This window comes from Gemmatimonadota bacterium (assembly GCA_016704275.1).
Taxonomy (GTDB): Bacteria; Gemmatimonadota; Gemmatimonadetes; order Gemmatimonadales; family GWC2-71-9; genus Palsa-1233.
Genome location: JADJAK010000002.1, coordinates 343,142 through 458,028, shown reverse-complemented (window position 1 = coordinate 458,028; position 114,887 = coordinate 343,142). Strand labels below are relative to the sequence as shown.

103 protein-coding genes, 3 tRNA genes and 1 pseudogene (1 of these 107 cut by a window edge) are annotated in these 114,887 nt (G+C 68.3%); 54 read left to right on the top strand and 53 right to left on the bottom strand.

The window, feature by feature from the left end:
- Positions 1-44 precede the first annotated feature (44 nt).
- Positions 45-1,214: a cystathionine gamma-synthase gene (locus IPG05_05905; GenBank protein MBK6494618.1), complete on the bottom strand. Its 1,170-nt coding sequence runs from the start codon at positions 1,212-1,214 to the stop codon at positions 45-47.
- 142 nt (positions 1,215-1,356) lie between these two features.
- Here IPG05_05905 and glmM point away from each other — a divergent pair, with 142 nt between their 5' ends.
- The 3 genes from glmM to IPG05_05890 all read left to right on the top strand — a co-directional run bounded on the left by glmM (position 1,357) and on the right by IPG05_05890 (position 4,984).
- Complete coding sequence (glmM, locus tag IPG05_05900) at positions 1,357-2,718, top strand: phosphoglucosamine mutase (GenBank protein MBK6494617.1); 1,362 nt, start codon at positions 1,357-1,359, stop codon at positions 2,716-2,718.
- 20 nt (positions 2,719-2,738) lie between these two features.
- Complete coding sequence (glmS, locus tag IPG05_05895) at positions 2,739-4,565, top strand: glutamine--fructose-6-phosphate transaminase (isomerizing) (protein ID MBK6494616.1); 1,827 nt, start codon at positions 2,739-2,741, stop codon at positions 4,563-4,565.
- A gap of 80 nt (positions 4,566-4,645) precedes the next feature.
- Positions 4,646-4,984 (top strand): winged helix-turn-helix transcriptional regulator, encoded by a 339-nt coding sequence (locus IPG05_05890; GenBank protein MBK6494615.1) that lies wholly within the window; start codon positions 4,646-4,648, stop codon positions 4,982-4,984.
- A gap of 7 nt (positions 4,985-4,991) precedes the next feature.
- On the opposite strand, the gene IPG05_05885 is transcribed toward IPG05_05890, so the two are convergent.
- Positions 4,992-5,594, bottom strand: a complete 603-nt coding sequence (locus IPG05_05885) for a hypothetical protein (GenBank protein MBK6494614.1) — start codon at positions 5,592-5,594, stop codon at positions 4,992-4,994.
- Between the two features lie 100 nt (positions 5,595-5,694).
- Here IPG05_05885 and IPG05_05880 point away from each other — a divergent pair, with 100 nt between their 5' ends.
- Together IPG05_05880 and maf are read left to right on the top strand one after the other, a co-directional pair.
- A complete protein-coding gene (locus tag IPG05_05880; GenBank protein ID MBK6494613.1) occupies positions 5,695-6,141 on the top strand; it encodes a D-tyrosyl-tRNA(Tyr) deacylase in 447 nt (148 codons plus the stop codon).
- Complete coding sequence (gene maf, locus IPG05_05875) at positions 6,138-6,707, top strand: septum formation inhibitor Maf (protein MBK6494612.1); 570 nt, start codon at positions 6,138-6,140, stop codon at positions 6,705-6,707. Before IPG05_05880 ends, maf begins: the two co-directional genes overlap by 4 nt.
- A 141-nt stretch (positions 6,708-6,848) precedes the next feature.
- Here the strand turns inward: maf and IPG05_05870 are convergent, their stop codons facing one another.
- Positions 6,849-8,342: a chorismate-binding protein gene (locus IPG05_05870; GenBank protein MBK6494611.1), complete on the bottom strand. Its 1,494-nt coding sequence runs from the start codon at positions 8,340-8,342 to the stop codon at positions 6,849-6,851.
- On the bottom strand, positions 8,339-8,896 hold the full coding sequence (locus tag IPG05_05865) for a hypothetical protein (GenBank protein ID MBK6494610.1): 558 nt from the start codon (positions 8,894-8,896) through the stop codon (positions 8,339-8,341). Before IPG05_05865 ends, IPG05_05870 begins: the two co-directional genes overlap by 4 nt.
- A gap of 15 nt (positions 8,897-8,911) precedes the next feature.
- On the opposite strand from IPG05_05865, the gene IPG05_05860 reads away from it, so the two are divergent.
- Both IPG05_05860 and IPG05_05855 read left to right on the top strand, forming a co-directional pair.
- Positions 8,912-10,933, top strand: coding sequence for a hypothetical protein (locus IPG05_05860; GenBank protein MBK6494609.1), 2,022 nt, complete (start codon positions 8,912-8,914; stop codon positions 10,931-10,933).
- Between the two features lie 306 nt (positions 10,934-11,239).
- Entirely contained in the window at positions 11,240-13,132 is a 1,893-nt protein-coding gene (locus IPG05_05855; protein MBK6494608.1) for a hypothetical protein, read from the top strand.
- 139 nt (positions 13,133-13,271) lie between these two features.
- On the opposite strand, the gene IPG05_05850 is transcribed toward IPG05_05855, so the two are convergent.
- A complete protein-coding gene (locus IPG05_05850; GenBank protein MBK6494607.1) occupies positions 13,272-13,859 on the bottom strand; it encodes an exopolysaccharide biosynthesis protein in 588 nt (195 codons plus the stop codon).
- Positions 13,860-14,050: 191 nt separating this feature from the next.
- On the opposite strand from IPG05_05850, the gene IPG05_05845 reads away from it, so the two are divergent.
- Genes IPG05_05845 through hisF form a run of 6 tightly spaced genes read left to right on the top strand, consistent with a single transcriptional unit; the run spans position 14,051 to position 19,841 of the window.
- Positions 14,051-16,309, top strand: a complete 2,259-nt coding sequence (locus tag IPG05_05845; GenBank protein ID MBK6494606.1) for a type II/IV secretion system protein — start codon at positions 14,051-14,053, stop codon at positions 16,307-16,309.
- Positions 16,306-17,418: a histidinol-phosphate transaminase gene (gene hisC / locus IPG05_05840; protein ID MBK6494605.1), complete on the top strand. Its 1,113-nt coding sequence runs from the start codon at positions 16,306-16,308 to the stop codon at positions 17,416-17,418. Before IPG05_05845 ends, hisC begins: the two co-directional genes overlap by 4 nt.
- On the top strand, positions 17,415-18,005 hold the full coding sequence (gene hisB, locus IPG05_05835; GenBank protein ID MBK6494604.1) for an imidazoleglycerol-phosphate dehydratase HisB: 591 nt from the start codon (positions 17,415-17,417) through the stop codon (positions 18,003-18,005). The genes hisC and hisB overlap by 4 nt, the downstream gene beginning before the upstream one ends.
- Positions 18,002-18,622, top strand: coding sequence for an imidazole glycerol phosphate synthase subunit HisH (gene hisH / locus IPG05_05830; GenBank protein ID MBK6494603.1), 621 nt, complete (start codon positions 18,002-18,004; stop codon positions 18,620-18,622). Before hisB ends, hisH begins: the two co-directional genes overlap by 4 nt.
- Complete coding sequence (locus tag IPG05_05825) at positions 18,619-19,086, top strand: NUDIX domain-containing protein (GenBank protein MBK6494602.1); 468 nt, start codon at positions 18,619-18,621, stop codon at positions 19,084-19,086. The genes hisH and IPG05_05825 overlap by 4 nt, the downstream gene beginning before the upstream one ends.
- Complete coding sequence (gene hisF, locus IPG05_05820) at positions 19,080-19,841, top strand: imidazole glycerol phosphate synthase subunit HisF (GenBank protein ID MBK6494601.1); 762 nt, start codon at positions 19,080-19,082, stop codon at positions 19,839-19,841. The genes IPG05_05825 and hisF overlap by 7 nt, the downstream gene beginning before the upstream one ends.
- On the opposite strand, the gene IPG05_05815 is transcribed toward hisF, so the two are convergent.
- The 9 genes from IPG05_05815 to tig form a co-directional block, all read right to left on the bottom strand.
- The gene (locus IPG05_05815; GenBank protein MBK6494600.1) at positions 19,838-20,464 is read right to left on the bottom strand and encodes a hypothetical protein; all 627 of its coding nucleotides are present in this window, start codon (positions 20,462-20,464) and stop codon (positions 19,838-19,840) included. The two genes, hisF and IPG05_05815, sit on opposite strands and share 4 nt — an antisense overlap.
- A gap of 113 nt (positions 20,465-20,577) precedes the next feature.
- The gene (locus IPG05_05810; protein ID MBK6494599.1) at positions 20,578-22,248 is read right to left on the bottom strand and encodes a fibronectin type III domain-containing protein; all 1,671 of its coding nucleotides are present in this window, start codon (positions 22,246-22,248) and stop codon (positions 20,578-20,580) included.
- A gap of 150 nt (positions 22,249-22,398) precedes the next feature.
- Positions 22,399-25,149: a TonB-dependent receptor gene (locus IPG05_05805; GenBank protein ID MBK6494598.1), complete on the bottom strand. Its 2,751-nt coding sequence runs from the start codon at positions 25,147-25,149 to the stop codon at positions 22,399-22,401.
- 176 nt (positions 25,150-25,325) lie between these two features.
- Positions 25,326-26,165, bottom strand: a complete 840-nt coding sequence (locus tag IPG05_05800) for an acyltransferase (GenBank protein MBK6494597.1) — start codon at positions 26,163-26,165, stop codon at positions 25,326-25,328.
- Positions 26,162-26,800, bottom strand: coding sequence for a hypothetical protein (locus IPG05_05795; protein MBK6494596.1), 639 nt, complete (start codon positions 26,798-26,800; stop codon positions 26,162-26,164). Before IPG05_05795 ends, IPG05_05800 begins: the two co-directional genes overlap by 4 nt.
- Positions 26,797-27,438 (bottom strand): ribosome biogenesis GTP-binding protein YsxC, encoded by a 642-nt coding sequence (gene ysxC, locus IPG05_05790; protein ID MBK6494595.1) that lies wholly within the window; start codon positions 27,436-27,438, stop codon positions 26,797-26,799. Before ysxC ends, IPG05_05795 begins: the two co-directional genes overlap by 4 nt.
- Positions 27,435-28,688: an ATP-dependent Clp protease ATP-binding subunit ClpX gene (gene clpX, locus IPG05_05785; GenBank protein MBK6494594.1), complete on the bottom strand. Its 1,254-nt coding sequence runs from the start codon at positions 28,686-28,688 to the stop codon at positions 27,435-27,437. Before clpX ends, ysxC begins: the two co-directional genes overlap by 4 nt.
- 13 nt (positions 28,689-28,701) lie before the next feature.
- Complete coding sequence (gene clpP, locus IPG05_05780) at positions 28,702-29,307, bottom strand: ATP-dependent Clp endopeptidase proteolytic subunit ClpP (GenBank protein MBK6494593.1); 606 nt, start codon at positions 29,305-29,307, stop codon at positions 28,702-28,704.
- An 11-nt stretch (positions 29,308-29,318) separates the two neighbouring features.
- Positions 29,319-30,575, bottom strand: a complete 1,257-nt coding sequence (gene tig, locus IPG05_05775; GenBank protein MBK6494592.1) for a trigger factor — start codon at positions 30,573-30,575, stop codon at positions 29,319-29,321.
- 87 nt (positions 30,576-30,662) lie between these two features.
- Here tig and IPG05_05770 point away from each other — a divergent pair, with 87 nt between their 5' ends.
- Positions 30,663-31,037 (top strand): response regulator, encoded by a 375-nt coding sequence (locus IPG05_05770; GenBank protein ID MBK6494591.1) that lies wholly within the window; start codon positions 30,663-30,665, stop codon positions 31,035-31,037.
- A gap of 41 nt (positions 31,038-31,078) precedes the next feature.
- Positions 31,079-32,740, top strand: coding sequence for a M1 family metallopeptidase (locus IPG05_05765; GenBank protein ID MBK6494590.1), 1,662 nt, complete (start codon positions 31,079-31,081; stop codon positions 32,738-32,740).
- Between the two features lie 33 nt (positions 32,741-32,773).
- On the opposite strand, the gene IPG05_05760 is transcribed toward IPG05_05765, so the two are convergent.
- Positions 32,774-32,855, bottom strand: a tRNA-Leu gene (locus IPG05_05760).
- Positions 32,856-32,960: 105 nt separating this feature from the next.
- Here IPG05_05760 and IPG05_05755 point away from each other — a divergent pair.
- Positions 32,961-33,305 carry a hypothetical protein gene (locus tag IPG05_05755; protein MBK6494589.1) on the top strand — a complete coding sequence of 115 codons (345 nt, stop codon included), beginning with the start codon at positions 32,961-32,963 and terminating at the stop codon, positions 33,303-33,305.
- A 5-nt stretch (positions 33,306-33,310) separates the two neighbouring features.
- Here IPG05_05755 and IPG05_05750 read toward each other — a convergent pair whose 3' ends face one another.
- From IPG05_05750 to IPG05_05720, 7 genes are all read right to left on the bottom strand, one after another.
- On the bottom strand, positions 33,311-34,879 hold the full coding sequence (locus IPG05_05750) for a trypsin-like peptidase domain-containing protein (protein MBK6494588.1): 1,569 nt from the start codon (positions 34,877-34,879) through the stop codon (positions 33,311-33,313).
- A 116-nt stretch (positions 34,880-34,995) separates the two neighbouring features.
- Positions 34,996-36,906: a molecular chaperone DnaK gene (dnaK, locus tag IPG05_05745; protein ID MBK6494587.1), complete on the bottom strand. Its 1,911-nt coding sequence runs from the start codon at positions 36,904-36,906 to the stop codon at positions 34,996-34,998.
- A gap of 3,107 nt (positions 36,907-40,013) precedes the next feature.
- Positions 40,014-41,858 (bottom strand): multicopper oxidase domain-containing protein, encoded by a 1,845-nt coding sequence (locus IPG05_05740; protein MBK6494586.1) that lies wholly within the window; start codon positions 41,856-41,858, stop codon positions 40,014-40,016.
- The gene (locus tag IPG05_05735) at positions 41,855-42,730 is read right to left on the bottom strand and encodes a serine/threonine-protein phosphatase (GenBank protein MBK6494585.1); all 876 of its coding nucleotides are present in this window, start codon (positions 42,728-42,730) and stop codon (positions 41,855-41,857) included. Before IPG05_05735 ends, IPG05_05740 begins: the two co-directional genes overlap by 4 nt.
- Before the next feature lie 91 nt (positions 42,731-42,821).
- Positions 42,822-43,469 (bottom strand): lysophospholipid acyltransferase family protein, encoded by a 648-nt coding sequence (locus IPG05_05730; GenBank protein ID MBK6494584.1) that lies wholly within the window; start codon positions 43,467-43,469, stop codon positions 42,822-42,824.
- Entirely contained in the window at positions 43,469-44,302 is an 834-nt protein-coding gene (locus tag IPG05_05725; protein MBK6494583.1) for a hypothetical protein, read from the bottom strand. Before IPG05_05725 ends, IPG05_05730 begins: the two co-directional genes overlap by 1 nt.
- Before the next feature lie 77 nt (positions 44,303-44,379).
- Positions 44,380-45,660: a DUF418 domain-containing protein gene (locus tag IPG05_05720; protein ID MBK6494582.1), complete on the bottom strand. Its 1,281-nt coding sequence runs from the start codon at positions 45,658-45,660 to the stop codon at positions 44,380-44,382.
- Between the two features lie 97 nt (positions 45,661-45,757).
- Between IPG05_05720 and IPG05_05715 the strand changes: the two genes are divergently transcribed.
- From IPG05_05715 to IPG05_05700, 4 genes are all read left to right on the top strand, one after another.
- Entirely contained in the window at positions 45,758-46,510 is a 753-nt protein-coding gene (locus IPG05_05715; protein ID MBK6494581.1) for a rhomboid family intramembrane serine protease, read from the top strand.
- Positions 46,507-47,535, top strand: coding sequence for a deoxyribose-phosphate aldolase (gene deoC / locus IPG05_05710; GenBank protein MBK6494580.1), 1,029 nt, complete (start codon positions 46,507-46,509; stop codon positions 47,533-47,535). Before IPG05_05715 ends, deoC begins: the two co-directional genes overlap by 4 nt.
- A gap of 93 nt (positions 47,536-47,628) precedes the next feature.
- Positions 47,629-49,980, top strand: a complete 2,352-nt coding sequence (locus IPG05_05705) for an aldehyde dehydrogenase family protein (GenBank protein MBK6494579.1) — start codon at positions 47,629-47,631, stop codon at positions 49,978-49,980.
- A gap of 7 nt (positions 49,981-49,987) precedes the next feature.
- Positions 49,988-51,427 carry a response regulator gene (locus tag IPG05_05700; GenBank protein ID MBK6494578.1) on the top strand — a complete coding sequence of 480 codons (1,440 nt, stop codon included), beginning with the start codon at positions 49,988-49,990 and terminating at the stop codon, positions 51,425-51,427.
- A gap of 119 nt (positions 51,428-51,546) precedes the next feature.
- Here IPG05_05700 and IPG05_05695 read toward each other — a convergent pair whose 3' ends face one another.
- Genes IPG05_05695 through pstS form a run of 8 tightly spaced genes read right to left on the bottom strand, consistent with a single transcriptional unit; the run spans position 51,547 to position 58,119 of the window.
- Positions 51,547-52,044 (bottom strand): HD domain-containing protein, encoded by a 498-nt coding sequence (locus IPG05_05695; GenBank protein ID MBK6494577.1) that lies wholly within the window; start codon positions 52,042-52,044, stop codon positions 51,547-51,549.
- Entirely contained in the window at positions 51,965-53,092 is a 1,128-nt protein-coding gene (locus tag IPG05_05690; protein MBK6494576.1) for a Ppx/GppA family phosphatase, read from the bottom strand. The genes IPG05_05695 and IPG05_05690 overlap by 80 nt, the downstream gene beginning before the upstream one ends.
- The gene (gene phoU, locus IPG05_05685; GenBank protein ID MBK6494575.1) at positions 53,089-53,778 is read right to left on the bottom strand and encodes a phosphate signaling complex protein PhoU; all 690 of its coding nucleotides are present in this window, start codon (positions 53,776-53,778) and stop codon (positions 53,089-53,091) included. The genes IPG05_05690 and phoU overlap by 4 nt, the downstream gene beginning before the upstream one ends.
- Positions 53,775-54,536, bottom strand: a complete 762-nt coding sequence (pstB, locus tag IPG05_05680) for a phosphate ABC transporter ATP-binding protein (protein MBK6494574.1) — start codon at positions 54,534-54,536, stop codon at positions 53,775-53,777. Before pstB (IPG05_05680) ends, phoU begins: the two co-directional genes overlap by 4 nt.
- Complete coding sequence (pstB, locus tag IPG05_05675; GenBank protein MBK6494573.1) at positions 54,533-55,255, bottom strand: phosphate ABC transporter ATP-binding protein; 723 nt, start codon at positions 55,253-55,255, stop codon at positions 54,533-54,535. The genes pstB (IPG05_05680) and pstB (IPG05_05675) overlap by 4 nt, the downstream gene beginning before the upstream one ends.
- 40 nt (positions 55,256-55,295) lie before the next feature.
- Entirely contained in the window at positions 55,296-56,141 is an 846-nt protein-coding gene (gene pstA / locus IPG05_05670) for a phosphate ABC transporter permease PstA (protein MBK6494572.1), read from the bottom strand.
- Entirely contained in the window at positions 56,138-57,079 is a 942-nt protein-coding gene (pstC, locus tag IPG05_05665) for a phosphate ABC transporter permease subunit PstC (protein MBK6494571.1), read from the bottom strand. The genes pstA and pstC overlap by 4 nt, the downstream gene beginning before the upstream one ends.
- A complete protein-coding gene (gene pstS, locus IPG05_05660) occupies positions 57,076-58,119 on the bottom strand; it encodes a phosphate ABC transporter substrate-binding protein PstS (protein ID MBK6494570.1) in 1,044 nt (347 codons plus the stop codon). The genes pstC and pstS overlap by 4 nt, the downstream gene beginning before the upstream one ends.
- An 89-nt stretch (positions 58,120-58,208) precedes the next feature.
- Between pstS and IPG05_05655 the strand changes: the two genes are divergently transcribed.
- Positions 58,209-59,405, top strand: coding sequence for a porin (locus tag IPG05_05655; GenBank protein ID MBK6494569.1), 1,197 nt, complete (start codon positions 58,209-58,211; stop codon positions 59,403-59,405).
- Between the two features lie 73 nt (positions 59,406-59,478).
- Here IPG05_05655 and IPG05_05650 read toward each other — a convergent pair whose 3' ends face one another.
- Positions 59,479-60,813, bottom strand: a complete 1,335-nt coding sequence (locus IPG05_05650; GenBank protein ID MBK6494568.1) for a PAS domain-containing protein — start codon at positions 60,811-60,813, stop codon at positions 59,479-59,481.
- Positions 60,810-61,517: a response regulator gene (locus IPG05_05645; protein MBK6494567.1), complete on the bottom strand. Its 708-nt coding sequence runs from the start codon at positions 61,515-61,517 to the stop codon at positions 60,810-60,812. The genes IPG05_05650 and IPG05_05645 overlap by 4 nt, the downstream gene beginning before the upstream one ends.
- A 147-nt stretch (positions 61,518-61,664) precedes the next feature.
- Here IPG05_05645 and IPG05_05640 point away from each other — a divergent pair, with 147 nt between their 5' ends.
- The 4 genes and pseudogenes from IPG05_05640 (at position 61,665) to IPG05_05625 (ending at position 65,164) form a co-directional block, all read left to right on the top strand.
- Positions 61,665-61,901, top strand: a complete 237-nt coding sequence (locus tag IPG05_05640; GenBank protein ID MBK6494566.1) for a hypothetical protein — start codon at positions 61,665-61,667, stop codon at positions 61,899-61,901.
- On the top strand, positions 61,894-62,913 hold the full coding sequence (gene add / locus IPG05_05635) for an adenosine deaminase (GenBank protein ID MBK6494565.1): 1,020 nt from the start codon (positions 61,894-61,896) through the stop codon (positions 62,911-62,913). The genes IPG05_05640 and add overlap by 8 nt, the downstream gene beginning before the upstream one ends.
- Before the next feature lie 93 nt (positions 62,914-63,006).
- Positions 63,007-64,337, top strand: a pseudogene (locus IPG05_05630) (NupC/NupG family nucleoside CNT transporter).
- Positions 64,334-65,164: a purine-nucleoside phosphorylase gene (locus tag IPG05_05625; GenBank protein MBK6494564.1), complete on the top strand. Its 831-nt coding sequence runs from the start codon at positions 64,334-64,336 to the stop codon at positions 65,162-65,164. The pseudogene IPG05_05630 and the gene IPG05_05625 overlap by 4 nt, the downstream one beginning before the upstream one ends.
- Before the next feature lie 87 nt (positions 65,165-65,251).
- Here IPG05_05625 and thiD read toward each other — a convergent pair whose 3' ends face one another.
- The gene (thiD, locus tag IPG05_05620) at positions 65,252-66,049 is read right to left on the bottom strand and encodes a bifunctional hydroxymethylpyrimidine kinase/phosphomethylpyrimidine kinase (protein MBK6494563.1); all 798 of its coding nucleotides are present in this window, start codon (positions 66,047-66,049) and stop codon (positions 65,252-65,254) included.
- Between the two features lie 15 nt (positions 66,050-66,064).
- On the opposite strand from thiD, the gene IPG05_05615 reads away from it, so the two are divergent.
- Positions 66,065-66,820, top strand: coding sequence for an RNA methyltransferase (locus tag IPG05_05615; protein ID MBK6494562.1), 756 nt, complete (start codon positions 66,065-66,067; stop codon positions 66,818-66,820).
- Positions 66,817-67,611: a prepilin peptidase gene (locus IPG05_05610; protein MBK6494561.1), complete on the top strand. Its 795-nt coding sequence runs from the start codon at positions 66,817-66,819 to the stop codon at positions 67,609-67,611. Before IPG05_05615 ends, IPG05_05610 begins: the two co-directional genes overlap by 4 nt.
- Here the strand turns inward: IPG05_05610 and IPG05_05605 are convergent.
- From IPG05_05605 to IPG05_05590, 4 genes are all read right to left on the bottom strand, one after another.
- Positions 67,608-68,654, bottom strand: coding sequence for a hypothetical protein (locus tag IPG05_05605; protein MBK6494560.1), 1,047 nt, complete (start codon positions 68,652-68,654; stop codon positions 67,608-67,610). The genes IPG05_05610 and IPG05_05605 overlap by 4 nt on opposite strands.
- Positions 68,655-69,139: 485 nt before the next feature.
- The gene (locus IPG05_05600; protein MBK6494559.1) at positions 69,140-70,162 is read right to left on the bottom strand and encodes a hypothetical protein; all 1,023 of its coding nucleotides are present in this window, start codon (positions 70,160-70,162) and stop codon (positions 69,140-69,142) included.
- Between the two features lie 104 nt (positions 70,163-70,266).
- Complete coding sequence (locus IPG05_05595) at positions 70,267-70,899, bottom strand: hypothetical protein (GenBank protein ID MBK6494558.1); 633 nt, start codon at positions 70,897-70,899, stop codon at positions 70,267-70,269.
- 131 nt (positions 70,900-71,030) lie between these two features.
- Positions 71,031-71,411, bottom strand: coding sequence for a hypothetical protein (locus tag IPG05_05590; protein ID MBK6494557.1), 381 nt, complete (start codon positions 71,409-71,411; stop codon positions 71,031-71,033).
- A gap of 85 nt (positions 71,412-71,496) precedes the next feature.
- On the opposite strand from IPG05_05590, the gene IPG05_05585 reads away from it, so the two are divergent.
- Positions 71,497-72,699 carry a hypothetical protein gene (locus tag IPG05_05585; GenBank protein ID MBK6494556.1) on the top strand — a complete coding sequence of 401 codons (1,203 nt, stop codon included), beginning with the start codon at positions 71,497-71,499 and terminating at the stop codon, positions 72,697-72,699.
- On the opposite strand, the gene IPG05_05580 is transcribed toward IPG05_05585, so the two are convergent.
- Entirely contained in the window at positions 72,696-73,955 is a 1,260-nt protein-coding gene (locus IPG05_05580) for a DUF445 domain-containing protein (GenBank protein ID MBK6494555.1), read from the bottom strand. The two genes, IPG05_05585 and IPG05_05580, sit on opposite strands and share 4 nt — an antisense overlap.
- Before the next feature lie 268 nt (positions 73,956-74,223).
- Here IPG05_05580 and ffh point away from each other — a divergent pair, with 268 nt between their 5' ends.
- The 8 genes from ffh (at position 74,224) to IPG05_05540 (ending at position 79,803) form a co-directional block, all read left to right on the top strand.
- Complete coding sequence (gene ffh / locus IPG05_05575) at positions 74,224-75,561, top strand: signal recognition particle protein (GenBank protein MBK6494554.1); 1,338 nt, start codon at positions 74,224-74,226, stop codon at positions 75,559-75,561.
- A gap of 21 nt (positions 75,562-75,582) precedes the next feature.
- On the top strand, positions 75,583-75,822 hold the full coding sequence (rpsP, locus tag IPG05_05570) for a 30S ribosomal protein S16 (protein MBK6494553.1): 240 nt from the start codon (positions 75,583-75,585) through the stop codon (positions 75,820-75,822).
- Between the two features lie 4 nt (positions 75,823-75,826).
- A complete protein-coding gene (gene rimM / locus IPG05_05565) occupies positions 75,827-76,354 on the top strand; it encodes a 16S rRNA processing protein RimM (GenBank protein ID MBK6494552.1) in 528 nt (175 codons plus the stop codon).
- Positions 76,354-77,067 (top strand): tRNA (guanosine(37)-N1)-methyltransferase TrmD, encoded by a 714-nt coding sequence (gene trmD, locus IPG05_05560; GenBank protein MBK6494551.1) that lies wholly within the window; start codon positions 76,354-76,356, stop codon positions 77,065-77,067. Before rimM ends, trmD begins: the two co-directional genes overlap by 1 nt.
- Before the next feature lie 36 nt (positions 77,068-77,103).
- Positions 77,104-77,457, top strand: coding sequence for a 50S ribosomal protein L19 (gene rplS / locus IPG05_05555; protein MBK6494550.1), 354 nt, complete (start codon positions 77,104-77,106; stop codon positions 77,455-77,457).
- Positions 77,458-77,640: 183 nt separating this feature from the next.
- Complete coding sequence (locus IPG05_05550; GenBank protein ID MBK6494549.1) at positions 77,641-78,213, top strand: hypothetical protein; 573 nt, start codon at positions 77,641-77,643, stop codon at positions 78,211-78,213.
- A gap of 47 nt (positions 78,214-78,260) precedes the next feature.
- The gene (locus tag IPG05_05545) at positions 78,261-78,650 is read left to right on the top strand and encodes a BlaI/MecI/CopY family transcriptional regulator (protein ID MBK6494548.1); all 390 of its coding nucleotides are present in this window, start codon (positions 78,261-78,263) and stop codon (positions 78,648-78,650) included.
- Position 78,651: 1 nt separating this feature from the next.
- Positions 78,652-79,803 (top strand): M56 family metallopeptidase, encoded by a 1,152-nt coding sequence (locus IPG05_05540; GenBank protein ID MBK6494547.1) that lies wholly within the window; start codon positions 78,652-78,654, stop codon positions 79,801-79,803.
- Between the two features lie 27 nt (positions 79,804-79,830).
- Here the strand turns inward: IPG05_05540 and IPG05_05535 are convergent, their stop codons facing one another.
- The 4 genes from IPG05_05535 to IPG05_05520 form a co-directional block, all read right to left on the bottom strand.
- A complete protein-coding gene (locus IPG05_05535; protein MBK6494546.1) occupies positions 79,831-80,310 on the bottom strand; it encodes an arsenate reductase ArsC in 480 nt (159 codons plus the stop codon).
- Positions 80,307-81,389 carry an ACR3 family arsenite efflux transporter gene (gene arsB / locus IPG05_05530; GenBank protein MBK6494545.1) on the bottom strand — a complete coding sequence of 361 codons (1,083 nt, stop codon included), beginning with the start codon at positions 81,387-81,389 and terminating at the stop codon, positions 80,307-80,309. Before arsB ends, IPG05_05535 begins: the two co-directional genes overlap by 4 nt.
- Positions 81,386-82,270 carry an arsenite methyltransferase gene (locus tag IPG05_05525; GenBank protein MBK6494544.1) on the bottom strand — a complete coding sequence of 295 codons (885 nt, stop codon included), beginning with the start codon at positions 82,268-82,270 and terminating at the stop codon, positions 81,386-81,388. The genes arsB and IPG05_05525 overlap by 4 nt, the downstream gene beginning before the upstream one ends.
- Positions 82,271-82,336: 66 nt before the next feature.
- Positions 82,337-82,660, bottom strand: a complete 324-nt coding sequence (locus tag IPG05_05520; protein MBK6494543.1) for a winged helix-turn-helix transcriptional regulator — start codon at positions 82,658-82,660, stop codon at positions 82,337-82,339.
- Between the two features lie 147 nt (positions 82,661-82,807).
- On the opposite strand from IPG05_05520, the gene IPG05_05515 reads away from it, so the two are divergent.
- Positions 82,808-83,452, top strand: coding sequence for a ribonuclease HII (locus IPG05_05515; protein ID MBK6494542.1), 645 nt, complete (start codon positions 82,808-82,810; stop codon positions 83,450-83,452).
- A gap of 6 nt (positions 83,453-83,458) precedes the next feature.
- Here IPG05_05515 and IPG05_05510 read toward each other — a convergent pair whose 3' ends face one another.
- Positions 83,459-84,085, bottom strand: a complete 627-nt coding sequence (locus IPG05_05510) for a TetR/AcrR family transcriptional regulator (GenBank protein MBK6494541.1) — start codon at positions 84,083-84,085, stop codon at positions 83,459-83,461.
- A 50-nt stretch (positions 84,086-84,135) separates the two neighbouring features.
- Positions 84,136-84,783, bottom strand: coding sequence for a carbonic anhydrase (locus IPG05_05505; protein MBK6494540.1), 648 nt, complete (start codon positions 84,781-84,783; stop codon positions 84,136-84,138).
- A gap of 161 nt (positions 84,784-84,944) precedes the next feature.
- On the opposite strand from IPG05_05505, the gene IPG05_05500 reads away from it, so the two are divergent.
- The 5 genes from IPG05_05500 (at position 84,945) to IPG05_05480 (ending at position 91,379) form a co-directional block, all read left to right on the top strand.
- Positions 84,945-87,383 carry a fused MFS/spermidine synthase gene (locus tag IPG05_05500; protein MBK6494539.1) on the top strand — a complete coding sequence of 813 codons (2,439 nt, stop codon included), beginning with the start codon at positions 84,945-84,947 and terminating at the stop codon, positions 87,381-87,383.
- Positions 87,384-87,426: 43 nt separating this feature from the next.
- The gene (locus IPG05_05495) at positions 87,427-88,335 is read left to right on the top strand and encodes a ChaN family lipoprotein (GenBank protein MBK6494538.1); all 909 of its coding nucleotides are present in this window, start codon (positions 87,427-87,429) and stop codon (positions 88,333-88,335) included.
- Between the two features lie 114 nt (positions 88,336-88,449).
- Positions 88,450-88,522, top strand: a tRNA-Lys gene (locus tag IPG05_05490).
- Positions 88,523-88,686: 164 nt separating this feature from the next.
- Complete coding sequence (gene ilvE / locus IPG05_05485) at positions 88,687-89,544, top strand: branched-chain-amino-acid transaminase (GenBank protein ID MBK6494537.1); 858 nt, start codon at positions 88,687-88,689, stop codon at positions 89,542-89,544.
- Positions 89,545-89,684: 140 nt separating this feature from the next.
- Positions 89,685-91,379: a LysM peptidoglycan-binding domain-containing protein gene (locus IPG05_05480; GenBank protein MBK6494536.1), complete on the top strand. Its 1,695-nt coding sequence runs from the start codon at positions 89,685-89,687 to the stop codon at positions 91,377-91,379.
- 75 nt (positions 91,380-91,454) lie between these two features.
- Here IPG05_05480 and IPG05_05475 read toward each other — a convergent pair whose 3' ends face one another.
- Genes IPG05_05475 through IPG05_05465 form a run of 3 tightly spaced genes read right to left on the bottom strand, consistent with a single transcriptional unit; the run spans position 91,455 to position 93,657 of the window.
- On the bottom strand, positions 91,455-92,090 hold the full coding sequence (locus IPG05_05475) for a transglycosylase SLT domain-containing protein (protein ID MBK6494535.1): 636 nt from the start codon (positions 92,088-92,090) through the stop codon (positions 91,455-91,457).
- The gene (gene moaC / locus IPG05_05470; GenBank protein MBK6494534.1) at positions 92,087-92,593 is read right to left on the bottom strand and encodes a cyclic pyranopterin monophosphate synthase MoaC; all 507 of its coding nucleotides are present in this window, start codon (positions 92,591-92,593) and stop codon (positions 92,087-92,089) included. The genes IPG05_05475 and moaC overlap by 4 nt, the downstream gene beginning before the upstream one ends.
- The gene (locus IPG05_05465; protein MBK6494533.1) at positions 92,590-93,657 is read right to left on the bottom strand and encodes a hypothetical protein; all 1,068 of its coding nucleotides are present in this window, start codon (positions 93,655-93,657) and stop codon (positions 92,590-92,592) included. Before IPG05_05465 ends, moaC begins: the two co-directional genes overlap by 4 nt.
- A gap of 526 nt (positions 93,658-94,183) precedes the next feature.
- On the opposite strand from IPG05_05465, the gene IPG05_05460 reads away from it, so the two are divergent.
- The 7 genes from IPG05_05460 to IPG05_05430 all read left to right on the top strand — a co-directional run bounded on the left by IPG05_05460 (position 94,184) and on the right by IPG05_05430 (position 101,082).
- Positions 94,184-94,256 (top strand) — tRNA-Asn (locus IPG05_05460).
- Between the two features lie 405 nt (positions 94,257-94,661).
- Positions 94,662-96,200 carry a hypothetical protein gene (locus IPG05_05455; protein MBK6494532.1) on the top strand — a complete coding sequence of 513 codons (1,539 nt, stop codon included), beginning with the start codon at positions 94,662-94,664 and terminating at the stop codon, positions 96,198-96,200.
- Positions 96,201-96,398: 198 nt separating this feature from the next.
- On the top strand, positions 96,399-96,704 hold the full coding sequence (gene rpsN / locus IPG05_05450; protein ID MBK6494531.1) for a 30S ribosomal protein S14: 306 nt from the start codon (positions 96,399-96,401) through the stop codon (positions 96,702-96,704).
- An 18-nt stretch (positions 96,705-96,722) separates the two neighbouring features.
- Positions 96,723-96,881 (top strand): 50S ribosomal protein L33, encoded by a 159-nt coding sequence (gene rpmG / locus IPG05_05445; GenBank protein ID MBK6494530.1) that lies wholly within the window; start codon positions 96,723-96,725, stop codon positions 96,879-96,881.
- Positions 96,882-96,997: 116 nt separating this feature from the next.
- Positions 96,998-98,356, top strand: a complete 1,359-nt coding sequence (locus tag IPG05_05440) for an aminopeptidase P family protein (GenBank protein ID MBK6494529.1) — start codon at positions 96,998-97,000, stop codon at positions 98,354-98,356.
- Entirely contained in the window at positions 98,356-99,753 is a 1,398-nt protein-coding gene (locus IPG05_05435; protein MBK6494528.1) for an aspartate aminotransferase family protein, read from the top strand. Before IPG05_05440 ends, IPG05_05435 begins: the two co-directional genes overlap by 1 nt.
- A gap of 51 nt (positions 99,754-99,804) precedes the next feature.
- Complete coding sequence (locus IPG05_05430; protein ID MBK6494527.1) at positions 99,805-101,082, top strand: M20/M25/M40 family metallo-hydrolase; 1,278 nt, start codon at positions 99,805-99,807, stop codon at positions 101,080-101,082.
- Positions 101,083-101,084: 2 nt separating this feature from the next.
- Here the strand turns inward: IPG05_05430 and uvrA are convergent, their stop codons facing one another.
- Positions 101,085-103,868, bottom strand: coding sequence for an excinuclease ABC subunit UvrA (gene uvrA, locus IPG05_05425; GenBank protein ID MBK6494526.1), 2,784 nt, complete (start codon positions 103,866-103,868; stop codon positions 101,085-101,087).
- Positions 103,869-104,012: 144 nt separating this feature from the next.
- Between uvrA and IPG05_05420 the strand changes: the two genes are divergently transcribed.
- The 4 genes from IPG05_05420 (at position 104,013) to IPG05_05405 (ending at position 108,324) form a co-directional block, all read left to right on the top strand.
- Entirely contained in the window at positions 104,013-105,074 is a 1,062-nt protein-coding gene (locus IPG05_05420) for a flippase-like domain-containing protein (GenBank protein MBK6494525.1), read from the top strand.
- Between the two features lie 5 nt (positions 105,075-105,079).
- Positions 105,080-106,861, top strand: a complete 1,782-nt coding sequence (locus IPG05_05415) for an ABC transporter ATP-binding protein (protein ID MBK6494524.1) — start codon at positions 105,080-105,082, stop codon at positions 106,859-106,861.
- Positions 106,862-106,965: 104 nt separating this feature from the next.
- A complete protein-coding gene (locus IPG05_05410; GenBank protein ID MBK6494523.1) occupies positions 106,966-107,556 on the top strand; it encodes an FHA domain-containing protein in 591 nt (196 codons plus the stop codon).
- A complete protein-coding gene (locus IPG05_05405; GenBank protein ID MBK6494522.1) occupies positions 107,557-108,324 on the top strand; it encodes a Stp1/IreP family PP2C-type Ser/Thr phosphatase in 768 nt (255 codons plus the stop codon).
- 44 nt (positions 108,325-108,368) lie between these two features.
- On the opposite strand, the gene IPG05_05400 is transcribed toward IPG05_05405, so the two are convergent.
- The 5 genes from IPG05_05400 to IPG05_05380 form a co-directional block, all read right to left on the bottom strand.
- Positions 108,369-109,586 carry an HD domain-containing protein gene (locus IPG05_05400; GenBank protein ID MBK6494521.1) on the bottom strand — a complete coding sequence of 406 codons (1,218 nt, stop codon included), beginning with the start codon at positions 109,584-109,586 and terminating at the stop codon, positions 108,369-108,371.
- Positions 109,583-111,541 carry a phosphoenolpyruvate carboxykinase (GTP) gene (locus IPG05_05395; protein MBK6494520.1) on the bottom strand — a complete coding sequence of 653 codons (1,959 nt, stop codon included), beginning with the start codon at positions 111,539-111,541 and terminating at the stop codon, positions 109,583-109,585. Before IPG05_05395 ends, IPG05_05400 begins: the two co-directional genes overlap by 4 nt.
- Before the next feature lie 110 nt (positions 111,542-111,651).
- On the bottom strand, positions 111,652-112,302 hold the full coding sequence (locus IPG05_05390; GenBank protein ID MBK6494519.1) for a hypothetical protein: 651 nt from the start codon (positions 112,300-112,302) through the stop codon (positions 111,652-111,654).
- A complete protein-coding gene (locus IPG05_05385) occupies positions 112,302-112,901 on the bottom strand; it encodes a hypothetical protein (GenBank protein ID MBK6494518.1) in 600 nt (199 codons plus the stop codon). Before IPG05_05385 ends, IPG05_05390 begins: the two co-directional genes overlap by 1 nt.
- A gap of 32 nt (positions 112,902-112,933) precedes the next feature.
- Positions 112,934-113,845: a deoxyribonuclease IV gene (locus IPG05_05380; GenBank protein MBK6494517.1), complete on the bottom strand. Its 912-nt coding sequence runs from the start codon at positions 113,843-113,845 to the stop codon at positions 112,934-112,936.
- Between IPG05_05380 and IPG05_05375 the strand changes: the two genes are divergently transcribed.
- Positions 113,835-114,887 carry the 5' portion of a diguanylate cyclase gene (locus IPG05_05375; protein MBK6494516.1) on the top strand. It continues 411 nt past the right edge of the window, so 1,053 of the gene's 1,464 nt are visible here — the first part of the coding sequence; its start codon is at positions 113,835-113,837; its stop codon lies beyond the right edge, outside the window. The two genes, IPG05_05380 and IPG05_05375, sit on opposite strands and share 11 nt — an antisense overlap.

Genomic DNA, 114,887 nt, shown 5'->3' with positions numbered 1-114,887 from the left:
GCCCCCCTACGCAGCGGGGGACGGCCCTGTTTCATCGTGCATCGTCAGACGGAGAGCGCCTTGTCCAGGTCCGCCTGCAGGTCGCCAAGGTCCTCGATCCCGACCGAGAGCCGCACCAGCGAGTCGGTCAGCCCCATCTCGTCCCGCAGCGCCTTGGGGACCGAGGCGTGGGTCATCGTCGCCGGGTGACCGATCAATGACTCGACGCCGCCGAGCGACTCCGCCAAGGCGAAGAGATGCGTCGACTCGACCACGCGGCGCGCCCGTTCGAGCGAGCCGAGTTCAATGGAGATCATCCCGCCGAAGCCGCTCATCTGCGCCTTCGCCAGCGCGTGCTGGGGATGGTCGGGCAGTCCGGGGTAATACACGTGCTGCACATCCGATCGCCCGGCGAGCCAGGTCGCCAGTTTCCCGGCGCTGTCGCAGTGGGCGCGCATGCGGAGCGGCAGTGTCTTGATGCCGCGCAGCGCCAACCAGCAATCGAACGGACCAGGGATGCCGCCGGCGGCATTCTGCAGGAAGCCGATTCGCTCACCCAGGTCCTCGCGCGCCGTCACCAGGGCGCCGCCGACCATGTCGGAGTGGCCGTTGAGATACTTGGTGGTGGAGTGGAGGACGATGTCGGCGCCGAGCGCGAGCGGGCGTTGCAGGATCGGCGTCGCAAAGGTGTTGTCGACCACGAGCAGCAGGCCGTGGGCCTGCGCCAGGTCGCCCACCGCGCGCAGGTCGGTGAGGAACATCATCGGGTTGGTCGGCGTCTCGCAGTACAGCATCCGCGTCGTCGGACGGAGCGCGGCCTCGATGTTCGCGACCTCACGCATGTCGACGAAGGTGAAGGCGACGCCGAAGTTCTCGTAGACCCGCTGCATCAGCCGGTGACTGCCACCGTAGACGTTGCTTCCGACCACCACGTGGTCGCCCGACTTCAGCAGCTTGAGGACGGTGTCGAGTGCCGCGAGTCCCGAGCCGAAGGCGAAGCCGTGGAGGCCGCCTTCGAGCGCCGCGAGGTTCCGCTCCAGCGCCTCGCGGGTCGGGTTGGCGGTCCGGGCGTACTCGTAGCCGTTGTGCGGCACGCCGAGGGCGTCCTGCACATACGTCGAGGTCTGGAAGATCGGCGGCATCACGGCGCCGGCCACCGGGTCGGGAAGCTGGCCGGCGTGCACGGCGAGTGTCGCGAGCTGCTGTGTGGTGTGCGCTTCGGGCAAACGGGTCATCAGCCGACCGGGCGAGGGAAGGCCGAAGCTTATGTCCCGCAGCAACTTGGGGCAAGGCGCGATTGTGGAACACGGACCGGACCCGGTACCTTGCGGCAGCTCGTATTGCGCACGATTTCCCAGCCCCGAGGTCGGTCTGCCGATGTCCGAAACCCTGATGATCTCCGTCTCCGGCATGCGCGGGCATGTCGGCACCGATTTGACTCCCGAACTGGTGGCCCGTCACGCCGCCGCGCTCGGTGCCTGGGTGCGCAGCCGGGGCGGCTCGAGTGTCGTGATCGGCCGCGATGCGCGCACGTCGGGGCCGATGTTCACCCTCGCGGCGACGGCCGGCTTCCAATCGGTCGGTGTCGACGTGATCGACGTCGGCATGGTGCCGACGCCGACGGTGCAGATGGCGGTCGAGCATCATCATGCCGGCGCCGGACTGATCCTGACGGCGAGCCACAATCCGATCGAGTGGAACGCGCTGAAGTTCGTCGGCCCGGACGGCATCTTCCTCGACGCCGAGTCCGGTGGGATGGTGCGCCGACTGGCCGACGAGGGACCGCCGCGGAGCGGCTGGGATACCATCGGCACCCGCCGAGATGACCCGGACGCCGTCGCGCGGCACCTCGATGCCATCCTGGCACTTCCCGAGATCGACGTCGAGGCGATCCGCGCCGCCAAGTTCCACGTCGCGCTCGACTGCGTGCGCGGCGCGGGCGCGCCCTCGATGCTGGCGCTGTTCGACCGCCTCGGCGTCCGGGTGACCGGGATCAACCTCGAGACCGACGGGCGCTTCCCCCGCGAGCCCGAACCGATCCCCGAAAACCTCGGCGCACTGGGCGAGCTGGTCCGGGCCTCCGGCGCCGACCTCGGCATGGCGGTCGACCCGGATGTCGATCGGCTGGCTCTGGTGGACGAGTCGGGGACCCCCATTGGCGAGGACTACACCCTGGCCGTGGCGACCCGGGCGGTGCTTGCCCGGCAGCCAGCCGGCAGCGGCCCCCAGACCGTGGTCGTCAACCTCTCGACCTCGCTGGTGGTGGAGGATGCGGCCCGCTCGGGCGGGGCGCGGTTCGTCCGGGCACCGGTCGGGGAGGCCAACGTGGCGCGGGCGATCGTGGCGGAAGGCGCCGTCATTGGCGGGGAGGGGAACGGCGGCGTGATCCTGCCGGCCCTCCACGTGGGGCGGGACGCCCCGCTGGGGGCGGCCCTCATCTTGCAATACCTGGCCGCGACCGGGGAACAGCTCGGGGCCGTGGTGCGTTCCGCCCCCAGGTACGTCATCGTCAAGGCGAAGGCGCCGCGGGGTGGGGATCTGGCGGCCCAGTATGCCGCGCTCCGGGCCCAGTGGCCCGATGCCGAGGCCGATGACCGCGACGGCCTGCGCCTGGCCTGGTCTGATCGCTGGCTCCACGTCCGTCCCTCGGGAACGGAACCGATTGTTCGTCTGATTGCCGAGGCGCCGACGGCGGCCGAGGCAGAAGCCCTGATTGCCCAGGCCCGCGCCGCGCGCTGAGGCCCCCAAGGAGTTGAGCCATGTGCGGTATCGTCGGATATGTGGGACCCCGGCAGGCCTCCAAGATTCTCATGGATGGTCTGCGTCGGATGGAATACCGCGGCTATGACTCCGCCGGCATCGCGGTCCTCGACGGGGGGACGCTCGATATCCGAAAGGCGGCCGGCAAGCTCGGCATCCTCGCCGACGAGATCGACGGGAACGAGCCGAAGGGCACCACCGGCATCGGCCACACCCGCTGGGCAACCCACGGCGGCCCGACGACGCCCAACGCCCACCCGCACACCGACCAGAGCGGCAAGATCGCCCTGATCCACAACGGCATCATCGAGAACGCCGCCTCGATCAAGAAGGCGCTCCTGGCGCGCGGCCACGTCTTCACCTCCGAGACCGACACCGAAGTGCTGGCCCACCTGGTCGGCGCCTTCTACGAGGGCAACCTGGAAGAGGCCGTCGCGTCGGCACTGCGTGACGTGAACGGCGCCTACGGCATCTGCGTGATCTCCAGCGACGAGCCCGACGTGCTGATCGTGGCCCGCAACGGCTCGCCGATCATCCTCGGCATCGGCGACGGCGAGAACCTCGTCGCCTCCGACCAGTCGGCGCTGCTCGAGCACACGCGTCAGGTCATCTATCTCGACAACGGCGAGCTCGCCGTGCTGACGGCCGATGGCTACCGGGTGCGCACGCTGACGTCGCGCCATGTGGACAAGCCGATCAACGAGATCGAGTGGGACCTCGCGACGATCGAGCGTGGCGGCTTCGAGCACTTCATGCTCAAGGAAATCTTCGAACAACCGGAGTCGCTCGAGAACACGATGCGCGGCCACCTGCTCGAGGAGAGCGGCAACGTGCGCGTGTACGGCCTCAAGCTGTCCGACGACGAGGCCAAGCAGATCAAGCGGATCATCATCACCGCCTGCGGCACTTCGTGGCACTCGGCGCTGATCGGCAAGTACATGATCGAGGAGCTGGCCCGCATCCCGACCGAGGTCGAGTACGCGTCGGAATTCCGCTACCGCAATCCGATCGTCGATCCGGACACGCTGGTGATCGCGATCTCGCAGTCTGGCGAGACCGCCGACACGCTGGCGGCGCTCCTCGAGGCGAAGCAGCGCGGCGCGCGCACCATCGGCCTGGTGAACGTCGTCGGGTCGACCATCGCGCGCGAGGTCGATGGCGGCCTCTACCTGCGCTGCGGCCCCGAGATCGGCGTCGCGAGCACCAAGGCGTTCACCTCGCAGGTCGTGGCGCTGGCGATGGTGACGCTGCGCTTTGCGCGGCTCAAGAACATGTCGCTGCTCGAGGGACGTCGGTACGTCGAGGCGCTCTCCAAGCTCCCCTCGCAGGTCCGCGAGATCCTGGACCGCGCCGACGAACTCAAGGTGCTCGCCGAGAAGTTTGCCGAGTCGAGCAACGCCTTGTACCTCGGTCGTGGGGTGAACTTCCCGGCGGCGCTCGAGGGCGCGCTCAAGATGAAGGAGATTTCCTACATCCACGCCGAGGGGTACCCGGCGGCGGAGATGAAGCACGGGCCGATCGCCCTCATCGACGAGAACATGCCGGTCGTGGTGGTCGCGCCGCGCGATGCGGTGCACGGCAAGATCGTCTCGAACATCCAGGAAGTCCGCGCACGCGGCGGCCGGGTGATCGCGATCGTCAACGCCGGCGACGAAGAGATCGCCAAGCTGGCCGAGGCGACCTTCATCGTGCCGGAGACGCTCGACCTGCTCACGCCGGTGCTCACGGTGATTCCCCTGCAGCTCTTCTCGTACTACGTGGCGGTCCTGCGCGGGTGCAACGTGGACCAGCCCCGCAACCTCGCGAAGTCGGTCACGGTGGAGTGACGGGGGGCCCGGGGCTGGCGGCCCCGGGGAGTCTACAACTATATTACTCTCTGGTTGTTCAGTGATTCAACACCGGAGGGATGATGGCCAAGATCACGATGACGCCCGCCATTCTCGAATGGGTCGCCGAGCGCTTCAAGCTGCTCGGCGACCCCACGCGGTTGCGCCTCCTGCAGGCGCTCCGCGAGGGCGAGGCCACCGTGACGGACCTGGTGACGACGACCGGCCTGGGGCAGGCCAACGTCTCCAAGCACCTCCAGCAGTTGCACGCGCACGGCTACGTCGCGCGCCGAAAGGACGGCCTCTTCACCTGGTATCGCCTGTCCGATCGCGAGGTCTTCCAGCTGTGTGACTTGATGTGCGGCCGGTTGGAGCGTGACCTGGCGGCCCAGAAGAAGCTGCTCGGCGGCGGGCGCTGAACCCGCCTCACGGCCGCCACCCCAGCCCGACCCCGAGGCTCCATTCCCGCCCGGCGCGCACCGCGTAGCCGGGCGGCAGTTCGTCCGCGTCAAAGAGGGCGCCGCCGATCCCGCCCTCGCCGCGCACCACGACGGCCCATCGTGGCGTCACCGGTACCTGCCCCAGCACCGCGAGCAGTCCCACGACCACCGTGCGCGGGTCGCCGCCGGTCACGGGGAAGGTGGTTCGTGCGGCGGCGATTCCCGTCAGCAGGTGCACCGTCGCTCCGCCCGGCGCTCCGGCCACCCGAGGCCCGACCTCGACACCCACCCGCCACGAGCGGATGGCGTCGCGCGTGAGGACGGCGCTCTGCGTCCCGCGGATGGCGAGGTCGGCCTGTGCGTGCCGCAGCAGCAGGGCTGCACGCCAGGGGCCACGGTCGTGCGCCACGCCGAGCTGCCACGACGCGGGGTGATCGGGGGCGATGGTGGGGCGATCCGGGTCGGCATCGGCCCGGGCGTGGCCCGCCGCGTTGCCGGTGAGACTGAGCAGGGAGAGCTCCCGCTGAGCCGCGAGCGGGTACACAAGCAACCACAACGACGCGACGACGAGGACCAGCAGACGGGACATGACGGCTCCGGGACGAGGGGTGCCGCATCATCGCCCGTGACGCTCAACGGCCCCTCAACGCGGGGGCGGCTCCGGCCACTGCCTTGGCTATCTTTTCGTCATGCGCATTGTCCTGCAGCGAGTCAGCCACGCCTCAGTCACCATTGCTGGTCGTGTCACCGGCGAAGTAGGCCGCGGCTTCCTCCTTCTCGTCGGGGTGGCGCCGGGCGACAGCCGCACCGAGGCGCTCTGGCTGGCCGACAAGGTCGCAGGGCTGCGACTCTTCGGCGATGCGGAGGGGAAGATGAATCTCGACCTCGCGGCCATCGGCGGGGCAGTGCTGGTCGTGTCGCAGTTCACGCTCTACGGCGACGCCAGCAAGGGGCGACGGCCCTCCTTCATCGGGGCGGCGCGGCCGGAGGAGGCGATTCCGCTGTACGAGGCCTTTCTCGACGCCCTCCGCACTGCCGGACTCACCGTCGCCAGCGGCGAGTTTGGTGCCGACATGCAGGTCGCGCTGGTCAACGATGGTCCCGTCACCCTGATCCTGGAGCGCGCTCCCGCATGATGCCGACCCTGGTGCTCGCGTCCGCCTCCCCGCGGCGTCGGCAACTGCTCGAGATGCTCCACCTCCCGATCCTGGTGACTCCCTCCGACGTGCAGGAGATTCCCCTCCCGCGCGAGACGCCGGCCGCCTATTCGCGCCGACTCGCGCGCGACAAGGCGCGCGCCGTGCCGGGCGAGCTCGTCCTCGGCGCCGACACGATCGTGGTGCTCGACGGCGAGATTCTCGAGAAGCCGGTCGACACCGAAGACGCCGTCGCGATGCTCTCCCGCCTGCAGGGACGGCGGCACACGGTGATCACCTCGATCTGCCTGATCAGCCAGGGGCACGAGTTCGAAGCGAGCGACGAGACCGCCGTGGTCTTCCGCGCGGCCGATGACGCGACCCTGCGCGCCTATGTCGCCACCGGCGAACCGATGGACAAGGCGGGGAGCTACGGCATTCAGGGGTACGGCGCGGCGCTGGTGGAGCGGATCGAGGGGGACTTCTTCAGCGTGATGGGGCTGCCGGTGCGGTTGGTGCTTGAGCTGCTGGAGCAGGCGGGGTATCGGTATTTGTTTGAGTCGTAAGTCGTAGGTCGTAAGTCGTAAGTCATCCCGAACGAAGTGAGGGACCTGCGTGATGGCGATACGCAGATCCCTTCACTGCGTTCAGGGCAGGCTCCTCGCGTTGCTCGGGATGACAGGTCTGCAGGACATACGACCTACGACCTACGACTTACGACCTGCAAGCGCCAACGCCGTCACCACCGCACCCGCCTTCGCCTCCGTTTCCTCGAATTCTGCCTGCGGCACTGAATCGGCCACGATGCCGGCGCCGGCCTGCACATAGGCGGTGCCGCCGGTGAAGACGACGGTGCGGATCGCGATGGCCGTATCGAGCGTGCGCGCGCCGTAGCCGACGTAGCCGACGGCGCCCGCGTAGGGGCCGCGCCGCGTGGGCTCGAGTTCGTCGATGATCTGCATCGCGCGCACCTTCGGCGCGCCGCTGACGGTGCCCGCCGGAAAGGTCGCGGCTAGCGCGTCGAGTGCATCGAGGCCGGCGCGCAGCGTGCCGCGCACTTCACTCACCAGGTGCATCACCCGCGAGTAGCGCTCCACCACCATCTGCTGCACCACGCGGACAGTGCCATACTCCGCCACGCGGCCGACATCGTTGCGGCCGAGATCGACGAGCATCAGGTGTTCGGCACATTCCTTCGCGTCGGCGCGGAGTTCGGCCTCCATCGCGAGGTCCTGCTCCACGTCGCGACCGCGCGGACGCGTGCCGGCGATTGGCCGCACCGTCACGTCGCCGGCTTCCACGCGCACCAGCACCTCCGGCGAGGCCCCCGCGATCTGGACCGGACCGAGGGCGAGGAAGTAGCAGTACGGGGCGGGATTGAGGGCGCGCAGCCAGCGATACGTCAGGAACGGATCGGGCGCGGGGTGCAGCTCCATCCGCCGGGAGAGGACGATCTGAAAGGCGTCGCCTGCGGCGATGTAGTCCTTGCAGCGCGCGACATCCCGGCGATAGTCGGCATCGGCGTAGGGCGCGGCCATCGCCGGCGGCACGACCTCCTGCGGCACCAACGGCGTCAGCGCCCCCGGGGCGGCAAGGCGCGCGATCCACGCCGCCATCTTCGCCTCCGCGGCGGCGATGCGTTGCTGCAGCTCGGCGTCATCCAGCCCGGGGGCCACGGTGACGTTGGCGATCACGTGGGCGCGGTGGAAGAGATTGTCGAGCACCAGCAGCGTGTCGACGACCATCGCGATCGCATCGGGGAGATCCCGGTCATCGGTCGGGGCATTGGGGAGATGCTCGATGCTGCGGACGACGTCGTACCCCCAGAAGCCGACCGCGCCGCCGGTGAAGCGAGGCAAGCCATCGACCGGCATTGCCTCGTCGTGCCGCAGCAACGCACTCAGGTGATGGAGCGGATCGCACGGTGCCGCCAACGGTTCCCACTGGGTGGTTGCCGTCAGGCACTCCGCCGAGGCGCCGCGATAGCGATACACCGCCTCGGGCTCGGTCGCGAGGAAGCAGTAGCGAGCCCAGCGCTCGCCACCCTCGAGCGATTCGAGCAGGAAGCCATAGTCGCCGCGGTGCAGCTTCTGGAAGGCGGAGACGGGGGTGTCGCCGTCGAGGACGACCGCGCGCGTGAGCGGGACCCGCGTGAATCCCGCGGCGGCGGCGGCGCGGCAGCGCGCGAGAGTGTCGGTCATCGGGGAGCCGCGAGCAGGTAGGTGCCGGGGCCGAGGATGGCGAAGCGCAACATGTCGCCGGCGGGGCGATCGCTCGGGAGGAAGCGCGCCGTCGCGCTATCCACGAGCACGGCCGCGCCCATCGCCGCCTCGAAGCGCGTCGCGGTCGGGTACCGCGCCAGCGCCCCCTCGGGTGCGGCGAAGTGCACGGCGTATGAGAACGTGCCGACGGCCGCCGTCGCCATCGAGTCCGAGCTCGTCAAGGTGAAGCCATAGCGGCCCGGCGTCGGCTGGATCTGCACCGTCACGCTGTCGCCCTGCCGGGCGCGCATCGACCCTGGCGGGAAGGTCACGATGGCAAAGATCGAGAGGTCGGGGCGGGGACGACGCAGGACCACCGTCCGTCCGACGAGCGCCATGAAGCGCACGGTGGTGTCCATCGGTGACGGGCCGAGCCGGTCGAGCGGCCAGACGCTCGACAGGGCCTGGGGACCCCCGCTCCCGACCGTCGGCAGCGGGGCGCCGATGGGCCGCGCTGCGCGCGCGCCGCCGCACGCGGCGACCGCGAGAAGCACGGCTAGCTTCCAGTGATGATCCCGCCGCTGCGTGGTGCCGTCGCCCTGCTCGGGGCGCTCCTGCTCGGTCCGGGGCGTCTCGCGGCGCAGCTGTGGCACCGCGGAGACTCGCTGCCGCTCCTGCAGCGCGCCGCCACGCACCGGCTCTCCCGCGATGCCGACACCCTCCTGGCCGCCTGGCAGGCTCGCGCCCACGGCGTGGTGCGGATGACATCGGTGGTCGAACACGGGGGCACGTCCGTGGAACGGGTGATCCGGGCGGATGAACTCGAGGTCGAAGTGTACGGGGAGGCCCCGAACCGGCACAAGCAGATCATCGTGGCCTGGCGCGATTCCTCCTTCCTGCCGAATCGCGTCCGCTACCATCGCGACCATCTGGGGATCGTCGCCAACGACTTCGGCGGGGTTCTTCGCCTCGGCGAGGGCGAAGAGGTGCGCGACGTGCTGCACCCGCTCTCGCCCGCCGGGCTGCTCCGCTACCAGTTCGCCGAGCGGGATACCCTCCGCATCGCGGGCCCCGGGGGCACCGTCCGCGTGGTAGCCGTCGATGTGCGGCCGCTCGACCCGACGGCGCCCGGCACCGTGGGGACGCTGTACCTCGACATCGACCGGGCCGCGCTGGTGCGCTTCCGCTTCACCTTCACGCCGGCGTCGTACCGTGATCCTTCGGTGGAGGACATCACGGTGACGCTCGAGAATTCACTGCAGGAGGGGACCCGCTGGCTGCCGTGGCAACAGTCCATCGTGATCCGCCGGGGCGAACCGATCCTCGACCTGCCCCTCCGCACGATCCTCCGCGCCGACTGGACGCTCACCGACTACGAGCTCGGCGTGGCCCACGTCATGAATCGATTCCTCGGCTTCCAGGTCGACGGACTGCGCCGCCCCGGTGGTGACACGACCTGGCGGCAATCACTCGCGGAACGCCTCGCGCCACTCCCCGATGCCGATGCGGCAATTGCCGAGGCGCAGCGGGCCGCCATGCAGGCGTTGGGTGGACGTCTCCTCGATGGCCTGCCGCACACCCGACTCGCGGCCGGGGGCGTCTCGGACCTGCTCCGCGTCACCCGCGTCAGTGGCGTGACGCCGATGCTCGGCGTGCGACGCCAACTCGGTGGCGTCGTGACGCTCAGGGCTCGGCTCGGGATCGGCGGCAGCGATGCCCGAGTTGTTGGCGGTCTGTCGTTGGCACGGTCAGTCGCCGGTGCGTCGTGGACGCTCGGCATGGAGCGCCGACTCGCCGATGTGGGCGACGCGCCGAGCGGCAGCGGGGTGGTCAGTTCGCTCGCCACGATGGTGGGCGGCGCCGATCTGGGTGACTGGACGCTGCTCGAACGGGTTGCACTCGGCGTGCGCACGCCCGTCGCGGGTGGGAGCCTCGACGCGGAAGTCGCGCGCGAATGGTCGTGGTCGGTTGCGGCGTCGTTTTCGCCGATCACCGGCGAGACGCGCGCGAATCCGGCGCTGGGGATCGGCGCCGCGACGATCGCGCGGCTTGGGCTTTCCCACCGCGACGCGGCGGGCAACGGATGGCGCGCCGGGGCGGAGGCCGGCGCGGGTGCCGCGAGCTGGCAGCGATTCGACGCCTCCTGGCGCGGCGGCGTGACGCTGGGTGACGGGCGTCTCGGCGCGACAGTGGACGTCGGGGCGGCGAGTCCGGGGCTGCCCGGCTACCGCGCCTTCGTGCTCGGCGGGAGGCATACCTTACCAGGCATTCCCTACCGCGCACTGGGTGGGGCGCGGATGGCGCGGGTCGAGATCGGCTGGACGGTACCGGCGACGCTGCCGATGCCACCGCTCCCGAACGCCCGCGGACTGCGGCTCCCGAGTGCAGTGACCCCGTTCCTCGCCGCCGGAATCACCGGTGGTGACGCGCGCGACCTGCCGTGGCGCGCGAGCGGGCGGGTAGAGACGGTCGCTGGGGTACGCCTCGATCTCTGGGGGCCGCTCTTCCGGGTCGAGGCAGGGATCTCGCTCCGGACTGGGCGGTTCGGTGTGAGTCTGGACGCCCATCCGGATTGGTGGCCGGTGATGTAAGGATTGCGTTCGGCGCAGGGGCCGCGACCGCCGCTCCGGAAACCGGCACTCCCTGGGGCGCGTAGCGAGGCGCACGTTCGCGGATCTCCTCCAGCCTCAGGTTGCAGCCGCCCCAGCTCCTGCCTACTCCGTCGGCCGTCCCGATCCGGTGACCATGCGGGAACGATGCGCCCGCCCTCCAGGCCGACCGGACCATCATCCCCGGAACGAGGAACGCCACTGATGCGACTGCAAGCAGTTCCTGCCTGTCTGTTGGTGGCTGGAGGCCTCGCGACCGTCGGATTCTCTCGCCCTCCCGCGCGCTCCGTGCCACCGGAACCCCCCACGAGTGCGGAGTGGCTGGCGCGCCTCCCGGATGGTGAGACCAAGCGCCAGTTCATCATCGACTGCACCAATTGCCATCAGCTCGAGTCACGCCACTTCCGGCCCCTGGGCGCACCGCGTCCGATTGAGAGTTGGGTCACGGCGACCCAGCGGATGCTCGGGTATGCTGGGGCGACCACCGGATTTCCGGTCATCTCCGGGGGCCGCGATCCAGAGCGCACCGCCGAGTGGCTCGTGCGCAATCTCGGCGAGTCCCCGCAGCCGGCAGCGCGCGTGCCCTTGGCAGCGGCGGCGGCCGAGATCCGCGAATACCTGCTCCCCGATTCCGCCGACCTGCCCCATGACGTCGCGGTCGAACGCACGGGGCGGATCGTCGTGACCGGGATGCGCTCGCATGCGATGCATCTGCTGGAGCCGGAGAGCGGGGCATGGTCAACGGTCGAGATCCCGGTGGCGAAGTCCAATCCCAGGGCCGTGGAGCTCGATGCGTCGGGCAACTGGTGGGTCGTCCTCGGTGGGCCGCATCAGCTTGCCCGCTACGACGGCACGGAGTGGGCGACCTGGGACGTCGGGATGTATGCGCACAGCGTCGCCCTCGATTCGGCCGGGGGCGCCTGGGTGAACGGGCACTTCACGCAATCACCGGAACTGCTCGCCTCGATCGCGCGCGCAGGGGGCGTCCGCACGCATGTCCTGCCCCCGCATCCGACCCTCGCGACCGGGGACGGCGGCCCGGTGCCCTACGAGCTCCGTACCGGTCCGAACGGGACGATCTGGATGAGCGAGTTGCAGGGCAATCGAATCGTGGCTTTTCATCCGAGCACCGGCAAGTCGGACGTCTATCCGATGCCGACCACGGCCAGCGGGCCGCGCCGACTCGACGTGGATCAGCACGGGGTCGTCTGGATCCCGACGTACGGGGCAGGCCATCTGGTGCGCCTCGATCCCTCGGCTGATGCGGCGTCCCGCTTCGAGGAGATCCCGTTGCCGATCAAGGATGCGGCGCCCTACATCGCGCGTGTGCACCCGCGCACCGGGACGATCTGGATCGGGACGGGAACGGCCGACGCGGTCTTCGCCTACCATCCGCGCGAGCGACGGTTCGACTATTACCCGCTGCCGAGTCGCGGCGCGCTGGTACGTCACCTGACGTTCGACCCGCGTTCGGATGACGTCTGGCTCGCCTACGGCGAGTCACCAGGGCAGGGGCCTGCGCGCATCGCACGTCTCCGTCCGGTGCCATCGCCGGCGGTCGACACCGTCCGCTTGGCGCCCGGCACCGCCCTCACCTTGGTGAACGCGCGCGCGGCATGGGTGGCGCACCGTGAACGACCGGCGCTCCACCTCTTCCCGCTCGCCGGCCACGAACAGGACAGCGACCAGGAGATGATGGCGGTCCTCACCGGCACCGATTTCGAGGACGGGACCATCGAGCTCGACGTCTCGGGCGCTCGGCGAGCCGGCTACGCGACGGACAATGTGAGTGCCTACAAGGGCTTCGTCGGCCTCTCATTCCGCGTGCGGGGCGATTCGTCCGAGCGCTTCTACCTCCGTCCCGAGAATGCGCGGCTTGAGGACGAGCTCTTCCGGAATCGCTCCGTGCAGTATGAGGCGAGCCCGGACGCACCGTGGAACCTCCTTCGGCAATCGAGCCCTGGGGTCTACGAGTCGTATGCTGACATGGAGGCCGGCGGGTGGACGCGAATGAAGATCGCCGTGACCGGCAATCAGGCGCGCCTGTACATCAATGGGGCGAGCCAGCCTGCGCTGGTGGTCAATGACCTCAAACATGGGACGGGGCGCGGCGCGATCGCGCTGTGGGCGCGCATCAGTTCCGATGCGTATTTCTCGAACCTGCGAGTGACTCCCAAGTGAATCGGCTACCGGGTGAACGGTTCTCGACCGTTCGACCAGGGCGGGACATTGACATGCTTGCCCGGCTCGACGGTGCGGACTTCAAGGACGGGACGATCAGCATCATCCGGCGCTTCAGTGACACAGCCAGGGGGTGGGCCTAGAACAGGACCAGCGCCATCAACACCAGCGTTGCCAGCGTCACCAGGGTACCGATGACCACCATGAGGCCGTCGCTGGCGATCAGCGCGAGCCCGAACACCGCCAAGATGAGGCCGGCCGCGTTGGCGCTGAACGGCACAACCTCCATGAGCGGCATCACCACGGCGAGCGCCAGGCAGATGCTCGCCACGACGCGAACCGCGTGGGGGCCGGCGAGCGCTCGCAGACGGGGTCGGGTCAGTCCGTCGATCCAGGCAGCGGGCTTCCGCAGGAAGCGGAGCGGCTTGCCGAGCCTGGCGCTCTTGACCGAGCGGTCGAGCATCCAGCGCGGGAGCCAGATCTGCTCGGCGCCGAACGCGAACTGGCCGGCGACCAGCGCGACGAAGATCGCCACCGCCGTCGGCATCCCCGGGATGTCACCGACCACCGGCGCCAGCACGACCAACCCCGCCACGATCAGCAACGGCCCGAAGGAGCGACGCCCCACCGCGTCGAGAATCTGGTCAAATGTGACCGAGGTGGTCTCCGTGGAGACTTCCTCGATCTGATCGAGCATTTCCTCGAGACTGGCGGCGCGTTGGGGCATGCAGGGCTCCGGATTCGGGGCGGCGGCCGCACCGGGTGCGCGACTACCTCCATGGACGCCCCAACGGCACCCCGGCGCACCACCCTGTCGTCCTGCAGCATGCTGGCGCCGGCGGTTTGGCCCCATCCCCTTGTCTGGCATAGATTTCGGGGACTCTTTGGTGTGGGCCTTCGACCCGGGACGGCACGCAGGTGGCGAGCTTCAACGATGAGTGGCTGGCAACGATTCTCGGCCCCCTCCTCCCGGCGGGGACGCTGGAGCGCGCGCAGGAGGGGCAGACCACGCACGACTCCCTCTGGGAGCGCGTCCTCGATGCGCGGATGCTGCCCGAGGCCGACATCCTGGCCGCCCTCTCGGCTCGTTGCCGGTTGCCGATCGCAGACCTGACGCTGGTCGATGCAGCGGGTCGAGACGCCCTCCCCGAGGCGCTCGCGCGTCGCTATCGCGTCGTGCCGGTCAGCGTGACCGATGCCCTGCTGCTCGTCGCCACCGCCAACCCGTTCGACGTCGGTGCCGAACAGGCGCTCGCCTTCGCCACCGGACGCGAGGTACGGATGGCGCTGGCATCGCCGCCGCGGATCCGCGAGAAGCTCGACGAGCTCTACGGCACGCACATCAATGATGGCACCGTCGCGGACATGCTCTCGGGGATGGACGGTCTCGAGGGCGCCGAATTGGTGGAGGAAGCGAGCGACGACGAGACCGACCTGCTGACTGCCGAAGCCACCTCGCGGCCGATCATCAAGCTGGTGAATGTGCTCCTCGCCGACGGGATCATCTCGCGGGCCAGCGACATCCACATCGAGTCGGGCGAGCAGTCGGTCATTGTCCGCTATCGGATCGACGGCGTGTTGCGCCAGGCGATGACGATTCCGCGGAAGGCGGGCATTCCGCTGATCTCGCGCGTGAAGATCATGGCCGGGATGGACATCGCCGATCGGTTGCGGCCGCAGGACGGCCGTGCGCGCGTCTCCCAGGCGAGCGGGACGCCGGTCGATCTGCGAATTTCGACGCTGCCGGCGACGCATGGCGAGAAGGTCGTCATCCGCATTCTGAACACCCAGAGCACGGCGCTGGCGCTCCCCTCGCTCGGGCTCTATCCGGAAGAACAGGACGGGATCCGCCGCATGCTCGGCCACAAGGAAGGGGTGGTGCTTTGCACCGGCCCGACCGGCTCGGGGAAGACGACGACGCTGTACGCCTGCATCCGCGAGATCCAGCGCGAAGGGATCAACATCATCACCGTCGAGGATCCGGTCGAATACCGGCTCGGGCGCAACATTGTGCAGGTGCAGACCAACGACAAACAGGGGCTCACCTTTGCCGCGGCGTTGCGCTCGATCCTGCGTCAGGACCCCGACGTGGTCCTGGTCGGCGAAATCCGTGACCTCGAGACGGCGCAGATTGCCGTGCAGGCCTCGCTGACGGGCCACCTCGTGCTGTCGACGCTGCACACCAACGATGCACCGAACACGGTGACGCGCCTCGTCGACATGGGCCTCGAGGCCTTCAAGATCGGTGCAGCGCTCCGCGGCGTGATTGCCCAGCGTCTGATGCGCCAACTCTGTCCGGTGTGTCGCACGTCGCAGCCGATCGCCGAACTGCCGGCGCGGGTGCTGCCGTACGTGCCGGAGGGTGCCCAGCTCTTCAAGGCGGTCGGCTGCGGGCAGTGCACGCAGACCGGCTATCGTGGGCGCTTCTCGATCGTCGAGCTGCTGGAGATGACGCCGGAGCTCGAGCGAGTCGTCGGGTCCAACGCCACGGCCCACGGCATCGCCGAAATGGCGCGCGCCAACGGCATGCTGTCGCTCTTCGACTGCGGGCTGCGGCACGTGCTCGATGGCCACACCTCGATCGATGAACTGCTCCGGGTCACCGACATCCCGAGTCACGGGACGGTCACGCCGCGGGGCGGCAGTGAGTTGCTGGCGGTTGCCTCCGCCGTGCCGCCCGTCGCCGCGCCGATCGCGCCGCCGCCGGTCGCGCCAGCGCCCCGGAGCGACGCCTTCCTCGACGATCTCGAGTTGGTCGACGAGCCGCCCGCGGGGTCGGAAGAGGTGGCCCCGGTGGTGGCGCGCGCGACGATCCTGCTGGTCGAGGACGAGGACACCCTGCGTCGGGTGATGCGGGACCTTCTGGAGCAGGAGGGGTATCGGATCTGTGAGGCGCGGGATGGGGCCGAGGCACTGGAACAAGTGGATCGCCATAACCCCGACCTCGTGCTGCTCGATCTCAATCTCCCGAACGTGGATGGCTATTCCGTGCTCGCCCAGTTGCGCTCCCGTCCCGCCACCATGGATCTCCCGGTCGTGGTGCTCTCCGCCCGTGGCGACGAGGACAACGAAGTGCGGGTGCTGCAGCTCGGAGCGACCGACTTCCTGACCAAGCCGTTCCGTCCCCGGGCCCTCGCGGCGCGCCTCGAGGCGACCCTCGGTCGCCGCCAGTCGTGACCGCCGTCCCAACGGCGCGCCCCGACCCGGTCGAGGCGCTGCGCCTGATCAAGGCGAGTGTCCGGTCGCAGGGCGCCTACACGCTGGCGGCGCCGGTCGCGCGGCACAAGATCAATCAGAACGAGGCGCCCTCCGATCTCGATGCCGATCTCAAGACGGCGATCCTCGAGCGCGCCCGGGCCAAGCCCTGGCATCGCTATCCGGAGTTCACGCCGCGCTCGCTGCTCGATCGGCTGGCGACCCACTATGACTGGGACGCCGAGGGACTGCTGGTCGGCAACGGCTCCAACGAGCTGATCCAGGCGACGCTCGCCGTCACCCTCGATCGCGACGACGTGATCGTCGCGCCGGCGCCGACCTTCTCGCTCTATCGACTCCTGGCGGCGGTGCACGGCGCGCACTATGTGGGCGTCCCGTTCGCCCGCGACTTCCGCTATGACATGCCCAGGCTCCTCCGCACCGTCGAACGCGACGCGGCGAAGGTGCTGGTGCTCAACACGCCCAACAATCCGACCGGTTCGGCGGTGACGCGGCGCGAGGTGGAAGCGGCGCTGGACGCCTTCGACGGCCTCGTGGTCTGCGACGAAGCGTACGTCGAATTCGGCGGGGAGACCGCCATCCCCTTGCTCGCGCAGCATCCGCGACTGGTGGTGCTGCGGACCTTCTCCAAGGCGGTCGGGCTGGCCGGCCTGCGCTTCGGCGTGGCGTTGGCACACCCCGAGCTTGCCCGCGAGATCGCCAAGGCGAAGCTGCCCTACAACGTGAACCTCGTGACGCTCGAAGCGGCCGAGGTCGTGCTCGACCACGCCGATCGGATCACCGCGCGCGTCGCCGAGGTGCGCGCGCGCCGCGACCGCACCATCGCGGCGCTGCGGACGATCCCCGGCCTCGTCGCCTTCGACAGCGCCGCCAACTTCTGCATCATTCGCTGCGAGGCCGTCCCGGCCCGGGTGGTGTTCCGGCGACTGCTGGACGACTTCGGGATCCTGATCCGCGACGTCTCCGCTGGCGTCGATCTGGAGCAGTGCCTTCGCATCTCCATCGGCACCGAGGACGACGTCACCGCCGTGCTCGCCGCCTTGCGCACCATTTTCGGGGAGGCCGCATGAGCCGGTCCGCCACCATCGAACGGATCACCGCCGAGACCGAAATTCGGGTCCGGCTGGAATTGGACGGCACCGGCGAGGCGTCGATCGAATCCGGCATCGGCTTCTTCGACCACATGCTGACCGCCGTCGCCCGCCACGGACTCTTCGACCTCGTGGTGCATGCCGAGGGTGACCTGCACGTCGATGGACATCACACCGTCGAGGACACCGGCATCGCACTCGGTCAGGCGATCGCCGAGGCGCTAGATGATCGTGCCGGCATCCGGCGCTACGGTGAGGCCACCGTGCCGCTCGACGAGGCGCTGGTGCGCGTGGTGATCGATTGCTCGGGGCGCCCGCACCTGGAGTGGCACGCCGATCCGGTCGCCTGGCAGATGCTCGGCGAGTTCGACGTCGCGCTGGTGCCGGAGTTCTTCCGCGCCGTTGCGGTGCACGCCGGCCTCACGATGCACATCGACCTGATCCGCGGCCGCAACGCGCACCACATCGTCGAGGCCACCTTCAAGGCGTTCACGCGCGCGCTCGATGCGGCGACCGCCATCGACCCGCGGGTGCAGGGCGTGCCGTCCACCAAGGGCGTGCTGTGATCGCTGTCGTGGACTACGGGGTCAACAACCTCGCATCGGTGGTCCGGGCACTTGCCGCCGCCGGGCACCCGGGCACGCTCACGGCCGATCCGGACGTGGTGCGTCGCGCCGATCGGGTCGTGCTGCCGGGGGTGGGCAACTTCGGTCGCGCGGCGGTGACGCTGGCGGTGACGGGCCTGGGAGAGGCACTCCGCGACGTCGCCGCGGCCGGCCGTCCGTTGCTCGGTATCTGCCTCGGGATGCAGCTCTGTCACCGCGAGAGCGAGGAGGCACCGGGCGCCACCGGGCTCGGCCTGCTGCCGGGCCGCGTCATTCGCTTCCGCACGACGCGGCATGTCCCGCACGTCGGCTGGGCCGAGGTGCGGGTGACCGACGCCGGACGCCGGCACGCGGTGGCCGGCCCGCTCCTCGGCGAGACGGGGCAGTTCTACTATCACGTCCATTCGTATCACCCCGCCGACTTGCCGGAGGACGCCATCCTTGGCGTTGGCGACTACGATGGCCGTTTCCCCACGCTGGTGGGGCAGGGGAGCGTGCTCGGGGCACAGTTCCATCCCGAGAAGTCGCAGCAGGCGGGGATTGCCCTCCTGAAGGCGTTTGCGGAGTGGACGCCGTGACAACCGTGGCGGTCTCGCTGGTCGACGTCGTGGTGCTGCGAGGCCGCGGGGAGACGCTGGAGGTGCTCCTGCTGCAGCGCGGGCCCGGCGGCCGCTGTCCCGGGTCGTGGGAGATGGTGCACGGGCATATCGAGGCGGGGGAGACGCCCGCGGACGCCGCGCAGCGCGAGGTGCGTGAGGAGACGGGCGTGGCACCGACCCGCTTCTACAACCTCTCGCGCGTCGAACTCTTCTACCAGCATCGCGTGGACGAAGTGGCGATGGTGCCGGTCTTCGTTGCCTTCCTTCCGGAAAATGCCGAGGTCGTGCTGAGTCACGAACACGCGGCACGGCAGTGGTGCACGCCGGCGGAGGCACGGCAGCGGTGTGCCTGGGCCCGTGAGGCGCGCGCGCTCGACGACGCCATCCGCATGCTCGGCAGCGGTGATGCCGGCCCGATCGAGGACGTCCTCCGCCTATGCTAGCGCGCCGCATCATCCCCTGCCTGGACGTGGCCGATGGCCGCGTCGTGAAGGGCGTGCACTTCGAGTCGCTCCGTGATGCGGGCGACCCGGTGGAGCAGGCCGCGCGCTACGATCGCGAAGGCGCCGACGAGCTCGTCTTCCTCGACATCACCGCGTCCTATCGTGACCACAGCACGACCCTGTCGATGGTGGAGCGGATCGCCGAGACGATCTTCATCCCCTTCACCGTGGGTGGTGGCATCCGCTCGGTGGACGATGCCGGCGCGGCGCTCCGCGCGGGGGCCGACAAGGTGGCGGTCAACACCGCGGCGATCCGCGACCCCGACCTGGTCTCGCAGTTGGCCGACGCCTACGGGTCGCAGTGCGTCGTGGCCGCGGTTGATGTGCGCCGCGAGGGCGACCGCTGGATGGTGATGGCGAATGGGGGCCGGGACGAGACCGGTCTCGAGGCGCTGGGGTGGCTCGCCACGCTGGAGCGTCTCGGTGCTGGCGAGATCCTGCTGACGTCGATGGATCGGGACGGGACGCGCAGTGGCTACGACCTCGATCTGACCGAGGCGGCCGCGAAGGCCGTCGGCATTCCGGTGATCGCGTCGGGCGGGGCCGGGTCGCTGGCTCACCTGGCGGATGCATTCGAGGCGGGAGCCCATGGGGTGCTCGCCGCCTCGATCTTCCACTTTGATGGCACCACGATCGCCGATGCCCGCGCCTTCCTCACCCGCCGCGGCATCCCCGTCCGCCCGCCAGCTCCCTAGAACTCGTTGTTGTAACTCACCAGCTTCACCCGGCCGTTCCGTTCGATCATCGAGCCGAAAAGTTGCCGAGTGAGGGTGCTGTCGGCCGTGCGATAGCGCACGCGGCACGGCCCCCAGAGCTTCGTGGGACCCCGCAGCATCTGCAGCGTGTCCGCGTCGCACGTCAGCCGTTCGAGGGCCAGCGGTTGCCCGCCGTAGCGTTGCAGCACGCGCTCGACGCCCTTGCTGTTCTCCGCCGTCAACTGCAGCCAGAAGATGCCGGGGTCGAGCTCATACGGCGGCTCGGCGTAGCGGTGATCCGGGAACATCAGCCAGGCAAATTCCGCCCGACTCAACAGCATGCCACGCAGAGCCACCGTGTCTTGCGTGGCAATGGCCCCGATGAAGCGAGCCGCCAAGGCATCGCGCGAGGCCGCGCCTCCCTCGAGTTCGGTCGGCTGGGTCAGCCCCACGCGAAAGCGCCGGAGCAGCTCCGGCATCGGTAAGATCGAATCGACCACATCGCCCGGCTTTGCCCAGGGACGGGTCGTGTCCACCGCGACCTCGGCCGGCTTCCCGCCCGAACCACACGCCAGCAGTCCTACCAGACCCACCACGAGCACCGAGGCACGCATATCCGTCACTTCCCGAAGTAGGAGAGCCGCAGGCTGGCTGGATGCCAACCTGCGACCCTGAACTCTAACGACCTACGACCTACGACCTACGACCTACGACCTACGACCTACGACCTACCACCTCAGTTGTTGCTGTACGACGTCCACCCTTCCCACCACTGCGTGCCGGCCGGAGCTGCCGCGCCACGGTAGCTCGTGCCGGTGATGAAGGCGCCGGCGCGGGTGAGCAGGTCACCGGTGAAGGTGGTCACGCCACCGGTGCGCGGGGCGACGGCAGCCGCCAGCGACCAGTCGAAGTCGGCGACCGCGGTCGGGGTGGCCGGGAGCTTCGTGAACAGCGAGACGGCGGTGGTGGCACCCTGGAAGTCGACGTCGGCCACGTTGCCGGCGTAGGTCTGCTGGCCGGCCTGGAAGGCCACCGGCGACTCGGCGACGAACACGCCCTTGAACGAGAGCAGGCCGTTCGTTTCGCGCGTCTTCGACGCGGCGTCACGATAGCCGATCGCGGCAGCGGGCCAGCGAGCGAAGATGCCGTTGACGTAGTGCCCGCCCGTTCCGCGACGGAGCACGGCGCCATACCCGCCCGAGGCGCCGACGACGCCCGGCCCGGTGCCGACCAGCGTGAAGTTGGCGACCACCGGGACCGTGAACGGCGTGGTGTCGAAGCCGTTGTCGCAGCCCGAGCCGTTGCAGCCGTCGTTCTCGATGCCCTGCGGATCCGAGGAGACGTTGCCGGCGCCAGCGCGCGGGACCAGCACCTTGCTCTGGAAGCCGACCAGGTACTGCAGGCGACCCACAAAGCCTTCAGACATGTCGAAGTGGTCGTCGCCGGCCTGGTACGACACCAGGTACTTCGCGTCGAGCGCCCCACCGAAGATCTCGAAGTGGTCATCGAGGCCGTTCAACGCCTCGAGGTGGTCGATGACCGTAGCGCTGCCGACCGCCGCGAGCGTGAAGGAATTGAGCTCGGCATCCTGCGCGGGACCGAAGCCGGCGTACTCGACGCGCACGTAGCTCAGGCGGCCGCTGTTGTCGCCGTTGTTGTTGCCGCCCGAATAGGGAACCAGGGCATTGTCGACCGACGTGCCGGTCCCTTCGATGTTCACGACGCCCGAGCGGTTGATGACGCCGTTGCCGACGATGACCAGGCCGCCCCAGTCGCCGGACTGGCGCGTGCCGGCCGTCTGCGACGAGGTGAAGACGATCGGATCGGCCGCGGTGCCGTTGGCCACGATCCGGGCGCCACGCAGCACGAAGAGCGACGAGCCGACGGTGGCGAAGTCACCCTCGATGCGGGTGCCGGCCTCGATCGTCAGCGTGGCGCCGTTGGCGACCTTCCGGAAGCCCTTCAGCCGGTAGACGTTCGCGGGGGTCCACGTGGTGTTGGTGGTGATGTCGGCGGTGACTTCGATGGCACCGACGCCAGCCGTCGTTGCCGTCGCTTCGGTCGAGTAGGCCGAGGTGCCTGCGGCGCGCACCGCCGCGAGGCGATAGCGATACTGCGTGCCGAGGGTCAGCCCGGCGTCATCGTACTGGGTGGCGGTGGCGGCCGGCGACGTGATCGTCGCGAAGGCGCCGGCCGCGCCGGTGGCGCGCTGCAGAACGAACGACGTGGCGGCCGTCGCCGGCGCGGTCCACGTCACGCGGATGGTGGTCTGGCCCGTCGCCGCCGCGGCCAACCCGGTCGGGGCATCATTGGCCGGCGGTGTCACCGGGTCCTCGGAGCAGGCGCCAAGCAGGGCGAGCGTCAGGAGCATCGCCGCGCGGGTGGTCGAAGCAAAGCCAGGCATCATCGTGGTCCTCGTGGTGGGTGGTGCAAGACGGCAAAACGCCGACATCCGAAGGGAAGAAACCCCTGGGGTGTCGGCGTTTGGTCGTGATCGGGTCACAACGTCGTCACAATCCACAGAATCGATCATCGATCATCGATGATCGATCATCGATTACTGCTTCCAGCTGAACCCCACGCTGACCGTCCGCCCGCCGCGGTACCGCTCGCGGATCACGTCGCCCTGCAGGATCTGGTACGGCGCATCCAGCAGGTTGCGGGCATCGACGCGGGCGGCGACGCCGGCGAGGAGCGGGAAGCGGAGCGAGAGGTCGAGCACGTTGCGCGACTGTTCCACCACGTCCGGCAGCGGCTGCTCGCCGGCCTCGGTGATCCGGGCGCCGACGCGATTGAAGAGCAGGGTGGCAGAGGCCGGCGCGGTCGGGTGCGTCCAGGTGAGACCGCCGTTGAGCACGTACGGCGCCTGGCCCACCATCTTGCGCGACGCGCTCGTGATCGAGCCCGAGGTCGGGTCGATCTCGATGGTCGACTTCATCACCGTGGCGTTCGCGGCGATCGAGAAAGTCTTGAGCGCCGAGCTCAGCCCGGCCAGCTCCTTCCGGAGCTCGATTTCCGCGCCATAGTTGTTGGCGGACTTGGCGTTGACGTAGGTGATGATGCGCGTCCCGGACGTGCCCTGATAGATCCGCTCGATCGGGCGTTCGAACCGCTTCGCGAAGACGCCGAGCGACAGGATCTCGCCGCGGCTCGGGTAGAGCTCCCAGCGGAGGTCGTAGTTCTGGATCAACGCCCGGGTGAGGTTCGGATTGCCCTTGACGTTGTCCGCCCCGATCACTTCACGGAACAGCACCGGCGAGAGCTCACGGTACTCGGGACGTGAGAGCGTCTGCGTCGCCGAGAGGCGGACCGAGGCCCGTTCCGACAACCGGAGGTTCATCGCCAGCGACGGAAGCACGTCGGTGAAGGACGGCGTGGCCAGCGACGGCTCGCCGGCCGACGACAGCGACGAGACCTCGACCTCGGAGTGTTCCACGCGGGCGCCACCGATCAGCTCGAGCGAACCGGAGAGCGGCCAGGTGACCATGGCGTAGCCGGCCCCAAGCCGGTCGCTGGCGGTGTACGAACCGCCGGCGGCGAGCGGGACGATGCGCAGCGTCTGCTGGTCGCCGGCCGTGAAGCGGCCATCGAACAGCTCTTCGGCGGGCAACGCGAGGTCGGCGGCGCCCAGCGCACGCGCGAGCGAGAGCGAGTAGGAGGTGTTCACCGCGTCGCGGTCGGTCGTGCGGTAGAGCCCGCCCACCTTGAGCGAGCGCCCGACCGACGCGGCACCAAGCGACAGGCGCCAGTTCACGTTGGCTTCGAGCGAGTTCTCCTTGAGGTCGGCGAAGGTCCGGACGGCCGCCTCGTTGGAGAAGCCGAACCACTGCGGCGCACCGCCGCCCTCGGGCAGCGAGTACACGATTTCCGAACGATCCGGCTCGCGGCGGGTCACACCCGACGCCGTGACGCCCCACTCGATCTGCTGGCCCCGACCAATGTCGTGCGTCAGCGCCAGCTGCGTCGAACGGACGTTCCGCTCGACGTACCGGAGTCGCTGGATCTGCAGGTCCTGCGACAGGTTCTCCGAGCGGCCCGTCTCCAGGCGCCCTTCGTTGTCCATCGTGCGGTTGTACGTGTTGTTCAGGGCGACCTTGCTGCGGCTGCCGATCGTCGTGCTGAGGTTCGCGATCCCGCCCCAGAGCACGCTGTTGCGGCCCAGATCGCCGTCGTAGCGGTCGAGTTCCTCGGCCGTGCCGGCGCCGGACACCTGCGCGAGCGCGCGGCGTGACCCGGCCCGCGTCTCCTGCGAGAAGGAGTAGGTCCCCGAGAGGAGGTAGCTCACTCCGGTCCCACCCGTCGGCAGGTTGCCCCCGAGCGTCATGCCGAAGCCGGCATTCGGCGCCCCGGTCCGCGACGTCGGCGACCAGACATTGCGCAGCTGGCCGATCAGCGCGTTGGCCTGGGAGGCCGGCAGCTGCTGCGTGAAGTCGGTGCTCGACACCGCGCTCGGCAGGCGGCGTGCCGCCCCACCCAACGCCAGCCAGTCGCGGCCGGTCGACGGGGCGAAACGGCCGGACTGCCCGGTGATCGCGTCATTGGCGCCGGTCGTGATCGAGAAGGCGGTGAACCGCTTCCCCGAGAATTCCTTCGTCTTGATGTTCACCAGCGCGCCGGAGAAGTCGCCCGGCTGATCGGGGGTGAAGGTCTTCGAGGTGGTGATCCCCTCGAGCAGCGACGACGGGAAGAGGTCGAGCGGCACGACCTTCTTCTCCGGCTCCGGCGACGGGATGCGGGCGCCGTTGAGCGAGGCCTGCGTGTAGCGATCGCCAAGGCCGCGGACGAAGACGTACTTGCCGTCCTGGACCGTGGCGCCACTGACGCGCTGCACCGCCGCGGCCGCGTCGCCGTCGGGGGAGCGGGCGATCTGCTCGGAGGAGATCGCGTTCACGATCCCGACCGCGCTACGCTGTTCGTCGAGCGCCGCCGAGACGGAGCCGCGCTCGGCGGCAGCCGTCACCGTGATCTCGGTCAGCTGGACCGCCTGCGCCGAGAGGGTGATGTCGAGGGTCGTGACGCCGCCGTCGGTGACCGCCACCTCCGTGATGGTCTTCGGGGCGTAGCCGATGTTGGTGATCCGGAGGGAGACGGTCCCGACCGCGACGTTGGTCAGCGAGTAGCGACCGTCCACCGCGCTCTGCGCCATCCGGGGCGTGCCCACGATGGCGATGCGCGCGCCGCCGAGCGGGATGTTGCCGTCGGCGTCGACAATCCGGCCGACAATCCGTCCGGTGCCCTGGGCCGCGAGGCCCGCCGGCAAGAGAAGGGAGAGTACCAGGCCCAGCCGTCGCGCGAATCCTGCCGTCATGAAGTCCGTCCCAAGGTCCGTGTGGTCCCGGGGATGTGTCCGCTCGTCGGCGCACCTCCCCCCACAGCACGACAAAGGTCGCCGAAACGCGTGACGGTTCGGTCACGGTTTCGGCAACGATTGTGTCACAGAGTGCGCCCGCCACCCCTGGACGTGCCAAGGGGGTCACGGCCGGGTCACGACTCGCTGTGGCGGGGGGTCCTGAACGTGCTGGTGTGGGCGGATGGGGCGTTGGGCTTGACCCGGATCGACTTGGCCGGGATTCCCACGTGGACGTGGTAGGGGCGGACGTCCTTGGTGGCGAGCGCATTGGCGCCGACCATCCCGTTCTCTCCGACGCGCACGCCGGCGAGCACCGTGGCGTGGTAGGTGATCCGGACGTCGTCCTCGAGCACCGTCTGGAGCGTCGTGACGTCCTTCTGTTCCACGATGCTGTGGGTATGCGAGTAGATGTTGGCGTAATCCGAGATCGACACCCGATTGCCCAGCACGATGCCACCACGATCATCGAGCAGGACGTGCCGATGGACCACCACGTCGTCGCCCACTTCCATGCCGTAGCCGAAGGAGAACTCCACGTGCTGGAAGCACTTGAAGCGCTCGCCGACGCGCGCGAAGATGTGCGGAGCCAGCAGCCGCCGGAACTCGATGCCCAAGTCGACATGCTGCCCGCCGAGCGGCAGCCGATCGAAGGAGTACCAGAGCCAGAGCAACGGCTTGACCCGGGCAAAGCGCGCCTCGTCGATCTCGGCGTAGTACTCCGGCTCGAGGGTGACGTGCCGCGGATCGAGCGACTCGAGCGCAATGCGGGCGGTGAGGGGCAGGGCGGGGTCGGCGAGCCGTTCCGCGAGCGTCCCCTGGCCCGGGTAGCTCAGCCCGTAGAGCGTCTCGGCGGTGATGGCGGACCAGTCGGCGCCGGGCGCGGTGAGGGCGTGCTGAAGATCCGCGAGCCAGGCGTCGCGGTGCTGTCGGATCGCCTCGGGCACGCTGACGCGCCGAAGTGGACGCAACGTCATGGGACTCGGCGGCCCGTGTCCGGGGCCGCCGCGGCACGACCGACGATGCGGGCGCGTTCCGCGTTCAGCCGTTGCAGCTTCCGCTCCCATTCCGTGCTGCTGGCGCTCAGGTAGCTCACCGTGAACGGCTCGAGCACCGGCAAGGGGCGCTCATAGACGATGATCGCCGTGGCCTGCCCGCGCGCGTCGAGCTGCTGATTCGAGAAGCCGGGTGAGAGCGGCAGCACGCCGACCGGTCGATAGAGCTGGTTCCGCCCCATCACGGTCAGCAACTGCGGGTCGAACCGGGTATTCGGCGCCAGCCCGAAGAACGTGACCAGGGCGAGCCCGGGTTGCCGGAGGCCGCGTGCCGCGCCGAGCGAATCGAGCCGCTTCTGCTCGCCCGCCACGAGATTGGTCAGCGCGCGGTAGCCGTCCGGTGACAGGAGTCGCAGCAACCCTTCCTCGAGCGGGACGATCCGGATGTCGAGCGACCCGGTGCCGAGGCGAAGGGTGATCACGTCCTGATTGAGGCGACCGAAGCCGGCCGGGATGAGGCTGGCCGAATCGGGCAGCGTCTTGGTCTGGGCCGTGAGCACCGGCGCGCCCAGGAGGCCGAACGCCACTGCGAAGCGGAGGGCACGACGCCGGATCACGCCGCAGGCTCCGGCGTGATCGGCTCCATTGCTGCCGCGAGGAGCGAGGCGCCCAATTCGGCGATCCCCAAGCCAGTCTCGGCGCTCACGACCTGCACCTGGTCGAGCGGAAAGCCGATCGCGTCGGCCCGTTCCGCCGCGGCCTTGGCGCGCCCCGAGCGGGTCAGCTTGTCGGCCTTGGTCAGCACTGCCAGCACCGCACAGCCGGAGTCCGTCAGCAGGGTGTGGAAGTCGCCGTCGTCCTTCGAGGGCTTGTGGCGGATGTCGAGCAGCCAGACCACCCCCGTGAGGGTGGTACGCTTCCGCAGGAAGCTCTCGAGCAGCTTTCGGTAGGCGAGCCGCGTCCCCTTGTCGGCCTGGGCAAAGCCGTAGCCCGGGAGGTCGATCAGGTAGAGCGACGGCAGCTGATAGATGTTGAGCAGCTGCGTCTTGCCGGGCGTCTGCGACACGCGCGCCAGGCTGCGCCGTCCGACGAGGGCATTGAGCAACGACGACTTGCCGACATTGGAGCGGCCAATCATCGCGAATTCGGGCAGGACCGGATCGAGGCGATGCATCGGATCCGGGAAGGAGCCGAGGAACTCGATCGGGAGCCGGGCGAGTGGCGAGACCTCGGCCGGCACCGCGGCGGCGCTCACGCCTCCTTCTTCTGGCGCGCCCGCTCGGTGATGACGAGCGGCGAGACACCGTTCACGATCGACTCCGGGGTAATGATCACCTCGCGCACGTCATGCCGCGACGGCAGGTCAAACATGATGTCGGTCATTACGGACTCCAGGATGGCGCGGAGGCCGCGGGCACCGGTCTGCCGCGTGAGTGCCTTGCGGGCGACTTCGCGGAGTGCCTCGGGATCGAAGGTGAGGCCGACGCCTTCCAGCTCGAAGATCCGCTGGTACTGCTTCGTCAGCGCGTTCTTCGGCTCGGTGAGAATGCGCACCAGGGCCTCCTCGTCGAGCGCCTCGAGCGGCACCAGCACCGGGAGGCGGCCCACCAGCTCGGGGATGATCCCGTAGCGCAGCAGGTCGTCCGGTTCCACCGCGGCATAGCCCTCGAGTGGCACGACCGGCCCGCCGATCGCCGGCGTCTCCGCTTCCTGGGCGAAGCCGATCCGCTGCCGTCCGAGTCGGGCCTCGATGATCTTGTCGAGCCCGTCGAAGGCACCGCCACAGATGAACAGGATGTCCTTGGTGTTGATCTGGATGTATTCCTGCTGCGGATGCTTGCGGCCACCCTGCGGCGGCACGCTCGCCACGGTCCCCTCGAGGATCTTCAGCAGCGCCTGCTGCACGCCCTCGCCGGAGACGTCGCGCGTGATGCTCGGGTTCTCCGACTTGCGCGCGATCTTGTCGATCTCGTCGATGTAGACGATGCCGCGCTCGCACTCGGCGACGTTGAAGTCGCCGGCCTGCAGCAGCCGCACGAGGATGTTCTCGACGTCCTCGCCGACGTAGCCGGCCTCGGTCAGCGTGGTGGCGTCGGCGATGGTGAAGGGGACGTCGAGGATGCGCGCCAGCGTCTGCGCCAGCAGCGTCTTGCCGGTGCCGGTCGAGCCGAGCACCAGGATGTTCGACTTCTCGAGCTCGACGTCACCGGCCTCGCGCGGGCCAGCCGTGATGCGGCGATAGTGATTGTAGACCGACACCGACAACGACCGCTTGGCGCGTTCCTGCCCCACCACGTACTGGTCCAGGGTCGCCTTGATCTCCTGCGGCGTGGGGACCGTGCGCTGTCCGTCGGTGGTCTCGCGCTCCTCGTCCTCCGCCAGGATCTCGTTGCAGAGCGTGATGCACTCATTGCAGATGTACACGGACGGTCCGGAGATGAACTTCCGGACGGAGTCCTTGCTCTTGCCGCAGAAACTGCAGCGGAGATGCTTGTCGTTGGACACCGGCGACTCCTTCTCAGCCCTTGGGCTGTGGCGATTCCACCTTGCGCGGGGTCAGGATGGTGTCGACCAGGCCGTACTCGACGGCCTCCTCCGCGCTCATGAAGCGATCCCGCTCCATGTCCTTCTCGATCCGCTCGAGCGGCTGCCCGGTGTGCTTCGCGTACAACTCGTTCATCCGGCCGCGGAGGTAGAGAATCTCGCGGGCCTGGATCTCGATGTCGGCCGCGGTCCCCTGCGTCCCGCCCGAGGGCTGGTGGATCATGATCCGCGCGTGCGGCAACGCCGCCCGCTTCCCCTTGGTCCCGGCGGCCAGGAGGAACGACCCCATCGAGGCGGCCATCCCCATGCAGATCGTGTTGATCGGTGCCCGCAGGTGCTGCATCGTGTCGTAGATCGCCATGCCGCTGGAGACAATCCCGCCCGGCGAATTCAGGTAGAGGTAGATGTCCTTCTCGGGGTTGTCGGCCTCGAGGAAGAGCAGCTGCGCGATGATGATGTTCGCGACGTCGTCGTTGATCCCGGCGCCGAGGAAGACGATCCGGTCCATCAGCAGACGGGAGAAGATGTCGTAGGTCCGCTCGCCGCGAGCGGACTTCTCGATAATGTACGGCGGATAGATCGCGCTGTGGGTCACGCCGCGCTCTCGGTAACGGTGGACTGGCCCAGGAGCCAGCTGAAGGTCTTTTCCTCGGTCAGGGAGCGCTCCAGCTCGCCCAGGCGGTTGGCCTGCTGCAACGAGGCGTAAAGCTTCCCCGGTTCGACCCCCCGGGCCCCGGCCAGTTCGGCCACCCGGGCGTCGAGGTCCTGCTCGGTCGCGTGCAGGTTCTGGGCCGTGGCCACCGCATCCAGCACCAATTCCCGGCGCACCTGCGACTCGGCGATCGGGTGGAACGACTGGGCGAAGGTCTCGAACTGCTCCTTGGGGATCTGGTACCCCTCGGCGTAGGCGTGCAGGAGGCGGTGGACCAGGTTCTCCGGGGCCGGGACGTTATTGGCCTCGACGATCTTCTGGACCAACTGCTCCCGGACGGCCTGATCGGCGTTCCGGGTCGCCTCGGCGGCCACGTCCTCGCGGACCTGCGCGGTCAGGGCGGCGGCCGACTCGAATTCCCCGACTTCCCGGGCAAAGGCGTCATCCAGGGGCGGCAGGAGCTGCGACTTGACCTCGTGCAGGGTCACCCGGATCCGACGGCTCTGGCCGCGGCGGGTGGTATCGGGGTGGTCCTCCGGAAAGCGAACATCGCCCTCCGACGTCTCACCCGGCTTGAGGGTGAGGATCCGCTCTTCGAGCTCGGGGATCGCCTGTCCCTGGCCAATCACCAGCGAGTAGGGCGCTCCTTCGACCGGCTCCTTCCCCTCTTCGATCGTCGTCACGCTCACGGAGACGAGGTGGCCCGGCGCCGGTTGCACGCCCTCCAGCGGCGTCCAGGTGGCCTTCTGCTCGCGCAGGCGGTCCAGCTGCTCCTCGACCATCTCATCGGTCACGGCGACGGCAGGACGGCTGATCGCGAAGCCCCCGACGGTGGCCAGGGCCAACTCCGGACGGATCTCGACCAGGATTTCGAAGGTCAACGGCTGGTCGGGCTCGAAGGTGACCTTGCGGATCTGCGGGTCGGCCGTCGGCTTGAGGTCGCCTTCCTTGAGAATCAACTCCCATCCCTGGCGGAGCGAGTCTTCCAGCACCCAGCGCTTGATCTCCTGGTCGAACTTCTTCCGGACCACCGCCTCGGGGGCGTGGCCCTTCCGGAAGCCCGGAAGCCGGATCTGGCGGGCATATTCGCGGACGGCGCGGCGCTCGGCATCGGCCAGGCGTTCCACGGGGACGGTCACCTCGACGGTCTTGGAGGCGACATCTTCGGCGGCAATTCGGTAGGTGATTTCGGTCATAGCCCGGAAAGTTACCCGCCGCGTGGCCGGGGGGTCAATTCATCCGCCACACTTGACGCTGATGGACGGCGAGGGGTTCTTACGGGGATGAAGGCTCAAATCCTTGTCGTAGATGACGATCCCTCGATCCGCCGGGTCCTGCGTCGGACCTTCGAGCATCACGGCTACGTGGTGACCGAGGCGGCATCCGGCCCCGAGGCGCTGCTCCTGCTCCCGGGCCCCGATGCCGTGGTCTGTGACGTCCTGATGCCCGAGGTCAGTGGTCTGGACTTCTACCAACAGTTGGTCGAAGTCGCCCCCGCCCTCCGGAGCCGCGTGGTCTTCCTCACCGGGGCGAATCGCGACCCGGCAGTGCACCAGCCGATCGAGCGCCTCGGCGTGCCGCTGCTCGGCAAGCTCGACGACCTCGAGCTGGTGGTCGATGCTGTCCGGATTGCGTTGCTGCACCCTCCGATTCACTGACCGCCCGGCCCCAGGCCGCCGGTCCTGCTGCGGACCTCCCGATGTCGCTTCGTTCGCTCTGGTTGCTCCTGATTGTCGCCAGCGGCGCCTCGGCGCAGGCCCCGGCGCGCTTCACCCATGCCGATACGCTCCGTGGCAGCAACGGCCCGGGTCGAAGCTGGTGGGACGCCACCTTCTACGACCTGCAGGTCCGCATTCAGCCGGTCGACAGCACCATCCGCGGCCAGAACACGATCCGCTATCGCGTCCTGCGCCCAGCCCGCGAGATGCAACTCGACCTGCAGACGCCGCTCGAGGTGGACAGCATTCGCCAGGACGGCCGGGCGCTGCGTCATCGACGGGCGGGAAACGCCTTCTTCGTGGCGCTGGTGGCGCCGCAGCGGGCCGGCACGACGAAGCAGCTCACCGTCTACTACCACGGCACGCCACGCGCGGCGAAGAATCCGCCCTGGGATGGCGGCCTGATCTGGAAGAAGGACTCGCTCGGGCAGGCCTTCATCGCCACGGCGAATCAGGGGCTCGGGGCCTCCGTCTGGTGGCCGCTCAAGGACTACGACGCCGATGAGCCGGACTCTCAGCGCGTCGCCATCACGGTGCCCGACCCGATGGTGAACGTCTCGAACGGCCGGCTCCGCAGCACCAAGGCCAACGGCGATGGGACCACCACGTGGGAGTGGTTCGTCACCTCGCCGATCAATGCCTATGGCATCGCGATCAACGCGGGAACGTACGCGCACTGGAGCGAGCGCTTCGCCGGCGAGGCCGGCAGCCTCACGCTCGACTTCTGGCCGCTCGCGATTCACGCCGATACCGCGCGGGTGCAGTGGCAGCAGGTGCGGCCGATGCTCTCCTGCTTCGAGCACTGGTTCGGCCCGTATCCCTGGTACGAGGACGGCTTCAAGCTGGTCGAGGCGCCGCACCTCGGCATGGAACACCAGAGCGCCGTCGCCTACGGCAATGAATTCAAGAACGGCTACCGCGGCCGCGACCTCTCCGGCACCGGCCTCGGCCTCAAGTGGGACTTCATCACCGTGCATGAGAGCGCGCACGAGTGGTTCGCCAACAACATCACGGCGAAGGACAACGCCGACATGTGGGTGCACGAGTCCTTCGCCAATTACGCGGAAGGGCTCTACACCGAATGTCAGCAGGGGAAGGACGCGGGGGCGAAGTACGTGATCGGCACCCGGACCGGCATCCGCAACGACAAGCCGATCATTCCCGCGCGCGGCGTGAACGCGCAGGGCTCGGGCGACATGTACCCGAAGGGCGGGAACATGCTGCACATGATCCGCCACATTCTGGACAATGACGAAGCGTGGCGAAACATCCTGCGCGGCCTGAACAAGACCTTCTGGCACCAGACGGTTACGGGCCAGCAGGTGCGGGACTACATCGCGGCCGGCGTGCGGAAGCAATCGCCGGGCGTCGATCTCGAGCCGATCTTCCGTCAGTACCTCGAGACGACGATGATCCCCACCCTTCAGCTGGAAGAACGGCCGAATGGGGTGGCCTACAAGTGGAGTGACGTGGTGCCGGGATTCAACTTGACGCTGATCTACTCACAGGCGACCACGTCGGTGCCGCTCACGCTCGCCCTCCACCCGACCACGGAGTGGCAGGTGAGGCCCAAGGCCGAAATGGACCAATTCGTGGTCAACCCGAACTATTACATCAAGGTCGTCCGGACCAAGGTGCCATAGATCCTCAGGTCGCCGTTCGCTTCGCCGTCAGGATGCGAGCGCCGGGAGTCGAACCCGGACCCCTTTCAGGACAGGATCCTAAGTCCTGCGCGTCTGCCAGTTCCGCCACGCTCGCGTGGGGCTGCCACCCGAAGCTAACGCGGCCGCGCCACCGGTTCCACGCCCGGGCGCCGGGTCGCTATCTTACGACGCTATTCACCCCAGCACGACGAGGATCAGCGTGAAGCATGGTTGGCAGACCCGGGCCGTCGTGGCCCTGCTCGGTGTGGCGGTGCTCTCCGCCTGCGGCGACAGCCGCCTCAAGAAGCTCTCGGCCGGCATCAGCAAGGACAGCGTCGCCGTCCTGATGAAGACCGATGCCCATTCCATGGCCTCCTACGCCACCGGCGGGAAGCTCTGGGAGATCCAGTTCTATACCCTGAAGGAAGTCGCCCTCACCGACTCGGTCGAGTGGCGCGCCATGAGCCCGGTCGTCTATGCCGACGGCAAGGTCAGCGGCTGGGGCTGGAACTACTGGGAGAAGGAAGCCGCGATTCAGAAGATTCCGGTGCCGCCGAAGAAGTAGCATCGCTACTTGGCGATCACCCGCACCCGCTCGATCCGGGTAATCCCGCCGCTGCTCGGGTTCAGCACCATCAGCGTGACGACGCCGTTGCGGGCATTGGCGAGCGCGGCCTTGAGGTCGTCCTCGGTACGGACGCTCTTTCCTTCCACTTCGGTGATCACGTCGGCGCGCGGGTCGCGGTCGGCCGAGAAGAGCTTCCCGTCGGCCGGCGAGCCGTGATTGATCGAGCGGACCAGCAACCCCTTGGTGCTGTTCGGCAACCCGAGCTGACGCACCGTGATGGCGCTGAGCGGTTCGACAGTGATGCCGAGGCGGTTGGTGTTGGGTGTGGCCGGCTTCTTCTTCTCGACCGGGGCCGCCGCCACCTCCTCCGCGTCGTTCGGAATCGCCGAGATCCGGACGGTGAATTCCTTGCGGCCGGTGCCGCGCGCCACGGCGACGGCGACGGTGGTGCCCGGATCCTTGAAGGCGATCGCCTGCTGCAGCTGCGCCGTGTACTTCATCGGCTGCCCGTCGATCGCGACGATCACGTCACCCGGCAGCAGGCCGGCGCGCTTGGCGGGCGAGTCTTCGCCGAAACCATCGACGCGGACGCCGGCGACGGCATCGAGGCCGACATAGGCGGCGTCTTCGGCGTCGGCATCCTTCACCGTGATGCCGAGGGCGGAGCGCACCACCTTGCCGTGGCGAATGATCTGGTTCATCACGTTGCGGGCCAGGTCGATCGGGATGGCGAAGGCGTAGCCGGCGTAGTAGCCGGTGTACGAGGCGATCGCCGAGTTGATGCCGATGACTTCACCGCGCACGTTGACGAGCGGGCCGCCCGAGTTGCCGCGGTTGATGGCGGCGTCGGTCTGGATGTAGTCGGCGATCTCGCGCTGGTTGCGCGCCGGATCGTTGCGGTCGAGGACGCCGCGGCCCTTCGCGCTGACGATGCCCTGCGTCACCGAGAAGGTGAGGTCGGCGCCGAGCGGATTGCCGATCGCCAGGACCCACTCGCCGACGCGCACGCCGTCGGACGAGCCGAGGGCGGCGGGCGTCAGGCCGGTCGCGTCGATCTTGAGCACGCCGACGTCGGTGTCCTTGTCGGAGCCGACCACGGTGGCGTCGAAGGTGCGGCCGTCGAGCAGGCCGACCTTCACGCTGCTGGCGCCCTCGATCACGTGATGGTTGGTGATGATGTAGCCGTCCGACGAGACGATGAAGCCCGAGCCGCTGGAGACCTCGAACTGGTCGTTCTCCGGGGCCTGGCCGCGCGGCTTCGGCATCTCGAAGCCCGGCGGCAACCGATGCGGTGCGAGCACCTGTCCATCCGGCCGCTCGGAGGTGATGAACACCACCGACGGACGGACCGCTTCGACCACGGACGCATAGGCCGTGGAGATCTCGGCGAGCGGCTTGGCAGAAGGGATCCTCGGCGCGTCGACGGGAACGATCGGCGGGCCGCCGGCCCCGTCCTGCTGGGCCAGTGAGGAATGGGGGAGATCGAGCAGGCCGGCGAAGAAGAGCCCCAGAACGAAGGAGAGCCCGACCAGGACGGTAAGCTTGAGCCAGTTGCGCGTGTGATTCGACATCGGTTGCGGTCCGTGGGGTGGATGTTCGGCAGGCCGGGTCCCCTCAGGGATCCCGGCCCACTCTGACTAGATAATACTCGGATGCGCGACCGAAAGATTCGGTCGCGCGATTCCGCTTACGCCTTCGGGGTGTCGTCCACGATCTCGTAGTCGGCCTCGACGGCGTCATCCTTCGGCGCGCCACCCTGCGATTCCCCACCGGCCGGGGCTTCGGCCTCCCCGGACGGGGCGTTCTGGTAGAGCGAGGCGCCCGCCGCCGAATAGGCGACGTTCAGCTCGTCCAGCGATGACTTGATCTTCTCGGGCTCGCCGGTCCGGAGGGCCTCCTTGCCCGCCTCGACCGCCTTGTCGAGCCGCTCCTTCACGTCGGCCGCCAGGCGGTCGACCCATTCCTTCGAGTCCTTCTCGACCTTGTAGACCAGGCCGTCCAGCTGGTTGCGCGCCTCGATCGCGTCGCGGCGCTCCTGATCTTCCTTGGCGTTCGCCTCGGCCTGCTTGACCATCTTGTCGATGTCGGCGTCCGACAGCCCGCTCGACGCCTCGATCCGGATCTTCTGCTCCTTGCCGCTCGCCTTGTCCTTGGCCGAGACGTGCAGGATGCCGTTGGCGTCGATGTCGAAGGTCACCTCGACCTGCGGCATGCCGCGCGGAGCGGGCGGAATCCCGGTCAGCTGGAACTTGCCGATGGTCCGGTTGTCCTGCGCCATCTGCCGCTCGCCCTGGAGGACGTGGATCTCGACCGTGGTCTGGTTGTCCTCGGCCGTGCTGAACGTCTCCGACTTCTTGGTCGGAATCGTGGTGTTGCGCGGGATCAGCACGGTCGCGACGCCGCCGAGCGTCTCGATGCCGAGCGACAACGGGGTGACGTCGAGCAGCAGCACGTCCTTCACTTCGCCGCCGAGCACGCCGCCCTGGATCGCCGCGCCGATCGCCACGACTTCGTCGGGGTTGACCGAGCGATTCGGCTCCTTGCCGAAGAACGCCTTCACGACCTCCTGGATCTTCGGGATGCGGGTCGAGCCGCCGACCAGGATGATCTCGTCGATCTCGCCCGGCTTGAGGCCGGCATCCTTCAGCGCCATCTCCATCGGCGGAATGCAGCGCTGCACGAGGTCGTCCACCAGCTGCTCGAACTTGGCGCGGGTGAGCGGCAGGTTCAGGTGCTTCGGGCCCGAGGCATCGGCCGTGATGAACGGCAGGTTGATGTCGGTCTGCGTCGTGCTCGACAGCTCCATCTTGGCCTTCTCGGCGGCTTCCTTGAGGCGCTGGAGCGCCATCGGATCCTTCGAGAGGTCGATTCCCTGGTCCTTCTTGAACTCCGCCACGAGCCAGTCGATCAGCCGCTGGTCGAAGTCGTCACCGCCCAGGTGCGTGTCGCCGTTGGTGCTCTTCACCTCGAAGACACCCTCGGCCAGCTCGAGGACGGAGATGTCGTACGTGCCGCCGCCGAGGTCGAAGACGGCGATCTTCTCGTCCTTCTTCTTCTCGAGGCCGTAGGCCAGCGCGGCCGCGGTCGGCTCGTTGATGATGCGGAGCACTTCGAGGCCGGCGATCTTGCCGGCATCCTTGGTGGCCTGCCGCTGCGCGTCGTTGAAGTACGCCGGCACGGTGATGACCGCCTTGTCGACGCTGTGGCCGAGGTAGTCCTCGGCGGTCTGCTTCATCTTCTGGAGGATCATCGCCGAGATTTCGGCCGGGGTGTACTTCTTCCCCTGGATCTCGACGGCGGCGAGGCCGTTGGCGCCGTCATTGACGGGGTACGGCACGCGCGAGGCCTCTTCCTTCACCTCGGCGGCCCGACGGCCCATGAAGCGCTTGATCGAGAAGATGGTCTGCTTGGGGTTGGTCACGGCCTGCCGCTTGGCGACCTGACCGACGAGCCGTTCACCGTCCTTGGTGAAGGCGACGACCGACGGGGTCGTCCGACCCCCCTCGGCGTTGGGGATGACGACGGGCTCGCCGCCTTCCATCACGGAAACCACCGAGTTGGTGGTTCCAAGGTCGATCCCGATGATCTTCGAGGCCATATCTGCTCCTGAACGCCGGCGTCAGAATGGCGTCCAGGCGAATCCCGGACGCGATTGGCCAAGGGAAAGGCAATCGGCGTACCGGGATTGACTGCCGGAATGGCAGGACTTGGTCGGCGCCCCCGGTCATGCTGCCGAGGTAGGAGATGTGGGCCTGGAGCCCCGGCTTCCCGTAGCGGACGGCCTCGGTGTTCAGGGTGGCGGCCAGCCCCTGGACGGCCTTGAGGGTGTCGGCGGCGGCCGGCCCGGCGGCCTTGAGGCGGGTCTCGGCGGTGCGGACCTTCCCGACCAGCTGGGTGACCTCGGTGTTCATCGCCCGCATCATCTTGTTGTGCCGGTACTGGGCCACCAGGTCGGCCTCGGTGACGCCACCCGCAGCGACCCGCGGGTCGATCCGCAGCCGAAGAGGCGCGGTCCGGACGGCCGGCTCGACTGTGAGCTTCACCTGATAGCGTCCCGGAGGGGCGCCGAGGCCGTCGCTGGTGCGGGCGTCCCAGGTGAAGCGATTCATGCCGGCGTTGGTGGTCGGCCGGCTGGCCGCCCCGCCACCGCCTCGACCACCGCGGCCCGCCATCATGGCGGCGTCCGGGTCGTCCGGGTCGGCGGGGGCGGCTGCTGGTCGCGGCGCCGCGACCGGCGCGCCACCGGTCGGCGCCACGCTGGCATAGGAGTTCACCACGGCGCCGGCGGAGTCGAGGATCTGGATCTGGACGACGCTGCCGGCCTTCGGCAGCCGGTACTCGATCATCGGTCCGAGGACCTCGGCGTTGGTGCGCGTCTTGTAGCCATCGCGCGGCGTGAAGAGGACGACCGAATCGAGCGAGGTCTTCGCCGTGAGCTGCTGGAGCGACGAGAGGTTGTCGAGGATCCAGAAGGCGCGGCCCTGCGTCGCGATGATCAGGTCGTTGCGGTAAACCTTGATATCGGTGATCGGCACGTTCGGCAGGTTGAGCTGCAGCGATTGCCAGTGGTCGCCGTCATCGAACGAGACATACATCCCGAACTCGGTGCCGCCATACAGCAGTCCCGGTCGCGCAGGGTCGGCGCGCAGCACGCGCGTCGGGGCATCGGCGGGGATGCCGGTGACGATCTTCGTCCAACTGCGGCCGTAGCTCGTGGTCCGATAGAAGTACGGCGCGTAGTCGCCGAGGAGGTAGCGATAGACCGCCGCGTATGCGACGCCCGGCCGCGTCGGCGATGCCTCGATCCACTGCACGCGGCCGCCGGCGGGGAGGTCCTTCGGCGTCACGTTGGTCCACGTCTTCCCGTTGTCACGCGTCAGGTGGATCGGACCGTCGTTGGCGCCGGTCCAGATCACGCCGCGCTCGATCGGTGATTCGGTGATTGCATACAGCGTGCTGTAGAACTCTTCACCCGTGACGTCGCGCGTGATCGGCTCGCCGCTGGCGCCCTGGCAGCAGGCCGGCTTCGCGGTGAGGTCGGGGGAGATCGTCTCCCACGTCACGCCGAGGTCGCGGGTGCGGTGCAAGTACTGCGAGCCGTAGTAGAGCACCGATGGATCGTGCGGCGAGAGCGCCATCGGCGACACGCGCTGCATCCGCCAGATCAGGTCGGACGCCGGGTTGCCATAGAGCGACTGCCCGCCGATCCAGTAGTTCTTCGACTGCCCCGTGCGGAGGTCCATCACCGCGTACTGCCCCTTGCACGAGCCGTAGATGATGTTCGGGTCGGCCGGGTGCGGAATGATCGGGCCGGTCTCGCACCCCGGCATGTTGCCGAGCTCCTCGCGCGGGCCCGGGACGGACTGCGACGAGAGTCTGAGTGTGCTGTTGTCCTGCTGCGCCCCGTAGAGGTTGTACGGGAAGGCGTTGTCCATCCACACCCCGTAAATCTCGGCCGTCGGCTGGTTGAGCTGCGTCGACCAGGTGCGGCCACCGTCGAACGAGACGTTGGCGCCGCCGTCGTTCGACTGGATCATCGTCTGCCCGTTGGTCGGGTTGATCCAGATGTCGTGGTTGTCGCCGTGCGGGGTGCGCATCGTGGTCAGCGTCTTGCCACCATCGACCGACTTGTAGAAGCCCTCGGCACCGGCGTAGACGACATCGGCGTTGGTGGGGTCGGCGCCGAGCGTGGTGTAGTAGAAGGGGCGCTGCAGCAATCCACTGGTCGCATTCACCAGCGCCCACGTCAGGCCGGCATCGTCGGAGCGGTAGAGTCCGCCCCCCGGCTTCGCCTCAATCAGCGCATAGATGCGCTTCGGGTTGGCGGCGGTCACGGCGAGGTTCCCCTTGCCGATCAGGTCGCTGGGCAATCCGGCGGTGATGTGGGTCCACGTGGTGCCGCCATCGGTGCTGCGATAGAAGCCGCCTTCGCGCGCGCCGGAGATGATGGTCCACGGCTTCCGCTCGATGCGCGAGAGCCAGGCGTACACCACATCCGGATTGCCCGGTTGCAGCTCGACGTCCATCGCGCCGCTCGAATCGGTGAGGAAGAGGCTGCGCTTCCAGTTCTTCCCGCCGTCGGTGCTCTTGAAGATGCCGCGATTCGGCGAGGGCTTGAAGGCATCACCATTGGCAGCAACCCAGAGCGTGTTCGGGTCGCGCGGGTGGACGCGCACGCCACCGATTTGCCCGACGTCATACAGCCCGGCGAATTGCCAGGTGGCCCCCGCGTCGCCGGAGCGGTAGACGCCGCGACCGGTGGAGACATTGCTGCGCAGCCCATCGGAGCCGGTGCCGACATAGACGACTTTCGGGTCGCTCGGCGCGACCTCGATCGCGCCGGTGGAGCCGACCGGCACCTGGCCGTCGGTGACCGGAACCCAGCGCTCGCCGCCATCCGTCGTCTTGAAGACGCCGCCGCTCGCCACGCCCATGTAGAAGGTGCGCGGTTCCGAGGCCACACCGGTCACGGCGGTGACGCGGCCGCCACGCGAGGGGCCCACCAATCGGTAGCGGAGGCCCTCGAGGAGCGCCGAGTTGACCGCGGACACTGCGGTCTGACCAGTTTGGGCGCTGAGGCTGGCGGGGAGCAGGGCGAGCAGGGCAAGGCCTGCTCGGGTGACGGGATGCAGCATGGTGCGGCCTCGGATCGGGGAGGAGAGGAGATCTCCGAAAGCTACTCCCGACCCGACAGACCGGCCACGTTCAGCGCACGATGAACTGCTGTCGCCACCGCGCCGGCGGCTTGAATGCCGCTTCGAGGCTGTAGCGGCCGGCGACGGTCGGGGTGAACTCGAAGTCGTAGGTCTCGCCGGCATCGACTCGCACCAGCGCTGGCCGCGCCGTGCGCCTCACGACCGGCAGGTCGGCGCCGTCCTTCGCGAGCGCGCGCCAACTGTGGGTGGTGGTGTCCTGGCGCATCGTGAACTGGACGATCCCCGCTGGTCCGATATTGACGATCCGGATGCGGTGGGTCACGCCGAGCGCCAGCGTCCGGGGCGTATCGGAAAGCGAGTCGCCGTTGATGAGCAGGTTCGGCAGATCGTTGGAGTCGTAGTCGACCCCGTTCCAGTGCGCGAGGAAAATGTGGTCGCGGCTCGGATCGAAACGCTGCCCCGGCTCGAGGACGACGATCGCGCCGACGGCGCCGCCGGTGACCTGCTCGACATCGTTCATGTGGGTGTGGTACATGAACGTGCCGGCTCGCGGCGTCAGCAAGTGGGCGGTGAAGGTGCCACCCGGCACGATCGGCGGGGCCATTGCGGCGCCCTTGCTGCTCCATCCGACCACGCCGTCGGACCAGCTCTCCAGCTCGATCCCGTGCCAGTGGATGCCGCCCGCCTGCTTCGAGCGATTGTGGACCGTGATGTCGGAGCGTTCTCCCCTGGTCAGGAAGAGCGTCGAGCCGATCCGCTGCATCGAGTCCGCGGCCGGTGCCTTGGGGCCGTTCTTCAGGATGTAGCTGAAGGTCGACGGGGCGCGACCGCGCGGGCCGCCCTGATCGACGTAGAGTGCCAGCTTGCGCACGCGGGTCGGGGCCGGTGGCGTCGCGCGACTCGGGGCGACGGTCATCCCGAGCACGAGTCCCGCCATGTGCGCCATCGGATCGGTGGAGTGCGTCTGGTGTTCGTCGGTGGGACCGTAATCGAGACGTGCCTCCGGAACGACGTGAAACGTGATGTGGCAATGGAAGAGCCAGTTGCCCGCCCGGTCCGGCGACCAGACGACGTCGCGGGTGCTCCACTTGCGGTAGGAGTCGGTCACTTCAAGCGCCTGCTGATCGGACGGAATCGCCGTACTGGCCAGACCGGTGCCGATGGCCGTCGTCCGGAAATAGAAGCCGTGCATGTGCATCGGGTGCCCGCGGGACGTGCCGTTGACCACGCGCCACCGCAGTGAGTCGCCCACCGACATTGTCAGTCGCTCGGTGTGGGGCCACGACTTGCCGTTGATCGCCAGCGCCTCCTTCACCCGCGTGCTGTCGATCTCCTGAAAGGTGATGTTCATCACGAAGATCCGGTCGGGGGGCGAGCCCCCGACCGGGTCCACGACCAGGGCGCCGCCCGCGGTCTCATGCTCCGCCTCGCGCGTGTCGGGGTCGTTGCCGATCACGGCGCGGTAGAGATAGGTCCCCGGCGCACCAGCCAGGAAGGTGACCACGGTGGAGTCACCCGGCTTCACCTTCACGGTGTCGGTCGTCGCAACGGGGTGCGTGCCGAGCCCGATCAGGGAAGCGGTCGAATCGGGCAACGCGTTCCGCACTGTGGCCCGAATCACGGTCCCTTCGCGCACCCGGATGAGTGGCGCAGGGATCCTCGGTGCCTTGCCCGCCTCTCCGAACGCTTCGACCGTCACGTGCGGGCCGTTCTCCGCCTCCGGATACCACTCGGCACGCTGCAGCACCAGCGCGATGTGCAGCGTGTCGCGGACCAGGTTGCCGCCCGGGACCCGATTGTCGTTGGCGACCACTCGCGGCACCTCGTCGGCCATCGGGGGCGATGCGACGACGACGGTGGCCGCGAGGACGAGCGCGAACGCCGGCACTTTCATGCAGCCTCCAGGGAGGGGCGGGGCACCGCCCGGCCGACGATGATGGTGACGTTGTCGGTACCGCCGCCATCGAGGGCTTCCTGCAACAGGGTGTCGCACGCCTGCTTGGAGGAGGTCATGGTGCGCAGGCACTCGGCGATGCGGTCGTCGCTGACGTGCTTGGTGAGGCCATCGCTGCAGAGGAGGTGGATGTTCTCCCAATCCGAGGCGATGCGCGTGACGACCGGTGCGGTTTGCTGGCCGCCGATGGCGCTCGACAGCACGTTGGCCCACCGCGAGGCGAAGGCGACCGAGCGGGTCATCACGCCCTGGTCCACCAGCTCCTGCGCCATCGTCTGGTCGCGCGTCACCTGGGTCAGGACACCGCGACGATACTGGTAGTAGCGCGAATCACCGACCTGGATCAGGAAGGTCCACGGCCAGACACCGAGCCAGAGCGTCAGCGTGGTGGCCATCCCCTGCAGGTCGCGATCGGCGGCGGCGCGTGCCAGCAACTCCTCATGGCTGCGCATCACCGCGTCCTGCAACAGGTCGACAAAGTCGTCGGCGTGCGCATCGGCGGAGTAGTAGCACTGCAGGCTCTTCGAGACGTAGCGCGTCACGGACTCGAGGGTCACGCGACTGGCTTCCTCCCCGGCCGACCGGCCGCCGACTCCGTCGGCGATCATCGCAAGGAAGGCAAGTCGCTCGTCGGTCCCGGGGAAATGATGCGCCTGCGGCAACGACGTGGAGAGGATGTCGAGATGCTTGTGCAACGAGCCGAGGAGGAAGTGGTCCTCGTTGGTCGGTCGCACCTTGCCGACATGGGTCACGCCCGCGACGTCGAGTTCGTCGTCGAATGGCTTGCGTGGCGGGGGGGTGGCCTCGGCCATCTGGAACTCCCAAGGGGGGTGGGGCGGCGCGGGCAGGCGGAACGGCTGAATATGCGGGTCGGTGGGCGGTCCGGTAAGGGCCGCGGGTGGGTCAGGACTCGGTGGCGAAGAGCGCCGGGTAGCGCGCCATCTCCGCGGTGAAGCGGCTGCGGAGTGCGGCCGTGTCGGCGCTGGCGTCGTCGGTTGGCTGAAAGAGGGTGCCGATCTCGATCACCCGGCGGCGGTAGTCGATCGCGACCGGGAGGATCGGGACGCCGGCACCGTGGGCCACACGGTGGTAGCCACTCTTCCACTGCGGGATGCGGCGCCTCGTGCCCTCGGGGGAGATGGCGAGCACCCATTGCGGCCGATCACGGAATCGTTCGATCGCCGCACCGACGACGCCGTGCGGGGCGGATCGATCCACCGGTTCGCCACCGAGCCATCGCAACAGGCCGCGGACGGGGAAGCGGAAGAGGGTGTGCTTGCCGAGCCAGGTGAGCTGCAGGCCGACCGCAAACATCGCCAGGATGCCGAGCGGAAAGTCCCAGTTGGACGTGTGGGGAGCCACGATCAGGACGAAGCGCGGCGCGTCCGGCAGGCTCCCGGCCATTCGCCACCCGAAGATCCCGAGGATGCGCCGCGCAACGGCCTGACTCCGCGCGGACCCTCGTCGTGGGCAGCCGAGGGGCACATCGGTGGGTTGTGTCGGGGATGATCGATCATCGATCATCGACAATCGATCATCCCCGATCGTCATCAGTTGACGATGACCGTCTGCACCATCCCCTTCATCACGTGCGGCACGCCGTCGGCCGTATCCGGGACGAAGCAGGTCAGCAGGTAGGTGCCCTTGGTCAGCGTGATGGTCAGGTAGTTCGATCCGCCGGCGGAGATCGCACCGTTACCGCCGACCGGCTTGCCCGGCGGTGGGCCCTTGGCGCCCGGCGCAAGCGCCGCGAGGAACGACTCGGCCGTTGCCCCATCGTCGAGACGGGTCAGCGCAATTTCGTGCGTCTGCTTGCCGTCGTTGATCACCTTGATGGTGTGGGTGCCTGCGGTGAGCGTCGTCGGCGAGAAGGCGAAGTCGCTCAGGTGGATCTCGAGATCGGCCGTGGGCAGCACGGCGCCATTCGGCGTGCCGGCGACGACGATCTCCTTGAGCATCCCCTTCATGATGTGTGGCTTGCCCCCATCGGTCGGGTCCGGGATGAAGCAGAAGGCGACGTACTTGCCCGGCGCAAGCTCGGTGATGGCGCCGGACGAGTCGGCCGGGAGCGCGCCGCCCGCGCCGCCAACCCAGATCAGACCCTTCGGCTCGCCATTCGGATTCGCCTGCATCTCCGCCATGACCGCTTCCAGCGTGGTGCCGCTGGCGAGCTGGCCGAGAATCCGATGATGCTCCTGCTTGCCGGTGTTCACCATACGAATCGTCGTCACGCCCGGCGCGATGGTGTCCGGACCGGCGAAGGCGAAGTCGCTCGCGGTATAGGTCACGACCGGCGGTGCCACCGCCACTTCGGCCGGCGGTGTTTCGGCGGGCTTGCTACAGGCGGCGAGGAGCAGCAGGGCAGGGAAGGCACGGTGAAGCATCGGGGGCTCCGTGGGTTGGGGAAGCAGGAATGATCGCGTCCGGGCGGACGTTGCGAAAGAGGAGGGGCCGCCCGTGGTCAGATTCGCATCGGCTGTCGCTGCCGATAGGTGATGCTCCGCCAGAGCCACTCCATCGGCCCGAAGCGGTAGCGGGCCAGCCACCATTGGCTGCACAGCGTCTGCGCGATCAGGATCAGCAGGGCGAGCGGCGGGAACCAGGTGGCCCCGAGGCGCATCCCGAGTCCGAAGCCGATCCCGTAGAAGAGGGTGATGCCGATCAGCGTCTGCATCAGGTAGTTGGTGAGCGCCATGCGCCCAGTCGGGGCGAGGAGGGCAAGACGTCGCTGCCAGGCCGGGTGGCGCCAGAGGAGGACGAAGCCGGCGGCATATGCCATGGCCAGCGGGACGACGCCGAGTGCGTAGAGGCTGCTGTCAACGACGACGCCCCACCCGGCAAGACTCTCGCCGTCGGGAAGGTTCGCGACCCAGGCCTGGCCGAGGCATGCGGGGATGCCGATCGCGAGCCCCCACGCCAGGACTCGCCGAAGCAGTGGGGCGTGCGCGTCAAGCTGTTCCCAGGCACGGTGCCGTCCGATCAGGAGCCCGAGCAGGAACATCGCCAGCACCTTGAACGGCCGTCCCGAGTCGAGCAGGTCGCCGTAGCGAAACCAGACGCCGACGAGGTTCCCCTTCATCACCGTCGCCAAGTCGCCATGAATGAAAATGTCCGTGATGAGCGTGGGGGAGTTGAGGTCGAAGCCGAATGCTCTGGCGACGAATTCCGCGGGGAGGAAGAACGGCAGGCCGAGCGTCAACATCGGGCTGATCATCTTGGGCAGCGCGAACAGCACCGGCATCAGCAGCAGCACGACGACCCAGCGCAACAACTGGCGGTCCTGGAGTTGTCGCAAGCGCAGCAGCACCATCCCCATCAACGCATAGAAGAGGAGGATGTCGCCGATCCAGAAGAGCGCCAAGTGGAGGAGGCCGATCACCATCAAGATCCGCAGGCGCCGGCGGTAGAGCGTGAGGGCGCCAGCCTCGTCGCTCCGGCGCGTCAACTGCAGCGCGAAGCCGAGCCCGAAGAGGAGCGAGAAGATCGAGTAGAACTTGCCGTCGACAAAGGCATGGATCAGGAGATACGCCGCGTTGTCGCTGGGGAGCTGCAGCGCCGAGGTGACGGGGGCGTGCTCGGTCGGCGTCCACCATGCAAAACCGGTGAGGATATTGCCGAGACAGACGCCGAAGAGCGCGAAGCCGCGGAGGGCGTCGATCAGCATCGTCCGGTCCTCGGGCCGTGCCGGGGCGGCGGGGGTGCTGGCAGCGACGGGATCGATGGCACGCAGGGGGGTGGCCACGGAGTCTCGGGGTTTTTGGGGTGGAATTGCCTTCAATATGTCGGGGGCGCGCCGCCGCAGTAAGGCGGGCGGGGTCGGGCGGTATATTCCCGGGACCATGTTCCCCTACCGCGACGACAACCCCTCGATCCTCACCCCGGTGGTGACGGTGGCGCTGATCGCCGCCAATCTCGCCGTCTGGGTCGTGGTGCAAGGGCTCGGTGCCCCGGAGCGGCTGGCCGCCTCGGTGTGCGAACTGGGGCTGGTGCCGGGGGATCTGTTGGGGCGCCTGCCGGTGGGGTTCGCCTTCCCCGTGGCCGATGGGATTTCCTGTGTGGTCGAGCCAGGCCGACCGTGGCGGACGGTGGTCACGTCGATGTTCCTTCACGGCGGCTGGCTGCACCTGCTGGGCAACTGCTGGTTCCTCTGGATCTTCGGCAACAACGTCGAGGACGCCATGGGACACCGTCGCTTCCTCGGCTTCTACCTCCTCGCCGGAATCGCGGCGGCGTTGGCGCAGGTCGCGGTCGGACCGGGGAGTGCGGTGCCGATGGTCGGGGCGAGCGGCGCGATCTCCGGCGTGATGGGGGCGTACATCGTGCTCTACCCGCAGGTGCGGGTGCACACCGTGGTCCCGCTGCTGATCATCTTCTTCCGATTGACGGTCCCCGCCTGGCTGATGCTGGGGCTCTGGTTCGTGATGCAGGTGGTGAATGCGCAGTTCGACCAGGTGGGCGGCGTCGCCGTCTGGGCCCACATTGGCGGTTTCGTGACCGGCGCCGTGCTGGTCACGCTCTTTCGTGATCCGAAGCTCTGGGCGCGCCGCGAGGAACTCCTCGCCGCCCGGAGCTGGGGGGAGTCGACACGATGACCAGCATCGATCACCGCGCTCGGAGCGGGCGCACCGCGCCGGAGTACGTGCCGCGCGTCGAGCCACCGGCCGGCACCTTCCCCAGGAACCCCGGGGTGCCGCTCGATCTCGATTGGGTGCGCGACCTGCGCGTCAATCGCAGCGCGGTCGAGCGCCGCGCCGCCACGATTCCCACGCGCCGTTCGGTGAAGAGTGCCTGGCAGGCGGGGTGGCTGCTGCGCGCCATCACCTTGATGGACCTCACGACGCTGCAAGGTGACGACACCGACGGGCGCGTCCGGCGGCTCTGTGCCAAGGCGCGTCGACCGGTGCGCGCCGACCTCCTCGACGCCCTCGGCATGGCCGACACCCCCATCCAGGTCGCCGCCGTCTGTGTCTACCATGCCTTCGTCCGCACCGCCGTCGAGGCACTGGCCGGCAGCGGCATCCCAGTCGCGGCGGTCTCGACCGGCTTCCCGGCGGGACTCTCCCCGTTCCGCACGCGGCTGATGGAGATCGAGGCCTCGGTGGCGGATGGCGCGCACGAAATCGACATCGTGATCACCCGCGCCCACGTGCTGACGGGCAATTGGCAGGCCCTGTACGACGAGGTCCGCGCCTTCCGCGAGGCGTGCGGCGATGCCCACCTCAAGGCGATCCTCGCCACCGGTGAACTGGGAACGTTGCGCGATGTTGCCCGCGCGTCCGCCGTGGCGATGATGGCTGGCGCCGACTTCATCAAGACGAGTACCGGCAAGGAGCCGGTGAATGCCACGCTCCCGGTCGGGATCGTGATGGCACGCCTGATCCGCGACTACCGCGAGCGCACCGGCCACATCGTCGGCTTCAAGCCCGCGGGCGGCATCCGCAAGGCGAAGGAGTCGCTGGATTGGCTGGCGATGATGAAGGAGGAGCTCGGCGATCGCTGGCTCCGCCCGGACCTGTTCCGCTTCGGGGCGAGCTCGCTGCTGACCGACATCGAACGGCAGCTCGAGCACCACGTGACGGGACGGTACTCGGCGAATCATCGGCATCCGCTCGCCTAACGATGATCGATCATCGATGATCGATCATCGATCATCTGTACACCGAACCCTCGGGTCCTTGCGATGACGACTGTACGTGATGCGTTTGAATCGATGGCGTGGAGCCCGGCACCGGAGTCGGCGGCGCTGGCCAACGAGTGGCTGGAGCGGCATGGGCGCCGGTTCGGGCAATTCGTTGGCGGAGCGTGGACGTCGCCGGTCGACACCTTCGCGGTCGCCAATCCGGCCACGGGTGGGGAGTTGGCGCAGGTGAGTCAGGGCGACGACGCGCTGGTGGCGTCGGCCGTGGCCGCGGCGCGCAACGCGTTGCCGGGGTGGCAAGCCCTTGGCGGCCATGGTCGTGCGCGCTGGCTCTACGCACTCGCGCGCGGCGTGCAGCGGCATGCCCGACTCTTCTCCGTGGTCGAGTCGCTCGACAACGGCAAGCCGATCCGCGAATCGCGCGATATCGACATCCCGTTGGTGGCGCGGCACTTCCTGCACCATGCCGGCTGGGCGCAACTGCTCGACCGCGAGTTCCCGGGGATGGGCGCCGTCGGCGTCGTGGGGCAGGTGATTCCGTGGAACTTCCCGCTGCTGATGCTGTCGTGGAAGATCGCGCCGGCCCTCGCCGCCGGAAACACCGTGGTGCTCAAGCCGGCGGAGTTCACGCCGCTGACCGCACTCTGCTTCGCCTCGATGCTCGAGGAGATCGGCTTTCCGGCCGGCGTGGTGAACATCATCACCGGCGATGGCCGGACCGGTGCGGCGCTGGTGAACCACCCCGACGTCGACAAGGTCGCCTTCACCGGCTCGACCGAGGTCGGCCGCGCGATTCGCGCCGCCACCGCGGGGAGCGGCAAGAAGTTGTCGCTGGAGCTCGGCGGGAAGTCGCCGTTCATCGTCTTCGAGGACGCGGATCTCGACTCAGTGGTGGAAGGCGTGGTCGACGCCATCTGGTTCAACCAGGGGCAGGTCTGTTGCGCCGGGTCGCGCATTCTCGTCGCCGAGGGAATCGCGGAGCGGCTGACGGAGAAGTTGCGCGCCCGGATGGAGCGTTTGCGCGTCGGCTCGCCGCTCGACAAGTCGGTCGACATCGGCGCGATCGTGGCGCCGGTGCAACTCGAACGGATCGGCGCGATGGTGGAGCAGGGAATCGCGGAGGGGGCGCGCTGCTGGCAGCCGTCGTGGCAGGTGCCCACCGAAGGGCTCTTCTATCCGCCGACGCTGTTCACCAATGTGCAGCCTGCGGCGACGATCGCGCAGGAGGAGATCTTCGGTCCGGTGGTGGTGCTGCTGACCTTCCGCACCCACGACGAGGCGGTCGAGATCGCCAACAACAGTCGCTACGGACTCGCTGCGTCGGTCTGGAGCGACAACCTGAACTTGGCGCTCGACGTGGCGCCGCGCCTGAAGGCCGGCACCGTCTGGGTCAACTGCACCAATCTCTTCGACGCCTCGGCCGGCTTCGGTGGCTACCGAGAAAGCGGGTACGGCCGGGAGGGTGGTCGGGAAGGGATGTACGAATATCTGGCGCCGGTGCATGGCGAGCGAGTTGAACGAGAAGCGAGAAGCGAGAAGCGAGAAGCGAGTGGGGATGCGGCGGCGGTCGGGGCCGATGGGATGCCGCCGATCGACCGGACGCCGAAGCTGTACATCGGCGGCAAGCAGGCGCGTCCGGACTCGGGGTATGTGCTGCCGGTGTTCGGGGCCGATGGCCACCGCGTCGGCGAGGTCGGCCGCGGCAACCGGAAGGACATCCGCAACGCCGTCGAGGTGGCGCACGCGGCGCAGGGCAAGTGGGCGTCGGCGACGGCCCACACGCGGGCGCAGGTGCTCTACTTCCTCGGCGAAAACCTCGCGGCGCGGCAGTCCGAATTCGCTGCCCGGCTTACCGCGCTGACCGGGCAGGATGGCGCCCGGGAAGCAGAGGCCGCGGTGCGGCGCTGCTTCACCTGGGCCGCGTGGGCCGACAAGTACGACGGGGCGGTGCACCATACGCCCCTCCGCAATGTCACCCTGGCGATGCCCGAGGCACTCGGCGTCATCGGCATTCGTTGCCCCGACGAGGCGCCGCTGCTCGGTCTGCTCTCGACGGTCCTCCCTGCGATCGCGATGGGCAATGCGGTGGTGGCGATTCCGTCGACGACGGCACCGCTGCTGGCGACCGACCTCTACCAGGTGCTCGATACGTCGGACGTGCCGGGCGGCGTGATCAATCTCGTCACCGGCACGATCGCGGAGCTGCTGGCGCCGCTGGCGAGCCATGATGACGTCGACGCGTGCTGGTGCTTCGGCACGCAGGCGGAGGCGGCGGAGGTCGAGCGACTGTCGACCGGCAACCTGAAGCGGACGTGGACGGAGTCGTGGCTGCGCGACTGGGAAGATGCGGCGATGGCGGAAGGGACGGAGTTCCTGCGCCAGGCGACGCAGGTCAAGAACATCTGGGTGCCGTACGGCGCGTGATCCTGGCGTGCCAGCGGGACTCTCGCAGGCGTGGCGCGCATTCGTCATTGCCGGCATCTATGTCGTAGCCGGCAGTCTCTGGATTCTCTTTTCCGACCAGGCCGTCGCGGCAGTCTCCCGCGATCCGACTGCGTTGACCCGGCTGCAGAATCTCAAGGGCTGGGCGTTCGTCGCGGTGACTGGGGTGCTGGTCTATGCACTGGTCGCGGCGGCCCTGCGTTCCGAGCGACGGTTGCAGGAGGAGCTGCGCCGCGCCGACGCGCAGCTGCGCCACTCCCAGAAGCTGCAGGCGATCGGCGAGCTCACCAGCGGTGTGGCCCACGATTTCAAGAATGTGCTGTCCGTGATCACGGCGAACGGCGAGCTGGTGCGCGGCACCCTGCCACCGGACTCCGAGCCCGCCACGGCGATGAACGACCTGCTGCTGGCATCGGACCATGCCATCAAGGTGGTGCGCACGCTCCTGGGGATCGCCCGGCAGCGCGACCTCGCCCCGGTCCCCACCGACCTGGCCGCGATGCTGGCCCGCTATGCACCGATGCTCCAACGACTCCTCTCCTCGCGATACGATCTTCAGGTGCAGCAGGAAGGGACGGCGAGCGTGGTGGTCGTCGACCAGGATGCGATCGAGCAGGTGATCCTCAACCTGGTGACCAATGCCCGCGACGCTGCGCCTGAGGGCGGGTTGATCGTGCTCCGTTTGCGCGGCCCGGTCACCGATCTGGACGACGCCCCGGCCGGCGCACCGCCGCTGATCCGCTACGGGGCCGACGAGGCCGACCTCCCGGGGCCCTTCGTCATCCTCGAGGTGGCGGATCGCGGGTGCGGAATTACCGATGCGGTCCGTGAGCGGCTCTTCGAACCATTCCACACCACCAAGCCCGTTGGCCTCGGGACCGGCCTCGGCCTGTCGATGGTGTTGGGGCTGGTCCGACAGCAGGGCGGCTTCGTGACCCTGCGCACCCGCCCGGGCCACGGCAGCACCTTCGGGTTGGCCTTTCCGGCATCGATGGGCGTGCCGGCCATCGTGCGCGCGCCCGGTGACGTCCCGTCACGACCCCTCAGCGGGGGTGGCGAGACCATTCTCCTGGTCGACGACCAACCGGAGCTGCGCCGCACCGCGGCGCGCGTGCTGCGCCGCGTCGGCTATGTCGTGCTCGAAGCGGCGGATGCAACCGAGGCCCTCGCGCACTATCAACGGGAACGCGATTCGATCGCGCTCGTGCTGACTGACCTGGTGATGCCGGGGATGGATGGCATGGCCATGATTGCCGCGTTGCGCGCTGCGGGCGCCACGATGCCGATGATCCTGACGAGCGGCCGAACGATGACCCCTGCCGACGGAACGAGCGTCGCGCACGGTCCGGATCGAATTCTCCCGAAGCCGTGGACGATTGCGGAACTGACGAGTGGGGTGCGGGAGGCGATTGATGGTCGTGAGTCGTAGGTCGTAAGTCGTATGTCACGGAAGGAGGTCCTTCGACTGCGTCCGCTTCGCGGATTCCGCTCAGGATGACACTCCTCGGTCCTAAGGACCTACGACCTACGACCTACGACCTAAGACTCTTACAACCCTGCCGCCAGCACCACCTCGAGGCCCAGTGCCTTTTCCAGCACGTCAGATTTGCGTGACGCGCCCCAGACTTCCAGCGAAATGTCCGTGCCCTCGACACGCGGGAAGGCGCGAATGACGCAGCGGTCGCCGAGCACCGTGGCGGTGACGCGATCGACGGCCGCAGTGTGTCCACGATCGAGGCCATCCGCGACGCGCAGCAGGCCGCTGATGCGGCGCACGATCGCCTGATCTTCCGGCGGCAGCGCGCTGAATTCCTCGTGCTTCCGCTTGGGCCCCGACTTCCGGTGATAGCGTGAGGCCAGGGCGACCAGCTTTCGGTCGCGTGCGCCGAGGCCGATCCGTTCGGCGTGGGTGATGAGCTGGTAGCTGTGGCGATGATGGCGCGCGTAGGAGACCAGCTGTCCGACGTCATGCAGCAGCGCCGCCGCTTCCAGCAGCCAGCGCTCCTCGGGGGTCGAGCCCAGCGCGGGCGCCAGCTGGTCGTGCAAGCGAGAGCGCGATCAGGCGCACCTGCTCGACATGCCGACGGTCGGTGCGGCAGCGGTCCATGAACTCGCGGATCAGCCGGAGCGGATCGGCCGGGCGTGCCGGCCCTTCGTGTCCGACCATCTCGAGCAACAACCCCTCGCGAAGCCCGAACGCCGAGACGGTGACCTTGCGCCCATCGATCAGCGCCAGCAACTCGGCGGTGACGGCGAGGCCGGCCAGGATGATGTCGGCGCGGTTCGGATTGAGGCCGGTGACCTCGGCGCGCTCGGCCGGCGTCTTGGTGCAGAGCCACTCGAGCAGCGCCTCGACTTCGCCGGTATGCACCGTGGTGCCGTGCACCGTCTCGGTCGAGTGCCCTCGGCGGGCAATCGCCATCCGCGCCATGTTGGTGAAGGAGCCACCGGAGCCGATGAGGGTGGCCTGGATCCAGTCGCGCCACGGGAGCGCCTTCCGGAGCACCTGGCGCACATGCCGGCGCAGCGCGGCGACTTCCTTCTGCGGGTCGCGCTTGCCAGGCAGGTGCGACTCGGTGAGCCGGACGGCGCCGAGGGGGAGCGACGTGGTCACCTCGACGAGGCCGTCCACGGCGCCGATCAGCTCGAGCGAGCCGCCACCGATGTCAGCCACCAGCGTGCGCGTATCGGTGAGCGTGAAGTGGTGGGCCACCGAGCGCCACGAGAGGCGGGCCTCCCGATCCTCGTCGATGATCTCCAGCGGGATGTCGAGTTCCCTTCGGATCCGGGCGGCGAAGGCGGGACCGTTGCTGGCGTCGCGCATGGCGGAGGTGGCGACCGCGGCCAGCCGGGTCACCCCACGCCGTTCGGCGACACCCTTCATCCGGCGTAGCGCCTCGAATGCCTGCTCCATCGCATCGGGGTCGAGGGCGCCCGTCGTCCCGACGCCGCGCGCCAGCCGCGGCATCGCCTTTTCCTCGTCGATGACTTCAATGCCGCTGGACGGGTCGTGCTCCGCGACCAGCAGGCGGATCGAATTGGAGCCGACGTCGATGGCGCCGAGCCGCTCACGTCCTGCGACGGGACCGCTCACGTGGGCGCGTCGCCGCGATCCTCGGCGTGGTGCTTGATCGACTTCCCTTCGACGAGGAAGACCACGTCCTCGCCGATGTTCGTGGCGAGGTCGGCCACCCGTTCGAGGTTCCGGCTGACGAGGAAGAGCTCCATCCCGGCGCCGATCATGTGCGGATCCTCCATCATGTGGGTCAGCAGGATCCTGAACACCGAGCGGTGCAGCGCATCGACCTTGTCGTCTCGGCGGCAGACTTCGCGACCGGCCGAGGCGTCGCCGCGGATGAAGGCCTCGAGGGCGTCGGAAAGCATCCCGCGCGCCAACCGCGCCATCTCGATGATCTCCGGCTCCGGCGTGATCGGGCGGCTCTTGGCGAGGCGTTCGGCGGACTGGGCGATGTTCACGGCGTGGTCGCCGACGCGCTCGAGGTCGTTGGCGATCTTGAGGGCGGAGGTCAGCATGCGAAGGTCGCGGGCCATCGGCTGCTGCAGAGCGAGGAGGTTGATGCACTGCTCCTCGATCTCGACTTCCATGGCGTCGATGGTGCGGTCGCCGTGGATGACGCGCTCGGCCTTGCCGGCATCGCGCTCGAGCAGTGCCTCGACCGCCAGGCCCAGCGCCGCTTCGGCCTCGCCCGACATGGTGAGCAGGCGCACCTTCACGTGGCTCAGCTCTTCGTGAAAGTGGCGGTGGGTCTCGACGCTCATCCGAACCTCCCGGTGATGTACGCTTCCGTCCGTTCGTGACGGGGGTTGGTGAAGATCTGCCGGCTGTCGCCCAGCTCCACCAGCCGCCCCCGATCGAAGAATCCGGTGATGTCGGAGATGCGTGCGGCCTGCTGCATGTTATGCGTAACGATCACGATCGTGTAGTCCCGCTTCAATCCGACGATCAGCTCCTCGACCTTCTGGGTGGCGATCGGATCCAGGGCGGAGCAGGGTTCGTCCATCAGCAGCACCTCGGGGGCGTTGCCGAGGGCCCGGGCAATGCAGAGCCGCTGCTGCTGGCCGCCGGAGAGCGTCAGGGCACTGCGATCGAGCCGATCCTTGACCTCGTCCCAGAGCGCGGCCTGGCGCAACGAACGCTCCACCAGGTCGGGCATGTCCCCCGCAGGGACGAGGCCGTTCAGCCGGGCCCCGTAGGCGACGTTGTCAAAGATGCTCTTCGGGAAGGGATTCGGCTTCTGGAACACCATCCCGACCCGGCGCCGCAGGGCGACGACGTCGGTCCCCGGGGCGTAGATGTCCTGGCCATCAAGCTCGATGGCTCCCACCCGCCGGGCGCCGGGGACGAGATCGTGCATCCGGTTCACGGCGCGGAGGAAGGTGCTCTTGCCGCACCCCGACGGGCCGATCACCGCGGTCACCTGCCGCTGGCCGACCGTGAAGTCGAGGTCGGCGAGCGCCTGGGTAGCCCCGTACCAGAACGAGAAGCCGCGCACGGCGATGGCCACGGCCTCGGTCATCCGAACCGCCCGGTGATGTAGGCCTCGGTCTGGTCGTGCGTCGGGGCGGTGAACATCTGCTTCGTCGCCCCGCTCTCGATCAGGCGGCCCATGAAGAAAAAGGAGGTCGTGTCCGACGCGCGGGCTGCCTGCTGCAGGTTGTGGGTCACGATCACGATGGTGAACTCCTGCTTCAGCTCGAAGAGCAGCTCCTCGATGTGCTGCGTCGCCTGCGGATCGAGCGCGCTGGTGGGCTCGTCGAGGAGGATCACCTCGGGCCGAGCGGCAATGGTCCGGGCAATGCAGAGCCGCTGCTGTTGCCCGCCGGAGAGGCCCAGGGCGCTCTCGTGCAGCCGATCCTTCACCTCGTCCCAGAGGGCGGCCTGATGCAGTGCCTTCTCGACGATCTCGTCCATCTCCGCCTTGCTGTGCCGTGCGCCGACGCGCAAACCGGCGGCGACGTTGTCGCGGACCGAGAGCATCGGGAACGGCGTCGGCTTCTGGAAGACCATGCCGACCCGGCGGCGCAGCGCGACCACGTCGACGTCGTCGCTGTAGATGTTCACGCCGTCGAGGAGGACCTTGCCGGCGATCCAGCCGCCACCGCTGATCTCGTGCAGCCGGTTGAGCGTGCGCAGGAAGGTGCTCTTGCCGCACCCCGACGGGCCGATCAGCGCGTGCACCTGATTCGCGGCGAACTGCAGCGAGATGTCGTGCACGGCGGTGAACTTGCCGTACATCGCGGTGAGCTTGTCGGTGGCGATGCGCGCCGGGGTCGCGTCAGCCACGGGTGTCGAACCGCGAACGGGTGGCCCAGCGGGCCAGCAGCGAGAGCACCAGCACCACGAGGATCAGCACCAGCGCCGTGGCCCACGCCAGCGCGTGCCATTCCTCGTAGGGGCCGGTGGCGTAGGAGAAGACCACCAGCGGCAGCGCCGCCATCGGCTGGCTCATGTCCGTGGAGACGAACTGATTGCCGAGCGCGGTGAAGAGCAGCGGCGCCGTCTCGCCGGCGATGCGCGCGACGGCCAGCAGCGAGCCCGTCACGATGCCGGGGAGGCAGGTGCGCAGCACGATCGTGAGCGAGGTGCGCCACCGCGGGTAACCGAGCGCCAGCGCCGCCTCGCGCAGGGCATTGGGCACCAGCTTGATCATTTCCTCGGTGGTGCGCATCACCATCGGGATCATCAGCATGCCGAGCGCCGCGCTGCCGGCGAGGGCGGAGAAGTGGCCCTGCTTCGCCACGATCCACGTCCACGCAAAGACGCCGACCACGATCGACGGTGTGCCGTTCATCACGTCCGCCACGAAGCGCGCCACCGTGCTGAGCTTGCTGTGCGGGTACTCGGCGCAATGGATGCCGGCCCCGATGCCGATCGGCAGCCCCGCGAGGCAGGCGACCCCGACCATCATCAAGGTGCCAACCAGCCCGTGCAGCACGCCACCACCGAGCGAGCCGATCGGCCCGGGCGGCTTGGTGAAGAAGGCCAACGAGAGCGAGCCGGCACCCTTGGCGATCAGCGTCGCCAGGATGAGCAGGAGCGGCAGGACGGCCACGAGGACCGCGGCGACTGTCAGCGCGACCATCACGTTGCTCACCGCGAAGCGAAGCGTCTGGCGGTTCATGCCGGCGTCCCTCCGGCCTTCCGCGAGACGCGCCAGATCAGCAGCCGAGCCGCGGCGTTCACCAGGACGGTCACCACGAACAGCACGAGCGCCACGTAGGTGAGGGCGGCGAAGTGGAGGTCGGTGGATGCCTCGGTGAACTCGTTGGCGATCACCGAGGCCATGGTGTAGCCCGGCGCGAAGAGTGACATCGAGATGTCATGCCGGTTGCCGATCAGCATGGTGACGGCCATCGTCTCGCCCAGGGCGCGGCCCAGTCCGAGGATGATCGCGCCGATGATGCCGGAGCGTGCGTAGGGGAGCACCGCGCCGGTGACCGCTTCCCAGCGCGTGGCGCCCAACGCCAGCGCCGCCTCGCGCTGCGCCACCGGGACGGCCAACAGGACCTCGCGCGAGACCGACATGATGTAGGGCATCACCATGATCGCGAGGATCATCGCCGCGGTGAGCATCGACGGGCCGTAGATCGGTCCCTGGAAGAAGGGGAGGAAGCCGAGGGTCGAGCGGAGGAAGGGAAAGAGCGTGGCGCGGAGGAGCGGGATCAGGAAGAAGATGCCCCAGAGGCCGTAGACCACCGACGGGATGGCCGCCAGCAGTTCGATGACGAAGCCGATCGGCCCGCGGATCGCTTTCGGGGCAAACTCGACCAGGAAGATCGCCACGCCGAGGGAGAGCGGGACCGCGATCAGCAGCGCGAGAAAGGCGGAGAGCAGCGTGCCGACGATCAGCGGCCAGGCGCCGAATTCGCCGGCGACCGGGTCCCAGATGTCGCTGGTGAGGAAGGCGAAACCGAACCGGTCGATCGCGGGGGCCGCGCCGACGTAGAGCTCGTACACGAGAAATGCCAGCAGGATCGGCACCGACAGCGCCGCCAGGGTGACGAAGCTGCGGAAGAGGCGGTCGCCCCAGACACCGGTCGAGTGACGGGCGCTGCTCACGGGATGGGTCGGCCGTTGGCTCGCAGGGTCGGGAGCCGCGCCGCGACGAGGTCGGCGACCACCTTCGGCAGCGGGGCGTAGTGGAGCCGTTCCGCCTGCGCCTGCGCCGCCGGGGTCAGCATCCAGCGGAGGAAGTCGCGCAACTGCCGGGCAGTCGCTGGCGACTTGCTGTCGCGATAGATCAGCAGCCAGGTGAACGAGGAGATCGGGTAGGCGTCCTTGCCGGGCGCGTTGGTGATCGACACCCGGAAGTCGGTGCTCGCGGTCCACTCGAGCGATGCGGCCGCCGCGCGGGCCGACTGGAGCGTCGGGATCACCCACGCTCCGGCCTGATTCTGCAGCTCGGCGAAGGCGAGCTTGTTCGCCAGCGCGTAGCCCATCTCCACGTAGCCGATGCTCCCTTCGAGCAGCTTCACCTGCGCCGTCACGCCCTCGTTGCCCTTGCCACCGAGGCCCGCCGGCCAGCGCACCGCGGTGCCGCGGCCGACGCGACGCAGCCACTCGGGCGAGACCTTGGCGAGATAGTCGGTGAAGACGAAGGTGGTCCCGGAGCCGTCGGACCGCCCGACCACCACGATGTCGAGCTTGGGGAAGATCATCCCGGGGTTCAGCGCCTTGAGCCGCGGATCCTGCCACGACGTGATCCGGCCGAGGTAGATGTCGGCAATCGTCGGCGCATCGAGGCGGAGCCGACGGGTTCCGAGCCCCTTCAGGTTGTAGGTCAGCACGACCGAGCCGATCACCGTCGGGATCTGCACCACGTTGCCCTGCACCGCGGCGATCTGTTCATCCTTCATGCTGGCGTCGGACGCGCCGAAATCGACGGTGCCCTTGATGAACTGCCGAATGCCGCCGCCCGACCCGATGGATTGGTAATTGATTCGCACGCCGGTCAGCTGCTGGTAGCTGGCGAACCAATTGGAGTACAGCGGATAGGGGAAGGTGGCACCCGCGCCCGTCAGGATCTGTTGGGCGGATGCCGCCCCGGGGAGCAGGAGGGCAAGGGCGGCGAGGAGGCCCCGGAGGCGGCGAGGATGCATCCCCGAAAATTAGCGCCCTCCGCAGGACGCTGTCGCTATCTTCGTCACGATTCCGTCACAACTCGGCCGTCACCTTGGAGCGTCCCACGATGCCAACCCGCCTGCGCCTGGTCTTGCTGGCGTCACTCATCCTTTCGATCCCCCTCTCGGCCGCGGCCCAGACCGCCCCCGGAGTCGTCGTCGACGGGCGAGGCGTCACGTGGGCCTCGCCCGATGGCGTGAACCGGGTGACCATGCGCTTCCGGATCCAGGAGCTGATGACCGTGAGCTCCTCCGAGGATGAGCCCTTCAATCCGGAGCAGGTCGCCTTCCAGGTTCGCCGGGCCCGGCTGCGCTTCGGCGGCACGCTCCTCGACCCCCGGCTCGGATTCAACCTCCAGCTCTCCTTCACGCGCGGCGATCAGGATTGGGCCGACACCGGCTTTCCCAATGTGCTCCGCGACGCCACGATCACCTGGCGCTTCACCCCACACCTGCAGGGGATCGTTGGCCAGACCAAGCTCCCGGGCAATCGGCAGCGGGTGATCTCGTCAAGTGATCTGGAGTTCCCGGAGCGGTCGATCGTCAACAACCGCTTCACCTTCGATCGCGACGTGGGGGTGCAGCTCTGGTGGGCGGACACGCTCGGCGGCACGCCGGTTCACCTGCGCACCGCGCTCAGCGGTGGCGAGGGGCGCAATCCTGCCGGCAACGATGACGGCGTCGCGTGGACGGCGCGGGCCGAGGTCCAGCCGCTCGGCGCCTTCGCGGATGGCAGCGACGACTTCGAGGGCGACCTGACCCGCCAAGCCGCGCCGCGACTGGCCCTGGCGGTCTCGGCCCAGCAGAACAACAAGACCACCAAGGTCGGCGGGCAATTGGGCCTGCCGCTGCATGCCGCGCGCACGATGCGCACGCTCGAGGCCGACGTGCTCTTCAAGCACCGTGGCGTCGCGCTCTACGGTGAATTCGCCAAGCGCACGGCCGAGGATCCGATCACGACCCGCGCCGGCTCGGCCAACCGCTACGTCTACACCGGCACCGGCCGCCTGCTACAGGCCAGTTACGCGCTCGCGAGCGGCTGGTCGCCCCAGGTGCGGTGGGCGGTGGTGACGCCGGACGAGGAGATCGCCGATGAGATCGGCGCCGCGCGGCAGGAGCAGCTGTCGGTGGGGCTCACGCGGTACTTCAAGCGGCACCGGATCAAGAGCACCGGCGAGTTGCTGCATGACCACGTCGCCGCGAATGCGGCGGGTGCGGCGCGGAAGGGGTGGATTGTGCGGTGGGCGGTGGAGTTGGGAATTTAGCGAGAAGCGAGAAGCGAGAGGCGAGAAGCGGGGCCCGGCGGGACGATCTCTCCGCTGGGCCCCGCTTCTCGCTTCACGCGTCTCGCTTCTCGATCCCCTCAGGCCACCAACTCCGCACCGCCGTCCCCTCGCCTAGCGTGCTCTCCGCCCAGACCCTGCCCCCGTGTGCCTCGACCATGTGCTTGATGATCGCGAGGCCGAGGCCGGTGCCGCCCTCGTCGCGGGAGCGCGAGGGATCGACGCGATAGAAGCGCTCGAAGATCCGGGGGAGGTGGTCGCTGTTGATGCCGCTGCCGTTGTCCTCGACGCTGAGCACGACGCCGCCGTCGGCGCGTTCGCTGCGGCAGGTGATGGCGCCGCCTTCGGGCACGTAGCGGAGCGCGTTGTCGACCAGGTTCTGCAGCACGTGGCGAACGGCGTGCGGGTCGGCCGTGACGGTGGCGGCGTCCGGCGCGAACGCGCGAGTGAAGGTCACGCGTCGCGTGGCCGCCCGGTCGGCGAACATCGCCCAGCATTCGTTCGCCGCGCTCTCGAGGGACACTGCCACCGGTTCCGGGATCCAGCGCCCGGCCTCGATGCGCGACAGGTCGAGGAGATCATCCACCAGCCGCTGCATCCGCGCCGCGTTGCTGACAATCGTCGCGAGGAAGCGCTTCGTCGTCGCCGGGTCGACGCCGCCATCGGCCAGGGTCTCGGCGTAGCCGGAGATCGAGGTCAGCGGTGTCTTGAGTTCGTGCGAGACGTTGGCGACGAAGTCGCGGCGGACGGCCTCGAGTCGGCGCACTTCGGTCAGGTCGTGCAGCACCAGGACGGCGCCGCCGGTCGGGAGCGCCCGGGCGTTCAGCGTGAGCGTGACGCCGTCGAACTCCACCTCGCGATCCTGCACCGCCTCGCCTTCGAGCACCGCATCGACCGCTGCACGCGCCGCTTTCACACGAAAGAGCGTGCGCAGGTCGGGGAGGTCCGCCTCGTGCGAATAGCCGAGCAACCGCCGCGCCGCCGGATTCGCGGTGACGATCCGGCCACGCGGATCAGTGGCGATGACGCCCTCGACCATCGCGTTGACGATCGCGGCCGCCTCGGCCTTCTCGCGCTGCACGTCCTCGAAGCGATCGGCGAGCTGGCGATTCATCTGCCGCAACGCCTGCACCAGCGCATCGACCTCGGGAATGCCGGAGCGCGGGAACGCCGGGAGGAGGCCGGAGGCGATGTCGCGGGCGGCCTTGGAGAGGGCCACCAGCGGCTGCGCGACGGCGCGCCCGGTCAGCGTCGCGAGACCGAGTGCCACCACCAACGCGAAGAGCGCAGCCGCGGTCATTGACCAGCGTTCTGCGCCCCACAGCATCAGCAGGAGCGTGAAGGCCACCACCGTGATGGTGCCCCACACCAGACGGCTGGTGAGGCTCACGCGGGGCGGCCGCCCCGCTCGGGGGACTTGAAGCGATAGCCGAAGCCGCGGACCGTCTCGATCATGTCGCCGATCGCGCCGAGCTTGGAGCGGAGGCGTTGCACATGCATGTCGACGGTGCGGGTCTGGATGTCGGGCTGGGCATCCCAGACGGTCTCGAGCAACTGCGGCCGGGACTGCACCCGCCCGCGCCGCTCCAGCAACATGACCAGCAGCTTGTACTCGGTGGCGGTCAAATTCAGCTCTTCGTTCTCCAGCAGCACCTTGTGCGCGGCACGATCGACGACGAGCCCCTCGGCCACCAGGGTCGACCCCTTGGCGACGGCCGGCGCGGCGAGTCGGCGGAGCAGCGCCTGGACGCGCAGGGCGAGCTCGGCGGGCGAAAACGGCTTGGTGAGGTAGTCGTCGGCGCCGAGGGAGAGGCCGCGAATCCGGTCGGGCTCGTCGCGACGGGCGGTCAGGAGGATCACCCCGACGTCACGGGTCTCTTCGCGCTTCCGGAGTTCGGCCAGCACGTCGTAGCCGGAGAGGCCGGGGAGCATCAGGTCGAGCACCACCACATCGGGGCGCTCCTCCTTGGCGGCCTTCAGGGCGTCGGGACCGTTGGTCGCCGTCGAGACCCGGAACCCCGCCTTGGCCAGATGGTAGGCCACGAGCGCAGTAATGTCCGGTTCGTCGTCCACCACCAGAATGCGATGCGTCATCAGGGCTCCAGGCCGGTCGACTGGCGGGTCGGGTGGCCCCGAGGAGGGCTCCCACGCCATTCTGGGCTCAAACGAACTCTCCCGACGGCGGGGGGGCAAGCGCTGCGGCGTTGCAGGAAGGGGACTTGTGACCGGATATTTACCGACGTGACTCCAAATCTCATCCCAATCTTCGTCAACGGCCGCCCGCTCCGCGTGACGCCTGGCCGCTCCCTCGCCCAGTCGCTGGGCGACCACGACCCCGACCTCTTGGCCCTGGTGCTGGGTGGCGCGACCGCCACCGACGCCCGCGGGCTTCCCGTCGATGCCGATGCACCGGTGACGGCGGGTGCCATCTACCGGGTGCAGCGCTCGGCCCGGACCGAGGAGTCGACGGATGCGTGAGGCGCTCCGGCGGATGCCGAAGGCCGAACTCCACGTGCACCTCGATGGCTCCCTCCGCCCCGCGACGATGCTCGAGTTGGCCGCGACGGCCGGGGTGTCGCTGCCGGCGCCCGATGCCGAGTCGTTGCGGCGCTGGATGCTGGTGGATGACGCCAGGAATCTCGAGGACTACCTGGCCCGCTTCGATGTCACCATCGCGCTGTTGCAACGGCCCGAGGCGATCGAGCGAGTGGCGTACGAGATGGTCGAGGACGCCGCGGCCGACGGGCTCCGCTACCTCGAGATCCGCTACTGCCCGCAGCTGAGCACCCGCGAGGGGCTCTCGCTCGACGAGGTGATCGAGGCGGAGTGGCGCGGCCTGCAGCGTGGCTTCGCGGACTTCGGCGTGCCGGCCCGGATCATCAACTGCTCGCTCAGGCACTACGACCCCGAGCTCTCGCTGGTGATCGCCGAGCACTCGGTGCGGATGCGGAGTCACGGCGTCGTCGGCTTCGACCTCGCGGGTGGCGAGGCGGGGCGGCCGTGCGAACTGCATCGCGAGGCGTTCGACCTGGCCGCTCGTGGCGGTCTCGGCATCACGGTGCATGCCGGCGAGGCGGCGGGCTGGGAGAGCATCTTCGAGGCGATCCACGCCTGTCGCGCCGTGCGGCTCGGGCACGGGACACGGCTCTTCGAGAACCCGGCGCTCATGGACTATGTGCGCGATCGGCGCATCTGCATCGAGGTGAACCTCACCTCCAACCTGCAGACGCGCGTGGTGGCCACCGCCGCGCAACATCCGGTGCGGCAGTACTTCGAGGCCGGCATCCCGGTCACGCTCTGCACCGATTCGTGGCTGATGAGCGGTGTGTCGCTGACCGACGAGTATCTTCTGGCACAGCAGGCCCTCGGCTTCACCCCCACCGAGCTCGAGACGATGGCCCTCACCGCCTTCGAGCATGCCTTCCTTCCCTGGCCTGAACGCGTCGCGCTCCGCGACCGCGCCAAGGCCGATCTCGCGAGCCCCTCGTGACCCTCCTCCATCTCGCCATGCAGACCCAGACCGCCGCCGAGCGCTTTGCCTCGCTCAGCGACGGACTCGACATCTCCCTTCACCGACCGCCTGATGGGCATCGTCGGGATGGTGACGATGATCGGGCTCGCGGTGCTGATGAGCTACGACCGGAAGCGGATCAACTGGCGCCTCGTCGGCAGCGGCGTCGCGCTGCAGGTCGGCTTCGGCCTCGTGGTGCTCAAGACCGATGTCGGCCGGGCCTTCTTCCAGACCGTCGGCGGGTGGATCACCTCGCTGCTCGGCTTCCAGGAACAGGGGGCGCGCTTCGTCTTCGGCAACCTGGTGCAGAGCAACGTGCCGGTCGGCACCGCGGGCGCGAATGGCGCCCTCGACACCACGGCCGGGTTCCTGGCCAACACCGGGGCGTTCTTCGCCTTCTCGGTGCTGCCGACGATCATCTTCTTCTCGGCGCTGATGTCGGTGCTCTACTACCTCGGCGTGATGCAGTGGATCGTGAAGGGCCTCGCCTGGGGGATGCAGAAGACCCTCGGCACCTCGGGCGCCGAGACGCTGTCGGCGTCGGGCAACATCTTCCTCGGCCAGACCGAGGCGCCGCTGCTGATCAAGCCCTTCGTCGGGCGGATGACGCAGTCCGAACTCGTCACGGTGATGGTCGGCGGCTTTGCGACGGTTGCCGGCGGCGTGCTCGCGGCGTACGTCGGCATGCTCTCGGGGATGCTGCCCGGGATCGCGTCGCACCTGCTCGCGGCGAGCGTGATGAACGCCCCGGCCGGTCTCTATCTCGCGAAGATCCTCCGTCCGGAAACTGAAGTCCCCGTCACGCAAGGGAGCTCACCTTGGCGGAGACCAGGCGAAGAGCCCAGCGGGGGCCGCCGCCCCTTTATCGTCCGAAAAGAAGGGAATCGAGCGTGATCGAGGCCGCCGCAAATGGCGCGGCGCAGGGCGTCCAGCTCGCGATCAACGTCGCGGCGATGCTGATGGCGTTCGTGGCGCTGATGGCGATGTTGAACGCCGGCCTCGGCTGGGTCGGCGGGTTCGTCGGCATCGAAAACCTCTCGCTCCAGCTGATCCTCGGCACGCTGCTGCGGCCGCTCGCCTTCGTCATGGGCGTCCCCTGGGCCGACACCGCGTACGTCGGTGGGCTCATCGGCCTCAAGACCTCGCTCAATGAGTTCGTCGCCTACGCGCAGTTCGCCGGCGACCTCGGCAGCGGCGTGGTGCTCGAGCCCCGTTCGGCGATCATCCTCACCTATGCATTGCTCGGCTTCGCAAACTTCTCGTCCATCGCGATCCAGATCGGCGGCATCGGCGGCCTCGCGCCGGAACGCCGCGGCGAGATCGCCAAGTTCGGCCTCAAGGCGATGATCGCCGGCAACCTCGCCGCATTCATCTCGGCCTCACTCGCGGGGATGCTGGCATGACCAGCAAGACGCTCGTCGACCACGCGGCGATCGCCGCGCACACCATCACCGAGGCGATCGGCCCGCGGAAGCCGGCCGTCGCCATCGTCCTGGGCTCCGGTCTCGGTCGCCTCGCGGACTCCGTGCAGAACGCCGTGCGGATCCCGTACGACATGCTCGCCGGCTTCCATGTGCCGTCGGTGGTGGGTCACAAGGGCGAGCTGGTGGTGGGGACGCTCGGCGGCACCGAGGTGATCCTGCAGAGCGGTCGCTTCCACATGTACGAGGGCCACAGCGCGCAGGAAGCGGCGCTGCCGGTGCGCGTCTTCTCCTTGCTGGGTGCCACGACGCTGATCGTGACCAACGCCGCCGGTGGCATCCGGCGCACCTTCCAGCCCGGCACGCTGATGCTCCTCAGCGACCACATCAACCTCACCGGCCGCAACCCGCTCGAGGGCCCCGTCTTCCCGGGTGACACCCGCTTCCCCGACATGAGCGTGGCCTACGATGCCGCGCTCCGCGCCCGCGCGAAGCAGGTCGCCGCCAGCCTCGGCGTCACCATGGAGGAGGGTGTCTACTGCGGCCTGCTCGGCCCGACCTACGAGACGCCCGCCGAGGTGCGGATGCTCGAGCGTCTCGGCGCCGACGCGGTGGGGATGAGCACGGTGGTCGAAGTGATCGCGGCGCGCGCGCGCGGGATGCGCTGCCTCGGCATCTCGCTGGTTACCAACCCCGCCGCTGGCACCTTCGCGGGAACGCTGGACCACAGCGAAGTGATGGAGGTGGCGGGGAAGGCGGGGGAGACGCTGGCCAAGATCGTTGCGGGGGTGGTTTCAGAAAGCCGATGATCGATGATCGATGATCGATTGGTGGCGGTGGGTAATCAATGTTCGCCGACGGGGAGATTGTATCGATCATCGACCATCGATCATCGATCATCGCTGTACTCCGTGCCACACCGGCCCATTCCCCCCACCCAGCCCCGGCGCCGCGTGGATGGCGGCCTGCAGGTAGGTCAGCGCCTCGGGGACGGCGCGGTCGAGGTCGAAGCCGAGGGCGAGTGCGGCGGTGATGGCGGCCGAGAGGGTGCAGCCGGTGCCGTGCGTGGCGCGGGTGTGTTGCCTGGTGCGGGTGAAGCGCTCCACGCCGTCGGGCGTGACCAGCACATCCACGAGGATGTCGCTCTTGAGATGACCGCCCTTGATCAGCGCGGAGCCGGCGCCGAGGTCGATGAGCGCCTTGCCCGCGTCAACCATCGCCTCGGGTGTGCGCACGGGGCGGTCGGTGAGGATCTCGGCTTCGTCGAGGTTGGGGGTCACGCAGAGGGCGAGCGGTAGCAGGTTGACCCGGACGGCGTCGACGGCATCCATGTCGAGCAGGCGATCGCCGGAGCTGGCCACCATCACTGGGTCGAGGACGTAGCGTCGCCAGCCGTGCGCGGCAATCGTGAAGGCCACCAAGTCCACCAGCTCACGGGTGGCGAGCATGCCGCTCTTGAAGGCCGCCGGCGGCAGGTCCTCGGCCAGGGCCGCGAGTTGCGCCGAGATCACGTCGGCGGGCACCGGGTGAACGGCGCGCACGCCCATGGTATTTTGTGCGGTGATCGCGACGATCACCGAGGTGCCGTAGACGTCCCACGCGGCGAATGTCTTGAGGTCGGCCTGGATGCCGGCGCCACCTCCCGAATCCGATCCGGCAATGGTCAACGCGATCTGCCGTGCCTTCTCTGTCACCCGACCCCCGAGTCTATGGCCCTGCTGAGCACGATCCGCGACCTGCACCGCCGCAAGGCGCGCGAGCGCCGCGGCCTGGCGCTGGCGGAAGGGGTGCGCCTGGTGGAAGAGATGCTCGCCGCGGGCGTCGTGTGCAAGGGCGCGGTGGTGGGACCGACCCTCGAGGCCACGCCGCGTGGTGCCGCCTTGCTCCAGTCGCTGCAGGACGCTGGCGTCGTGGTCGAGCACCTCAGCGACGAGCAACTCGACGAGGTTGCCGCCACGGAGCAACCGCAAGGCATCGTGGCGGTGTACCAGCCGCGCCACTGGACGCTCGACGCGATGATCGCCGCGCCGAAGAAGCCGGTGGTCATCCTCGATGGTGTCCAGGACCCGGGCAACGTCGGCACCATCGCCCGGACGGCCCTGGCGTTCGGCGCGGCCGGTATCGTGGCCTTGCCGGGCACGGTGGACCTGACCAACCCGAAGGTGGTGCGCGCCGCGATGGGGGCGCTCTTCCTGGTGCCGCACCTGCACGCCGACGATGTCGCCACCTTTGCCTGGCTCAAGCAGCACCATGTGGCACCGTGGGCCACCAGTATGGACGGCGAGCCGCTCGGTGCTGCTCCCGCCGGGCCGATCGCCCTGTTGCTCGGCAACGAGGGCGCGGGGCTCCGGCCAGAGCTGGTGGTGCACGCCGAGAAGCGGGTTGCGATCCCGATCGCGCCCGAGGCCGAGTCGTTGAACGTGGCCATTGCCGCGGGGATCCTCCTCTATCAGGTGACGCGGTGAACTTCACTCCGCCCGGTGGTGATGTCTGGTGGCCGCTCGCCGCCTTCGCGGGGGCGTTCGGGCTGCTGCTCGGTTCCTTCCTGAATGTCTGCATCACGCGGTGGCCGGCGGAGTTGTCGGTGGTCGCACCGCGATCGCGCTGCCCACGGTGCGGCTACCAGATCACCTGGTACGACAACATTCCGATCCTCTCGTGGCTGATGCTCGGCGCCAAGTGTCGGCAATGTGCGCTGCCGATCCCGATCATGTATCCGCTGGTTGAACTCGCGACCGGCATGATCTGGGGACTCGCCGTGGCGTGGTATGGCTTCGAGGTCGAGGCGGCGCGTGCGGCGACCTTCGGGACGCTGCTCCTCGGCATCGCGATGACCGATGCGCGCGAATACATCATCCCCGACGAGTTCTCGATCGGCGGCACGGTGATCGGGTTGGGCTTTGCCTTCCTCGGCGGCGCACTCGGTTGGCAGCCGGCCCTGCTCGGTGCGGTGGTGGGGTACGGCCTGCTCTGGCTGATCGCCGTGGTGGGGCAGAAGGCGTTCGGTGAGGAGGCCATGGGCGGCGGCGACGTCAAGATGATGGCGATGATCGGCGCCTTTCTCGGCTGGCAGGGCGTGCTGCTCACGCTCTTCCTCGGCGCGCTCATCGGCACGCTGATCTTCCTCCCGATGCGGCTCATGGGGAAGGAGAAGCTGGTGCCGTTCGGGATCTTCCTCGCCATCGGTGGCGCCGCCTACTGGGTAGTGGGCGACGCGATGGTGACGTGGTACCGGGTGAGCGTGCTGGGGCTCTAGGGGCGCGCGGGCGGTGCGGGCTCGACGATGCGGTAGAGCTGCAGCTCGAAGGGGGGCTCGTAACCACCATCCTGATCCGCGCAGAGTAGAGCCAGCCACCGATCACTCACGCTCACAAAGCGGTCGACTCGATAACATGGGAGTATCAATTCGCCGAGGACTCGAGTGCCGCTGATGACTATTGCTCTGGTTGAGTCACGGTGTGATCCGACTATCCAAAGACGTCCTCGTCCGTCAAAATTGAGTCCATGAATCGCGGCGATCGGGGGTCGGTCAGAGGCAAACAGGGCGCGGATGGAATCGAGGTTTGGGCCTGGCATGCGCTGCCCAGTCGGACCAATGGTTCCGCTTCTCGCAACACGAGCATACGCGCCAATCGTTTCTGTGAGTTCGATCGGTCCGCGGACTCGTGAAACAGCTGGGACCGCGAGGGAATCAACCAGATCACCATTCACATTGAAGTACCAGATCACTGGGGCACGCGGATCAAGCAGCGCGATAATCCCATTGCGGATCGCAACGATCGGCCATGGATAGGTGGCGGAGACTCCACTGCGCTGATCGAGCGCTTTGCGGAGCTGCGGGTGTCGAGCGTCGAGCAGAACCCGGGGATTCCTGGCATCGGGCGTGCGGAGCATCAGGGTCGGCGCCGTCCGGCGCATCGCCCAGTCAACATTGAATTCGAGGACCCCGTCATGCCCGGCAGCTAGCGGGACCAGATCATGTCGGATCGGCCGCTCTCCTAGCAGCTTCCCTTCCTTGCTGTATCGAATTTCGACTAGCCGCCCAGTCTCGTACGCGATCAACGTATCTCCGATCCACCATGTTCTCGGCGGGAAACCGATCTCCCCCGGGCCAGGTCCGCCCGGGCCAGCGCCTCCGTTGAGGCGCCCCATTGAGTCCACAAATCGGATTCGGGGTGTGGCATCCGGTGCGAAAATCAGTGCGACCTGACCGTCCCCGCCAACCGCGATCTTCCTGATGCGATCGGCGATGCTGTCGACAATGGAGTCGCCTCGGTGCACCAGCTCCAGCCGTGGCATCTCGCCCTCGACAGCCGGGAGCTTGGCTGCTGCTGGTCGCTCAACGCCGCAGCCTGCGCAGGCGATCGCGCTGCTCAGTATCAAGGCAGCGCGATGCCCCGCCCGCAGGTCAGTTACCCGAGCAGTCAAGATCACCCGTTGCCCACCACCCGGTACCGTTGGTGCAGTTGTGCATCGAGACACCAGAATACTGCGTGGCGGAAGTGTAGTATTGCGCGACATTACTCACTGTGTAAACCCACCACGGCTTGACGGAAGACCACTCCTCGCCCGCTCCTTCCTCAGCGGACACACCGGACGGGACGAGGATCGCTGCGGCCAACATCACTCTTGTCATCGCGCTTCGAATGGTCATGCTTTGCTCCTTCGGATGAGAGGGGACTCGCGGCCGGTGGACGTGTATGTGAGTCGGGTGAGAGGCGCTTAGCCGCATTTCACGCTACCCCCCCCGGGGGGGGGCGTCAAGGGTGGCGGGCCCCATCGCACTACGGCTCCGACTCCACGATGCGATAGAGCTGCAACTCGAACGGCGGATCAGCGCCTTCGCCCTTCGAACAGTGCAAGGCGAGCCAGCGATTGCTGATGCTCACGAATCGCCCGACCCGAAAGCACGGCAGCATGATGGTGCCGAGGGTTCGTGTGCCTGAGAGCACAATGGCACGTGTGGAGTCGTTGTGCGGGCCGACGATCCAGAGCCGGCCACGGCCATCGTAGTTGACCCCGTGCACAAACGCGACCGGTGGACGATCCGCCTTGAAAAGTCGCCTCACGGAATCGATGTCGGGGCCTCGGTAGCGCTCGCCATCGGGGCCGACGGTCCCGCTCCGCGACACGCGCTCGAACACTTCCAGCTCCTCAGCTGCCTCATACGGGCCGCGCATCCTCGCGGCACCATCCAGCACGACAGAGTCCAGCAGCTTCCCCGCGAAATTGAAATACCAAACGGTTGGCGTGTGCGGTTCGACCAGCGCAATGATCCCGTTGTGCATGGCCACGACCGGCCACGGATAGGTGATCGCGGGGCCCGGTCGCTTGGCGAGTGCGGCGGCGAGTTGCGGATGTGCGGCGCCGAGCGCTTCACGAACCCCTTCCTTGCCCCAGGGCCGGAGTGAAACGACGGGCGGGCTTTGTGACGCTTCCCAGTTGGGATCAAAGGTCAGCAGCCCATCGCTGCCGGCGGCGAGCGCCACTCGGCCCGGGGTAATTGCTCTCTCACTCAGCAGGATCCCGCTCCGATCGAAGCGAATCTCGACCGCACGTTTCGATTCGTCGACCACGAGGGTGTCGCCGACAAACCAATGCCGCGACGGATAATCCAATTCGCCCGGGCCTTCGCCGATTCTCGACGCACCACCGGTCCAGAAGCCTGTCGAATCGACGAAGCGGATCAGCGGGATGCCACCTTCTGTCGGATAGAAGGCGATCCGCCCCGTGGTGTCGACGGCGATGTTGTGAATGCGCGCGTCCACGTAACTGGCACCTATCCCGGCGAGGTGGACCAGCTCCACGCTCGGTAGCTCAGCACTGGCCGTCGGCACGATAGCGACCGGCTCTGGTTCCTCGGCGCAGCTGGTGGCTAGCAGTAGTGCTCCGGCTAACGCCATGCGGCGCATCACGGCGTCGGCTTCTCGACAATCCGGTACAACTGCAATTCCGTCGGCCAGTCGCCGTCCTCCACCTCGCACTCCAGCACCATCCATCCGCCGCGGCCGAACGCGACGCGAATCCCCACGCCGCTTGCGTAGCAGGGAAGCATCACGCGTCCGACGAACGTCGTGTCGGAGAAGAGGTCCACCGACGTCGAGTCTCGCGAGACGCCGACCACCCAGAGCCGGCCGAACTCATCCACGTGCAGCGGGTTGCGAGTGAAGTGACGGATTGATTCGCGCTCGAGGGTGTCGAGACGACCGCGGTCGTCGGCGAGCGGGATCCGCTCCCCATTCGGTCCGCGCATGAAGCGAGGGGTCTTCATGATCCGCGCCCGGGTTTCCGCCAAGGCGCGCGGCCCGAAGCGGTTGCGTGCGATCGCGTGGACAAAGCTACTGATGGGCGTGCCGTCATTCTTGAAGGTACTGATCCGATACTCCCACGGATCGGCAACCCACATGCGGTCCGTCGTCGCTGTGTAGGAGAATTGCGTCGGCGAAGTGGCCTGCCCGGTTCGCTTGGTGATCGCCGTGGTGAACATCGCATTCGTCGAGTCGAAGAGCACCCGGCCCTCGCTCTTTCCAATCGCGGAGCGCATCACGCGCGGGCTCTGCCCCGGACGCGGAGTTGCATTCCAATGGTCCACGGAGTCAGGATGCCACACCAGGCGGCTATCAAACCCCTCGATGCGCCGTTCGCGGAGCAACTTCCCACTGAGCGTCATGTCGATCAGTGCCTTTCTCGATCCGAGTTATAGATCTGAAGCGTGTCCCCGCGAACCTCAAGAAAGGCCAGGCCGCGCAGCTCCCCCGGTCCCTCTCCCTCTCGCCCGAACGCTTCGAGCAGCCGGCCCGTTGAGTCAATGCGCCGGAGCATCGGACCTTTGTCGAAGGACGACTGATAGATCACCGAGCCGTCTGACACCACGTCGAACATCAGGAACCGCTCCTGGGGCAGGTCTTCCTCCGCAATGGCCAGCGGCCGTCGCTCGAAGGTCGGCATGCCGCTGCCCGCCACGGGCAACGTGGCCGGCGGGGCGGGGACTTCCTTGGCGCAGGCCATCGCTCCGAGGAGCAACAACATGGCAACCGGGTAGCATCGAAGCGGCATGGCGGTCTCGGGGTGCGGTGAATTCACCAGCGGGGCCTGCTACACTTCCGGCGACTCATTATCGGGTGGGATACCAGTGAAGCTAATGCGCGTCCTCGTCTGCAGCCTGATCCTGATCGCCGGTGCCTGCCGAGGGGAACCGGTGGTTGATGCCCAGTCGCTCGACCAGAAGGAGCTGGCGGCACTGGTGGACTCGCTCATGCCTGGCGTGGCCAAGGCCACTGGCCTTGAGTTCAAGAGCACGCCGGTCACCGCGGTCCGCACCCGTGAGCAGGTCCGCACCTATCTCCTTGCCAAGCTCGCCAAGGAGCTGCCACCGGCGCGCCTCGACGGCATCGTCACGACGTACCGCCTGTTGGGGCTGATCCCCGACACACTCGACGTGCAGAAGCTGTTCGTGGATCTTTATACCGAGCAGGTCGCCGGCTTCTACGATCCCGACTCCACCAAGCTCTTTGCCGTCGCGGGCGGCGATCGGGCGCAGTTGCGCCTGGTGCTGGCACACGAGCTGGTGCACGCGCTGCAGGATCAGTACGTCCCGCTCGATTCCATCCTGGGGAGCACCGACGATGCCGACCGGCTCGCCGCGGCGCAGGCCGTGCTCGAGGGGCAGGCGACGCTCGTGTCGCTCACCGCGATCCTCCCGGGGCAGGACTTCGTCAACGACGACGGCTTCTGGGAGAACTTCCGCGACCAGCTGCGCGGCAACGCGTCGAGCATGAAGGTCTTTTCGACGGCGCCGCTCATCCTGCGGGAGGGGCTGACCTTTCCCTACGTGCAGGGGGCGGAGTGGCTGCGCTGGTTCGCCAAGAACCACGCCGGTGATCAACCGTTCGGTGATCGGCTGCCGCGCTCGACCGAGCAGATTCTCCACCCCGATCGCTACGCCGCGAAGGACATGCCGGTGGTGGTGCGCTTCACCGACGACACCACGGGCGTCCTGCACGAGGACACCTTCGGCGAATTCGAGATCGCGGTGCTTCGGTCGGTGTTGGTCGGCATCAATGAAGTGCCCACGCAGGTGGCGTTCGGGTGGGGCGGCGACCGGATGCGGCTCCTCGCGTCGTCCGAGGGCGCTGCATTGGTCTGGGTGACCGTCTGGGACGATTCGCGCGTCGCGGCCCGCTTCAAGACGCAGATTGCCGATCGGTTGGCAGCGCGCGTGCGCCCGGGATACCGCACCACCGCGGAAGCGCTGGACGTCGGCGGCAAGGCGGGGGTGCGGGTGGTGGTGGCGCCGACGGCGTGGGCGCGGTGGAGTGCGCTGCCGGGGGTCGAGCTGCGCTAGAGGAAGCGCGACAGCGTGTAGATCACCAACCCCGCCGCACCGCCCACCAGCGTGCCGTTGAGCCGCACGAACTGCAGGTCGCGACCGACCGCGAGCTCGATGCGGCCCGCCGCGACTTCCGGGTCCCAATCCGCCACCGTCGTCGCGATGAGGTCGGCGATCTCCTGTCGATGCTGCTCCAGCAGCGACGTGATCACCTCGGTGATGAAGCGATCCACCTCGGCACGCAGCTCCTCACTCCCCGACAGCGAATCGCTCAGCCCCGCGAGAATCTCCTCGAGCGGCTCCAGCGACGTCCCCTCCGGATCGGCGCGATAGCCCGCGGCCGCGAGGCGCGTCTTGTCCCACACGCTCGACACCAGCTCCTCGACGATCGGATGGCCGAGGAGGTCCACCTTCATCCCCTCGATCTTGGCGATCATCTCGGGCGACGTCTTCATCCGGGTGATGAAGTCGTGCACGATCCCGTCGAAACGCTTTCGCATCGGATGCAGCGGGTCGTTGAGCATCTCGCCGATCAGCCGCTCGACCGCCCCGATCAGCCGGTCGGCGACCGCGTCGCGCAGCCCCACCGGCACCCAGCGCGGGCTCTCCTGGCGAACCCGCTCGCGGATCGAGTCGTGGCCATCCCTGAGCGCCCCGCCGACCAGCTTCATTACCTCGTTGAGCAGTTCCTGCGGGCGGCCACCCGCGGCTGCCACCGTCATGACCTCGCTCACCAGCGGGGCGAGCTTGACCCCTTCGAGCCGGCTGACCGCGCTCCGCTGGACGAACTCCCGCACCTCGACCTCGGGGAGCGCCTCGACGGCGCGCGCCAGCCCGCCGGCCAGCTGCTTGGCGAGCCGGCGGCGGTTGGCCTCCTGCTGCATCCAGTCGGCGGCCCGCTGGGCGGGGTGGATCCCGGCCAGCCGCGCCTCGAGCACCGTCCGCGAGAGGAAGTGGTTCTGGACGAAGTTGCCGAGGATCTTGCCGACCCGGTCCTTCTGCTTCTGCATGATGGCGGTGTGGGGGATCGGGATCCCCAGCGGGTGCCGGAAGAGCGCCGTCACCGCGAACCAGTCCGCGATCCCGCCCACCAGCGACGCCTCGGCCGTGGCCCGCACGTAGGCCAGCCAGGGATAGACGTCCTCGTTCATCTTGGCCACGATGAAGACGATCAGGGCCACGACCAGGAGCCCGGTGGCGGCCATCTTCATCCGCTCGAGGGCGGCTCGGCGGGTGGCTTCGTCGGGGAGGGGGAGGGGGGTGGGGATCATATGGGTGGGGAATCTACGGAGGGTTGGGGTGGCATGGTTTCATGGTGGAACGGAGAGGGCTGGGCTCTTCGAGTTGTCATCCTGAGCGAAGCGGCGGCTCGGCCGCCGCGCAGTCGAAGGACCTCTTGCCGATGCGCTGGGACAGAGGTCCTTCGACTCCGCCCGCTGCGCGGGCTCCGCTCAGGATGACAGCCTTGAGGTCGCCGCATCCCCAATTCGGTGCGCCCATCTTCCCTTTTCCACACCCGCAGCGCTATTTTGCCGGGCTATGTTCGATGAGCTCTCCTCCAAGTTGACCGATACCCTGCGGCGCCTCAGCGGCCGCGGGGCACTCAGCGAGGAAGCCGTCCGGGAGGGGCTGCGGGAGATCCGCAGGGTCCTCCTCGAGGCCGACGTGTCGTTCGAGCTCACCGGCGAGTTCCTCGCGCGGGTGCAGGCGGCGGCCGTCGGGCAGGAGATCATCAAGTCGGTCCGGCCAGGGCAGATGCTGGTCAAGATCGTCTACGACGAGCTGGTCACGCTGCTCGGCGAGAAGCAGGCGCCGTTGGCCTTCGTGTCGGTGCCGCCGACGATCCTGCTGATGGTCGGGTTGCAGGGCAGCGGCAAGACGACGACGGCGGGCAAGCTCGCCAAGCGGCTCAAGGCGGAGCAGAAGGCGCCGTTCCTGATCGCGGCTGACGTCTATCGTCCCGCCGCCATCGATCAGCTGCGGACGCTGAGCGAGCAGGTGCAGGTCGGCTTCCATGGCGAGCCGGGCGTGACGGACGTGGTGGCGATCGTGAAGCGCGGCATCGAAGCGGCCTCCAAGGCGCGCGCCCGCTCCGTGATCGTGGACACCGCCGGCCGGTTGCAGCTCGACGAGACGCTGATGGACGAGCTGGTCCGGCTCAAGGCGGCGATCAAGCCGCACGAGATCCTGCTGGTGGCCGACGGCATGACCGGCCAGGACGCGGTCCGGATCGCGAAGGGGTTCCACGACGCCCTCGGCATCACCGGCGTCGTGCTGACCAAGATGGACGGCGACTCCCGCGGTGGCGCGGCGCTCTCGATCTACGGCGTGACCAAGGCGCCGATCAAGTTCGTCGGCACCGGCGAGCAGCTCGATGCGCTGGAGCCCTTCCATCCGGACCGGATGGCCGGACGGATTCTCCAGCAGGGCGACGTCCTGACGCTGGTCGAGAAGGCGCAGCAGAACGTTGACGAAGAAGACGCCAAGCGGCTGGCGCGGAAGGCGACGTCGAAGAAGGGACTCGACCTCGACGACTTCCTCACCGCCATGCGGCAGATGCAGAAGCTCGGTCCGTTGAAGAACGTGCTCGGCATGCTCCCCGGGGTGAACCCGGCCATGCTCAAGAACGCCAACGTGGACGAGAACCGGATTCGGCATGTCGAGGCGATCGTGCTCTCGATGACGAAGGCCGAGCGGAGTGACCCGGACGTGATGAACGGGTCGCGCAGGATGCGAGTCGCCCGCGGGTCGGGGCGAACCGTGCAGGAAGTGAATCAGTTGCTGAACCAGTTCAAGCAGATGCAGAAGTTCATGAAGGTCGCGGGCAAGCCGGGGGCGAAGATGCCTTTCGGTGGACGTTCGTTCCCCCCGCGCTGAACCGCTCCACAGGAGTTCGAGATGGCCGTTCGTATCCGCCTGCGCCGCGAAGGGCGCAAGAAGTTGCCGATGTACCGTATCGTGGTCGCCGACAAGGAAGCACCGCGCGACGGTCGCTTCATCGCGACCATCGGCTCGTATCGCCCGAAGGAAGAGGCGAATCTCTTCTCGGTGGACGTCGACAAGGCGCGCGAGTGGATCGCGAAGGGCGCCGTGCCGAGCGACACCGTGGCGGCGCTGTTCAAGAAGGCTGGCGTCTGACCTGATGACCGAACCGGCCGCGCCCCCGATCGTGGTAGGGCGGGTGCGCAAGCCGCATGGGTTGAAGGGCGAGCTGGCGATCTTCCCGCTGACCGATGACCCCGAAGGGGTCTTCGTCGCCGGGCAGGTGATGTCCCTGCTCGACCTCCGGGGCGACCCGGTCGGCGAGATCGCGATCGAGCAGGCCCGCGTCTATCACCGCGAGGTGTTGATGCGGATCGCCGGGCACCCCGATCGCGACGCGGTCGAGGGATACCGGGGTCTCTTCCTGGCGGTGCCGCGTGACATTCTCACGCCGCTCGCCGAGGGTGAGGTCTATCAGCAGGAGCTGGTGGGCTGGGCGGTGCGGGACCTGGCCGACGAGCCGCTCGGGATCGTCTCCGCGGTGTACGACATGCCGCAGGGATTGCTGATCGAAGTGCAGGGCCCGAAGCGGGAGTTTCTCCTCCCCTTCCGGAGCGAGACGGTGAAGGTGACGGACCGCGCGAACCGCCGCTTGGTGGTCGAGGTTCCGCCCGAACTGATGGGGTGATGGTGCTGACGGTCAACGTGGTGACGCTCTTTCCCGAGGCGATGGCGCCGTTCCTGGCGGCGAGCATTCCGGGCAGGGCACAGGCGGCGGGGCTGGTCGACTATCGACTGGTGCAGCTGCGCGACTTCACCCACGACAAGCACCACACCGTGGACGACGCTCCCTTTGGCGGGGGCGCGGGGATGGTGCTGAAGGCAGAGCCCTTCCTCGAGGCGGTGGAGTCGGTGGGGCCAACCGGTCCCGTGGTGGTGATGTCGGCCCGAGGCCGGAAGTTCACCCACGACGACGCCGTACGCTGGTCGCTCGGCAGTGCGCTGACGATCCTCTGCGGGCACTACAAGGACATCGACCAGCGGGTGGTCGATCTCCTCGGCGCCGAAGAGATCTCGCTCGGCGACTTCGTCCTCTCGGGGGGCGAGCCCGCGGCCCTCTGCGTGATCGATGCGGTGGTCCGGCTGCTGCCGGGGGCCATCGGCGACCACGAGTCGGCGAGCAGTGATTCGCACTACGACGGACTCCTGAGTCCGCCGAGCTACACGAGGCCCGCCGAGGTGCGCGGGCAGAAGATTCCCGAGGTGCTGCTCTCGGGCAACCATGCGGCGATTGCCACGTGGAAGCAGCAGGAAGCGGAACGCATCACGCAGGCGAGGCGCCCAGATCTCTGGGATGCCCACATGGCAACGGAGCGCCAGGACACCGGCGCGAAGTCCTGACAATACCACCGGCGCGACTCGCGCCAGGAGCACGACATGGGAATGGAAATTCTCGACCAGATTTCGCGCGAAGGGCTGCGCACCGACCTCCCGAAGTTCGACGCCGGTGACACCGTCAAGGTGATGGTCCGCGTCCGTGAAGGCGAGAAGGAGCGCCTCCAGGCGTTCGAGGGCGTCTGCATCGCCAAGAAGGGCGGCGGGATCAACGAGACCTTCACGGTCCGGAAGATCTCGGCCGGCGTCGGCGTCGAGCGCGTCTTCCCGCTCCACTCCCCGATGTTCGCGACGCTCGAGGTGGTCCGCCGTGGCCGCGTCCGCCGCGCCAAGCTGTACTACCTGCGCGCGCTGTCGGGCAAGGCGGCCCGGATCAAGGAAAAGCGGGATCGGTAGTCTTTCAGCCGCGGCCGTCAGGCCGCGGTTGGTCGTAAGTCATAAGTCGTAAGTCATAAGGGGCCCCGATGAAGAGTCGGGGCCTCTTTGCGTTTGGGGAGCGATTGACAGGGTGTCGGTGTGCTATATAATTAGCAGAGTGCTAATTTTTTACCACCTTTCCCCTGGTGCAGGAGGGCTCTCATGCGCGATTCCCCCGAGGTGACGATCCGGGCACTCACCCGCGTGGCCGTGGCATTCACCCTCATGCAGCAGCTGGGTGCCGTCGCCGCCATTGGACAGACGCCGGCCGCCACGACTCCAGCGCGGCTGTCCTTGGCGGAGGCACGCGAGGGCATCGTGGCGGCGACCAAGCGCTGGGACCAGGCTCGGCTGGCGCTCGACACGGCCGCGCTGAGCCGGGCGCTGCTCCCCGAGTTCTCTGCCGTGATGAGTCCGATGAATGCCGATTCGCGGCTCGCGCGGGCCGAGTTTCTCGCCGCAATCCTCACGCCGCCTGCCGGGCCGCGCCTCACCCGATTTGATTCCAGCATCCTGACCGTGATCCGTACCCCGACCGGCTTTGAGACGGTCGTGCAGGAGAAGCTCGAATTCACGGGTCAGAACTCTGCTGGCGCCGACACTCGGCAGTACGCCCTCTGGGTCACTCGGGATGGTTGGCGGCAGGTCGATGGCGAATGGCGGCTTGCCTCCAGCGTCGCGATCGGCATGCAGGGCTGGAATGCGCCGACGCGTCCACCGTTCGCCGACTGGTGACGTGCAACGGCCTCTCCCCACTGTCACTCGCGCCCCGGAGTCGCTGCATGTCCCGTTCTGCCTTGCCACAACTCAGTCGACGTGAACGCCAGATCATGGACGTCATTTTCGGGCTCGGCCGCGCGACGGCGCGCGAGGTGCACGAGGGGATCGCCGATGCACCGAGCTATTCCGCCGTTCGCGCGCTGTTGCGCGTGCTTGAAACGAAAGGCCACCTGACGCACGTCGAGGATGGCCCGCGGTATCTCTTCATTCCGACGATGTCACGGGCCAAGGCGCGCACCCTGGCGCTGAGGCAGTTGGTGGACACCTTCTGGGAAGGGAGTGCATCGCGAACGGTGGCCGCGCTGATCGATTCGCGCGACCACCCGATCTCGCAAGTCGAACTCGACGAACTGGCCGCGCTGATCGCCTCGGCGCGGGCCAAGGGGAGGTAGCATGTCGATGCTGGACTTTGGCCTCGGCGTGCTCAAGCTCACCACGCTGCTGCTCTTCGTCTCGGCCGTCGCGCACCTGTTGCGGCACCGCTCCGCCGCAGTGCGTCATCTCATCTGGATGACCGGGCTTGTCGGAGCGGTTGCCTTGCCGGTGCTGACCGCCGTGCTGCCCACGTGGGAGCTCGTGGTCGGCGTGCCGGCGCGTGCCGCGTCCGCGCCGTGGTCGGCAGGGTCATTCCTCGTCGGACCGGCCGGCACGGCCTCCTCGGTGTCCGGGGGCAGTCTGGTGATCATCTGGGGCATCGGTGCAGCGCTGATGTTGCTCTGGATGCTGGGCGGCGAATTCCGGCTTCGGGCGAGACTGCGCATCAGCACGCATCGGCTCTCGCCGGAATGGCGTGTCGCGATCGAAGCGGCGGGATCGCTGCCATCGGGTCCCTTCGCGGTCCGCTTCGTGGAGTGCGCGTGGCTCGACGCGCCGTGCACGTGGGGAGTGCTTCGCCCACTCATCCTGCTGCCGACGGATGCGGACCACTGGTCTCCAGCGCAGCGACGGTATGCAGTGCTGCACGAACTCGCGCACGTCGCCCGCGGCGATCTCGCGGCGAACCTGCTGGCGCGGCTCGCCTGCGTGGTGCACTGGTACCATCCGATGGTCTGGTCGATGGCGGGCGCGGCGCGGTTGGCGCGGGAGGAAGCCTGCGACAATGCGGTGCTCGGGCAGGACGTCGTGGCGTCCGACTATGCCGCCCTGCTCCTCTCCCTGGGCGTCGGTCGGGATTCCGTCACGGCAACGCTGGCCCCGGCCCTTGGGCTGGCACACCACTCGACGCTCGGGATCCGCCTCTGCGCCCTCCTGGACGAGACGCGTGATCGCTCGCTTCCACGTCGAGGGAAGATCGGCCTGACCGCCGCGCTCGGTTCAGTGATGCTGGCGGGCATCGCGATGGCGGCGCCAGCGCAGCAGCGAGCGGTCGGTCGGACGGTCGGCACGGGTCAGCAGGGTGGGATGGCACAGATCGCAGCGCGTGTTTGCGCGGACCGCCGGCCCGGGCGTGGGCCGCAGATCTTCAGCGTTGTGGTCCGCGACTCCACTCGGACGCCGAGCCAATACACGATGACCGTGAACTGCAGTCGGGCGCCGTCGAAATAGAGTCCGGGAGCTCGACCCGCCCCCTCATCACTCCCGGTGGATGCGTGTGGCTGCCCGGGTGAGCTCCTCCGCCCCCATCGCCTCGATCGGCAGCGCCAGCAACCGCGTGATCCGTGCGTCGAGCGCCTGGTACGTGTCCTCGAAGGCGCGCAGCGCGGCGCTTCGCTCGGTCTCGTCGGCGGGGTCGGGCAATCCCCAATGCACCTGCGCCGCCGCCCCCGGAAAGAAGGGACACGCCTCGGCGGCATTGTCGCAGACGGTGATTACCAGGTCGTAGGCCACACCCTCGACCTCGTCGAGCCGTTTCGGCACGCGGTCATTCCACTCGATCCCATGCGCCGCGAGCGTCTCCACCGCGTAGGGGTTCACGCGCGGTGCAGGGTGCGATCCGGCGCTCGCCGCAACCACGCGGCCGGCCCCGCGCGTGGCCAAGAGTGCCTCCGCGATCTGGCTGCGCGCGCTGTTGCCGGTGCAGAGGACGAGGATCTTGAATCGGGACACGGTCATGCGGTGATACCCTCGGCAGGGAAGTAGCGTCGACGCGCCCAGAGGGCCACGTACACCAGGCCGACCAGCGCGGGGACTTCGATCAGTGGCCCGACGACGGCGGCGAGGGCCTCGCCCGAGCCGATGCCGAAGGTGGCAACGGCGACGGCGATCGCCAGTTCGAAGTTATTGCCTGCCGCCGTGAAGGAGATCGCGGATGTCGTCTCGTAACTGAAGCCCATCTTCCACGACGCCCAGAACGCGAAGCCGAACATCACCGCAAAGTAGATCAGCATCGGCAGCGCGATCCGCACGACGTCGAACGGCGCCTCAATCAGGCGATTCCCCTGCATCGCGAACATCAGCACGATGGTGTAGAGCAGACCGAGCAGGGCGGTGGGGCCGATCCTCGGCAGGAACACCGACTCATACCAGACCGCGCCGCGGCGTGCCACCAGCGTCCTCCGCGTGAGGTAGCCGGCGACGAGCGGCACACCGAGGAAGACCAGGACGCTCATGGCGATCTGCGCCATCGACACGTCGAGCACCGCGGTATCGGCGCCGAACCATCCGGGCACCACCGTGAGGTAGAGCCAGCCGAGGACGGAGTAGGTGACGATCTGGAAGACCGAATTGAGCGCCACCAGCACGGCGGCCAGTTCGCCCGATCCGCACGCCAGTGAGTTCCAGATCAGCACCATGGCGATGCAGCGTGCCAACCCGATCAGCACGAGGCCGTTGCGGTAGTGGGGCAAGTCGGGGAGGAAGATCCAGGCCAGCGCGAGCATCAGCAACGGACCGACGACCCAGTTGAGCACGAGCGACGTGCCGATGAGCCGTCGGTCGCGGGTGTGCTGGCCGATGGTCTCGTAGCGGACCTTGGCGAGCACGGGGTACATCATCCAGAGCAACCCAAGCGCAATCGGCACCGAGACGCCCTGGATCTTGATGCGGTCGAGCACCACGCCGAGGTCGGGAAAGAGCCGCCCCAGCAACAGCCCGGCCGCCATCGCGGCGACGATCCAGACCGGGAGGAAGCGGTCCAGCGTCGAGAGACGCTTGAGGATCGGCGCATCGATGGCGTCGGCGGTGCTGGTCACGAACAGCAGCCCGGCGCGCAGCAGGCCGCAGCCTTCGGCTTCGTGGCGCGGACGAACCCTGCCATGAACTTCCCGTCGATCTCGGCGACGTTGGCCGCGTCGAGTCCCGCGCCGGTGAGGAAGGTCGCGGCGTCCTCGGCCAGGTAGATCCGCGTCGGCTCGATCGACGGCGCCTCGAAGCCGACCTCGGTGAGCAGGTTCAGGAATTCCTGCTCCTCGAGCGCGCCCGCCACGCAGCCGACCCAGAGCTCCATGCTGCGCCGCACCGCCGGCGGCACGTCGCCGCGCACGATCACGTCGCTGACCGCGAAGCGCCCGCCCGGCTTGAGGACGCGGAATGCCTCGGCCAGGACGGCGCGCTTGTCGCCCGAGAGGTTGATCACGCAGTTGGAGATGATCACGTCGACGGAGTTGTCGGGGAGCGGAATGTGCTCGATCTCGCCCTTGAGAAACTCGACGTTGGTCGCATTGGCTTCGGCGGCGTTCTTCCGGGCGAGGGCGAGCATGTCGTCGGTCATGTCGAGGCCGTACGCCTTGCCGGTGGGCCCCACGCGCCGCGCCGAGAGGAGGACGTCGATGCCGCCACCGGAGCCGAGGTCGAGGACCGTCTCGCCGGGGTGCAGTTCGGCCAGCGCGGTTGGGTTGCCGCAGCCGAGGGAGGCGAGGACGGCGGCGTCGGGGAGGACGTCGGTCTGACCGGTGAGGTAGAGGTTCGAGGTGATCGGGTCGACGGTGCCGTCGAAGGCGCTTGCGCCGCAGCAGGACGACGTCGGTCCGCAGCAGGAGGCCGGCTCGGCGACCTCGAGGACGCGGCGCGCGGCGGCGCCGTACTTCTCGCGGACGGTGTTGCGCAGTTCGGTGGCGTTCGGTTCCGGGGTCATGATCTATTCCTCACGTGGCAGTGTTGTGCACCAAGAAATCTTGATATGTTCAACCCGACAACAGACTTACTTGCAGCAGGCCCACCACTCCTTGCGGCGCGGCGAGGTCGGAGTGGCCAGCTCGACCAGGGCGGCCTGGACCATCTCGAGGGCATCGGGGGCCAGGGTGTAATAGACCCAGCGCCCCTCGCGCCGGTCGGTCACCATCCCGGCGTCCTTCAGGGTCTTCAGGTGGAACGAGAGCCGCGACTGCGCGGCGTCCAGCGTGCCGGTCAGTTCGCAGACGCAACGCTCGCCGCCACGCAGCGCCTCGAGGATGCCCAAGCGGGTCTCATCGGAGAGCGCGTGGAACATGCGGGCGAGGGCGGCTTGGGGGGCCAGAGTGGTCATGGGATTCAATGTATCAAGAGAAATTGATGTGTCAAGTGACCAGTGACCAGTGACCAGTGACCAGTGACCAGTGACCAGTGACCGGCCCCCTGGTTACGGGTCACAGGTTACAGGTCACCCACTGCGATCTCCCCTTAGCTTTGAGCTATGCCCATCACCGCCCCCCTCGATCACGAACATCTGGCCTGGGCCACCGACCACCTCCTCATCGGCGTCGACGAGGTAGGGCGGGGACCGCTGGCCGGGCCGGTCGTGGCGGGGGCGTGTTGCTTTGCGGTCGGCCACGCCGGGATCAGCGGCGTGCGCGACTCGAAGGCGGTGAAGAAGGCGGCGGAGCGGGAGTCCTTGGCGCTGAGTATTCGCAGGGAGGCGCAGGGGTGGGGATTGGGAGCGGCGAGTGTGGCTGAAATCGAGCGGCTCAATATCCGGGTGGCGACGGCGCTGGCGATGCGGCGTGCGCTGGCGCAGTGTCGACGGATGCTCGATGCGAATGCGCACGTGCTCGTGTTGGTCGATGGCATGCCGGTGCCCGAGCTCGGCACGCCGCACCGCGCGCTCGTGAAGGGCGATGCCAACTGCCACGCAATCGCCGCGGCCGCGCTGCTCGCGAAGGTCGCGCGCGACCGCCTGATGCGCTCACTGGGTGCGCGCCGCCCCGGCTATGGCTGGGAGAGCAACATGGGGTACGGCTCGGCCGGCCACATGAGCGCGCTCCGCACGCAGGGGATGACACCGCACCATCGGAAGTTGTTCTGCCGAGGGATCTTGGAGCAGGGGGAGATGTTCGGGTAGCGTCAGCTACGGTGGCGTCGCGATCGCGGTGAAGACCAGGTCGGTCAGAAAGGCGGTGGTGGATTCGTCGGCATCGCCGCGGGTAACCTCGGTCAGCGACGGCAGGTGCTCGGCGAAGTACTTCTGCATGTGCGAGCTCTCCACGACGGTGGACACCAGGGCCACCGGATACCGGTACGCCGGATTGACCTCGAGAATCAGGTCGGCCACCGTGCGGCAGAGCCGCTTGTAGCTCCGGAACATCCCCTCCCGATTGTCGGCGTCCACGTCCGCATGCAGATACGCCTTTGATGACTCCGCCACCACCACGCGGTACAGGGCCTCCTCGTCGATGCGCGGGGTGGAGTAGTCCTGACGGATCCGCTGGGTCAGCTCGCGCAGTGCGAGGCGGAGCCGCTCCTCGGGGCGATCGACGTTCGTCGTGGCGAGCTCCAGCCGGTACTCCATCCAGCTCCAGTACCAGGCCGTGAGATAGAGCAGCAGCCGGTGCTTGCTCTTGAAGTAGCGGTAGACCGAGGCCTCGGTCGTGCCAATGCGCTCGGCGAGCTTGCGGAAGGTGAACGCCTCGTAGCCGATCGCGTCGAGCATCAGGATGCCGTGCTCGACGATGCTCTCCCCCAGGTCGCTCGACATGGGGTCCTTCAGGTACAGCGTCTCGTCCAGCTGCAGCGCGATCCGCTGGCTCACGCCGCCCCGAGGAGCATGCGCGAGTCGTAGAACTCCACGGCGCCCGACTCGACGTCGTACATCCCGCCAACGAGGGCGATCTCGCTGTTGCGGACCATCTCGGCGAGCAACGGGCTGCGCTCCATGATCTGCTCCTTGACCAGCATCACGTTGAGCTCGGCCACCCGCTCCACGAAGGCGGCGTTGGCAGAGGTGCGATTGTCGAGCGTCTCCGTCTCCATCGCGATGGCGTCCTCGACCTTCTGCAGCAGGGTCGTGAGGTTGCCGAGTCGGACGCCGTCGCAGGCACCCTTGATCGCGCCGCAACGGCTGTGGCCGAGGACCACGACGGCCTTGGCGCCCGCGACCTTGCAGGCGAACTCCATGCTGCCGAGGATGTCGTCGTTGAGAATGTTCCCGGCGATCCGGCAGGAGAAAATGTCGCCGAGTCCCTGGTCGAAGATCAGCTCGGCCGAGGTGCGCGAGTCGATGCAGCTGAGCACGATCGCCATCGGGTGCTGGCCGTCACTCGTCTCGTTGACCTGCTGCAGCAGGTTGCGATTGGCCTTCAGGTTGTTGACGAAGCGCTCGTTGCCCTTGCGGAGGACATCGAGGGCCGTGAGCGGGGTCAGGGCGTCGCGCAGTTCGCGGGTCAGGGTACGCATGGGACTGTCCGGTCGAGAGGGGAGTGGGCCGGCGATGGCGGCATCGCGGTCCAGCGTGTAAAGCTCCGAGTAATGATAGTAATACTATTGTCCCTAGGGGCCGTCAAGCGCCCCGCTCTCCGCCCCTTCCAGCCGGGCGATCCTCGCCCTACCCTTCCGCGATGCCCACCCCCACTTCGATCGCCGACGAGGGGTCCCCAAGACGCCTGCTCCTGCTGCTGCCACTCTTCGTGGCCAGCGGCGCCGCCGCCCTGATCTACGAGATCGTCTGGTTCCAGCTCCTCGGTCTCGTGATCGGTGCCTCCGCCGTCTCGATCGCGGTGCTGCTGGCGACCTTCATGGGCGGGATGTGCATCGGGTCCCTCTTCCTGGCCCGGCGGGTCTCGTCGGCGCGGTCGCCGCTCAAGGTCTACGCGGCGCTCGAGGCCGGGATCGGAGTCTGCGGCGTCCTGGTGCTCTTGATCCTGCCGTATGCCGGCGGGCTCTATGCGGCGGTCGGCGGGTCGGGGCCCTTCGGCCTGCTGCTCCGCGCACTGCTCGCTGCGCTCTGCCTGCTGCCCCCCACGATCCTGATGGGCGCCACCCTGCCGGCGATTTCGCGCGAGGTGCGCGCCACGCCCGAAGGTATGAGCTACCTCGGCATCCTCTACGGTGGCAACACGCTCGGCGCGGTGGTCGGCTGCCTGGTCGCCGGCTTCGTGCTGCTGCGCAACTTCGACGTGGTGACGGCGACCGGCGTGGCCGTGTGCCTCAACCTGCTGATCGCCGCGGTGGCGTGGTTCATGGCGGGATCGCGCGCGGCAACGCCGGAGGTTGCCAGTGCACGCGCCACCGCCTCGCTCCCTGCCGGGAGCTGGCCGGTGTTGCTCACGCTCGGACTTTCGGGCCTCACGGCACTCGGCTCTGAAGTGGTCTGGACCCGCATCCTCTCGCTGCTGCTCGGCCCGACGACGTACACCTTCTCCTTGATTCTCGGTGGCTTCCTCGCCGGGCTCGGGCTCGGTTCATCGGCCGGCGCGTTCCTCGCACGCTTCATCGCCAATCCGCGCGCCGCGCTCGGCTGGTGCCAGTTCCTGCTGGTGCTTGCGCTCGGCTGGGCGGCGTGGTCGCTGACGGCGGCGCTGCCGTACTGGCCGATCAATCCGTCGCTCTCGTCGGCGCCGGCCTACACCTTCCAGATCGACATCATTCGGGCGCTCTGGGTGGTGCTCCCCGGCGCACTGCTCTGGGGCGCGTCGTTCCCGCTCGGCCTCGCTGCCCTCGCCTCGAAGGACGACGACCCGGCGCGCCTGGTCGGCGTGGCCTACGCCGCGAACACGCTGGGCGCCATCATCGGGTCACTGCTGACGTCGCTGGTGTTGATCGGAACCATCGGCACGCAGGACACGCAGCGGGTGTTGATCGGATTGGCCGCGCTTTCGGCGCTGCTGACACTGGCGCTCGTCGTCGGCGAGCAGGGACGACTCACGCTCGCACCGCGCGGCCTCCTCGCCGCTGGTGGTGCGGCAGCGCTGGGGCTCTGGGTGATCTCGACCGTCGGCGTGATTCCACCGCTGCTCGTGGGGTACGGCCGTTTCATGGCCTATCGGATGAATGCGCACGGCGACTTCATCTATGTCGGTGAAGGGACCAACTCGACGGTCGCGGTGTCGCAGCTCGAGAACGGCGTCCGCAACTATCACAACGCCGGCAAAGTGCAGGCGTCGAGCGAGCCGCAGGACATGCGGCTGCAGCGGATGCTCGGGCACTTCACCACGCTGCTCTCGCCGAAGCCGAGCGAGGTGCTGGTGATCGGTTTCGGGGCGGGGGTGACGGCGGGGGCAGTGAGCATCGACCCGATGGTGGAGCACGTCACGATCGCAGAGCTCGAGCCGCTGGTGCCGAAGGTGGCGGGGGAGTATTTCCGCGAATCGAATCACGGCGTGGCTCAGAATCCGAAGGTGACGGTTCACATCGATGATGGTCGCCACTTCCTGCTCACCAGCAACACGATGTACGACGCGATCACCGCCGACCCGTTCGATCCGTGGACGCGTGGTGCGGCGTCGCTCTCGACGCTCGAGTTCTACCAGTTGGCGCGGAAGCACCTCAAGCCCGGTGGCGTGATCACCGTCTGGCTGCCACTCTACGAGAACACGATTGCGTCGGTGCAGAGCGAGATCGCGACCTTCCTCGAGGCGTTTCCGAACGGCGTCGTGTGGGGCAACACCAACATGGGGCAGGGCTACGACCTGGTCCTCTCCGGGACGGTGGGCGATGCGCCGATCGATGTCGAGGCGCTGGCGGCTCGGCTCGGTCGGCCAGAGTACGCCGCGGTGACCCAATCGCTCACCGAGATCGGCTTCCCCACGCTGGAGTCGTTCCTGGGGACCTTCGCCGGTCGAGGACCGGAGTTGAGGCCCTGGGTGGCGGGCGCGGACCTGAACCGGGACCGAAACCTGCGGCTGCAGTATCTGGCCGGGCTCGGGCTCAACAGTTACGACCAGAATCTCATTTACCAGGCGATCCTCGGGTATCGTCGGTGGCCGGAGGGCTTCTTTACCGGCAACCCGGTCCAATTGGCGGCCATCATGGCCCAGTTGACCGGGGTTTCTCCGTGACCCGCCCCTCCCGGGGGCCACAAGGCCCCGCTATTCTCCCGCGATGCTGACACTTCTCCTTGCCCTCGCCGTGACCGCGCCGGCCGACACGATTCCGGCGCTCTGGACCCCGCACCGGGTCTATGATGCGAAGCACAAGCGTTACGCCGACCTCGAGCAGATGGCTGCGGAGGCCGCGTCGAGCGACGTGATCTTCTTCGGCGAGCAGCACGACGACGGCAACGCGCACCGCCTGGAGCGGAGCCTGCTGGAAGCGGTCTCGCGCCGCCGCAGCGACGTCATCGTCTCGCTCGAGATGTTCGAGCGCGACGTGCAGGGGCTGCTCGACGACTACCTCGCCGGCAAGATCGACGAGCCGACCTTCCTGAAGACGGCGCGTCCATGGCCGAACTACAACGCCGACTATCGTCCGCTGGTGGAGTTTGCCAAGGCGAAGGGGTGGCGCGTGATCGCGGCGAATGTGCCGCGCCCCATCGCGAGTGCCGTCTCGAAGCAGGGCCTCGCGGCTGCCATCGGCGCGCTGCCCGACTCGAGCCGTCGCTGGGCCGCCGCCGACTTCGGCTGCCCCAAGGACGACTACTTCGAGCGCTTCGGCCAGTCGATGGGCGGCCATGGTCCGAGCACGCCGGAGGGGATGATGCGCTTCTACGAGGCGCAGTGCGTCAAGGACGAGACGATGGCGGAGTCGATCGTCCGCGCGCGCTCGGCCGGCGGCTCGCCGCTGGTGATCCACATGAACGGTGCCTTCCACTCCGACTATCGCGATGGCACCGCCGAGCGCGTGGCGCGTCGCGGCGTGAAGAAGATCACGGTCCTCTCGGCAATCCCGGTGCCGAATCTCGACACCATCGAGCCGAAGGCCGAGCGGAAGAAGGGCGAGTGGCTGTTCTTCACGCTGCGAGTGCCGAAGGAGCCGGCGGCGGCCGCGCCGGCCGCGCCGACGGCGAAGTAGGGTCGCCTGCCGCACCACCAAGGATGACGCGATGCCCTGCGACCCCGTGCCGCAGGGTTTTGCGTTTGGCAGTGTCGCGATGACCCTGGGGCGGCCCTATCTTTCCCGGGTTGGGGGGGTGTAGCTCAGCTGGTAGAGCATCCGGCTTTTAACCGGCAGGTCGTGGGTTCGAAACCCACCGCCCCCACTTTGGGATCTTCCCGTCCGCCACGTTTCGATGCTGGAGTGACCAGTAACCAGTAACCAGTGACCAGGAGGTCACAAGTCGGTGCGGTTCCCTGGTCACGGGTCACTGGTCACACTTCGCTGTTCGCTGTTCGCTGTTTTCCTCCAACCAGGCGACACCCCTCGATGGCCACCACGATCTGGATCGATGGACAGTACTACGATCGCGACACCGCCAAGGTCTCGGTCTTCGACCACGGCCTTCTCTACGGCGACGGTGTCTTCGAGGGGATCCGCGCCTATGATGGGAAGATCTTCCGCCTGCGTGAACATCTTGAGCGGCTCTACGATTCGGCCAAGTCCATTGCGCTGACGATCCCGATGACGATCGACGAGATGACCGCGATGACCGAGGAGGCATTGCGGCGCTCGGAAATCGGCAATGCCTACCTGCGTCACATCGTGACCCGTGGTGTCGGCGACCTCGGCCTCGATCCGCGCAACTGCCCGAAGCCGACGGTGGTGCTGATCGTTGACACGATCAAGCTCTTCAAGTCGGACGTGGTGTCGCGCGGCCTCACGGTGGTCACCGCCGGGACGCCGATTCCCAATCGCGAGGCGCTCTCGCCGCGCGTCAAGTCGCTCAACTATCTCGCGCACATTATGGCGAAGCTCGAGGGGATCAACGCCGGCGCCGATGAAGTGATCATGCTCGAGGCGGGCGGCACCGTCGCCGAAGGGTCGGGGCAGAATCTCTTCATCATCAAGAAGGGTGTGCTCAAGACGACGCCAGCCTGGGCCGGCATCCTGCAGGGCGTGACGCGCGACGCGGTGCTCGAGTTGGCCCACGCGATGGCGATGCCGGTGCAGGAGACGATGCTCAATCGGTACGACATCTACACCGCCGATGAGGCCTTCTTCACCGGAACCGCGAGTGAACTGGTCGCGATTCGCACGGTCGACAACCGCCAGATTGGCACGACCTGGCCGGGCACCGACACCAAGCGGTTGCAGGAGGCGTTTGCGGCGCTCGTGCGGGCCTAGAGTCCCGCACTGCAACGCAACCTTGGCCCTCGGTCGCGCGTCCTATTACAGATGGGGTCGCGCGACCGATGCTTTATGGTTGTCGAGGGGCGCGCCCCGCCGTACCTTTGCTGGATTGCCCCCTCGTCGGAGGATTCCCGATGCGCCATGCCCTGCTCGTTGCTGTTGCGCTGACCGGCACCGGATGTGCCCGTGCTGCCGTCGAGTCGCGTCCCGCGAGCAGTCCGGCCATCACCCCCGAGCAAACGCCGGTCGTTGCGCCCGCACCGGTTCCGGCCACGCCGGTCACGACGCCGGCCACGATCGCCCGACGCGACCTCAAGGTGGCGCGTGATTCCGCCGCCGATGCCGCCGCACTCGATTCCCTGCAGGTGGCAGTCCCCGACTCCCTCCCCGAACTGAATCTCGACACGCCGACCTTCGACTTGAACGTCGCGGCGTACGCCGAGCATCCGCGGGTGCAGTACTACGTCGACTACTTCAGTCGCCGTGGCCGCGAGCGCTTCCAGATCTGGCTCGATCGGATGCCGCGCTTCGAGACGCTGGCGCGCGATCGCCTGAGCGAGCGTGGCTTGCCTGGCGACCTCGTCTACCTCGCACTGATCGAATCGGGTTTCTCCTCCTCGGCCGTGAGCCGGGCCAAGGCTGTCGGGATGTGGCAGTTCATGCCGGCGACCGGCAAGGGCTATGGCCTCCGGATCGATGGCTGGGTGGATGAACGCCGGGACCCGATCAAGGCGACCGACGCCGCGGCGCGCCACCTGCGCGATCTCACCGAGCGCTTCGGGTCGTATTACCTCGCCGCCGCCGCGTACAACGCCGGCGCGGGCAAGGTGGGCCGCTCGCTGGACCGGATGGGTGCCACGATGGGGCAGGGGGACGAGCCGCTCGACCTGAGCAGCGACGATGCCTTCTTCTCGCTCGCCGACACGCGGCTGATCGTGCAGGAGACCCGCGACTATGTGCCGAAGCTGATCGCGGCGGCGCTGATCGCGAAGTCGCCGACGCGCTACGGCTTCGAGGCGCCCGATCCGATCGAGCCGTTCCCGCTCGATTCCGTGATCCTCAGCGGCGGCACCGGGCTCGACCTGATCGCCCGTCTCGCCGATGTCTCGCTCGAGTCGATGCGCGAGCTGAACCCGCACCTCCTCCGCTTGGTGACGCCGCCGGGCGAGTCGTATGCCGTGCGCGTGCCGGCGGGTTCCGCCGAGATCGTGCGGGCGCGATACGCCGACGTGCCGGTCGCCGAGCGCTCAGCGGTGACGATGCACAAGGTGAAGGCGGGGGAGACGGTCGCCACCGTCGCCAAGAAGTATGGCGTCACGGCGGAGCTGGTCCGCTCGGCGAATCGCCTCTCGACACGGTCACGGGTCAAGAGCGGCGCGACGCTCTTCATTCCCGTCTCGCGGACGCTGCCAGCCTCGGTCTTCCGCGCGCCGGAGCCGATCGTCACTGCAGCGGGTACCACGCGGACGCACATCGTCCGGAAGGGTGAGACGTTGAGCGGCATCGCGAAGCGCTACGGCGTTTCGGTGGCGTCGTTGCGCTCGACCAACCGGCTCTCGACGAAGTCGATGGTGCGGAGCGGGCAGAAGCTGCTGGTGCGGCGGAGTGGCGGGACCTCGTCGTCGGCCGCACGCCGGACCACGACGACGGCTCCGCGGTCCACGGTCGCTGCCACACGGTCCACGACTCGCACGCATGTCGTCAAGTCGGGTGAGACGATCGGTGGCATCGCGAGCCGCTACGGCGTCGGACAGTCGGCGTTGCTGCGGGCCAACGGCCTGAGCCAGCGCAGCACGATCAAGGTGGGGCAGAAGATCCGCCTCCCGTAGCAGCTGCCAGGGCAACGCAGAACGGGCCGGACTCTCGCGAGTCCGGCCCGTTCTGATTGGCGGTGCCGCCGTGGATCAGGACTTCTTCTTGACCCGCGCCAACACGGCGTTCGAGTACTTGCCGACGATCTCCTCGCCCATCTCCTGCTGGGCGGCGACGAGCGTCGGGCCCTTGTTGTACGCTTCGAGGGCGAGCGGGACGTCGTTGTCGAACCGCTTCATCAAATCCTTCAGGTAGCGGAAGCCGATCCGCAGGTTGGTGTCGCGGTTCATCAGGTCGCTGTGGTCGAGCTTCGGATCGTAGGCCCGCGCGGTCCGCAACTGCAGCTGCGTGAGGCCGACGGCGGCCTGACCGCTCTGGGCGGTCGTCTTGAACTCGCTCTCCAGACGCACCAACTCGAAGCCGACGCCGGGCTGGATGCCCTCGGCGACGGCGTTGTCATAGATCGCCGCGGAGAGATCCGCGGGAATTCCATAGCGGCCCGAGAACTCGAGCACCTGGTGGGCGCGTTCAAGTTCCTTGCGCGTTGCCTTCAGCTGGCCCTGCAGGGTCATCATCGTGGACGCACTGTCCGACGCAGTGTCTTCCGCCACGAGTGGTGTCACCAGCGTGTCACGCCCTGCAATGGCATTCGATGCCGCACCCAATCCCAGCAGGGCGAGGGCACCGACGCCAAGGACGGTTGTCTGCGCTACGAGTCGCTTGATCATGTGTGCATTCCTCCTTTCAGGTCCATCGAGTCGGGAGCGTGCCAGTCACCGCGCGCACCCCCGGCCTTCTCCAACAACCGGATCTGTTCGATCCGGGCCCCACGGTCGGCCGCCTTGATCATGTCATACACGGTCAGGGCAGCGACACTCACGGCCACGAGGGCCTCCATCTCGATCCCGGTGCGGGCGGTGGCCGTCGCCGTGGCGACAATCCGCACGCCGGGCCACTCGGGCACCAGCTCGGTGCTCACGGTCACCCGGTCCAGCGGCACCGGATGGCAGAGCGGAATCAGCGCCGCCGTCTGCTTGGCACCCATCACGCCGGCCACTTCGGCCACCGTGAGGACATCGCCCTTGGTGGCCGTGGCATCGCGCACCAGCGCGAAGGCCGCCGCGCTCATCAGGACATTCCCTTCGGCGACGGCGATGCGGCGGGTGATCGCCTTCTCGCCCACGTCCACCATCCGGGCCCGTCCCTGCGCATCCAGGTGCGTCAGGCTCATGCCGCCTCCAGCATCGCGAGCTCGTCGGCCAGCACGGCCAGCAGGAGCTGCGGATTCACGTTGCCCTGCGCCTGCTCCCGGGCTGCCATTACCCGCTCCACGCCGGCGAGCTTCGCGGTCGGGTCGCTCATCGCCGCTCGGCCCGGCCCGGTCAGGGCGCTGCGGGCCTGTGCAGCGAGCGTCTCGGCCAGCGCATCGAGCAGGGCGGTGAAGTCACCGCGCGCCTGCCAGGGCGCCTGTCGCAACGCGCGTTCGGTGGCCCATTCCGGACCCTTGGCCACGAGGTCGAGGAACTCCTGCGCCGCCCTGAGGGCCTTGGCGCGGGAGTCGTCGCCCGTCATCAGCGCCAGCCCGATCGAGCCGCGAGCCGCCATCACTACCTCAGTGGTCGCCAGGTCCGGCTTCTGTTCGGCCAGGAACGAGCGGACCTCCGCATCATCGAGCCGACCGAGTCGAAGCGGCACCGCTCGCGACCGAATCGTCGGGAGGACCAAGCCGGGCTCGGCGGTCGTCAGGACGAAGAGGGTCCGGGCCGGCGGTTCCTCGAGCAGCTTCAGCAGCGCGTTGGCTGCCTCGGGACTCGACTCCTGCGGAACCAGCCGTTCGGCGCGTCCGATGATGAAGACTCGCCAGCCACCCTCGGCGGCCGTGAGGCTCGCCCGACGCTGAACCAATCGTGCCGACGCAATCCCGTGCGAGGCCATGCCATCGGGGGCGCCCCAGAGCGGCTGCGTGCGCCGCTCCGCGATCACCGCGCCGAGCATCTCGGCGGTCTCGTCGATCTGCTTCTCCTGCTCGCCGGCCTTGGGCCGCGGGGTCGGTACGAACCAATGGACGTCCGGGTGCGCCAGCCCCAACACGCGGAGGCAGCCGCTGCACTGGCCGCACGGCTCGCCGGCCGGGGCGCTGCACATCAACCGCTGGGCGACCCACAACGCGAAACGCTGCTTGCCGACACCCTGCGGCCCCGTCAGGAGGACCACCTGGGGGAGGGCATCGGACGCGATGGCCCGGAGGACATCGAGTCGAGCGGTGTTGTGACCGGCCAGCGGGGTCAAAGACATGGTGCGGAAGGTAGTCAGCGGACGGCAAAACGGTAGTGCTAAAAATGGCGTAACAGTATTTTCCACAACGACTTACGCCGTTGGGTGGAGGCCACAAATCGGCCACTTCGGCGCACCTGACCGCTCAGGTGCAAGAGTGAGTGCTCGCATTTGAATTGCAAGTGTGAGTGTTCGCTCATTTCGACTTCTAAGTTGTTTGAGGGCAACGATTCTCGAGGGGTGGCCGGAAATAGGGCCAGATCGGCGGGTTGACTGCCGGAACGGCGGAAGAAGCAGGATGATGGATGATGGATGGTGGATGATGGATGGTGGATGGTGGCAGGGGCCCTGGGGGGATTGTCATCCTGAGCGGAGCGGCGGCGAAGCCGACGCGTAGTCGAAGGACCTCAGACGGTGCCGAGGATCCCCCTCGCCCCAATCCATCGTCCATCATCCATCATCCATCATCCCGCGTTCTTTCTCTTGCCGCTTTCCCCGCCATTCGCTACTTTGCCGTCCCGTCGAAGCACCATCTTGGCGGTCACAGTCCCGAGTAGCTCAGTTGGTAGAGCAGCTGACTGTTAATCAGCGGGTCGGGGGTTCAAGTCCCTCCTCGGGAGCTCCAGACGGGCCCACTTCGGTGGGTCCGTCTTTTTCCGTTTCGAGAAGCGAGAAGCGAGGGGCGAGGAGCGAGGGCTGAGGTTTGGCGGGTCCGGCACTGGGGGGCCGGGCGAGCGGGTTCCGTTCTCGTCGAGCCCTCTCCTCCGCCGGATGTGCCGATTGCGGCGCCCTGTAGGGGCGCGGCCTGCCGCGCCCGAAAGGGCGCCGCGGCGAAGACGATCGGAACACGCGAGACCGGAGCTCCCAGGTCGGGCCCGCGGGGCAGCAATCCCAACGACGTCGCACGCCGGCTGCGCCGGCGCCGCGCATTGACATGCGCGGCTGGGGGCATCCTCGCGGGCCCCGCCGCCCATCGGGGCCCCCACCTCTCGACACCCGCCCCCTCCTCCGATACTCTCCACACCATGACCCTCCGACCAGCATCCCGCCTCGCGCCCTTTCTGGCCGCGACGCTCGTCCTCCTCGGCGCCTGCCGCGGCACCTTCGAGCCCGATGTCACGGGCCCGATCACCCCGCCGCCACCGCCCGCCGTCGTGCCCAACATCCCGTTCCGGGTCGGCGCGTTCGGGCCGGACTTCGCCACCGGCGTGGTCGTCGACGGCTTCAACAGCGCGATCGTCGTCGGCTACTTCCAGGGGTCCGTCGACTTCGATCCATCGAGCAGCGCCGTCGTGCGGAACGCGATCGGGCCCGCTGATGGCGCGGTCGCGAAGTACCGCGACGACGGTTCGCTGGCGTGGGCCGCCAATTTCGGCGGCACCGGCGCCGACCTGCCCTCAGACATCGGCCTCACGGCCGATGGTGGCGTCGTCGTGACGGGCACGATCACCAGTGGCACGCTGTGCAGCGGCCGCCCTGTCACCATGGTCGGCGCGCGCGACGCATTCCTGATGAAGCTCTCCGCCACGGGGACCTGCATCTGGGCCATCGCGATCGGCGGGGCGAGCGATGTCGATGAGGGCCGTGACGTCTTCGTCGAGCCCAACGGCGACATCCTCGTCACCGGCGCATTCGCCGGTACGGTCGACTTCGACCAGAGTGCGGGCGCGGCGTTGCTCACCTCGCGCGGCGGCACGGATGCCTACGTCGCGCGCTACTCGAGTGACGGCCTCTTCAAGCAGGTGGCGCAGTTCGGCGGCCTCGACAACGACGCGGGCTCAGCGCTGACCCGCACCGCCACCGGAGACGTGATCGTCGGCGGCGAGTTCACCGGCACCGCGACCTTCGGCAACGGCGGCTCGCCACTGCTGCTGATCTCGGCCGGCGAAAGCGATTTCTTCCTGGCCCAGCTCGCGCCCTCGCTCGGCGTGCAGTGGGCGGTGCGCGGCGGCGGCAGTGGCGCGGAATACCTCTCGCACAACAGCCTTTTGATTGAACCGGGCGGCACCTTGGTGGTCGCGGGGATGTTCTCCGGCACCGCCGATCTCGATGGCGGCGCCGGCAGCGCACTCTTCGTCTCGCAAGGCGGCACCGACGTTTTCCTGGCGCGCTTCGGCGTGGCGGGGCAGTACGTCGGCTCCGGCCGACGCTTCGGCGGAGCAGGGAGCGACGGCGTGCAGGGACTGCTGGTCGACGCGGAGAACAACTTCTACCTCTCCGGCTGGTTCTCGGAGAGCGTCGATTTCGATCCGGGCGCCGGCGTCACCCTCAAGACCGCCCTCGGGACCAGTGGGGCCGCCGATGCCTATCTCCTTGCGGTCACTCCGGCAGGGGACCTCCGGTGGGTCAATACCCTCGGCGCCGCGGTCGGTGGTGACGCCAACGTCTCGGTCGGCTCGGGAATGGGGCTGACCAGCGACGGTGCCCTCTGGGCCGTGGGCCGCTTCTTCGGCCGCGCCGACCTCGACCCGGGGACCGAGACGGTCCTCGCCCAGAGCCTGGGTGACGCCGAGCAGTTCGTCGTTCGGGTCGAGCGGGCCACCGGCGCCCTCCGCCGGGACTGAGGCCGGTCGGGCCCCTCCCGGGCACCCTGTCCGGGGGGACCCCTTCCCTAAAGCCCACTCCACCCCCATTTTAGGGGGCTGATTACGGATCCAGCCACGGTGGGGCGGCGCCCCGCCCGTCGGTTGGGTGTTGTCGGGAGGCTCCCGGCAGCAGCACCAGAACGGTACGCGGGGCGCCCCGCAGGAGTCAGAGGGACCATGGCGAAGACCAGCTGGATCGAGCGCAACGAGAAGCGGAAGACGCTCACCGCACGGCACCGCGAGCAGCGGACCAAGCTCAAGGCCGTCATCCGGTCGTTGACCGCGAACGAGGCCGAGAAGGACGCCGCGATGCGCAAGTTGCAGGCGCTGCCGCGCAACTCGTCGCCGGTCCGCATCAAGAACCGGTGCCAGGTGTCGGGCCGTGCGCACGCCTTCGTGCGTCGCTTCGGGCTGTCGCGCATTGCATTCCGTGAGATGGCGCTCGAGGGGAAGATCCCCGGCGTCCGCAAGGCCTCCTGGTAAGGCCGAGGAGACGACACCATGGCGAAGAAGGGACGTGTGCAGGTCAAGCTCCGCAGCAGCGAGAGCGCCTACATGTACGTGACGACCAAGAACCCGAAGAAGCACCCTGAGCGCATGGAGCTGCGGAAGTACGATCCGATGCTCAAGCGCCACGCGAACTTCAAGGAAGAGAAGTAGTCGTCGCTGCACTGTGGATGTGAAGCAACTGGACGGGCCGCCGAGTTGATGTAGACTTCGGCGGCCCGTCGTGCGTTCGGGCTGGTCCCCCCAATCCCCATCCGAGGTTCCCCGCGATGCGCTCCTCCCTTGTCGGCCGGCTGCTGCCCGTCCTCGCCCTGACCGCAGCCACCCCGCTGACCGCCCAGATCAGCTCGCCGGGGGGCCCCGTGCCGGTCGAGCTGCTCCAGAAGCGCCGCGCCGCCTTCCTGGCGACGATGCCGAAGGGGGTCGCGGTCATCGAGTCGAGCAAGATCAAGAGCATCGATCGGGGGGAGTACCCGCAGGACGCCGACTATCGCGAGAACGCCAACTTCTTCTACTTCACCGGCGTCGAGAGCCCCGGCGGTCGGCTCGTCTTCATCCAGCCCGACTCGGGGAGCGCGCAGGGAAGCATGACGCTCTACCTCCCCGCGCCGCCGGCGGTGCGCGATGCGTGGAGCGCCGCGCGCGTGTATGCCGACACGATGGCGATGCGTGTCACCGGCCTCCCGATGGCTTCGATCAAGCCGCTGCCGACCCCGGTGCGCGCGCCCCGTGCCGCGGGCGCCCCGATCCCGACCACGCCGCCCGATGCCTTTGCCCCGACGGTCGACTCGCTCCTCGGCGCGACCGGCCTGACGCGCATCAATGAACGGCGCACCCTCGCGCCGCTGCGCTGGGTCAAGGATGCGGACGAGATCCGCCGGCTGCGGCTCGCGTCCTCAATCACCGCCGAGGCGCACAGCGCGGCGATGCAGCAGAGCCGCCCCGGGATGTGGGAGTACGAGATCGAGGGGATCGTCGAATACACCTTCCGTCGGCGTGGCGCCGAGCGCGTCGGCTATCCGAGCATCGTCGGCTCGGGGCCGAACAGCACCATCCTGCACTACGACATTTCGCGTCGGCAGAGCAAGCCGGGCGAAGTGGTCCTGATCGATGCCGCCGCCGAGTTCGGCTACTACAGCACCGACCTGACGCGCACCTTCCCGATCGACGGGAAGTTCACGCCGCGGCAGAAGGCGGTGTACGAACTGGTCCTCGGCGCGCAGCAGGCAGCGCTCGACTCGGTGAAGCCGGGAATGACGCTGGCGCGGCTGGAGCAGATCGCGCGCGGCTGGATGAAGGAGCATTCGGGGACGGTCTGTGACCCGACCCTTACCTGCGAGAACCGCAAGTTCTTCAACCACGGGATGTCGCATCCGGTCGGGCTTGATGTGCACGACCTCAATCCGCAGTTCGCCGCGTTGCAGCCGGGCGTCACGTTCACGATCGAGCCCGGGATCTATCTCCCCGAGGAGTCGCTCGGCGTGCGGATCGAGGACGTCGTCCTGGTGACCGACAGCGGCTACGAGATCCTCACCAAGGGCGCCCCACGCACCGTCGCCGACATCGAGAAGCTGATGGCGCAGGGCCGCCGGGGTGTGGCCGCGCCGGCACCTGCTCGGAAGCCCTGATGCAACCGGAGGAATTCCGCCGGCACGGCCACGCGATCGTCGACTGGCTGGCGGATTACCTCCGCGACATCGAGCAGCAGCGCATCGTCCCCGACGTCACGCCGGGGGCGTTGCGCCGCGCGTTGCCGACCGCCGCCCCCGAAGACGGCGAGCCGTTCGACCAGATCCTCGAGGACTTCCGCACGCAGATCGTCCCGGGGATGACCCACTGGGGCCACCCGGGATGGTTCGCCTTCTTCCCGTCCAACGCCTCGCCGCCATCGATCCTCGGCGAGTTCCTCACCGCCGGCCTCGCGGCGCAGTGCATGAGCTGGGTCACCTCGCCCGCCGCGACCGAACTCGAACAGGTGGTGATGGCGTGGTACCGGCAGCTGCTCGGCTTGCCCGACGGCTTCACCGGCGTGATCCAGGATACGGCGTCGGCGTCGACGCTGGTGGCGTTCCTCACGGCCCGCCAGCGTGCAGCGGCCGACCTCTCGCGCTGCACCGCGTACTGGTCGAGCGAGGCCCACTCGTCGGTGGCGAAGGCGGCGCGCCTCACCGGACTCGCGGAGTCGCAGTGCCGGATGGTGCCGGTCGACGCCGACTTCGCGATGCGCGCCGATGCACTCGAGGCGATGATGGCGGATGATGTGGCCGCCGGGTTGGTCCCACTGATTGTCACGGCCACGATGGGGACGACCTCGTCGACCGCCTGCGATCCGCTCCGCGCCATCGGCGAGGTGGCCCAGCGGCACGGCGCCTGGTATCACATCGACGCGGCGTATGGTGGGTCGGCGGCCATCGTCCCCGAGTTCCGTCCGTTGCTCGATGGTGTCGAGCTCGCCGACTCGATGGTCACCAACCCGCACAAGTGGCTGATGACCAACTTCGACTGCAGCGCCTATTTCGTGCGCGACGTCGACGGCCTGCTGGAGACCTTCGCGACGGCACCGGCCTACCTGCGCACGCGACACGATGCCGACGTGGTCAACTACCGCGACTGGGGCATTCCGCTCGGCCGTCGTTTCCGGGCGCTCAAGCTCTGGTTCGTGCTGCGCAGCTACGGCGCCGAGGCGCTGCGGGCGATGATCCGGACGCACATCGCCTTGGGCCATGACCTCGCCGCGTGGGTCGATGCCACGCCGGACTGGGAACGCCTCGCCCCGGCTCCGCTTGGCCTCGTCGTGGTGCGGCATGTCCCGCGGGCACTGGCCGGCGACGAGGCGGCGCTCACCGCCCACAACGCGCAGATCGTCGCGCGCGTCAACGCCATCGGCACGGTGCAGGTGACGCAGACGACGCTCGGCGGACAGTATGCGATCCGCGTGGCCATCGGCGCGTTCCGGACCGAGGAAAGGCATGTGAGAGAGGTGTGGCGGGTGATGCAGGAAGCAGGGATGATGGATGGTCGATGATCGATGATCGATGATCGATGATCGAGTGCACCTCACATTACGGGAGTACCCATGCGTCGCCGAAGCTTCCTCTACCTCCTCACGCTGATCGGCAACACCGCGCTCTCCGCGCAGGTCGCTCGTCCGGCGACCTCCTGGAACCCGGCGCTGATGCAGCGCGCCGACATCAAGGCGGCGATGGCGCAGCTGGACCGCGGCTTTCCGGCGCAGGTGGAGGAGTGGATCGCGCTGACACAGATGCCGGCGCTGTCGCGTCACGAGGAAGTGCGCGGCGCGTATGTCCGCAAGGTGATGACAGCGGAGGGACTGGAGGTTCGCACGGATTCGATCGGCAACGTGACCGGCGTCCGTCGGGGGCGCGGCGGCGGCCCCACGGTGGTGATCGCGGTGCACATGGATGTGGTGCACGATCCGACAGTGGTCGGCACCGTGCGCCGGATGGGTGACACGCTGTTTGCCCCCGGTGTCTTCGACAACACCGCTGGTGTCGCGAACATGCTGGCCATGATCCGTGCAATGAACGCGGCGAAGGTCGTGACCCGCGGCGACCTCATCTTCGTGGCGACCGTGCAGGAAGAGATCGGCCTGAAGGGGATGGAATACTGGCTCCAGCACAACCCGCGGCCCGACCTGCTGATCGCCATCGACGGTGGCCTCGGCCCGGTGAACTATGGCGCACTCGGCATCTACTGGACCCGCTATGTCTACACCTCGCCCGGCTCGCACACGCTCTTCTCGCGCGGGCGCCCGACGCCGGTGAAGGCGATGGCCGCCGCGATTCGCGACCTGTACGCCCTCGAGTTCGGGCCGCTCCCCGATGGTGCCGTCATCAACGTCGGCCAGGTGCATGGCGGCGTGATCTACAACGGGATTCCGCAGGAGATGGCGTTCACGGTCGACCTCCGCTCGCCCGATCCAGTGCTCCTCGATTCCCTCGACCGGCGGATCGAGCGGATCGCCCGGGAAGCGGCCACGAAGGAAGGGGTCGGATTCCGGGTGGAGGCCGAGGTGCGGAACGGGGCAGGGGGGACCGCGGCGATGCTCGCGGGCGCCCGCGCGCATCCACTGGTGCAGACCGCGATCGACGTCCACCATGCCTTGGGCATCACGATGGCGATGCCGGGAGCCGAGGAGGCGATCCCGACGGGCAGCACCGATGCCAACATGGGCGTGGTCCGGAAGATCCCAAGCATCTCGATCGGGCGGGCCGCTGGCACCGGGCAACACACGCTGGCGGAATCGGCGCAGTGGCCGAGCGCCTTGCCGGCGACGAAGATGGCGATGCTGCTGGTGGTGACGATGGCCGACGTGGCGCGCGCCGTGCCCTGAGCTCAGCTCTCGACGAGGACGTCCTTCAGATAGCGCCCCGTGATGCTCCCCTTGGTCTCTGCGACCTCTTCGGGCGTGCCCATCGCGACGACGCGGCCGCCAGCGGGTCCGGCCTCGGGGCCGAGATCGATGACCCAGTCGGCGCGCTTGATCACATCGAGGTGGTGTTCGATGACCACCACGGTGTGGCCGGCGTCGACCAGCTTGTCGAGCACGGCGATCAACACGCGCACGTCCTCCAGATGGAGGCCGGTGGTCGGTTCGTCGAGGAGATAGAGCTTCCGACCGCCGCGCTTCTGCGCGGCGAGCAGCTCGCGCGCGATCTTGAGTCGCTGCGCCTCGCCGCCGGAGAGGGTCGTGGCGGGCTGCCCGAGGCGGAGGTAGCCCAGGCCGACCTGCTGCAGCTGCCAGAGCGCCGCGCCGAGCTTGGGCTGATGGCGGAAGCGCAGCATCGCCTCGTCGACCGACCAGTCAAGGACATCCCGCACCGACATCCCCTGGATCTTGACCTCGAGCACCTCGCGCTTGAAGCGCGCCCCGTTGCAGACCTCGCACGGCACGAAGACATCGGCGAGGAAGACCATCTCGACCTGCACCTGCCCGGCGCCGTCACACGCTTCGCATCGACCGCCGGCGAGGTTGAAGGAGAAGGTTGCCGGCGTGTACTTCCGTTGCCGTGACAGCGGTTGCGAGGCGAAGAGTTCGCGCACTTCGTCCCACGCCTTGATGTAGGTCACCGGATTCGAGCGTGGCGACCTGCCGATCGGGCTCTGATCCACCAATACCACGTCGCTCAGCAGTTCCCAGCCAGTCATCGCGTCGACCTCGCCCACCGCCTCGCCGAGGTGGAGCTTGGCCGAGTGCTCACCGCTGAGGCGCCGTTCGAGCTGTCGGTGCAGGACGTCGTAGGCGAGCGTGCTCTTGCCAGAGCCGGAGACGCCGGTGATCACCGTCAGCGTCCCGAGCGGAATCTTCGCGTCGATCCCCTGCAGGTTGTGGAGCCGGGCGCCCTTGATCTCGAGCCAGCGGGGGCCGAGGTCGCGTCGGGCACTCGGGATGCCGATTCGCCGGGTGCCGTGGAGGTATGCCGCCGTGAGCGTGTCCTTCGCCTCGTCGACCGGGCCGCTGTGCACCAGGTAGCCGCCCTTCTCCCCGGCACCGGGTCCGAGCTCGATCATGTGATCGGCGCCGCGAATAGCGGCCGGATCGTGTTCGACCACCACCAGCGTGTTGCCGAGGTCGCGCAGGCGGCGCAGGAGGCCGAGGAGGCGGTCGGTGTCGCGCGGATGGAGGCCGATCGACGGCTCGTCCAGGACGTAGAGGGCATCGACAAGGCGCGAGCCGAGCGCATTCGAGAGCGCGATCCGTTGCGCCTCGCCGCCGGAGAGTGTCCGGGTCTGCCGATCGAAGGTGAGGTAGCCGAGGCCGACATCGCGGAGGTAATCGACCCGCGCCATCACCTCGATCATCACCAGGTCGGCCACGATGCGCGCCGTTTCGCCGAGTTCGAGGCCGGCAAGCCACGTGGCAAGATCGTCGACGGTGAGGGTGGTGACGTCGGCGATCGATCGGCCATTGAGCTTGACCGCGAGCGCCTCCGGGCGCAGTCGGGCGCCACCGCAGCTGGTGCAGGTCTTGGCGAGTTGGTACTGCCGCAGGAAGACCCGGATGTACTGCTTGTAGCGCTTCTCTTCCAATCCCACGAGAAAGGGGAAGATCCCCTGATACCGACCGCTCTTGCCGTGCAGCAGCACCTCACGGATGTCGGCGGGGAGAGACTCCCACGGTGCATCGGCCGAGGCGCCGAGCTTCTTGGCGGTGCTTACCAGCAGCGAGCGACGCGCTTCGTAGCGCGGCTTGGTCCACGGGTCGATCGCGCCATCGCGCAGCGAACGCGTCGGGTCGGGAACGACTAGCGAGAGGTCGTACTCCAGCGTGGCGCCGAAGCCGTTGCAGGTGGGGCAGGCGCCGCGCGGATTGTTGAACGAGAAGAGGGCGGGCGAGACCGTGGTGCCCGGCGTGTCGCAGAGGCTGCACGACGGAAATTCGGTGAAGCGGCGCCGCGACCCGTCGCGCAATGCCAGCGCGACGCCCTCCCCCTCGGCAAACGCCATCGACAGCGCCTCGGCGAAGCGGCCGCGCTGCGCCTCGGTGGCCACGAGCCGATCGACGATCACGAGCACTTCGTCGGCAGTGGTGAGGTCGAGCGTGGCCGGGAGCTCGTCGAGATGGTGCGTAGTGCCGTCGACCTCGAGGCGGAGGAAGCCGAGCGCACGAAGATTGTCGACGGTGACCGCCTGCGCGCGACGACTCCCCGGCGGCAACGGGAAGGCGATGCGCAACCGGCCCTCACCGTCGGCGAGGATGGTGGTGGCGGCGGACTGCGGCGTGTCGCGGGCGACCGGGCCGCCACAGGCGACGCAGCGCGGCTCGCCGATGCGCGCCCAGAGGAGGCGGAGGTAGTCGTACACCTCCGTCGCCGTTCCAACCGTGGAACGCGAGGACATCGCCGGCGCGCGTTGCTCGATGGCGACGGCCGGGGCGATCCCCTCGATCCGGTCGACCAGCGGCTTCGGCATCCGGTCGAGGAACTGCTTGGCGTACGTGGAGAGCGACTCGATGTAGCGCCGCTGTCCCTCGGCATACAGCGTGTCGAAGGCGAGCGAGCTCTTGCCACACCCCGACGGGCCGGTGACCACGGTCAGCGCGCGGCGCGGGATCTCGACCGTGATCCCCTTCAGGTTGTGTTGGCGCGCGTTGATGACGCGAATGACGGGGCGAGGCACGGGGGAAAGGTAAGGGGTGCGGAGAGTGACCCGTGACCCGTGACCCGGGGTCGGTCGCTCCGCCGGGTTACAGGTCACGGGTTACTGGTCACGGCCTGACGGTCCCTCGCCCAATCCCCGATCCGCTCTTAGTTTTGGACCCCAATGGCCTCCCTGCTCACCCCCACCACCCTGCGACGCGGCTTCGGGTTGTTCGTCGCGGTCTCCGTGGTCAGCTACGTCGGCGTCCTCGTCTATGGCAACGATGCGTCGTCGTTCCTGCCGTCGCTGGCGCGCCTCCATTGGGGGTGGGTGCTGGTTGGGGCCGGGCTCGCGTCACTCGACTGGATCGGCGGCGGCCTCCGCCTCTGGATCCTCACCCGAGAGATCCATCCGAATCCCTCGCTCCCCGGGATGATGATCGCCGGCGGGATGGGGGCGTGGGGATCGTACGTCACGCCGTTGCAGGCGGGCTCCTCGCCGATGACGGTCTACTCGATGAAGCGGACGGGCGTCCCGGTGCCGAAGGCGATCACCGCGACGATCATGTCGTTCATCGCAACGGTCGTCTTCTTCGCCATCGGTGGCCCGCTCGCGCTCGCCTTCGGTGCCGGCAAGGCCCTCGGGACGCGCGGCGATGTCCTCGGTCTGTCGCTGCTGGACCTGTTCAAGGGGAGCATGGGGATCTTCGCGATCCTCGGCGTGCTGCTGATCACGGTGATGGTGGCGCCGAAGTTCATGTCGCGGGGCATTCACAAATTGGCCGAGGCCCTCGGTCGACGGAGCAGCCGGGTCGGAGCGCGGCTCGAGGGACTGCGCGCCGGAATCGATCAGGCGAGCGAGAGCATGAGTGCCTTCAACACCCCGCGCGGGTGGATCGCGCTCGGCTGGGCGACGCTGATCTCCGGGCCGAGCCATGCGAACAAGCTGCTGGCCGGGTACGTCGCGCTCCGCGCGGTGGGGATCGAGGCCAACTTCGTCGATGTCCTGCTGGTGCAGACGCTGATCACCTTCCTGCTCTACTTCGCCCCGACGCCTGGGGCGAGCGGCGTGGCGGAAGTCCTCTCGGCGGCGGTGATGAGCGTGTACGTGCCCCGCGGCATGGTGCCCGTCTACACGATCGTCTGGCGCTGCATCCTCTCGTGGTTCACCATCGCTTTCGGCTTCGTGGTCTTCTCCGGCTGGGTCCGCAAGGGCCTCAAGGGCATCGAGGTCGAGTCGCCGTGAGCGCGGTGGCGACGGATGATGTCGCCGCCAGCGGAGGCGATCGCGGGTTGGGCCGCCGCCTGCTGGCCTACGTGCGGCCGTATCGACTTGGCGTCGCCGGGGCCGTCGCGCTGCTGCTGCTCGAAGCCGGGCTGGCCCTGGTGGGCCCCCTCCTCACCCAGCGCGCCATCGACGTGGCCATTCCGGCCCGCGACGCCGATCTCCTGCTTCGACTTGGCCTCTGGTTCCTGGCGGCGCTGCTCCTCTCCTTTGTGGCCGAGTACGCGCAGACGGTGCTGACCGCGTGGGTCGGGCAGCGCGTGATGTCGGATTTGCGCCGGCAGATCTTTGAGCGGCTGCAGCGTCTCTCGATCCCATTCTTCGATCGTCAGCCGGTGGGCCGTCTGGTGACGCGCGTCACCTCCGACGTTGAGACGCTCAACGAGCTCTTCTCGTCGGGTGTGGTGACCGTGATCGGCGACCTCGCCACGCTGCTCGCCATCAGCGCGATGATGCTCGCGATCGACTGGCGCCTGGCGCTGGTGGCGTTCGCGGTCCTGCCGGCGATGGGGCTGGTCGTCGCGATCTTCCGGCGCGCGATGCGCGAGGCGTTCCGCGACATCCGCGGTGCCGTCGCCCGGATGAACGGCGACCTGCAGGAGTATCTCTCCGGCGTGCGCGTGGTGCAGCTCTTCCATCGCGAGGCGGCGGTCGGGTCGGCCTTCGATGCGGTCAACCGCGCGCATCGCGACGCGCAGCTGCGCTCGATCACCCTCTACGCCCTCTTCTTTCCCGTCGTCGAAGTGCTCACCGCGGCGGCCGTCGCGCTGCTGCTCTGGTACGGCGGGTTGCAGCATCTCGGGGGCACGCTCACCGTCGGCGTGCTGGCGGCGTTCATCCAGTTGGTGCGCCGGTTCTTCCAGCCGCTGCAGGACCTCGCCGAGAAGTTCAACCTGCTGCAGAGCGCGATGGCGAGCGGTGAACGGATCTTCCGATTGCTGGACACCCCGATCGAGGTGCCGGAGCCGAGCGCGCCCGTCGCCTTGCCGCTCCCGGCGCGCGGCGAGGTCGTGTTCGAGGATGTCTGGTTCCGCTACGCCGACGACGCGCCGTGGGCGCTCCGCGGGGTGTCGTTCCGTGCCGCGCCGGGGGAGACGGTCGCGCTGGTCGGTCACACCGGGGCGGGGAAGAGCACCGTCCTCTCCCTGCTCCTCAGATTCTATGCGCCGACGCGTGGCCGGATCCTGGTCGACGGGGTCGACCTGGCGTCCCTGGCCCACGACGACCTCCGCGGGCGGATCGGTCTGGTGCCGCAGGATCTCTTCCTCTTCCGGGGCGACCTCTCCCGGAACCTGGTGCTGGATCGGGCCATCCCCCAGGCGCAGCTGGACCGGGCGCTGGCTGCCGTCGGGGCCGACGCGCTGATCGAGCGCCTCCCCGGGGGGCTCGCGCACCAGCTGAGCGAACGGGGGCGGTCGCTGTCGGTCGGGGAGCGGCAGATCCTCTCCTTTGCCCGGGCCCTCGCCGGCGAGCCCACGATCCTCCTGCTGGACGAGGCGACCTCCGCGGTGGACCCGGAGTCGGAGACCCGGCTCCAACGCGCCCTGGGCCGCCTCAGGGCCGGCAGAACCGCCCTCGTGGTGGCCCATCGCCTCGGCACCATCGTCGATGCCGACCGGATCCTCGTCTTTCACCACGGGGAACTGCTCGAGACCGGCAGTCATCGGGAGTTGCTGCGGCAGGGCGGCCTCTACGAGCGACTGGTCCGGCTGCAAGGCGGGGAGCCACGCCGGGCCGTCGGCGCCTGAATTCGCTTGCCCCCGGGCCATCTCGACGGATAGCTTTCCCGGTCACCTTTCGTCCCATGTCACCGACGGAGTCTCCCCTGATCGGACCGCACTCGAGCGACCCGATGTCCGCCGCCGCGACCCTGCCATTCGGCGGGGTGTCGGCGCAGGAGGGGCCGCTGCTGGCGGTGCTGATCCTGCGGGGCGGTGGGAGCGGGGCGGGGCACATCACCGTGCGGCAGCCGACGGTCCGAATCGGGCGCGAGGCGGGGAACGATGTGGTGCTCTCGGCCGTCAGCCTGAGCGCCACGCACGCCGAGTTGCGGCTGCGTGGTGGCGTCTGGACGCTGACGGATCTCGGCTCGATGCACGGCAGCTGGGTCGATGGGGAGCCGGTCTACGGCGCGGTGCCGTTGGGCCCCGGCTCGACGATTCGGCTCGGCGAGGTCGAAGCGATCTTCTCGCCGAAGGATCGCTGGGAAGATTCGCCCAGCTCCCTGATCGTCGAAGCGGCGCCACTGGACCCCACGCCCGGCCCGCCGTTGCCGGACACGGCGCCCGCGGTCGTGGTGCGGCCGCCGCGGGCCCGCTTTCTTGATGACGATGTCCCGACTTTCGTGCTCCCGGACACCAGCCGACGTCCCGGACCCTTGCTCTTCATTGCGATCGCGCTGGGCATTGCCGCGGTCGCCTACTTCCTCCGCCAGGTTTCCTGAATGCGCTTCTCCTGCGCCGCGCGCACCGATGTCGGAGTGGTCCGATCCGGCAACGAGGACATGTATCTGATGGCGGCCGAGCGTGGGCTCTTCATCGTCGCCGACGGGATGGGTGGCCACGCCGCAGGCGAAGTCGCCAGCGAGATGGCGACCCAGCTGATCGCGCAGGAATTCCGGCCCGTCCGCGGGATGAGCGACGACGAGTTGATGGCCCAGATGGTCGGTGCGATTCGCGCCTCGAACGCGGCGATCTTCCAACGGACGATGTCGGAGCACGACAAGCGGGGGATGGGCACGACGACGACCGTCCTGTCCCTGCTGCCCCGCCGCTACCTGATCGGGCAGGTCGGGGACTCGCGCGCCTACCTGCTGCGCGGCACCGTGCTCTCGCAGCTGACCAAGGACCACAGCTACGTGCAGGAACAGGTGGACGCCGGGCGCCTCTCGCCGGAAGAGGCCCGGGTCCACCCGTATGCCAACGTGATCACGCGCTGCGTCGGCTCCAGCGGCGACGTCGTCCCCGATCTCTATCTCGGCACGCTCGAAGTCGGCGATTTGATCCTGCTCGCATCGGATGGGCTCACCGGCATGCTCGAAGATGAGCAGGTGCGCGACGTGCTGACGATGGATGGCGACCTGGAGCAGATGGTGGATCGGTTGATTGCCGACGCGAATCGCCGCGGCGGGCTCGACAACATCACCGTCATCCTGATCAAGATCGAGGAAGTGTCGCCGCCGACCGGCGAAATTCCCGCGCTTCGGGCGTAGCGACATCGATGATCGATGATCGATGATCGATCATCGATCATCGATCATCCCAGCAGTATCTGCGGCACCTTCTCCAGCTTCACCCCACCCACCGCGAAAATCCGCAGCCGCCGGGCGCTCCGATAGAGCTCGGCGGCGATGCGCGGCAGGCCCAGCTGCCCGGCGCGGCCTTCGTCCGTCAACTGCTCCACCGTGCCGCCCCGCGTCAGCAGGGGCAGGTCCACCGACAACATGGACGAGCGCGCGGGGAAGTCGATCAGCGCGCCGCCCGGCGGCAACCCCAGCTCCGCGGCGAGGGCGTCCTCGGCGCGTTCGAGCGCGTCGGGGTCGTCCCAGATCCACGAGGGCAGCTCGGGCACCTCGCTGGCGGGGAGATCGAGCGCGCGCTTGTGCAGCTGGCGGCGCTGCAGCGCGGCCGTGAGCCCAGTGGAGTCGTGGGCCTGCATCGCGGTGGTGAGCGAGCCATCGGTGGCGTCGGCCACGCTCGCGGGATCGAGCTGCCCACTGGCCACCGCCGTGCGCACGGCCCGCTTGAACATGCACGTCGCGCTGCGCACCGCGTGGTGCCAGTAGACGTTGCGGTACATCTGGTACTTGGCGAAGAGGAGTGATTCGAGGGCCGAGACGCCCTTCTCGTGGACACCCACGGCCCGATGCCCTGCGCCATCGGTCACCAGGCAGAGCGAGGCCAAGAGTCGGTCGACGTCGACCGTACCGTAGGGGACGCCACACTGCCGCGCGTCCCGCGAGAGGTAATCGATCTTGTCGAGATCGAGCGAGCCGGAGATCAGCCCGCCCAGCGGCGAGACGTGATCACCCTGGATGATCCCCGCGATCTGCGCGATGAAGCCGTCGCCGCCGATGCCACGCAGGAGCACGCCGAGTTCCCCTTCGCCGAGGCGCCGCACGCCGAGCGCTTCGTGGGACGGGAAGCCGGCCTCCTCGAGCGCATGCGAGAAGGGATAGTGTCCGATGTCGTGGAGCAGCGCCGCCAGGCGGACCGCGAGCCGCTCCTCCTCGGGGATAGTCGCGAGGTCGCCGCGCTCTTCGAGCGTGGCGAGCGCGCGGCGCGTCAGGTGATAGGCGCCGAGCGCGTGCTCGAAGCGCGAGTGCGTCGCGCCGGGGTAGACCAGGAAGGCGTGGCCGAGTTGGCGGACGTACCGCAGCCGCTGCACCGCCGGAGTATCCATGGCAGCGGCAGCGGCTGGCTCGAGGCGGATGTTGTCCCAGAGCGGGTCGCGGATGACTTCGAATTGGGTCATTGGTCGTCGTAGTCGTGGTGTAGTCGTGGTCGTAGGAGGGCGCTGGCCGGTGCCTCCCCACACCTCCCACGACCTACGACTACGACTGTGACTACGACCTCACGCCCCGCTTCCAACCGCCAATGCTCCGGACTCCGCCACAACGCCGAGAGCACCAGTTCGCGCATGTACATGAACTCCTGCGGCAGTCGGTCGTAGAGCTTCTCGAACAGCTCGCGATGGCCGAGCAGTTCCGCCTTCCACTGCTCGCGATCGACCTCCATCAACTCCAGGAAGGTCTCCTTGGGGAAGTCCATGCCGTCCCAGCGGAGGTCTTCGTAGCGCGGCATCCAGCCGATCGGCGACTCGATCCCCGAGGCGCGCCCGCGGACCCGGCCGACGATCCACTCGAGGACGCGCATGTTCTGCCCGAACCCCGGCCAGATGAACTTCCCGTTGGCGTCCTTGCGGAACCAGTTGACGCAGAAGATCCGCGGCGGATCGGAGAGCCCACGGCCCATCTGCAGCCAATGGTTGAAGTAGTCGCCCATGTGATAGCCGCAGAACGGCAGCATCGCGAACGGGTCGCGGCGCACCTGGCCGGTGGCGCCGGCCTGCGCCGCCGTGGTCTCGGAGCCGATGGTGGCGCCGAGGTAGACGCCGAAGCTCCAGTTGAAGGCCTGGTGCACCAGCGGAACAGTGGTGGCGCGGCGGCCGCCGAAGATGAAGGCGGAGATCGGCACGCCGGCCGGGTCTTCCCACGCGGCGTCGATCGACGGACACTGCGAGGCCGGCGCGGTGAAGCGCGCGTTCGGGTGGGCCGCGGGGGTCTTCGACTCCGGCGTCCAGCGATTGCCGCGCCAGTCAGTGAGGGTAGCCGGCGGGACGTCGGTCATCCCTTCCCACCAGACATCGCCGTCGTCGGTGAGCCCGACGTTGGTGAAGATCGCGTTGGCGCGGCACGAGGCCATCGCGTTGGGATTGGTCTTGTCGGAGGTGCCGGGGGCGACGCCGAAGTACCCCGCCTCGGGGTTGATGGCGTGCAGTCGGCCGTCGTCACCGGGGCGGATCCAGGCGATGTCGTCGCCGACGGTGGTGACCTTCCAGCCGGCGTACACCTCCGGCGGGATCAGCATGGCGAAGTTGGTCTTGCCGCAGGCGCTCGGGAAGCCCGCCGCCACGTAAGTCTTCTGCCCCTGCGGATCTTCGACACCCAGGATGAGCGTGTGCTCCGCCATCCAGCCGTCGTCGCGCCCCATCACGGAGGCGATGCGCAGCGCGAAGCACTTCTTGCCGAGCAGCGCGTTGCCGCCGTAGCCCGAACCGTACGACCAGATCTCCCGGTCTTCCGGGAAGTGCACGATGTACTTCTCGGGATTGCACGGCCACTTCGTGTCGGCCTGGCCCGGCGTGAGCGGCGCGCCGACCGAGTGCATCGCGGGAATGAAGTCGCCCTCGCCGAGCGCCTCGAGTACCGCGCGGCCCATGCGGGTCATGATGCGCATGTTGACGACGACGTAGGGCGAGTCGGAGAGTTCGACGCCGATATGCGAGAGGGGCGAGCCGATCGGCCCCATCGAGAACGGCACCACGTACATCGTGCGGCCGCGCATCGACCCGGCGAACAACCCCTTCAGCGTGGTGCGCATCTCGCGTGGCTCGACCCAATTGTTGGTCGGGCCGGCGTCGACCTTGCGCTTGCTGCAGATGAAGGTGCGGTCCTCGACGCGCGCCACATCGCTCGGATCCGAGAGGGCGAGGAAGGAGTTGGGCCGCTTGGCCGCATTGAGGCGCACCAACATGCCGGAGGCGACCATCTGCTCACAGAGCGTGTCGTACTCCGCCTGCGAGCCGTCGCACCAATGGACCTGATCAGGTTGGGTCAGGGCGGCCATCTCGGCGACCCAGGCCTTCAGGCGGGGGTGCCGGACCCAATCCGGCGCGGCGACGGCAAGCGGCGTGGCGGCTGTGTGCATCTGCTCTCCCTAGGGGCGGTCACGCTGCCCGGGGGAGGGCGGCGAAGCCCGAAAAATGGCCGCGCCGGCCCCCCCGAGCAAACCCGGAGGCGCCGTCGCGGCGTCGCGGGTTACGGCCGGGGTGCCGGGATCAGCGAGGTGGGGCTGTGATAGAGGCGCTCAATCGTGCTCACGTCGCGCTCACTCAATCCATCGAGCACCGGGTCACGGTACATGACGTCGCTCGGTGTCGCCCCGGTGTGGCCCGGCGAAATGATCCCCAGCGCGTGGCCGAGTTCGTGGGTGACGGTGATCGAGTAGCAGGTCTCGATGCCCGGGGCGGTGGCGGACGACGCCGGCCAGACGTAGATCCGCCACGGCAACTGGAGGGTGCCGGCCGCGGTGCCGAGCTCGAAGTTGGTCTCGCCGATGCACTGCGTGGCGAAGGCGTTCAGCGCGCGCGCCGTGCCGTTCACGAAGGACGGGGTGTTGCGGACGATGATGTCGGCGGCGTTGGAATCGGCGACCAGCGTGGCGCGGAATTCCCCATAGAGGAATGCGCGTTCCCAGCGATCGATCGCCGTGACCAGGTGCGGGCGCAACGGCGAGTTGTCCGCCACGTAGATCTTCACCGGCAGGTCGCTGGGGCGCCACTTGAAGGTCAGCGAGTCGAGGCCGTCGATCGCTGCGTACTCGTAGTTCGTGAGCACCGCGCGTGGCGGCACGATGTCGGCGCAGGCGGCGAGGGCGAGCAGGGCGAGGGCGGACGCAGTGCGGCGCATCAGAAGCCTCGCTCGATGCCGATGGTGAGGGCGGCGCGGTTGATCCGCTGCGCCAGCGACCAGCCGCGCCGCTCGAGCGCCGCGGTGGTGAATTCATGCAGGTCCCAGCGCACCGAGGCGCTGAGGTCGAGCCCCGGGCGGAGCGTCTTCACCCAACCCAGCCCGGCCGTGGCCATCGGCTTCATTGGCGAGTCGTCGGCGAAGACGCCACTCGCCTCCGACGGCGAGTACTTGATCATCCCCCCGCCGACATGAAAGCGGAGGTGGTAGGGCAGCGGACCCTCGGCGAGCAGCGCCACGGTGACCGTGCGGAGCGTCCCCAGGTCATTGCTCCCCGCGTTGCTCGTGGCGGTCATCGTGCTGCTGGCGACACGCGCCTCGGCGACCAGTCGGTACGTCGGCGAGATCGGGTAGCCGAGGCCGACCACGACGGTCGGTGCGGTGCCCGTCTTCAGCGACACGACATCGTCGTAGAGCGTTGCCTGCGACACCAGGCTGTGGCCAAGCGTGGCCCCGGCGCCGAGCCGCACGGAGAGTTGCGCGGTTGCCGGAAGCGGGGACGCGGCAACGGCGAGGACGACGAGGAGGGGGAGTCGCATCTGACGAAGATGCCGCCGCGGGGTGGCGGCGGTCAATTCGGTTCCCCGAAGGAACGGAGCAGCGCCAGCATCCGGCGGTCGTTGGTCACTTCGTCGTCATCGCCCTTGGGCGTCTCCAGCAGCTTCGGGATCGTTGCGAAGCGGCGGTCGGTCATGATCCGCCGGAAGGGCTCGACGCCAAGCGAGCCGTCGCCGATCAGTTCGTGCCGGTCCTTCTTCGAGGCGAAGGGGTTCTTCGAGTCGTTCAGGTGCACGCAGCGGAGGTGGGCCATCCCGATGATCCGATCCCAGGCGGCCCAGACGCCATCGAAGTCGTTGACCAGATCGTAGCCGGCACTGTACAGGTGGCAGGTATCGGCGCAGAAGGCGACGCGGTCCTGGACGTCCGACCCGATCAAAGCCCGAATGTCCCGGAGCTCCTCGAACGACCGCCCGAGGACCGTCCCGGTGCCGGCCGTGGTCTCCAGGAAGACCATCACTTCGCCGGGAACGGCACGGAGGGCTTCCGTGATCGCTGCCGCATTCCGCTCCAGTCCGGCGTCGTGGTCGTCGATGAAGTTGCCCGGGTGGGAGACGATCCCGTCGAGGCCAAGTGCTTGGGAGCGCGTCAGTTCACCGGAAAATGCCGCGAGGGACTTGGCCCGGAGCTCGGGGTCCGGGGAGGCCAGATTGATCAGGTACGAATCGTGCGAAACGATCGCCCCGACAGGATGCTCCGCCCTCGCACGCTGGAACGCGGCGGCAATCTCCGGCGTCACCACAGGTTCCCGCCACATGTTCGGGGTCTTGGTGAAGAGCTGGAGTGCCGTGGCCCCGATCGCCGCTCCGCGGCCCGGGGCAGTGGCTGGGCCGCCTTGGGTCGAGACGTGGGCGCCCAGCAATTCCCCTGGGCGGCCCACGGCCTCGGCCACCATCCCTTCGGTACGAGGTTCCGTGTCGGACATCTTGCGCATTGATCCCTTGCCTCAGCTGTTGGCGGGTGTGGCCCGGAGTACCGGACCGCGGCCGTTGGTGGTGTTGGTCGGCTCGCCCGACGAGCGTCCCATCGGGCTCGAAGGCGAGTTGGTGCGGGCCGGCTTCCAGGTGGCAGAGGCGGCCGATGTCCGCGTGCTGCCGGAAGACCGTCCCGCCCTTGTCCTTGCGACGTGCCGCTCGCTCGCGCTCGGCGGCCGCGAAATGATCGATGCGCTTGGCTCGGCGCGCCGAAGCGGGGCACAGATCATCTGCCTCATTTCCAGCGACGATCCGACCGACCTGGTCCGCGCCGCCGAGGCGGGTGCCGACGAGGCGATCCTGCTTCCGCTGGAGGGACGGCAGTTGATCGCCCGACTGCGTGCCCGTCTGGTCGCGCCGCGCGGGAGCGAGTCCCAGGGTCGGGGCCACGATCTGCGGCTCTTCGAGTTGCTGCAGCTGGTCGCGACCGAACTCTATCGCGAAGACATGCTGCATGCCCTCGTGCACGGGCTGGCGCGCTCACTCGACTTGGCCTCGGTCAGCTGCCTGCTCCATCATCCCGAGGCGTCCGGCGGACGGTTGATCGCGGCGACGGACCTGCCGAAACTGCGCGACGCCGACATCGAACTCGAACGGTGGCCGGAGGCCGTCGCGGCCGCGGCGTCCGGGCTGACCTGCTACCTGCGCGACGTCCGCGAGAGCCCGCTCTTCCGGAGCACGCCGCGTCCCGGGGTGATCGCGCCACCGACCGATCTGATCAGCACCGCCGCCATCCCGCTTCGGCCGATGGGTCGCAGTGTCGGCTCGGTCGTCCTGCGTGCGCGTCACGGCGAGTCGCCACTGACGCCGGGGCAGGTGGAATTTACCGAACTGGCGGTTGCGGCGACCGCCCGCCTGCTCGAGACCGAGGAGCGCCGCGGGGCGATCGTGCGCCGCCAGGCGATCACGGCCCATGTCGATCCGCTCACCGGCTGCGGCACCCTCGATGCGCTCGATCGGCGGATTCGCGAGGAGTTCGACCGCGCCCGCCGC

Excerpts from the sequence above, each read along its gene's own strand:
- IPG05_05455 (MBK6494532.1), top strand. The coding sequence starts at position 94,662 with ATGACCCTCCGACCAGCATCCCGCCTCGCGCCCTTTCTGGCCGCGACG.
- moaC (MBK6494534.1), bottom strand. The coding sequence starts at position 92,593 with ATGAGCCTGACGCACCTGGATGCGCAGGGACGGGCCCGGATGGTGGAC.
- IPG05_05405 (MBK6494522.1), top strand. The coding sequence starts at position 107,557 with ATGCGCTTCTCCTGCGCCGCGCGCACCGATGTCGGAGTGGTCCGATCC.
- IPG05_05850 (MBK6494607.1), bottom strand. The coding sequence starts at position 13,859 with ATGCCCCAACGCGCCGCCAGTCTCGAGGAAATGCTCGATCAGATCGAG.
- IPG05_05410 (MBK6494523.1), top strand. The coding sequence starts at position 106,966 with ATGTCCGCCGCCGCGACCCTGCCATTCGGCGGGGTGTCGGCGCAGGAG.
- IPG05_05535 (MBK6494546.1), bottom strand. The coding sequence starts at position 80,310 with ATGACCGTGTCCCGATTCAAGATCCTCGTCCTCTGCACCGGCAACAGC.
- rimM (MBK6494552.1), top strand. The coding sequence starts at position 75,827 with ATGACCGAACCGGCCGCGCCCCCGATCGTGGTAGGGCGGGTGCGCAAG.
- IPG05_05740 (MBK6494586.1), bottom strand. The coding sequence starts at position 41,858 with ATGAAAGTGCCGGCGTTCGCGCTCGTCCTCGCGGCCACCGTCGTCGTC.
- IPG05_05765 (MBK6494590.1), top strand. The coding sequence starts at position 31,079 with ATGTCGCTTCGTTCGCTCTGGTTGCTCCTGATTGTCGCCAGCGGCGCC.
- IPG05_05870 (MBK6494611.1), bottom strand. The coding sequence starts at position 8,342 with ATGACCGACACTCTCGCGCGCTGCCGCGCCGCCGCCGCCGCGGGATTC.
- IPG05_05505 (MBK6494540.1), bottom strand. The coding sequence starts at position 84,783 with ATGCGTACCCTGACCCGCGAACTGCGCGACGCCCTGACCCCGCTCACG.
- IPG05_05735 (MBK6494585.1), bottom strand. The coding sequence starts at position 42,730 with ATGGCCGAGGCCACCCCCCCGCCACGCAAGCCATTCGACGACGAACTC.
- hisB (MBK6494604.1), top strand. The coding sequence starts at position 17,415 with ATGAGCCGGTCCGCCACCATCGAACGGATCACCGCCGAGACCGAAATT.
- IPG05_05880 (MBK6494613.1), top strand. The coding sequence starts at position 5,695 with ATGCGCATTGTCCTGCAGCGAGTCAGCCACGCCTCAGTCACCATTGCT.
- IPG05_05420 (MBK6494525.1), top strand. The coding sequence starts at position 104,013 with ATGGCCTCCCTGCTCACCCCCACCACCCTGCGACGCGGCTTCGGGTTG.
- IPG05_05435 (MBK6494528.1), top strand. The coding sequence starts at position 98,356 with ATGCAACCGGAGGAATTCCGCCGGCACGGCCACGCGATCGTCGACTGG.
- IPG05_05805 (MBK6494598.1), bottom strand. The coding sequence starts at position 25,149 with ATGACGGCAGGATTCGCGCGACGGCTGGGCCTGGTACTCTCCCTTCTC.
- IPG05_05475 (MBK6494535.1), bottom strand. The coding sequence starts at position 92,090 with ATGATCAAGCGACTCGTAGCGCAGACAACCGTCCTTGGCGTCGGTGCC.
- ffh (MBK6494554.1), top strand. The coding sequence starts at position 74,224 with ATGTTCGATGAGCTCTCCTCCAAGTTGACCGATACCCTGCGGCGCCTC.
- phoU (MBK6494575.1), bottom strand. The coding sequence starts at position 53,778 with ATGAGCGTCGAGACCCACCGCCACTTTCACGAAGAGCTGAGCCACGTG.
- rpsP (MBK6494553.1), top strand. The coding sequence starts at position 75,583 with ATGGCCGTTCGTATCCGCCTGCGCCGCGAAGGGCGCAAGAAGTTGCCG.
- IPG05_05540 (MBK6494547.1), top strand. The coding sequence starts at position 78,652 with ATGTCGATGCTGGACTTTGGCCTCGGCGTGCTCAAGCTCACCACGCTG.
- IPG05_05645 (MBK6494567.1), bottom strand. The coding sequence starts at position 61,517 with ATGACGCATCGCATTCTGGTGGTGGACGACGAACCGGACATTACTGCG.
- maf (MBK6494612.1), top strand. The coding sequence starts at position 6,138 with ATGATGCCGACCCTGGTGCTCGCGTCCGCCTCCCCGCGGCGTCGGCAA.
- IPG05_05495 (MBK6494538.1), top strand. The coding sequence starts at position 87,427 with ATGCTGACACTTCTCCTTGCCCTCGCCGTGACCGCGCCGGCCGACACG.
- IPG05_05860 (MBK6494609.1), top strand. The coding sequence starts at position 8,912 with ATGATCCCGCCGCTGCGTGGTGCCGTCGCCCTGCTCGGGGCGCTCCTG.
- tig (MBK6494592.1), bottom strand. The coding sequence starts at position 30,575 with ATGACCGAAATCACCTACCGAATTGCCGCCGAAGATGTCGCCTCCAAG.
- IPG05_05500 (MBK6494539.1), top strand. The coding sequence starts at position 84,945 with ATGCCCACCCCCACTTCGATCGCCGACGAGGGGTCCCCAAGACGCCTG.
- IPG05_05885 (MBK6494614.1), bottom strand. The coding sequence starts at position 5,594 with ATGTCCCGTCTGCTGGTCCTCGTCGTCGCGTCGTTGTGGTTGCTTGTG.
- IPG05_05430 (MBK6494527.1), top strand. The coding sequence starts at position 99,805 with ATGCGTCGCCGAAGCTTCCTCTACCTCCTCACGCTGATCGGCAACACC.
- IPG05_05585 (MBK6494556.1), top strand. The coding sequence starts at position 71,497 with ATGCGCGTCCTCGTCTGCAGCCTGATCCTGATCGCCGGTGCCTGCCGA.
- rpmG (MBK6494530.1), top strand. The coding sequence starts at position 96,723 with ATGGCGAAGAAGGGACGTGTGCAGGTCAAGCTCCGCAGCAGCGAGAGC.
- IPG05_05705 (MBK6494579.1), top strand. The coding sequence starts at position 47,629 with ATGGCGTGGAGCCCGGCACCGGAGTCGGCGGCGCTGGCCAACGAGTGG.
- IPG05_05625 (MBK6494564.1), top strand. The coding sequence starts at position 64,334 with ATGACCAGCAAGACGCTCGTCGACCACGCGGCGATCGCCGCGCACACC.
- IPG05_05525 (MBK6494544.1), bottom strand. The coding sequence starts at position 82,270 with ATGACCCCGGAACCGAACGCCACCGAACTGCGCAACACCGTCCGCGAG.
- IPG05_05595 (MBK6494558.1), bottom strand. The coding sequence starts at position 70,899 with ATGCGCTCCGCGATTGGAAAGAGCGAGGGCCGGGTGCTCTTCGACTCG.
- pstS (MBK6494570.1), bottom strand. The coding sequence starts at position 58,119 with ATGCATCCTCGCCGCCTCCGGGGCCTCCTCGCCGCCCTTGCCCTCCTG.
- IPG05_05515 (MBK6494542.1), top strand. The coding sequence starts at position 82,808 with ATGCCCATCACCGCCCCCCTCGATCACGAACATCTGGCCTGGGCCACC.
- IPG05_05810 (MBK6494599.1), bottom strand. The coding sequence starts at position 22,248 with ATGATGCCTGGCTTTGCTTCGACCACCCGCGCGGCGATGCTCCTGACG.
- IPG05_05715 (MBK6494581.1), top strand. The coding sequence starts at position 45,758 with ATGTTCCCCTACCGCGACGACAACCCCTCGATCCTCACCCCGGTGGTG.
- IPG05_05605 (MBK6494560.1), bottom strand. The coding sequence starts at position 68,654 with ATGCCACGGCTGGAGCTGGTGCACCGAGGCGACTCCATTGTCGACAGC.
- IPG05_05590 (MBK6494557.1), bottom strand. The coding sequence starts at position 71,411 with ATGCCGCTTCGATGCTACCCGGTTGCCATGTTGTTGCTCCTCGGAGCG.
- IPG05_05440 (MBK6494529.1), top strand. The coding sequence starts at position 96,998 with ATGCGCTCCTCCCTTGTCGGCCGGCTGCTGCCCGTCCTCGCCCTGACC.
- hisF (MBK6494601.1), top strand. The coding sequence starts at position 19,080 with ATGCTAGCGCGCCGCATCATCCCCTGCCTGGACGTGGCCGATGGCCGC.
- IPG05_05520 (MBK6494543.1), bottom strand. The coding sequence starts at position 82,660 with ATGACCACTCTGGCCCCCCAAGCCGCCCTCGCCCGCATGTTCCACGCG.
- IPG05_05725 (MBK6494583.1), bottom strand. The coding sequence starts at position 44,302 with ATGCTTCACCGTGCCTTCCCTGCCCTGCTGCTCCTCGCCGCCTGTAGC.
- rpsN (MBK6494531.1), top strand. The coding sequence starts at position 96,399 with ATGGCGAAGACCAGCTGGATCGAGCGCAACGAGAAGCGGAAGACGCTC.
- IPG05_05510 (MBK6494541.1), bottom strand. The coding sequence starts at position 84,085 with ATGTCGAGCGACCTGGGGGAGAGCATCGTCGAGCACGGCATCCTGATG.
- ilvE (MBK6494537.1), top strand. The coding sequence starts at position 88,687 with ATGGCCACCACGATCTGGATCGATGGACAGTACTACGATCGCGACACC.
- IPG05_05550 (MBK6494549.1), top strand. The coding sequence starts at position 77,641 with ATGCGCGATTCCCCCGAGGTGACGATCCGGGCACTCACCCGCGTGGCC.
- IPG05_05390 (MBK6494519.1), bottom strand. The coding sequence starts at position 112,302 with ATGCGCCGCACTGCGTCCGCCCTCGCCCTGCTCGCCCTCGCCGCCTGC.
- IPG05_05905 (MBK6494618.1), bottom strand. The coding sequence starts at position 1,214 with ATGACCCGTTTGCCCGAAGCGCACACCACACAGCAGCTCGCGACACTC.
- glmS (MBK6494616.1), top strand. The coding sequence starts at position 2,739 with ATGTGCGGTATCGTCGGATATGTGGGACCCCGGCAGGCCTCCAAGATT.
- IPG05_05545 (MBK6494548.1), top strand. The coding sequence starts at position 78,261 with ATGTCCCGTTCTGCCTTGCCACAACTCAGTCGACGTGAACGCCAGATC.
- IPG05_05395 (MBK6494520.1), bottom strand. The coding sequence starts at position 111,541 with ATGCACACAGCCGCCACGCCGCTTGCCGTCGCCGCGCCGGATTGGGTC.
- IPG05_05655 (MBK6494569.1), top strand. The coding sequence starts at position 58,209 with ATGCCAACCCGCCTGCGCCTGGTCTTGCTGGCGTCACTCATCCTTTCG.
- IPG05_05480 (MBK6494536.1), top strand. The coding sequence starts at position 89,685 with ATGCGCCATGCCCTGCTCGTTGCTGTTGCGCTGACCGGCACCGGATGT.
- pstB (MBK6494573.1), bottom strand. The coding sequence starts at position 55,255 with ATGTACGGCAAGTTCACCGCCGTGCACGACATCTCGCTGCAGTTCGCC.
- IPG05_05385 (MBK6494518.1), bottom strand. The coding sequence starts at position 112,901 with ATGCGACTCCCCCTCCTCGTCGTCCTCGCCGTTGCCGCGTCCCCGCTT.
- IPG05_05800 (MBK6494597.1), bottom strand. The coding sequence starts at position 26,165 with ATGACGTTGCGTCCACTTCGGCGCGTCAGCGTGCCCGAGGCGATCCGA.
- IPG05_05615 (MBK6494562.1), top strand. The coding sequence starts at position 66,065 with ATGGCCCTGCTGAGCACGATCCGCGACCTGCACCGCCGCAAGGCGCGC.
- deoC (MBK6494580.1), top strand. The coding sequence starts at position 46,507 with ATGACCAGCATCGATCACCGCGCTCGGAGCGGGCGCACCGCGCCGGAG.
- add (MBK6494565.1), top strand. The coding sequence starts at position 61,894 with ATGCGTGAGGCGCTCCGGCGGATGCCGAAGGCCGAACTCCACGTGCAC.
- pstA (MBK6494572.1), bottom strand. The coding sequence starts at position 56,141 with ATGAACCGCCAGACGCTTCGCTTCGCGGTGAGCAACGTGATGGTCGCG.
- IPG05_05890 (MBK6494615.1), top strand. The coding sequence starts at position 4,646 with ATGATGGCCAAGATCACGATGACGCCCGCCATTCTCGAATGGGTCGCC.
- IPG05_05770 (MBK6494591.1), top strand. The coding sequence starts at position 30,663 with ATGAAGGCTCAAATCCTTGTCGTAGATGACGATCCCTCGATCCGCCGG.
- pstB (MBK6494574.1), bottom strand. The coding sequence starts at position 54,536 with ATGACCGAGGCCGTGGCCATCGCCGTGCGCGGCTTCTCGTTCTGGTAC.
- trmD (MBK6494551.1), top strand. The coding sequence starts at position 76,354 with ATGGTGCTGACGGTCAACGTGGTGACGCTCTTTCCCGAGGCGATGGCG.
- glmM (MBK6494617.1), top strand. The coding sequence starts at position 1,357 with ATGTCCGAAACCCTGATGATCTCCGTCTCCGGCATGCGCGGGCATGTC.
- IPG05_05750 (MBK6494588.1), bottom strand. The coding sequence starts at position 34,879 with ATGTCGAATCACACGCGCAACTGGCTCAAGCTTACCGTCCTGGTCGGG.
- IPG05_05730 (MBK6494584.1), bottom strand. The coding sequence starts at position 43,469 with ATGACGATCGGGGATGATCGATTGTCGATGATCGATGATCGATCATCC.
- IPG05_05380 (MBK6494517.1), bottom strand. The coding sequence starts at position 113,845 with ATGTCCGACACGGAACCTCGTACCGAAGGGATGGTGGCCGAGGCCGTG.
- IPG05_05465 (MBK6494533.1), bottom strand. The coding sequence starts at position 93,657 with ATGTCTTTGACCCCGCTGGCCGGTCACAACACCGCTCGACTCGATGTC.
- dnaK (MBK6494587.1), bottom strand. The coding sequence starts at position 36,906 with ATGGCCTCGAAGATCATCGGGATCGACCTTGGAACCACCAACTCGGTG.
- IPG05_05580 (MBK6494555.1), bottom strand. The coding sequence starts at position 73,955 with ATGATCCCCACCCCCCTCCCCCTCCCCGACGAAGCCACCCGCCGAGCC.
- rplS (MBK6494550.1), top strand. The coding sequence starts at position 77,104 with ATGGGAATGGAAATTCTCGACCAGATTTCGCGCGAAGGGCTGCGCACC.
- IPG05_05400 (MBK6494521.1), bottom strand. The coding sequence starts at position 109,586 with ATGACCCAATTCGAAGTCATCCGCGACCCGCTCTGGGACAACATCCGC.